105 protein-coding genes, 3 tRNA genes and 1 pseudogene (2 of these 109 only partly in view) are annotated in these 112,846 nt (G+C 59.1%); 24 read left to right on the top strand and 85 right to left on the bottom strand.

Going from position 1 to position 112,846, the window contains the following annotated elements; genetic code table 11:
• The 12 genes and pseudogenes from P0G09_RS02885 to rpmE form a co-directional block, all read right to left on the bottom strand.
• Nucleotides 1–321 carry the 5' portion of a nicotinate phosphoribosyltransferase gene (locus P0G09_RS02885; RefSeq protein ID WP_098922425.1) on the bottom strand. The gene continues 1,197 nt to the left of window position 1, outside the view, so the window shows 321 of its 1,518 coding nt (coding positions 1–321); its start codon is at nt 319–321; its stop codon lies off the left edge, out of view.
• A 268-nt stretch (nt 322–589) separates the two neighbouring features.
• Nucleotides 590–2,104, bottom strand: coding sequence for an IMP dehydrogenase (locus P0G09_RS02880; protein ID WP_275251869.1), 1,515 nt, complete (start codon nt 2,102–2,104; stop codon nt 590–592).
• Nucleotides 2,105–2,607: 503 nt separating this feature from the next.
• Nucleotides 2,608–3,327 carry an acyl-ACP thioesterase domain-containing protein gene (locus tag P0G09_RS02875; protein WP_275251868.1) on the bottom strand — a complete coding sequence of 240 codons (720 nt, stop codon included), beginning with the start codon at nt 3,325–3,327 and terminating at the stop codon, nt 2,608–2,610.
• 79 nt (nt 3,328–3,406) lie between these two features.
• Nucleotides 3,407–4,639, bottom strand: coding sequence for a spermidine/putrescine ABC transporter substrate-binding protein (locus P0G09_RS02870; protein ID WP_005932819.1), 1,233 nt, complete (start codon nt 4,637–4,639; stop codon nt 3,407–3,409).
• Nucleotides 4,636–5,484: an ABC transporter permease gene (locus tag P0G09_RS02865; RefSeq protein ID WP_097771081.1), complete on the bottom strand. Its 849-nt coding sequence runs from the start codon at nt 5,482–5,484 to the stop codon at nt 4,636–4,638. The genes P0G09_RS02870 and P0G09_RS02865 overlap by 4 nt, the downstream gene beginning before the upstream one ends.
• Nucleotides 5,484–6,299, bottom strand: a complete 816-nt coding sequence (locus P0G09_RS02860; protein WP_097771254.1) for an ABC transporter permease — start codon at nt 6,297–6,299, stop codon at nt 5,484–5,486. Before P0G09_RS02860 ends, P0G09_RS02865 begins: the two co-directional genes overlap by 1 nt.
• 10 nt (nt 6,300–6,309) lie before the next feature.
• Nucleotides 6,310–7,356, bottom strand: coding sequence for a spermidine/putrescine ABC transporter ATP-binding protein (potA, locus tag P0G09_RS02855; RefSeq protein ID WP_097771994.1), 1,047 nt, complete (start codon nt 7,354–7,356; stop codon nt 6,310–6,312).
• Nucleotides 7,357–7,614: 258 nt separating this feature from the next.
• Nucleotides 7,615–8,577, bottom strand: a complete 963-nt coding sequence (locus P0G09_RS02850) for a DUF4340 domain-containing protein (protein WP_275251867.1) — start codon at nt 8,575–8,577, stop codon at nt 7,615–7,617.
• A 10-nt stretch (nt 8,578–8,587) separates the two neighbouring features.
• Nucleotides 8,588–10,033 (bottom strand): GldG family protein, encoded by a 1,446-nt coding sequence (locus P0G09_RS02845; protein ID WP_275251866.1) that lies wholly within the window; start codon nt 10,031–10,033, stop codon nt 8,588–8,590.
• A gap of 15 nt (nt 10,034–10,048) precedes the next feature.
• Nucleotides 10,049–10,921: an ABC transporter permease gene (locus tag P0G09_RS02840; protein ID WP_275251865.1), complete on the bottom strand. Its 873-nt coding sequence runs from the start codon at nt 10,919–10,921 to the stop codon at nt 10,049–10,051.
• Nucleotides 10,922–11,007: 86 nt separating this feature from the next.
• Nucleotides 11,008–11,661 (bottom strand): annotated as a pseudogene (locus tag P0G09_RS02835) (ABC transporter ATP-binding protein); the annotation flags it as partial.
• 180 nt (nt 11,662–11,841) lie between these two features.
• Nucleotides 11,842–12,042, bottom strand: a complete 201-nt coding sequence (gene rpmE, locus P0G09_RS02830; protein WP_005926533.1) for a 50S ribosomal protein L31 — start codon at nt 12,040–12,042, stop codon at nt 11,842–11,844.
• A 522-nt stretch (nt 12,043–12,564) separates the two neighbouring features.
• Here rpmE and P0G09_RS02825 point away from each other — a divergent pair.
• Complete coding sequence (locus tag P0G09_RS02825; protein WP_275251864.1) at nt 12,565–13,644, top strand: AI-2E family transporter; 1,080 nt, start codon at nt 12,565–12,567, stop codon at nt 13,642–13,644.
• A 157-nt stretch (nt 13,645–13,801) separates the two neighbouring features.
• Here P0G09_RS02825 and P0G09_RS02820 read toward each other — a convergent pair whose 3' ends face one another.
• The 7 genes from P0G09_RS02820 to spoIVB all read right to left on the bottom strand — a co-directional run bounded on the left by P0G09_RS02820 (nt 13,802) and on the right by spoIVB (nt 19,283).
• Nucleotides 13,802–14,974, bottom strand: coding sequence for an MFS transporter (locus tag P0G09_RS02820; protein ID WP_275251863.1), 1,173 nt, complete (start codon nt 14,972–14,974; stop codon nt 13,802–13,804).
• Nucleotides 14,975–15,086: 112 nt separating this feature from the next.
• On the bottom strand, nt 15,087–15,548 hold the full coding sequence (locus P0G09_RS02815; RefSeq protein WP_275251862.1) for an NUDIX domain-containing protein: 462 nt from the start codon (nt 15,546–15,548) through the stop codon (nt 15,087–15,089).
• A gap of 164 nt (nt 15,549–15,712) precedes the next feature.
• Nucleotides 15,713–15,865 (bottom strand): hypothetical protein, encoded by a 153-nt coding sequence (locus P0G09_RS02810; RefSeq protein ID WP_156061224.1) that lies wholly within the window; start codon nt 15,863–15,865, stop codon nt 15,713–15,715.
• 17 nt (nt 15,866–15,882) lie between these two features.
• Nucleotides 15,883–16,728 (bottom strand): PD-(D/E)XK nuclease family transposase, encoded by an 846-nt coding sequence (locus tag P0G09_RS02805; protein WP_275251861.1) that lies wholly within the window; start codon nt 16,726–16,728, stop codon nt 15,883–15,885.
• A gap of 73 nt (nt 16,729–16,801) precedes the next feature.
• Nucleotides 16,802–16,984 carry a site-specific integrase gene (locus tag P0G09_RS02800; protein WP_275251860.1) on the bottom strand — a complete coding sequence of 61 codons (183 nt, stop codon included), beginning with the start codon at nt 16,982–16,984 and terminating at the stop codon, nt 16,802–16,804.
• 181 nt (nt 16,985–17,165) lie between these two features.
• Nucleotides 17,166–17,924, bottom strand: a complete 759-nt coding sequence (gene spo0A, locus P0G09_RS02795) for a sporulation transcription factor Spo0A (RefSeq protein ID WP_005932794.1) — start codon at nt 17,922–17,924, stop codon at nt 17,166–17,168.
• Between the two features lie 135 nt (nt 17,925–18,059).
• Nucleotides 18,060–19,283: a SpoIVB peptidase gene (gene spoIVB, locus P0G09_RS02790; RefSeq protein ID WP_275251859.1), complete on the bottom strand. Its 1,224-nt coding sequence runs from the start codon at nt 19,281–19,283 to the stop codon at nt 18,060–18,062.
• A 181-nt stretch (nt 19,284–19,464) separates the two neighbouring features.
• On the opposite strand from spoIVB, the gene P0G09_RS02785 reads away from it, so the two are divergent.
• A tRNA-Leu gene (locus P0G09_RS02785) sits at nt 19,465–19,545 on the top strand.
• Nucleotides 19,546–19,658: 113 nt separating this feature from the next.
• Here P0G09_RS02785 and P0G09_RS02780 read toward each other — a convergent pair.
• Nucleotides 19,659–19,738 (bottom strand) — tRNA-Leu (locus tag P0G09_RS02780).
• 141 nt (nt 19,739–19,879) lie between these two features.
• Here P0G09_RS02780 and P0G09_RS02775 point away from each other — a divergent pair.
• Nucleotides 19,880–20,728, top strand: a complete 849-nt coding sequence (locus P0G09_RS02775) for a polysaccharide deacetylase family protein (protein WP_275251858.1) — start codon at nt 19,880–19,882, stop codon at nt 20,726–20,728.
• On the opposite strand, the gene P0G09_RS02770 is transcribed toward P0G09_RS02775, so the two are convergent.
• The 7 genes from P0G09_RS02770 to P0G09_RS02740 form a co-directional block, all read right to left on the bottom strand.
• Entirely contained in the window at nt 20,688–21,458 is a 771-nt protein-coding gene (locus P0G09_RS02770) for a MerR family transcriptional regulator (protein ID WP_227622011.1), read from the bottom strand. The two genes, P0G09_RS02775 and P0G09_RS02770, sit on opposite strands and share 41 nt — an antisense overlap.
• 125 nt (nt 21,459–21,583) lie before the next feature.
• Nucleotides 21,584–22,984, bottom strand: a complete 1,401-nt coding sequence (locus P0G09_RS02765) for an aminopeptidase (RefSeq protein ID WP_275251857.1) — start codon at nt 22,982–22,984, stop codon at nt 21,584–21,586.
• Between the two features lie 82 nt (nt 22,985–23,066).
• On the bottom strand, nt 23,067–23,630 hold the full coding sequence (locus tag P0G09_RS02760) for a lytic transglycosylase domain-containing protein (RefSeq protein WP_275251856.1): 564 nt from the start codon (nt 23,628–23,630) through the stop codon (nt 23,067–23,069).
• On the bottom strand, nt 23,627–24,256 hold the full coding sequence (coaE, locus tag P0G09_RS02755) for a dephospho-CoA kinase (protein ID WP_005932782.1): 630 nt from the start codon (nt 24,254–24,256) through the stop codon (nt 23,627–23,629). The genes P0G09_RS02760 and coaE overlap by 4 nt, the downstream gene beginning before the upstream one ends.
• The gene (locus P0G09_RS02750; protein WP_275251855.1) at nt 24,253–25,278 is read right to left on the bottom strand and encodes an L-threonylcarbamoyladenylate synthase; all 1,026 of its coding nucleotides are present in this window, start codon (nt 25,276–25,278) and stop codon (nt 24,253–24,255) included. Before P0G09_RS02750 ends, coaE begins: the two co-directional genes overlap by 4 nt.
• Nucleotides 25,279–25,365: 87 nt before the next feature.
• Entirely contained in the window at nt 25,366–26,457 is a 1,092-nt protein-coding gene (prfA, locus tag P0G09_RS02745) for a peptide chain release factor 1 (protein WP_275251854.1), read from the bottom strand.
• 31 nt (nt 26,458–26,488) lie between these two features.
• A complete protein-coding gene (locus P0G09_RS02740; RefSeq protein WP_005932779.1) occupies nt 26,489–26,680 on the bottom strand; it encodes a DUF951 domain-containing protein in 192 nt (63 codons plus the stop codon).
• Between the two features lie 196 nt (nt 26,681–26,876).
• Between P0G09_RS02740 and P0G09_RS02735 the strand changes: the two genes are divergently transcribed.
• Both P0G09_RS02735 and P0G09_RS02730 read left to right on the top strand, forming a co-directional pair.
• On the top strand, nt 26,877–27,812 hold the full coding sequence (locus P0G09_RS02735) for a S1 RNA-binding domain-containing protein (protein WP_005932778.1): 936 nt from the start codon (nt 26,877–26,879) through the stop codon (nt 27,810–27,812).
• Between the two features lie 92 nt (nt 27,813–27,904).
• The gene (locus P0G09_RS02730; protein ID WP_097771065.1) at nt 27,905–28,447 is read left to right on the top strand and encodes a DUF4364 family protein; all 543 of its coding nucleotides are present in this window, start codon (nt 27,905–27,907) and stop codon (nt 28,445–28,447) included.
• A 39-nt stretch (nt 28,448–28,486) separates the two neighbouring features.
• On the opposite strand, the gene yqeB is transcribed toward P0G09_RS02730, so the two are convergent.
• The 10 genes from yqeB to P0G09_RS02680 are packed head-to-tail and all read right to left on the bottom strand — an operon-like array spanning nt 28,487 to nt 37,660.
• Complete coding sequence (yqeB, locus tag P0G09_RS02725) at nt 28,487–29,302, bottom strand: selenium-dependent molybdenum cofactor biosynthesis protein YqeB (protein ID WP_275251851.1); 816 nt, start codon at nt 29,300–29,302, stop codon at nt 28,487–28,489.
• Nucleotides 29,303–29,305: 3 nt separating this feature from the next.
• Nucleotides 29,306–30,337 carry an XdhC/CoxI family protein gene (locus P0G09_RS02720; protein ID WP_275251850.1) on the bottom strand — a complete coding sequence of 344 codons (1,032 nt, stop codon included), beginning with the start codon at nt 30,335–30,337 and terminating at the stop codon, nt 29,306–29,308.
• An 18-nt stretch (nt 30,338–30,355) separates the two neighbouring features.
• Nucleotides 30,356–30,586: a DUF3343 domain-containing protein gene (locus P0G09_RS02715; protein WP_097771062.1), complete on the bottom strand. Its 231-nt coding sequence runs from the start codon at nt 30,584–30,586 to the stop codon at nt 30,356–30,358.
• A 3-nt stretch (nt 30,587–30,589) separates the two neighbouring features.
• Nucleotides 30,590–31,723 (bottom strand): aminotransferase class V-fold PLP-dependent enzyme, encoded by a 1,134-nt coding sequence (locus P0G09_RS02710; protein ID WP_275251849.1) that lies wholly within the window; start codon nt 31,721–31,723, stop codon nt 30,590–30,592.
• A complete protein-coding gene (gene yedF, locus P0G09_RS02705; RefSeq protein ID WP_275251848.1) occupies nt 31,720–32,352 on the bottom strand; it encodes a sulfurtransferase-like selenium metabolism protein YedF in 633 nt (210 codons plus the stop codon). The genes P0G09_RS02710 and yedF overlap by 4 nt, the downstream gene beginning before the upstream one ends.
• Before the next feature lie 14 nt (nt 32,353–32,366).
• The gene (selD, locus tag P0G09_RS02700) at nt 32,367–33,404 is read right to left on the bottom strand and encodes a selenide, water dikinase SelD (protein ID WP_275251847.1); all 1,038 of its coding nucleotides are present in this window, start codon (nt 33,402–33,404) and stop codon (nt 32,367–32,369) included.
• A 1-nt stretch (nt 33,405) separates the two neighbouring features.
• Nucleotides 33,406–34,110: a selenium cofactor biosynthesis protein YqeC gene (gene yqeC, locus P0G09_RS02695; RefSeq protein ID WP_275251846.1), complete on the bottom strand. Its 705-nt coding sequence runs from the start codon at nt 34,108–34,110 to the stop codon at nt 33,406–33,408.
• Nucleotides 34,110–36,398, bottom strand: coding sequence for a molybdopterin cofactor-binding domain-containing protein (locus P0G09_RS02690; RefSeq protein WP_005932761.1), 2,289 nt, complete (start codon nt 36,396–36,398; stop codon nt 34,110–34,112). The genes yqeC and P0G09_RS02690 overlap by 1 nt, the downstream gene beginning before the upstream one ends.
• Complete coding sequence (locus tag P0G09_RS02685; RefSeq protein WP_005932760.1) at nt 36,395–36,868, bottom strand: 2Fe-2S iron-sulfur cluster-binding protein; 474 nt, start codon at nt 36,866–36,868, stop codon at nt 36,395–36,397. Before P0G09_RS02685 ends, P0G09_RS02690 begins: the two co-directional genes overlap by 4 nt.
• A 6-nt stretch (nt 36,869–36,874) precedes the next feature.
• Nucleotides 36,875–37,660 carry an FAD binding domain-containing protein gene (locus tag P0G09_RS02680; protein WP_097771055.1) on the bottom strand — a complete coding sequence of 262 codons (786 nt, stop codon included), beginning with the start codon at nt 37,658–37,660 and terminating at the stop codon, nt 36,875–36,877.
• Nucleotides 37,661–37,769: 109 nt separating this feature from the next.
• On the opposite strand from P0G09_RS02680, the gene P0G09_RS02675 reads away from it, so the two are divergent.
• Nucleotides 37,770–38,432, top strand: coding sequence for a nucleotidyltransferase family protein (locus tag P0G09_RS02675; protein WP_275251845.1), 663 nt, complete (start codon nt 37,770–37,772; stop codon nt 38,430–38,432).
• Between the two features lie 67 nt (nt 38,433–38,499).
• Here the strand turns inward: P0G09_RS02675 and P0G09_RS02670 are convergent, their stop codons facing one another.
• From P0G09_RS02670 to coaD, 9 genes are all read right to left on the bottom strand, one after another.
• Entirely contained in the window at nt 38,500–39,900 is a 1,401-nt protein-coding gene (locus P0G09_RS02670; protein ID WP_097772211.1) for a nucleobase:cation symporter-2 family protein, read from the bottom strand.
• 161 nt (nt 39,901–40,061) lie between these two features.
• A complete protein-coding gene (locus P0G09_RS02665) occupies nt 40,062–41,588 on the bottom strand; it encodes an SPOCS domain-containing protein (protein WP_275251844.1) in 1,527 nt (508 codons plus the stop codon).
• Nucleotides 41,589–41,745: 157 nt separating this feature from the next.
• Complete coding sequence (gene acrA, locus P0G09_RS02660) at nt 41,746–42,840, bottom strand: acryloyl-CoA reductase electron transfer subunit beta (RefSeq protein ID WP_005932752.1); 1,095 nt, start codon at nt 42,838–42,840, stop codon at nt 41,746–41,748.
• A gap of 21 nt (nt 42,841–42,861) precedes the next feature.
• Complete coding sequence (acrB, locus tag P0G09_RS02655; RefSeq protein ID WP_005932750.1) at nt 42,862–43,656, bottom strand: acryloyl-CoA reductase electron transfer subunit gamma; 795 nt, start codon at nt 43,654–43,656, stop codon at nt 42,862–42,864.
• Nucleotides 43,657–43,673: 17 nt separating this feature from the next.
• Nucleotides 43,674–44,843 (bottom strand): acyl-CoA dehydrogenase, encoded by a 1,170-nt coding sequence (locus P0G09_RS02650; protein ID WP_154276263.1) that lies wholly within the window; start codon nt 44,841–44,843, stop codon nt 43,674–43,676.
• Between the two features lie 119 nt (nt 44,844–44,962).
• Nucleotides 44,963–45,835: a 3-hydroxyacyl-CoA dehydrogenase NAD-binding domain-containing protein gene (locus P0G09_RS02645; RefSeq protein ID WP_005932746.1), complete on the bottom strand. Its 873-nt coding sequence runs from the start codon at nt 45,833–45,835 to the stop codon at nt 44,963–44,965.
• A gap of 39 nt (nt 45,836–45,874) precedes the next feature.
• On the bottom strand, nt 45,875–46,660 hold the full coding sequence (locus P0G09_RS02640; RefSeq protein ID WP_156065687.1) for an enoyl-CoA hydratase-related protein: 786 nt from the start codon (nt 46,658–46,660) through the stop codon (nt 45,875–45,877).
• Between the two features lie 116 nt (nt 46,661–46,776).
• Complete coding sequence (locus P0G09_RS02635) at nt 46,777–47,991, bottom strand: acetyl-CoA C-acetyltransferase (protein ID WP_005932742.1); 1,215 nt, start codon at nt 47,989–47,991, stop codon at nt 46,777–46,779.
• A gap of 88 nt (nt 47,992–48,079) precedes the next feature.
• Nucleotides 48,080–48,583, bottom strand: a complete 504-nt coding sequence (gene coaD / locus P0G09_RS02630) for a pantetheine-phosphate adenylyltransferase (protein ID WP_005932740.1) — start codon at nt 48,581–48,583, stop codon at nt 48,080–48,082.
• 374 nt (nt 48,584–48,957) lie between these two features.
• Here coaD and P0G09_RS02625 point away from each other — a divergent pair, with 374 nt between their 5' ends.
• Both P0G09_RS02625 and P0G09_RS02620 read left to right on the top strand, forming a co-directional pair.
• Complete coding sequence (locus P0G09_RS02625; protein ID WP_005932736.1) at nt 48,958–50,304, top strand: butyryl-CoA:acetate CoA-transferase; 1,347 nt, start codon at nt 48,958–48,960, stop codon at nt 50,302–50,304.
• A gap of 51 nt (nt 50,305–50,355) precedes the next feature.
• A complete protein-coding gene (locus P0G09_RS02620; RefSeq protein ID WP_275251843.1) occupies nt 50,356–51,567 on the top strand; it encodes an AI-2E family transporter in 1,212 nt (403 codons plus the stop codon).
• Between the two features lie 207 nt (nt 51,568–51,774).
• On the opposite strand, the gene P0G09_RS02615 is transcribed toward P0G09_RS02620, so the two are convergent.
• From P0G09_RS02615 to P0G09_RS02605, 3 genes are all read right to left on the bottom strand, one after another.
• Entirely contained in the window at nt 51,775–53,199 is a 1,425-nt protein-coding gene (locus tag P0G09_RS02615) for a radical SAM protein (RefSeq protein ID WP_275251842.1), read from the bottom strand.
• A gap of 72 nt (nt 53,200–53,271) precedes the next feature.
• Nucleotides 53,272–55,047 (bottom strand): oleate hydratase, encoded by a 1,776-nt coding sequence (locus P0G09_RS02610; protein ID WP_275251841.1) that lies wholly within the window; start codon nt 55,045–55,047, stop codon nt 53,272–53,274.
• Nucleotides 55,048–55,195: 148 nt separating this feature from the next.
• Entirely contained in the window at nt 55,196–55,786 is a 591-nt protein-coding gene (locus tag P0G09_RS02605; RefSeq protein WP_342760512.1) for a TetR-like C-terminal domain-containing protein, read from the bottom strand.
• 299 nt (nt 55,787–56,085) lie between these two features.
• Here P0G09_RS02605 and proC point away from each other — a divergent pair, with 299 nt between their 5' ends.
• From proC to P0G09_RS02585, 4 genes are all read left to right on the top strand, one after another.
• Nucleotides 56,086–56,892 carry a pyrroline-5-carboxylate reductase gene (gene proC, locus P0G09_RS02600; RefSeq protein WP_215665806.1) on the top strand — a complete coding sequence of 269 codons (807 nt, stop codon included), beginning with the start codon at nt 56,086–56,088 and terminating at the stop codon, nt 56,890–56,892.
• A gap of 4 nt (nt 56,893–56,896) precedes the next feature.
• Nucleotides 56,897–57,673 carry a glutamate 5-kinase gene (gene proB / locus P0G09_RS02595; RefSeq protein WP_275251839.1) on the top strand — a complete coding sequence of 259 codons (777 nt, stop codon included), beginning with the start codon at nt 56,897–56,899 and terminating at the stop codon, nt 57,671–57,673.
• A 3-nt stretch (nt 57,674–57,676) separates the two neighbouring features.
• Nucleotides 57,677–58,939 carry a glutamate-5-semialdehyde dehydrogenase gene (locus P0G09_RS02590; RefSeq protein WP_275251838.1) on the top strand — a complete coding sequence of 421 codons (1,263 nt, stop codon included), beginning with the start codon at nt 57,677–57,679 and terminating at the stop codon, nt 58,937–58,939.
• 398 nt (nt 58,940–59,337) lie between these two features.
• Complete coding sequence (locus P0G09_RS02585) at nt 59,338–59,778, top strand: methylglyoxal synthase (protein WP_005932722.1); 441 nt, start codon at nt 59,338–59,340, stop codon at nt 59,776–59,778.
• Nucleotides 59,779–59,898: 120 nt separating this feature from the next.
• Here P0G09_RS02585 and P0G09_RS02580 read toward each other — a convergent pair whose 3' ends face one another.
• Together P0G09_RS02580 and P0G09_RS02575 are read right to left on the bottom strand one after the other, a co-directional pair.
• The gene (locus P0G09_RS02580; protein WP_275251837.1) at nt 59,899–61,917 is read right to left on the bottom strand and encodes an FAD-binding protein; all 2,019 of its coding nucleotides are present in this window, start codon (nt 61,915–61,917) and stop codon (nt 59,899–59,901) included.
• A gap of 298 nt (nt 61,918–62,215) precedes the next feature.
• On the bottom strand, nt 62,216–62,917 hold the full coding sequence (locus P0G09_RS02575; RefSeq protein ID WP_253492483.1) for a response regulator transcription factor: 702 nt from the start codon (nt 62,915–62,917) through the stop codon (nt 62,216–62,218).
• A 112-nt stretch (nt 62,918–63,029) separates the two neighbouring features.
• On the opposite strand from P0G09_RS02575, the gene P0G09_RS02570 reads away from it, so the two are divergent.
• On the top strand, nt 63,030–64,568 hold the full coding sequence (locus P0G09_RS02570) for a HAMP domain-containing sensor histidine kinase (RefSeq protein WP_275251836.1): 1,539 nt from the start codon (nt 63,030–63,032) through the stop codon (nt 64,566–64,568).
• A gap of 58 nt (nt 64,569–64,626) precedes the next feature.
• Here P0G09_RS02570 and P0G09_RS02565 read toward each other — a convergent pair whose 3' ends face one another.
• The 4 genes from P0G09_RS02565 to murD form a co-directional block, all read right to left on the bottom strand.
• Nucleotides 64,627–65,943: a C1 family peptidase gene (locus P0G09_RS02565; RefSeq protein ID WP_005932710.1), complete on the bottom strand. Its 1,317-nt coding sequence runs from the start codon at nt 65,941–65,943 to the stop codon at nt 64,627–64,629.
• A 27-nt stretch (nt 65,944–65,970) separates the two neighbouring features.
• Nucleotides 65,971–67,233, bottom strand: a complete 1,263-nt coding sequence (locus P0G09_RS02560) for a methionine gamma-lyase family protein (RefSeq protein ID WP_275251835.1) — start codon at nt 67,231–67,233, stop codon at nt 65,971–65,973.
• 265 nt (nt 67,234–67,498) lie between these two features.
• The gene (locus P0G09_RS02555) at nt 67,499–68,260 is read right to left on the bottom strand and encodes a GNAT family N-acetyltransferase (protein WP_275251834.1); all 762 of its coding nucleotides are present in this window, start codon (nt 68,258–68,260) and stop codon (nt 67,499–67,501) included.
• Nucleotides 68,257–69,660 carry a UDP-N-acetylmuramoyl-L-alanine--D-glutamate ligase gene (gene murD / locus P0G09_RS02550; RefSeq protein ID WP_005932707.1) on the bottom strand — a complete coding sequence of 468 codons (1,404 nt, stop codon included), beginning with the start codon at nt 69,658–69,660 and terminating at the stop codon, nt 68,257–68,259. Before murD ends, P0G09_RS02555 begins: the two co-directional genes overlap by 4 nt.
• A 204-nt stretch (nt 69,661–69,864) precedes the next feature.
• Between murD and P0G09_RS02545 the strand changes: the two genes are divergently transcribed.
• Entirely contained in the window at nt 69,865–71,427 is a 1,563-nt protein-coding gene (locus P0G09_RS02545; RefSeq protein WP_275251833.1) for an ABC transporter substrate-binding protein, read from the top strand.
• A gap of 187 nt (nt 71,428–71,614) precedes the next feature.
• Here P0G09_RS02545 and P0G09_RS02540 read toward each other — a convergent pair whose 3' ends face one another.
• The 12 genes from P0G09_RS02540 to P0G09_RS02485 are packed head-to-tail and all read right to left on the bottom strand — an operon-like array spanning nt 71,615 to nt 83,712.
• On the bottom strand, nt 71,615–72,274 hold the full coding sequence (locus P0G09_RS02540) for a thiamine diphosphokinase (protein WP_238077556.1): 660 nt from the start codon (nt 72,272–72,274) through the stop codon (nt 71,615–71,617).
• The gene (gene rsgA / locus P0G09_RS02535; RefSeq protein ID WP_098922511.1) at nt 72,274–73,152 is read right to left on the bottom strand and encodes a ribosome small subunit-dependent GTPase A; all 879 of its coding nucleotides are present in this window, start codon (nt 73,150–73,152) and stop codon (nt 72,274–72,276) included. The genes P0G09_RS02540 and rsgA overlap by 1 nt, the downstream gene beginning before the upstream one ends.
• Before the next feature lie 11 nt (nt 73,153–73,163).
• Entirely contained in the window at nt 73,164–75,020 is a 1,857-nt protein-coding gene (pknB, locus tag P0G09_RS02530; RefSeq protein ID WP_156069724.1) for a Stk1 family PASTA domain-containing Ser/Thr kinase, read from the bottom strand.
• Nucleotides 75,013–75,762: a Stp1/IreP family PP2C-type Ser/Thr phosphatase gene (locus P0G09_RS02525; RefSeq protein WP_275251832.1), complete on the bottom strand. Its 750-nt coding sequence runs from the start codon at nt 75,760–75,762 to the stop codon at nt 75,013–75,015. The genes pknB and P0G09_RS02525 overlap by 8 nt, the downstream gene beginning before the upstream one ends.
• A gap of 19 nt (nt 75,763–75,781) precedes the next feature.
• A complete protein-coding gene (gene rlmN, locus P0G09_RS02520) occupies nt 75,782–76,822 on the bottom strand; it encodes a 23S rRNA (adenine(2503)-C(2))-methyltransferase RlmN (protein ID WP_005932700.1) in 1,041 nt (346 codons plus the stop codon).
• A 39-nt stretch (nt 76,823–76,861) separates the two neighbouring features.
• Nucleotides 76,862–78,184 carry a 16S rRNA (cytosine(967)-C(5))-methyltransferase RsmB gene (rsmB, locus tag P0G09_RS02515; protein WP_005932698.1) on the bottom strand — a complete coding sequence of 441 codons (1,323 nt, stop codon included), beginning with the start codon at nt 78,182–78,184 and terminating at the stop codon, nt 76,862–76,864.
• Nucleotides 78,184–79,104, bottom strand: coding sequence for a methionyl-tRNA formyltransferase (gene fmt, locus P0G09_RS02510; protein WP_275251831.1), 921 nt, complete (start codon nt 79,102–79,104; stop codon nt 78,184–78,186). Before fmt ends, rsmB begins: the two co-directional genes overlap by 1 nt.
• Nucleotides 79,104–79,640 (bottom strand): peptide deformylase, encoded by a 537-nt coding sequence (def, locus tag P0G09_RS02505; RefSeq protein ID WP_275251830.1) that lies wholly within the window; start codon nt 79,638–79,640, stop codon nt 79,104–79,106. Before def ends, fmt begins: the two co-directional genes overlap by 1 nt.
• A gap of 30 nt (nt 79,641–79,670) precedes the next feature.
• Nucleotides 79,671–81,932 carry a primosomal protein N' gene (gene priA, locus P0G09_RS02500; protein ID WP_275251829.1) on the bottom strand — a complete coding sequence of 754 codons (2,262 nt, stop codon included), beginning with the start codon at nt 81,930–81,932 and terminating at the stop codon, nt 79,671–79,673.
• 23 nt (nt 81,933–81,955) lie between these two features.
• On the bottom strand, nt 81,956–82,528 hold the full coding sequence (gmk, locus tag P0G09_RS02495; RefSeq protein ID WP_156069716.1) for a guanylate kinase: 573 nt from the start codon (nt 82,526–82,528) through the stop codon (nt 81,956–81,958).
• Nucleotides 82,529–82,532: 4 nt separating this feature from the next.
• A complete protein-coding gene (locus P0G09_RS02490; RefSeq protein WP_005932684.1) occupies nt 82,533–82,802 on the bottom strand; it encodes a DUF370 domain-containing protein in 270 nt (89 codons plus the stop codon).
• A 31-nt stretch (nt 82,803–82,833) separates the two neighbouring features.
• On the bottom strand, nt 82,834–83,712 hold the full coding sequence (locus tag P0G09_RS02485; RefSeq protein ID WP_098925172.1) for a YicC/YloC family endoribonuclease: 879 nt from the start codon (nt 83,710–83,712) through the stop codon (nt 82,834–82,836).
• 237 nt (nt 83,713–83,949) lie between these two features.
• Between P0G09_RS02485 and P0G09_RS02480 the strand changes: the two genes are divergently transcribed.
• Together P0G09_RS02480 and P0G09_RS02475 are read left to right on the top strand one after the other, a co-directional pair.
• Entirely contained in the window at nt 83,950–84,504 is a 555-nt protein-coding gene (locus P0G09_RS02480) for a TetR/AcrR family transcriptional regulator (protein WP_275251828.1), read from the top strand.
• 210 nt (nt 84,505–84,714) lie between these two features.
• On the top strand, nt 84,715–85,389 hold the full coding sequence (locus tag P0G09_RS02475; protein ID WP_275251827.1) for a hypothetical protein: 675 nt from the start codon (nt 84,715–84,717) through the stop codon (nt 85,387–85,389).
• Between the two features lie 80 nt (nt 85,390–85,469).
• Here the strand turns inward: P0G09_RS02475 and P0G09_RS02470 are convergent, their stop codons facing one another.
• The 9 genes from P0G09_RS02470 to P0G09_RS02430 form a co-directional block, all read right to left on the bottom strand.
• Nucleotides 85,470–86,873: an oxaloacetate decarboxylase subunit alpha gene (locus P0G09_RS02470; protein WP_097770778.1), complete on the bottom strand. Its 1,404-nt coding sequence runs from the start codon at nt 86,871–86,873 to the stop codon at nt 85,470–85,472.
• 23 nt (nt 86,874–86,896) lie between these two features.
• Nucleotides 86,897–87,277, bottom strand: a complete 381-nt coding sequence (locus P0G09_RS02465; RefSeq protein ID WP_005932671.1) for a biotin/lipoyl-containing protein — start codon at nt 87,275–87,277, stop codon at nt 86,897–86,899.
• A 64-nt stretch (nt 87,278–87,341) separates the two neighbouring features.
• Complete coding sequence (locus tag P0G09_RS02460) at nt 87,342–88,661, bottom strand: carboxyl transferase domain-containing protein (RefSeq protein WP_098922528.1); 1,320 nt, start codon at nt 88,659–88,661, stop codon at nt 87,342–87,344.
• Nucleotides 88,662–88,835: 174 nt separating this feature from the next.
• Nucleotides 88,836–89,669, bottom strand: coding sequence for a pseudouridine synthase (locus tag P0G09_RS02455; protein WP_097770775.1), 834 nt, complete (start codon nt 89,667–89,669; stop codon nt 88,836–88,838).
• 226 nt (nt 89,670–89,895) lie between these two features.
• Nucleotides 89,896–90,300: a GerW family sporulation protein gene (gene ytfJ, locus P0G09_RS02450; protein WP_156069760.1), complete on the bottom strand. Its 405-nt coding sequence runs from the start codon at nt 90,298–90,300 to the stop codon at nt 89,896–89,898.
• A 115-nt stretch (nt 90,301–90,415) separates the two neighbouring features.
• Nucleotides 90,416–91,087 (bottom strand): DUF2953 domain-containing protein, encoded by a 672-nt coding sequence (locus tag P0G09_RS02445; protein ID WP_275251826.1) that lies wholly within the window; start codon nt 91,085–91,087, stop codon nt 90,416–90,418.
• Nucleotides 91,084–91,614, bottom strand: a complete 531-nt coding sequence (scpB, locus tag P0G09_RS02440) for an SMC-Scp complex subunit ScpB (RefSeq protein ID WP_275251825.1) — start codon at nt 91,612–91,614, stop codon at nt 91,084–91,086. The genes P0G09_RS02445 and scpB overlap by 4 nt, the downstream gene beginning before the upstream one ends.
• Nucleotides 91,611–92,336 carry a ScpA family protein gene (locus P0G09_RS02435; RefSeq protein ID WP_223454035.1) on the bottom strand — a complete coding sequence of 242 codons (726 nt, stop codon included), beginning with the start codon at nt 92,334–92,336 and terminating at the stop codon, nt 91,611–91,613. Before P0G09_RS02435 ends, scpB begins: the two co-directional genes overlap by 4 nt.
• Nucleotides 92,337–93,011 (bottom strand): site-2 protease family protein, encoded by a 675-nt coding sequence (locus P0G09_RS02430; RefSeq protein WP_097770771.1) that lies wholly within the window; start codon nt 93,009–93,011, stop codon nt 92,337–92,339. It abuts the gene before it with no gap.
• Nucleotides 93,012–93,198: 187 nt separating this feature from the next.
• Between P0G09_RS02430 and rpmB the strand changes: the two genes are divergently transcribed.
• The 6 genes from rpmB to P0G09_RS02400 all read left to right on the top strand — a co-directional run bounded on the left by rpmB (nt 93,199) and on the right by P0G09_RS02400 (nt 98,422).
• Complete coding sequence (rpmB, locus tag P0G09_RS02425) at nt 93,199–93,387, top strand: 50S ribosomal protein L28 (RefSeq protein ID WP_005932647.1); 189 nt, start codon at nt 93,199–93,201, stop codon at nt 93,385–93,387.
• 67 nt (nt 93,388–93,454) lie between these two features.
• The gene (locus P0G09_RS02420) at nt 93,455–93,631 is read left to right on the top strand and encodes a DUF4250 domain-containing protein (protein WP_207696926.1); all 177 of its coding nucleotides are present in this window, start codon (nt 93,455–93,457) and stop codon (nt 93,629–93,631) included.
• Between the two features lie 18 nt (nt 93,632–93,649).
• Nucleotides 93,650–94,402, top strand: a complete 753-nt coding sequence (locus P0G09_RS02415; protein ID WP_275251824.1) for an alpha/beta hydrolase-fold protein — start codon at nt 93,650–93,652, stop codon at nt 94,400–94,402.
• Nucleotides 94,403–94,414: 12 nt separating this feature from the next.
• Nucleotides 94,415–95,251: a TIM barrel protein gene (locus P0G09_RS02410; protein WP_275251823.1), complete on the top strand. Its 837-nt coding sequence runs from the start codon at nt 94,415–94,417 to the stop codon at nt 95,249–95,251.
• A gap of 183 nt (nt 95,252–95,434) precedes the next feature.
• On the top strand, nt 95,435–95,815 hold the full coding sequence (locus P0G09_RS02405; protein ID WP_243135677.1) for a metal-sensing transcriptional repressor: 381 nt from the start codon (nt 95,435–95,437) through the stop codon (nt 95,813–95,815).
• 36 nt (nt 95,816–95,851) lie between these two features.
• Entirely contained in the window at nt 95,852–98,422 is a 2,571-nt protein-coding gene (locus P0G09_RS02400) for a heavy metal translocating P-type ATPase (RefSeq protein WP_275251822.1), read from the top strand.
• Nucleotides 98,423–98,504: 82 nt separating this feature from the next.
• On the opposite strand, the gene P0G09_RS02395 is transcribed toward P0G09_RS02400, so the two are convergent.
• The 5 genes from P0G09_RS02395 to P0G09_RS02375 form a co-directional block, all read right to left on the bottom strand.
• Entirely contained in the window at nt 98,505–99,707 is a 1,203-nt protein-coding gene (locus P0G09_RS02395; protein WP_275251821.1) for a glycosyltransferase family 4 protein, read from the bottom strand.
• A 101-nt stretch (nt 99,708–99,808) separates the two neighbouring features.
• Entirely contained in the window at nt 99,809–101,236 is a 1,428-nt protein-coding gene (locus tag P0G09_RS02390; RefSeq protein ID WP_275251820.1) for an amino acid decarboxylase, read from the bottom strand.
• Nucleotides 101,237–102,688 (bottom strand): thioether cross-link-forming SCIFF peptide maturase, encoded by a 1,452-nt coding sequence (scfB, locus tag P0G09_RS02385; RefSeq protein ID WP_275251819.1) that lies wholly within the window; start codon nt 102,686–102,688, stop codon nt 101,237–101,239. It lies immediately after the preceding gene.
• Nucleotides 102,689–102,756: 68 nt separating this feature from the next.
• Nucleotides 102,757–102,903 carry a six-cysteine ranthipeptide SCIFF gene (gene scfA, locus P0G09_RS02380; RefSeq protein WP_015563834.1) on the bottom strand — a complete coding sequence of 49 codons (147 nt, stop codon included), beginning with the start codon at nt 102,901–102,903 and terminating at the stop codon, nt 102,757–102,759.
• Nucleotides 102,904–103,055: 152 nt separating this feature from the next.
• Nucleotides 103,056–103,337 (bottom strand): DUF2508 family protein, encoded by a 282-nt coding sequence (locus tag P0G09_RS02375; RefSeq protein WP_275251818.1) that lies wholly within the window; start codon nt 103,335–103,337, stop codon nt 103,056–103,058.
• A gap of 223 nt (nt 103,338–103,560) precedes the next feature.
• On the opposite strand from P0G09_RS02375, the gene P0G09_RS02370 reads away from it, so the two are divergent.
• Nucleotides 103,561–103,634, top strand: a tRNA-Gln gene (locus tag P0G09_RS02370).
• A gap of 90 nt (nt 103,635–103,724) precedes the next feature.
• Complete coding sequence (locus P0G09_RS02365) at nt 103,725–104,834, top strand: aldo/keto reductase (protein WP_275251817.1); 1,110 nt, start codon at nt 103,725–103,727, stop codon at nt 104,832–104,834.
• A gap of 53 nt (nt 104,835–104,887) precedes the next feature.
• On the opposite strand, the gene P0G09_RS02360 is transcribed toward P0G09_RS02365, so the two are convergent.
• From P0G09_RS02360 to rnr, 4 genes are all read right to left on the bottom strand, one after another.
• Nucleotides 104,888–107,242: a glycoside hydrolase family 3 N-terminal domain-containing protein gene (locus P0G09_RS02360; RefSeq protein WP_275251816.1), complete on the bottom strand. Its 2,355-nt coding sequence runs from the start codon at nt 107,240–107,242 to the stop codon at nt 104,888–104,890.
• 268 nt (nt 107,243–107,510) lie between these two features.
• On the bottom strand, nt 107,511–109,286 hold the full coding sequence (locus P0G09_RS02355) for a bifunctional UDP-sugar hydrolase/5'-nucleotidase (RefSeq protein WP_275251815.1): 1,776 nt from the start codon (nt 109,284–109,286) through the stop codon (nt 107,511–107,513).
• 327 nt (nt 109,287–109,613) lie between these two features.
• Nucleotides 109,614–111,386, bottom strand: coding sequence for an oleate hydratase (locus P0G09_RS02350; protein WP_097772249.1), 1,773 nt, complete (start codon nt 111,384–111,386; stop codon nt 109,614–109,616).
• 390 nt (nt 111,387–111,776) lie between these two features.
• Nucleotides 111,777–112,846, bottom strand: partial view of a ribonuclease R gene (gene rnr, locus P0G09_RS02345; RefSeq protein WP_005932603.1) — the 3' portion only. 1,048 nt of this gene lie beyond the right edge of the window; only the last 1,070 of its 2,118 coding nucleotides appear in the window; its start codon lies beyond the right edge, outside the window; its stop codon occupies nt 111,777–111,779.

Raw genomic sequence — 112,846 nt, 5'->3', positions numbered from 1 at the left:
GTACATATCACCCTTCCACTTATAGGTGCGCAGATACTCGCAGAATTCCTCGCTCATACCCTTGGTGCGCAGCCAGCGGATATCCTGCTCGTTGAAGTGATAATTCAGCAGGAAGCGGGTCAGCTTGCGCTGGCCTGCGCTGATGGAGTAACCCATGTTGTCCGGGTTCTTGCGGAAGAACATATCGAACACAAGGGTGGTGTTCTTAAAGCCGTGCAGGAACAGGCAGTTTGCCATCGTGAATTCGTAGAAATCCACCACCATGGCAGGGTTATCATAATCTTCGTCCGGAATGTACGGAACAACTTTGATCTCGTCCATGAAAAGTTTCCTCTCCTTGTACTTCGCAGCAGCGAAAAAGCCTTGCCGCTGCTGAAAAAACAGCCCCTTCTCCCCCTGCCTTTGTTCCAGCAGTGCGTGGGCCAGCACCCTGTCTTGACAGGACGTTTGTACCATGATAGCATCTTTGCCGCCCGGGTGCAAGTGCTTTTGTAAATTTCCTGCGTGCAGAAAGAAAAATCTTTTTTGGGTACTGCCAAAAGGGCCGCCCCCGAAAGCTCCGGGAGCGGCCCTGCAAGCCTGTTCAGGCTCAGCCGTTTATAATATTGGGGGTCGCATTTTTCAGCACAACGTCATGGCTGCCGCCCTCCACGATGGAGGTGGAGGAAACCACAGTCAGCTTGGCCTTCTGCTGCAGCTCGGGGATGGAGAGTGCGCCGCAGTTGCACATGGTGCTCTTGACCTTGTACAGGGTGGTCTGGACACCATCGGCCAGAGGACCTGCGTAAGGAACATAGCTGTCCACGCCTTCCTCAAAGCTCAGCTTGGTGGAACCGCCCAGGTCGTAACGCTGCCAGTTGCGGGCACGGTTGGAGCCCTCGCCCCAGTACTCCTTCATATACTGGCCATTGATGCGCACCTTGTTCGTGGGGCTCTCGTCAAAGCGTGCGAAGTAGCGGCCCAACATGACAAAATCAGCGCCCATGGCCAGAGCCAGAGTGATGTGATAATCGTGGACGATGCCGCCATCGGAGCAGATGGGCACATAGATGCCGGTCTCCTTGAAGTACTCGTCACGGGCCTTTGCGACCTCAATGACTGCGGTGGCCTGGCCACGGCCGATGCCCTTGGTCTCACGGGTGATGCAGATGGAACCGCCGCCAATGCCGATCTTGACGAAGTCTGCACCGGCCTTTGCCAAGAAACGGAAGCCCTCGGCATCCACAACGTTGCCTGCGCCCACCTTCACGGTGTCGCCGTAGTGCTCACGGATCCAGGCGATGGTACGGCTCTGCCACTCGGAGTAGCCCTCGGAGGAGTCGATGCAGAGCACATCCACGCCAGCCTCGACCAGTGCGGGCACACGCTGGGCATAATCGCGGGTGTTGATACCGGCACCGACCACATAGCTCTTGTTGGCATCCAGCAGCTCGTTGACGTTCTTCTTGTGGGAATCGTAGTCCTTGCGGAACACGAAGTATTTCAGGTTGCCCTCAGCATCCACCAGCGGCAGCGTGTTGATCTTGTTGTCCCAGATGATGTTGTTGCAGTCGTGCAGGGAGGTATTCTCCGGTGCGGTGACCAGCTTCTCGATGGGAGTCATAAAGGTGGTAACGGAAGCATCATCGGGGGTGTGGTTGACACGGTAATCACGGGAGGCCACAATGCCCATCAGCTTGCCGTGAGGAGTGCCATCGGCAGTGACAGCAATGGTAGAGTGGCCGGTGCGGGCCTTGAGCTCCAGCACATCGTGCAGGGTGGCGGTAGGAGCCAGGTTGGAATCGGAGACCACATAACCGGCCTTATAGCTCTTGACGCGGCGCACCATGGCAGCCTCGTTCTCAATGCTCTGGGAGCCGTAGATGAAGGACACACCGCCCTCACGTGCCAGTGCAATGGCCAGCTTATCGCCGGAGACCGACTGCATGATGGCACTGATCATGGGGATGTTCATTTCCAGCGGGCAGGCCTCTTCCCCCTTGCGGTACTTGACCAGCGGGGTCTTCAGGCTGACTGCCGTGGGGACATTCTCTGCAGAGGAATAACCCGGAACCAGCAGGTACTCGCCAAAGGTGCGGGAAGGTTCTTCATAGAAATAAGCCATACTCTAAACTCCTTTTTTCTTAACGCATCAACAACGGGCCAGCATCAAAATAATTCATGTTTGCTGCTTATAAATTGATTGACTATACTTTACCACAAACCCCGTCAGAATACAAACCCCAGTGGCAACAAACTTTAGAACTGTCCTTTGCGGAAAAACAGTAAAATTGACCACCAAAAACGTGCAAGGTCATACTTTTCGGCCTGACAGGCAGGTTTTCTGGCACAAAGTAGAATGCAAAAAAGTCCGTACCGGAAAACCGGACGGACTTTTTTGCACACGAAGCGAGATACCGCCTGTGCGGTACAGTGCCGACAGCTGTGAAGGAGAACAGCCGGAGGAGGAGAAGGCCCTGCACCCGATATCTCTTATTCAACAAGAAGAAAAAGATTTCAGTCTCAAAAAGCGCTCATCGCTTTCTGTAACTATATTGTAACTCTTTTGTTTCCGTTTTGCAAGACCTTTTTCGCAGATTTTGTAACATAATTGTAATTTTTCCGGATTTATTTTGTAAATTCCAGGTAGCATTCAAACGCGGCGTGCTCTTCGCGGCGGCCCACCACATACCAGCCATCGGCCGAGGGCGCATAAAACACCTCGACCTGACTGCCCAGCGGGATCTCCCGGTGGTACTTGACGGAGACGAATTTCAACGGCCCGCCCTTGACCACCTCCAGCGGCAGGGCATCGCAGGCAATGTCCAGATAGCAGGCGTTGTTCACATGGCCGTTCAGGTCGCACAGGGAGTAGCTGGCTGTCCGGCCGCCCGCACAGGTCAGTTCCTTTGCTTTGTGCACCAGCTGGGGCAGCTCCCCTTCCAGATCCTCGTTCCAGTAACCGGGCGTATGCCAGGAGGGCTGGCGCAGGATGCACTCACGGTCGGTATCCACCATGATCCACCGGCTGTCGATCAGAGCACACTCCTTCCCTGCTTCGTCCAGAATGCGGGTCAGCCGCTTCATCGAACCCTTCTTGCACGGCTCACAGGCGGTAACAAATGTCAGCTTTTCGGCACGCAGGGGCATCCGGGTGATCTGCGCCGCCTGCTTGCCCACCAGAAACGCCGTGTGGTGCGCCTTGAAAAAAGCATCGTCCATGCCGTAGGCGCGGGCGTGGTCTGCCGCCGCCTGCTCCACATAGCGGAACAGGGCGCTGGGCTTGATCATCCGGCGGAAGTCGCCGTCTGCGTTCAGGACAGTTGTATGATAGGTATATTGATTCATACGTTTCCTTTCCAAAAGAGGACCCTCTCCGTCATTGCTTCGCATTGCCAGAGGCTTTGACGGAGAGGGCCCTTTCTTCTCAATACTGATTCCGGGTCTTTTTGCGCAGCTTGCGCCAGATGTTGAAGCAGGCCAGCGCCACCATGGCAAGCAGCAGCATCAGGAACACAACGCCGCTGCCGCCCTCATTGTAGCTCTTCATCTCGCTCCACTTTACGTCGAGCTCGTTGTTGACCTCATCGCTCAGGGCGGTGAACACCTTTTCCTTGGCTTCCACTTCCTCAGAGGGGTATGCGATCTCGCTGTACTTCAGGTCCTCGTCCAGGATATCCCACACCTTCTGCATGGGGGTGGTATAGCCGATATACTCCGCATTGGCCTTTCCGATGTCCGGCTCGCACATGAAGTTGATGAACATCTCCGCAGCTTCCTTGTGCTCACTGGTGGCAGGCACCGCCATGCAGTCCACCGACAGCACACTGCCCTCCTCCGGGAACACCCAGGCCAGATCCGGGTTATCATCGATCATGGTGATGGCATCGCCGGAGTAATACACGCCGATGGCTGCCTCGCCGCCGATCATCTTATCAAAGATCTCATCCATAACGTAGGCCTGCACCAGCGGTTTTTGCGCTTTCAGGGTCTCCACCACCTCGTCCACCTCTTCCGGGGTCTCGGGGTTGATGCTGGTACCGTTCTTGAACGCCGCAATGGCGTAGGCATCACGGCTGTTGTTGAACATCAGGATGTTGCCCGCGTACTGCTCGTCCCACAGGTCAGCCCATTTGGTGGGGGCATTCTCCACCATGGTGGTGTTGTAGATGATGCCGGTGGTACAGAGCATATAGGGCACGGTATAGGCGTTGGTGGGGTCATAATCCGGATCACGGTAGACCGCATCGATGTTCTGGGAGTTGGGGATGTTGCTGTAATCCAGCGGTGCAAGCATCCCCTCGGCGATCATCTTTGCCACCATGTAATCCGAAGGGATGACCACATCGTAGTTGGCCGCACCGGATTTCAGTTTGGCGTACATGGATTCGTTGGAATCAAAGGTGGTGTAGTTGACCTTGATGCCGGTAAGCTTCTCGAAGGCGGCCACCACATCCACGCTGTCATCGGAGCCGTTGGAGATGTATTCGCCCCAGTTGTAAACGTTCAGGGTGAGATTCTGGCCCTGAAAGCGGGTCCAATCGTAATCGTCCGAGACCGAAACGTCCTCGGTCACCTCAATGGTTCCGGCGGCAAAAGCGGGCGCAGCACAGCAGAACGCCATAGCCAGCGTCAGCAGCAAAACAGCAAAACGTTTCATTTTACGTCCTCCCCTCTCAGTGCCTTCTGATCCCGGCGGTACTCCCGGCTCTCCATGGCATTGGAGATGAGGATGATGGTCAGGATCACCACAAACATGATGGTGGACAGAGCGTAGATCTCCGGGCTGACCTTTTTTCGGGTCATGGAATAGATGGCAATGGGCAGGGTCTCCACCGTGCCGCAGTTGAAATAGGAGATCATAAAATCATCGATGGAGTAGGTCAGGCAGATGAGGAAGGCCGACAGGATGGCCGGGCTGATCTCAGGCAGGATGACTTTGAAGAACGCCTGCCTGGGGTCGCAGCCCAGATCCAGAGCTGCCTCATACAGCTTGATGTCCAGCTGCTTGAGCTTGGGGGTCACGTTGAAGATGACATAGGGCACATTGAAGGCGATATGCGCGATCAGCAGCGTGGGCATTCCCATGATGGTGTCGGGCAGCCAGGAGACTCCCTCGGCAAAGCGCTGGTAAGCCACAAACAGCAGCATCAGGGAAATACCGGTGATGATTTCCGGGTTGACCACCGGGATATAGGTGATGTTGGTGATCACCAGGCGGCTCTTGCGGCTCATGGACGCAATGCCCAGCGAGGCCGCCGTGCCCAGAACCGTTGCAATGACCGCAGAGATGAGGGCCACCTCCAGTGAGACGCGCAAAGCGCTCAGGATGGCAGAGTTATGGAGCAGGCTGGTGTACCACTTGAGGGTAAAGCCTGTGAACAGTGCGTAGCCCTTGCTTTGGTTGAAGCTGAACACGATCATATAGGCAATGGGCAGGTACATGAAGCAGAAAAAGAGGATGACGTAGGCCCGCTGCATCAGGCGCAGATGTTTCGTTTTCATCAGGACACGCCCTCCATTTCATCTTCATCAAAGCTGGATGTGAAGCTCATGCAGAGCAGGACGATGATCATCAGCACAAGGCTCATGGCCGAGCCGACGTTCAGGTTGTAGCTGTTGCCCAGGAACTGCATCTCGATCAGGTCGCCGATCATCAGGTTGGAGCCGCCGCCCAGCATACGGCTGATGACAAAGGTAGACACCGCCGGAACGAACACCATGGTGATGCCGGTGCTGATGCCGGGCACGCTCATGGGGATGAGCACCCGGAAAAGGGTCTGGGTGGTGGAGGCTCCCAGATCCTGTGCCGCTTCCACCAGGCTCTGATCGATCTTGGTCATACTGGTGTAGAGGGGCAGGATCATGTAGGGCACATAGTTATACACCATGCCCAGCACTACCGCGCCGGAGGTGTTCAGCATGGTATAGGGGCCCAGGCCAAAAAAGCCCAGCACCGCGTTCACAGGGCCGTTGATGCTCAGCAGGCCCATCCAGGCATAGGTACGGAGCAGGAAGTTCATCCACATGGGCAGCATGACCAGCATCAGCATGATATGCTGCTTGTTCACCCGCAGGCGGGACAGGAAATAGCCCACCGGAAATGCAATGATCAAGCAGATCACGGTAGCCACAAGGGCCAGCAGCAGGCTGCGGGCAAACACGGAGCCGTAGCCGCTGACGCTGGTCAGATTGGCAATGGTGAAATTGCCGCTGCCATCGGTCAGGGCATAATAAACCACGATGATCAGCGGAACCACCGTGAACAGCACCATCCAGATAAAATAAGGATAGGCCAGCTTCTTATCGTAAATTTTCATCATTTCCCATTCAGCCCTCCGAACGTGCCATGATATGGATCTCGTTGGGGCCGATGCGCATACCAATGGTTTCACCGGGGGTGCAGGCGCGGGTGGAGTGGATCAGCCACTCACGGCCCTCGCACTCAACGTGCATCTCAAAGTGAACGCCCTTGAAGATGACATCATTGACCACGCCCACCAGCTGACCCTCCACGGGACTGACCACTTCAATGTCCTCGGGGCGGACCACCACCTGAACGCTCTGTTCCCGGGCAAAGCCGCGGTCCACGCAGGGGAACTGCACACCCGAGAAGGAGACCAGGAAGTCGCGGTGCATCACGCCGTCCACAATGTTGGAATCGCCGATAAAATCCGCCACAAAGGCATTTTTAGGCTCGTTGTAGATATCCTCGGGGGTACCGATCTGCTGCACCTTGCCGCCGTTCATCACAACGACGGTATCGGACATGGTCAGGGCCTCTTCCTGATCGTGGGTAACATAAATAAAGGTGATGTTCATCTCACGCTGCAGGCGCTTGAGCTCCAGCTGCATCTCCTTGCGGAGCTTGAGGTCCAGTGCACCCAGAGGCTCGTCCAGCAGCAGGATCTCAGGCTCGTTGACCAGACTGCGGGCAATGGCAACACGCTGCTGCTGGCCGCCGGACATCTGGCCGATGCTGCGGCGCTCAAAGCCTTTCAGGCCGACCACCTCCAGCATATCGCGCACCTTGCGGCGGATGGTCTCTTCGTCCATCTTCTTCAGGCGCAGGCCAAAGGCCACATTCTCAAACACGTTCAGGTGCGGGAACAGCGCGTACTTCTGGAACACGGTATTCACCGGACGCTTATAGGGGGGCACACCGGTAATATCCTGGCCCTTCAGCAGCACCTGACCCGCGTTGGGTTCCAGGAAGCCTGCGATCAGGCGCAGGGTGGTGGTCTTGCCGCAGCCGGAAGAACCCAGCAGCGTTACGAACTCTTTGTCATGGATGTCCAGGTTCAGCCCATCCAGAATGCGCTGACCGTCAAATTCCACCACGATATCGCGCAGTGAAACGATCACCGAGTTGTCCATTTTTTACTTTTCCTCCTTAAACTCAGATACGAAAAAAGACAGGGCATCCACCCCATCCTTCGTACCAGGGCGACCCAGCCCCGCACAACATCCATGACATCCGTAATATTGTGCAGTTATTCTGCCCTGTCATCGCCTATCATAAACAATCCGAACTGAAATGTCAATCACTCTGTCGAGGTTTGCCGAAACTTTACATCCGGCGCAAAAAAATCCCGCGCTGTACCAAGAATTCGCACAGCGCGGGAGTGAAACGTTTTATTCTGCTTTCAGCTGATCCGCGGGGTACAAAAGCGCACTCACCACACTGGCATCCACCGTATAAACGGAGCTGTCGCCTTCCACCATCAGGTAACAGCCGTCTGTCCCCATGGCATAGGCCAGATTTATTGCGCCATCGGCTGTGGTGACCTCTGCTGTGACCAGCGGGGCCTCAAAACCATACGCCGCCGGGTCGGCATCTGTTGCCTGTGCCGAGACATAGGCACAGAGCGCCGAGAGGATAGCATCCACCATTGTCTCGTCGAGTTCTGCGGCGGTATCCCCCGCCAGCCGCCAGACAGTCTGGTAGGCGTTGCTGTCACTCTCTGCTGCAGGCTCCGAGTTTGCTTTCAGGGTCACGGTCTCGCCATCGGCCAGCGTATAGGAGACGGCTTCGATCTCCGAGGCCGTCAGCCCCGCCGGGTTGAAGGCACCGAATAGCTCCGCCCTGGTCAACTCAAAGCAGGCGGCTTTGGTCCCCGATACCGTATAAATAACATCGCTGTTATTCTTGCAGACATAGAGATCCCCTGTCATGGTATTGCTGGCCCCGAAGGTATAGGTGTTCGTTTCGCCCGCTGCCGTCACCTCTATGGTCAGCGCAGGCTCCGCAAAGCCGTAGTCCTCCCCTGCCTGCGGGCTCAGCTCCCGCTTTGCATTCAAAGAGGAAAGCGCGGTGAGCATCGTGTTGCAGGCAGAGGTGTCCAGATGGTAAGCGGGATCTTCGGCCAGCGTCCAGCCGTCGGCGGTATAGAGCAGGGTGTTCGTCTCGCCCTGATAGTGGAGCACGATCTGCGTCAGGTCATTGCCCGAAACTGCCGCCAGCGAAATGGTTCCATCTGCGGCCGCACTGGCAGCCTGTTCTTCCCGGGCATTCCGCAGCGTCAGCAGGACAAACACGCCGCCTGCCAGCAGGATGAGGAAAAGCAGCACCCCGAGGGTGCGCCGTTTTGCTTTCATGGACAGGTCCTCACTTTCTGCGCCGCAGCACGACCACCACGGCACCCACAGCCAGCAGGGCCGCAGGCAGAACGATGACAAAGAGCAGGCCCAGCGTAGAGGCGGCAATGCTGGGCACTTCCAACGGAGCTGCTTCCAGTGCCTTGCTGTCGATGAGGACAGCGCTCTCCTGCCCGGCCAGCGAAGCCGCACACCCCTGCAGGAAGGTCACATTGCCCGGGATGACCTGATAGATGCCCTCATTGTCCATATTGCCGCAGTTGACCCAGATGACCTGGGCACCCGTGTCCTCATTGCGGGCGTATGCTGCCAGCGTGAAGGGACCGGCAATGTCGCCGTCCGCCTTCTCGGTGGTGGTCATCTCGTAGCCTTCCGGTTTGCTGTAAGCACTGTCCGAGCTGACCAGAAGGGCATCCGAGACCACATGCTCTGTCTCGGTCAGGGTGATGCCCTGTGCCATCTGCAGCAGAACTCTGCGGCTGGTGTTCACACCGTCCAGCGCGGTGGATTCCTCTGTACTGGCATAATCCGGCAGCAGGTAAAGGGCCGGGTAGCCATTGAGGTAGTGGTTGGTGTCGCCCTCCACCACAAGGCCCTCGGTGCGGGTCAGGCCGAACTCGGCCATCACAGCATCCAGATTGGGGGTACTATAATAGGAATCCGTCAGCAGCAGCACGCGGCCTCCGTTGCTCAGGTAGCTGCGCAGCTGGCCCAGCTCATCCACCAGACTGCCTGCGCCGGAAAAGTCCTGCGCCGGATCGTTGATGACAAGCAGGTCACAGTCCTCGGGGATGGTCTGGGAGAGCAGGTCAAGTGCCGAGACGGTCAGGTTCTGGCTTTCCAGCGCATCGGTCAGGGTGGAAGTCAGCGCCTGCTCGCCGTGGTTGGTGGTGTAGTACACACGGCGGCTCTCTCCGCTGGTCAGCTGGTAGATGGCAGAGGTGATCTTGCTTTCACCGTCAAAGGTCACGTTGGCCGCGCCGGTGGTGGCATAATCGCTGTAATCGTAGTCGTAAAGCTCTGCGGCATCCAGCACCTTGCTCTGTTCCCCGCAGACCAGGATCAGCCCACCGGAGGTCAGATCCTGTGCGCCGTACTGGGCCGCAAAGGTCGGGTAGACTGCCGGATCTTTCAGCTCCCAGGTGATATGGCTGCTCTGGGCGGCGTATTTGTCCAGCAGCTTGGAGATGATCTGGTCCTCATTGCCGGTCTGGGCCAGATAGTAAATGGTCACATCCTGCGTCAGATCGTCGGCCACCTGTCTGGAGCTCTCGCTCAGGGTGTAGAGCCCAGCCTCGGAGAGATCGAACTCGGTATATCTGGAAGGAATGGCCCGGACAATGAGATTGACCAGCACAGCCAGCACGATCACAGCCGCGGCAATGGCTGTCGACCACACCCCGCTGCGGAACACCCGCCCGTCACCCGAGGAGCTATGCTTTGCAAAAAGCTTCATCTGTGTTCCCTCCTCTCAGTTCCAGCGGCGCTTCTCCATGTCCTGCGCCGTAAGGAACAGGAACACTGCCGTCACAGTCAGATAATAGACCACGGCAGGGATGGAGAAGCTGTTGTTGACAAAATCCTCAAAGGGTGTAAACAGGCACAGGGCACTCAGCACAGCGCTGAAAGCCTCGGTAAGCCATGCACTGCGGAGCAGAAACAGCCCCGTCAGGCCCAGGCAGAGCGCCGCAAAGGTCAGGCACCCCAGCACAAAACTGCGGGTGCGCAGACCGGCCGCCAGAGAAGCCGCGCCTGCGATCCCGGTGAACACTGCCAGCGCCACGGCGCTGCCCGCATTGAACATGCTGCGCAGGCTGGGCATCAGGTAGGCCAGCAGCAAGGCTGAAAAGCCCGCCACGGCGGCAATGATCTGGTTCTCGGTCAGGCCAGAGAGAAACTCACACAATGCAATGGCCGCACAGCCCAGCAAAAAGTAGCAGAGCAGCCCCGCAAGGTTTGCGATCAGAGCAGACACGGTGCTGCCCAGCGCCCAGAGGATGAAGATCATCACCGCATCCACGGCGCAGGGCAGAGCGAACACAGCCGCCATGGCAAAGAACTTGCCCAGCACGATGCCCCACACTGAAACCGGGCTGGTGAGCAGCAGCTGGTCGGTGCGGCTGTGGCGCTCCTCAGCCAGTGAGCGCATCGCCAGCACCGGGATATAGAGCAGCAGCATGAAAATGGTCTGGTAGAGGGTGTAATAACTGAAATCGGTCAGGCCGTAGATCAGGCACCGGGCCAGAAAATACAGGCCGGAACTCGCCACCAGAAACGCCGTGAGAACGTACCCCAGCATCCCGTGAAAGAAGCTGCGGAATTCCCGCTTGAAAATAGCTGTCATTCTGCTTCCTCCTCTCCGGTTGCTTCTTCCGGTTCACCGTCGGTCAGTTCCAGAAACACCTCTTCCAGGCTCTTGCCATCGGCGGTCAGCTCCTCCAGACTGCCTGCTGCCGCCAGATGCCCTTTGGAAAGGATCAGGATCTGTTGGCAGACTGCCTGCACCTCACTGAGGATATGGCTGGACAGGATGACCGTATGTGCCCGACCCAGCTCCCGGATGAGCTTGCGGATCTCGATGACCTGTGCCGGGTCCAGGCCGACCGTCGGCTCGTCCAGAATGATGAGCCTGGGACTGCCCAGCAATGCCTGTGCAATGCCCACCCGCTGCTTGTAGCCCTTGGAAAGGCTGCGGATGAGCCGGGGCAGAACGGCTTCCAGCCCGGTACGGCGGGCAGCCCTGCACACCTGCTCCTTCCGTTCCGCCTTTTTCACACCCTTCAGCTCGGCGGCAAAGGTCAGGTACTCCTGCACCGTCATTTCCGGGTAAAGGGGCGGCTGTTCGGGCAGATAGCCCACACAGGCCTTGGCGGCATCGGCCTCCTCGGGCAGAGGGTGCCCTGCCACCGTCACCTGCCCACTGGTGGCAGAGAGGTAGCCGGTGAGGATGTTCATAATGGTGGATTTGCCCGCGCCGTTGGGCCCCAGCAGACCACAGATCTGGCCATCTGCCACGGTAAACGAGACATCGTCCACGGCAAGATGATTGCCATACTGTTTGGTGAGATGAGAAACTTCGATCACGTTCACAACGCTCCTTTCTAAGGCAGCGCAAAGCGCTTTTTGAAGATACTGGTTTATTTTAGTCCGGAAATGTGTTCAAAATAAGGGAACGGCGTGTAAATTACAGAAAGAGAGCTTTTGTGCGGCATAACAACAAAAAACGCCGTCTCCCAAAGGAGACGGCGCTGAAAAGACCAGTAATTACTTACGGCCGAAACGCTTGTTGAAGCGCTCAACACGTCCGCCGGTGTCAACCAGCTTCTGCTTACCAGTGTAGAAGGGATGGCACTTGGAGCAAACTTCGACGTGGATCTCGGGCTTGGTAGAACGAGTCTTAATGACGTTGCCGCAAGCACAAGTGATGGTGCAGTCAACGTAGTTCGGATGGATACCCTGTTTCATTCTTTTTCACCTCATTTCTGGTTCTGACTTATTGGGGCCATATTATAAATGTATGTGCCCATCACAACCTTCAATATCGGCTACCCCCGCGAGCGGCCTTGGAAACGATTGCCTTAATATTATAGCACAGATCTCAGAAAAAGCAAGAGGAAATTTCAGCTTTTTTCGTGTCGTTTTTATACGGACTGTACTATGGAATTTTGTATTAAGTTGATTTTCATTCAACCTTATGCAAGCAGCGAAGATACTCTCTGTTATATCCCTTTGCTTTTCCACGCATTCCCGTTTATTTTTAGTTTTTTCACGGAATTGCGACCTACATATTATACCACGCCCAGCCCAAAAAGAAAACCCCGCAGTTCCCGACTTCTTGACAAGCCAGCTGCTTCTGATTACAATACGAAAAAAGAGTTCGCAGACGTTCTCTTTGCATATTTCAGCCATCAGCTCCGGGAAAGGATTTTTATGGAACCAAAAACAAAACAATATCTGCTCATAACTGTTGTAGGAGTTACGCTTTTTGTGGCGCTGCTGCGGCTTTCTTCCGTTCTGACCTTTGCAGCACAGCTGGTAGACCTGGTACTGCCCATTCTGGCAGGCGGCATCCTGGCACTATTTATCAATGTGCCTATGACCGGGCTGGAAAAACGGCTGAAACGCCTGTTCTGCAAGGCCAAAAGACAGCCCTCGGATAAAGTACTCCATCTCCTGAGCTTCTTCATCACCCTGCTGGGTGTTGTGCTGGTGTTGGTGCTGGCGCTGACATTGCTGATCCCGGAGCTGGTGCAGTCTTTTCACAGTCTCTATGTACAGATCGAAGCAAACATCCCCCGCTGGACCGCCTATCTCAGCGCACAGGATGCCGACATGGGGTGGCTGATGAGCTGGCTGGAGGGCATCGACTGGGAGCAGCTGCTTCACAGGGTTACAGACAGCATCGATACCGTGCTGGTCAATGCGGTAGGTGCCGTATCTGCCACGGTAAATATCGTGGTGACCGCATCCTTTGCCCTGATCATCTCTGTTTATATGTCCGTTGGCTCGGAGAGTCTCTGCCACCACGCCCGCACATTGGTCTGTGCCTACCTGAAGCCCAGCCACTCCGCCTGGCTGCTGAAGTTCTGCCGACTGTTCCGGCAATCCTTTGCAAACTTTCTGACAGGGCAATGCAGTGAGGCCGTGATCCTTGGCGTTCTCATGGCTCTTGCGTTTTCCGTTTTCAAGATTCCCTACGGCAGCCTGGTGGGAATGCTGACCGCCATCTGCGCCATCATCCCCTACGTCGGAGCGCTGATCTCCTGCGTGGTCAGCGTGTTCCTCGTGCTGTTGGTGGATCCCGTTCTGGCCGTACGCTGTCTCATTGTTTACCTTGCCGTACAGTTTATTGAAAACCAGTTCATCTACCCCCGGGTGGTGGGAAAATCCGTGGGACTTTCTCCGCTGTACACCCTTGTGGCTGCTATGGTCGGCGGAGAGCTCTTTGGCATCATCGGCATCATCTTCTTTATCCCCCTGACGGCAGTGATCATTGAGCTTGTGAAGGAGGATGCCTGCCGACGCATACAGGCAAGAGAACCCCAGCGATCCGGGCCGTCTGAGTAAAGGTTTTCCCCCAGTGCCGCATCCAGAACCATCATCGTGGTGCGCCGCATCCGACTGCGAGACCTGCCGACTGTTCCGGTGCAGGTGCGGGATTGACATGCATACAAAAAATACCGCTGCTCTTGTGCATTTCCCCAAATGCAAGAGCAGCGGTATTTTATTGCGCCGCTTTTGTTTTCTTTTGCAGCGCTTCGTGCATATATCCCATCAAAATCAGGATCACCAGCAGATAATACGGAAAAATCGCGATCGTGGTGTGGTTTGCGATCACACCGAACAACGGCGGCATCAGGCAGTTGCCAATATAGGCGCTGGCCATCTGAACCCCAATGATCGCCTGTGACCTGTCCGCACCGAAGCGACCCGGCGTTGCATGAATGATGCTGGGATAGATTGGAGCACAGCCAAGACCAACCAGCAGCAGCCCTGTCAGTGTTACCGCTTCCCCAAGCGGCAGAAGAAACGCCGCTATCCCAATCGCGATGATCCCCTGCCCCATACGAACCATCTGGGTGTCATCGAATTTCATGGTCAGGAAACCGCACAACGCCCGTCCCACGGTGATGCCGACAAAGAAAAGACTGGCAAAGCCGGCGGCGGTCTCCGGCGCGATTCCCCTGTTCAGCACCAGATAACTGCTGGCCCACAGGCTGGTGGTCTGCTCCAGAGAACAGTAGCAGAAAAATGTGACCAGAACCTCTTTTACGCCGGAGATTCGGAAAATCTGTTTCAGGGTCAGCGCTTCTGCCGGGACTGCTTCCAGCTCCTCGGCATTCGCACCCGATTTCGTTTTCCAGAGCGGGAGGCTCAGCAGAATAATGATCGTCAGCACCATCTGCATCACACTGATGACCCGATACCCCGTCTGCCACCCGGCGCGGGAAGAAAGCGCCGCGCCCATGATGTAGGGCCCGACCGAGGCTCCGATCCCCCACATACAATGGAGCCAGCTCATGTGGCGGCTGGCAAAATGGAGCGCCACATAGTTGTTGAGTGCCGCATCCACGCTTCCAGCTCCAAGTCCATAAGGGATCGCCCACAGGCACATAGCCCAGAATGAGCTGCTGACAGAGAACCCGAACAGCGCTGCGGCGGTCATGGCAACGCTGATGGCCGTAACGCCGCCCGCTCCAAACCGACGAGTCATCCGGTCACTTTGCAGGCTGGAGAGCACCGTTCCCACTGATATGATGCAGAATATCACACCGGAATAGGAGACCGGAACCCCAAATCCCTGATAGATCGAAGGCCACGCTGCCCCCAACAGAGAATCCGGCAGGCCCAGACTGATAAAAGAAACATAGATCACCGCTAACAGCAGATGGATCATCTTGCATTCCTCCTTTTGGTCGATACAATTATATCACAACAGAAGAAATGCCATTAGGATAAATTCCTCAATTTTGTACAACAAAAACGTCAACATTGAAAGCACAGATTCATCATCGCACTTCCGTTCGGATCGTGAACCCATCCGGAAGGTTGGAAATTTCTTTTTTCAGGAACAATGGATAAAAAGTTTCATCCTTTAATTGAGCAATCTCTAACCATTTAAATATATGCGTATCGGTTCCCTCTGTTCGAGTGAACGTGTTTTGCCTTTCCAGCAGGTCAGCATCTGCGGTATCCATCAAAAAATAAATACATATCTCGTGATATCGGAGACCATCTGTATCTTTTGTGAAAAAAGATTGATTCAACCATAATGGCCGGGATATCTTCAGTGAAACACCAAGCTCTTCCCGAACTTCCCGTATCATCGCTTGTTCAGCCGTTTCCTCCATCATCACTCTACCCCCGGGCAGAGAGTAGTACTCTGACGGTTTGTCATGGGACATTGCCAAAATTCTTCCGTTAGAAATTATGATTGCACTCACTCTGTAATTGAACTTTTCATCGCCCATCTTAAAAGAGATATCCACTTTCCATCACGCTCCCACATTCATTCTTATTCGTACATCCGCCCCTATTTTACCAGCAATAAGAGAACATAGCAATTTCTTCAAACAAAAACGCCAGCGTACCATGTTTTCGTAACACGATACGCTGGTGTCTTATTGTTCTGCTGTTACCCAGCCTTCGGTGTGAGCCATCCTTTTACAGTGTCCACATCGACCTTGCTTGCTTTTGCAATCTGCTCAATCGATACACCCTGTTCATAAAGGCTCTGTGCCATCTCAACTGCCATTTCTTTTCGGCTTTCTACTCTCAGCTCTTCCATAGCCTTGCACATTTCGCTCAACATGCTTTCGGGGCGATCCAACTGCTTACAGTATCAACATCATAGCCAAGAAGGTCTGCGATTTCTTCTACGGAATTTCCCTTCCGACTGAGTTTCAAGGCAGTCTTTTTTGCCTGTTCCATTTTACCGATTTCTACGCCTTCAGCTTTTCCCTCGGCATAGCTTTCAACTCTCAATTCTTCCATAGCCTTGCACATGCTGCCCACTCCTTTCGGGTTTTCTTTCAAGTAGCGCGTTCGTTCTGCCATCAGGTCAAAGTTCATATCCTCTGCACTGGTACAATTGAAATCGTGCATCAGTCTTCCGATGTCCGAATCGCCACGGTACTCGCCATTCACATACAGAATATGAGTTCCGTCTTCAAATGGCTCTCCTAATGTCAGGTTCATGTTCTGAACGACATATACAGGTTTTCCGGCCTTATAGTAATCTTTTTCCGTGATAAAAATGACATAGGTATCCGGCAGTTCTCGGTAATCCTGATCCTTGTCCAGATTTTCTACATCCATCACACTGGAATGATATCTTGCCCGGTGTGGGTCAGCTCCATTGTCAGAGCGCTGAATCTCGATATCATATTTCTTGCCCGTGCTGTCGGTGGCATATGCATCCAGACAAATTGACCGTGCTCCAGTCACGCGCTTCAGGTCGGCCTGCGTTTCACATTTGGTCAGCGTCAGATCAGGTTTACCCACAATGATGCGGAGCACCAGTTCTGCCAATGGAATATTATCCTTGAACATCCCGCGCATAAACGTATCGTCGATAGGCCGGAACCCTCTCAATCGCTGAAGGTCTTCCTGATGATGCCGTTCACGCTTCTGTGCTTCGGTTTCCCGCAACTTCCCTCACCTCCTGTTTCTATTGTTTATTTTATCATAGAGCAGTCATTTTATCAACCTTCGTTCAACCACATTAGTTGACGCTAATATAGTTCTGTACCATCATGTGCGTCACATCCTCCGTGCGCTCAATTCCATTTTTGTACAAATGTTGCATGAACAACCTCAACGTCTGCTCGTAGCTTCCAATCGTCTTCATGCTCAGTCCCTTTAACTCGCACGCCTCCAGAAACATTTCTACATCTTTTTCCACCATAAAAAACCTCCGGAATCCATTCGGCTCCACACCCAATAAATTCCGGAGATTTATTGTCCTATCAACAATCAGTTTATCGCTACAGAATCCATAATTCTATAATTCCATAGCGATAAACATTTTTCACCATCCCAAAATCACCAGCTTTGCGCACAAAATATCACGTCGGCATGCACATCCATCACACTGCTCTCTGCCGCTTATCCAGCCGCATCTTGTCAGCGATCATCGCGATGAATTCGCTGTTGGTGGGCTTGCCCCGCAGGTTGTGGATGGTATAGCCGAAGTAGCTGTTGAGGGTATCCACATCGCCCCGGTCCCACGCCACCTCAATGGCATGGCGGATGGCGCGCTCCACGCGGCTGGCAGTGGTGCCGTTTTTCTTGGCAATTTCCGGGTAGAGGCGTTTTGTCACAGCGTTGATGTACTCCGGCTCGTTCATGGTGAGCAGGATGGCATCCCGCAGGAACTGGTAGCCTTTGATGTGGGCGGGAACACCGATCTGGTGCAGGATCTCAGTGACTGTCAGTTCATCGCTGTCCACGCTGGTGTGCAGGATGCGCTTTTCCTGCCCGGCAGCCACCTTCAGCACGCGGTTTGCCAGAACCGTCTCGTCAAAGGGCTTGACGAAGTAGTAAGCAAAGCCCTCGTCCAGCAGCTCCTGCACCATTTCCTCACTCTGGAACGCCCCCGTCACAAAGAAAGAGGTGTGACGCTCACCGGCTGCATTGTACTTCTGTTTCACGGCCAGCGCATCCAGCCCGGGCATAAAGGCATCCAGCAACACCACCTGGGGCCGCACTGCAAGCATTTTCTGCAGGACCTTCAGGCCGTCTTTTTCCACCACGGTCACCTCTACGCCCTTCTGCTCCAAAGCTTCACGACAGGCTGCCGTGATCTCTGCGCCAGTATCCGACATCAAAAATTTGATCTTGTCCATCGTTCATTCCTCCAATGTGTGCGGTTTTCCTTACGTTTCTTATTTTACCATAAATTCCCATGGATTTCAACTGTTATTTTTGCCATATTATGGAATCTTAAGTCGAATCAGCCTGTTTCGTTTTACCAAATCTGCTCATTTTTCCGCCGTTGCAACCTGTTCAGCCTGCTCCAGCATGGTCTGCGCGAAAATTCCATAGCCCCGTGTCGGATCGTTGACGAGAACATGGGTCACTGCACCGACCAGCCGCCCATTCTGCAAAATGGGACTGCCGCTCATCCCCTGCACAATGCCGCCGGTTCGGGTAAGCAGGGCTTTGTCCACCACCCGGACGACCATATTGCGGCGCAGGTCGGCATCGCCGATCTTTTCGATGCGGACATGGTAGGTACGGGGTGTTTCCCCGGCGACGGTAGCCAGGATCTGTGCATCCCCCGTCTCGACCTCCTGCGCAAATGCCACCGGCATGGTTTGCCCGGAAAAGCCTGTCCGTGTTGTGCCATAAACACCGTTTTCTCCATTGATTCGGATGCTGCCAATGGCGTGGGCGCTCAGGAATTTCCCCTTCAGCTCCCCTGGGCTGCCCACAGTGCCCATGCTGCACCCGGTGATCTCACACGGCACAATCTCCCCGCTGCGCAGAGCGATGCTTTCGCCGGTGTCGCCGTCGCTGATGGGATGCCCCAGCCCTGCAAAGACACCCTTTTCTGGATCCACAAAGGTCAGAGTGCCCACACCGGCGGAGGAATCCCGCACCCACATGCCTGCCCGCCACTGAGCGGCAGCAGCATCCCAGACAGGGGTCAGGGTGGTGCTGCGCTGTTCCCCGCTGCGGACATAGATGACCTCTGCGGCGCTTCCCCGGGCGGCTTCCAGCGCTTCCTTCACAGCGTCATTGTTTTCCGTGCTGATCTGTCCAATGCGGATTACGCGGTCTCCCAGGCGCAGTCCCGCTGCCTTTGCCGGGTTCACTGTGCTCCCGCCGGGGCTGTCGATATCGGAAAAGCCAACGATCAGTGCCCCCTCAGAGAACATTTTGACCCCGAACGGCGTACCGCAGACCGTGACCTGCGTGCGCTCCGTGACCACCGTGCGGATGTTCTTGATGGGAAGCCAGCCGCCCAGTGACAGAGTGGTCTGGTAACTGCCCACGACCTGGGTACTGGCCGCATTCTGGCTGCCGTGAAGTCCCATAGGTTCCACCCAGCCAAAGCGGGGCAAAAGCAAGGCCTGCCCGGGTTCCAGATAAACACGATCCGGCAGGCGGCTGTACAGCCAACCCAGCAGCAGAAACGGCAGCAGGAGCAGATATACTGCTGTCAGTCTCAGCAATCGGTATGCTCTGTTGCGTCGTTTCACGGCCCTGCCTCCCCGGTGATAATTTGTTCTAGTATGCACCGGGAAACCATTGAATATGAAACGAGGAAATTTCTATCAAAATCGCTTGACTTTCCAGGGGTAATGTGGTAGTATATTCAAGCAGTCCGCAACAACGGTTTCAAGCCTCAGAAATCCGGGATTGCAACAATTTTATAGTTGTGCGAGGGTGGCGGAACTGGCAGACGCGCACGTTTGAGGTGCGTGTGGTTTATCCTTGGGGGTTCGAGTCCCCTCCCTCGCATAAAAGAAAGCCCACGGTCTAGCGATAGATCGTGGGCTTTTCTTATGCTTTCCAATCAAAGCCGCAAACAAAAAGGCAGGCCCGGATTCTATCCAAGGGCCTGCCTTTTTGTATGCAGGAGAAGGGACTTGAACCCTCACTCACTGGGAACTGGTGCCTAAAACCAGCGCGTCTGCCATTCCGCCACTCCTGCACGGAGAACTTATTTAGTTTATCAATTTTTACGGGAAATGTCAATTCCTCTGCCTGCTTTTGTATTCTACAAATTTTCAGCGGGTCATATCCTATAAGAGATACTGCAGATCCAATGTGATCTGTCAAGGAGGTTTGGGAGATGGTTTCATGGCTGAGAGCAAACGGGACGATTTTATTTCGCGGGGCAGCTCTGCTTCTGGCGGGCGCAGCGGCAGGCTTTGGGCTGGGGCTGTTCTTTGCTGTGCCGGCGGGGCCCGGCTGCCAGGAAAGCGATCTGACCCCGGTACCGGATACCGGCTTTGCCTCCCCTGCTCCGGAGGCGGCCCCTGCAAGCTCATTGCCGCAGGAAGAGCCGATGCCGGAGAAATGGGTCTGCCTGACCTTTGATGACGGCCCCAGCAAAACGACCCCGGCGGTTCTGGATGCGCTGAACGCCGCCGGGGTCAAGGCCACCTTTTTTGTGGTGGCCACGGGCTACAATGAAAAATACCTGCCGCTCATTGCGGATGTAGCGGCAGCAGGCCACCAGATCGCGCTGCATTCTGCTTCCCATGAATACAGTGACATCTACCAGAGTGCAGATGCTTACTGGCAGGATATCACCCTGTTGAAAAAGCGCATCTCGCCCTATGTCAACACAGCTTCTCTGCATTACCTGCGCTTTCCGGGCGGCAGCACCAACACGGTCAGCCGCCGCTACGGCGGGCGTGGTGTGATGGCCGAGCTGAAACAGCAGTGTGCCGAGAAGGGATATGCCTATGTAGACTGGAATGTCTGTGCTGAGGATGCCGTGGGCGGCAAGCCCAGTGCCGGAACCATCTACCGGAATGTAGTGCGTGAGACCGGCGAGCAGACCCAGTGCATCGTTCTGATGCATGATTCTGCCACCACCCGCACCACCGCCGAGGCGCTGCCGGACATCATCCAGTGGTATCGGGATCAGGGGTTCACATTCTGCCGCGTAGAGCAAGTGCTCCCAGCACCATAGCGGCCACTGCCACAGGGAGCAGCCGCCGTAGCCAGCGCAGCAGGCGTTCCCGCCTGAGCGGCAGTCCCGTTTTGAGAGATTCCGGGAAGAGTGCTTCGCAGCAGATAGAATCGCAATAGCGGCCCTGCCCGCGCCATGCCTTATACCGGATACCGTGCCACTCAAACTCCGGGTACATTCCCCCTTTTGTGATGCAGACGGGGCTCCCTTGAGCTTCCCCATAGCGCAGCAGCACGGCTGCAAAATCCTCCGGGGTATTGATGGACTGTTCCGATACGATGAAAAAGCGTTTTTTCTGTTCGTTTTCTGCCACGGTACGGTAATCCCTGAGCCAGCCGGAGAAAAATCTGCCCGGCTCCTGCGGGTCCTGCATCCGTTTCAGGCAGTCGTCCACATCCAGCTGATCCACCTGAGGAGTCTGTTGGGTCAGCTCTGCGCAAAAGCGGATCGCACCCGCCAGCTGTGCCGCCTGCTGCTCCAGTACCGCCTGCTGTGCCTGAAGTGCTTCGCTCAGCGGCTGTTCCCCGTTGAGGACCCTCTGTATTACGGGCAGCGGCATATCCAGCATCCGAAGCATCCGGATCAGTTTCAGGGTCCGGATATCCCCGGCGGTGTAATCCCGGTAGGCATTGCCCCGGTTACGGGCAGGGGTCATCAGCCCTTCTTTTTCGTAGAAGCGGATGTTGGGGCTGGAAACTCCACTCTGTTCCGCAGCCTGTTTGATGTTCATTTGCTTCACCTCCGCCCTTACACTACACCATAAAGTCGGTTGAAGGTCAAGCATTTTTCAAAAAATAGCGCAAAAATGCCCCGGCGGGCGCAAAACCTGCCGGGGCCATTCATTCTGGATTGCACTTACTGTGCGTTGTTGAACAGGGAGAAGGCACGGTAAGCCATGTACAGGTCGTTCTTATGGATGACCTCGAAGGGAGCGTGCATGGACAGCACAGGCACACCGATATCCAGCACGGGGATGCCGCGGTTTGCGACATACTTGGCGATGGTGCCGCCGCCGCCCAGATCCAGACGGCCCAGCTCACCGATCTGCCATGCAACATTGCCGTTGTCCAGCATCCGGGTGATATCACTGACCAGCTCAGCGCAGGCATCGCTTGCGGAGCCCTTGCTGCCGCCGCCGGTGTACTTGAAGATGGCAACGCCGCGGCCTGCATAAGTGCCGTTCATAGGCTCGAATGCACTTGCCCAGGTGGGATCGTAGGCAGCGGTCACGTCAGCGGACAGGCAGACGCTGTGACGGAAGGCCAGGATATCATCCTGACCGGCGGTACGGCAAAGCTCCTGCATGAAGTGGAAGGCGTACATGCTCTGCATACCGGTCACGCCATCGGAGCCGATCTCTTCCTTATCGGTCAGGACGCAGACGGTGGTGTAGGCGGGGTTTTTGGTCTCGATCTCGGCCATCAGTGCGGGATAAGCGTCCACACGGTCATCGTGGCCATAGCCGCCCACCATGGAGCGGTCGAAACCAACGTCGCGGCTCTTGTAAGCCGGGGTGATCTCGATCTCAGCGCGCATGAACTCCTTCTCAGTGATGCCGTACTTCTCGTTGAGCAGGATCATGGTGTTCAGCTTGACAGCTTCCTTGACGTTCTCGTCATCAACAGCGTCGGAGCCGATGAGGATGTTCAGCTCCTCAGCCTTGATGCCGTCCTTCAGGGGACGGGCGTTCTGCTCGGCACCCAGATGGGGCAGCAGGTCGGTGATGCAGAAGACGGGATCGTTCTCATCCTCGCCCACACGGACGGTGACGGTGGAGCCATCCTCACGGGTGAACACGCCGTGGATGGACAGAGGGATAGTGCCCCACTGATACTTGCGGATACCACCGTAGTAATGGGTCTTGAAGTAGCTCAGGTGGTCAGACTCATACAGCGGGGTGGGACGCAGGTCCAGACGGGGGCTGTCGGTGTGGGCAATGACCAGATGGAAACCATCCTCAAAGCTCTTGGTACCGATGGTGGAAGCCACCACAGCCTTGTTGTACTGGACAAAGTAAATCTTGTCGCCGGGCTTGTAGGTCTTTTTCGGGTCGAACTGCTGGTAGCCTGCATCCTTGAGCATCTGCTCGCTCTCGGCGGCGACCTCGCGCTCAGTCTTGCCTGCATCCAGGAACTTCTTGTAGCCTTCGGCAAAGTCGTGGGCCTTCTGCTTCACGTCAGCGTCCTTATCGGCGACGTAAGCAGGCTTATAGAGCAGCTTTTCAGCCAGCTGCTGGTTCGGAGTTTTTTCTGCCATAGAATTTCTCCTGCCTTTCTCTTTCGGTATTCCTAAATATTTCAAACCGGCGCAAGCCGGTTCAAGCGGGTTTGCAGCCTGCTCAGGCTCCGTACAGCTCGGTGTACTTGGCGTAGCAGGCGGTGATCTTTTCCACATAGTGGTGCATCTGGTTATAGGGGAAACCCGACAGGGTCAACCCGTCCTCTGAATGTTCCTCCTTCTGAAGCAGGGCATCCACGGTGCCCCACCCGCTGTGGTAGGCTGCGGCGGCCGTGGAGATATCACCGTTGTAACGCACCAGACAGAGGTGGAGGTAATAGCATCCAAAGCGGATGCTCTCATCGGGGTCGTACAGGTCGCCAAAGGAAACCTCCTCCCCCAGGCCCAGCTTACTGCGGAGCCAGAGGAAGGTCTCCTCCGTCATCTGCATCAGGCCGCGCGCATCGACACTGGAAGTTGCGCCCGGGTCAAAGCCGCTCTCGGTGCGGATGAAGGAATAGATCAGCAGCGGGTCAAGGTCATACTCGGCAGCGTACTGCTCCACAAGGTCGTTGTATTTCCGCGGGTAGAGCCGCTGTTCCACCTGACGGCGCACCGGCGGCAGCGCCAGCAGGACCACACAGAGCAGAAAGAGCAGCACCAGCGTTTTCAAAAACTTTTTCAAAGCGAAGTGTCCGCGCCCCCTTTCCGTGCACCCTCAGCCTGCAGCTGCTCACAGAGCGCCGCTGCCGCCGCTTCCAGAGAAGCAAGGTCAGCATCGTTGCGCAGGACAAGATCGGCCCTGGCAAGCAGGACTTCTTCCGGGGTCTGGGCGTTGAGCCGCCGTGCCGCCATCTCCGGGGCAATGCCGTCCCGGGCCGCAATGCGGGCCACACTGGTGGCAAAGGGCGCAGTGACCACACAGAGGTGGTCGCACTCTTTTTCCGCATCGGTGCCCACGATCACGGCTCCGTCTATCACAAAAAGCGGTGCTCCGGCTTCCCGGGCGGCCTGCTTCAGTCTGCAGACCCGCCGGATGATCTCCGGAAGCACGAGGGAATCCAGAGCAGCCTTTCCTTCCGGCGCAGCAAAGGCGCGGTCTGCCAGCAGGCGGCGGTTCAGGCTACCGTCGGCATACAGGATATCTGCCCCGAACCGTTGGGCCAGCACAGGCAGCAGCGGAGAACCGGGCAGAAGGATCTCGCGGGAGATCTGGTCGGCATCCACCAGCGGGACACCATGGGCGGCAAACACCGCCGTCACGGTCGATTTGCCGCAGCCGCTGCGGCCGGTGATCCCAAGCGTGATCATAGCTGGATCACCCGGAACGCTGCCGCTCGGATCAGGCGGTTGTACACTGCCATGGACAGGCCGTCCTTTTTCGGGCAGCGGGCATAAACCACGCCGTCCCCCTGCTCATCCAGGGCACGCAGGCTGCGGAAGATATGCTTTGCCTGATCGGCACCATCGCCCTCTCTGCCATACTCCACGCAGGGCCAGCCGAGCTTTTCGGCCTCGCCGGTAAAGCAGAGGCAGCTGGGGTTCTGGTCGGCATGGGCATCCACATAGGCCTTGAACTGCTCAAAGGTACCTTCCAGCAGGGTGACATCTGCCTTAGGGGCGTAATGCTTATACTTCATGCCGGGGCTGCGGACAACAGCACCCTCGGGCAGCTTTTCGAGGATGGCTTTGGAGACCTCGACCTCCTCACCCAGAGCGCGCTCCAGATCTTCCAGCGTGATATGGCCGGGGCGGAACAGGGTGGGCTTTTCGCCTACCACAGAGATCACGGTACTCTCCACACCCACATCGCACTCGCCGCCATCCAGGATCAGGGGCAGACGGCCATCCATATCGGTGAACACATCCTGTGCGTTGGTGGGGCTGGGCTTGCCGGAAAGGTTCGCGCTGGGGGCCGCAAAGGCACAGCCGCTCTGCGCAATGACAGCCCGTGCCACCGGGTGGCTGGGCATCCGGATGCCCACCGTGTCCAGACCGGCACAGCACTCCGCGGCCACCTCCGGGCCGCGGGGCATGATGATGGTCAGAGGGCCGGGGCAGAACGCGGCCATCAGCAGCTGGGCACGCTCGGGCACCTCGCTGACAAGGCCGGGCAGCATCTCCGGGCCGGTGACATGGACGATCAGGGGGTTGTCCTGCGGGCGGCCCTTGGCCACAAAGATCTTTGCGACTGCCGCGCCGTTGCGCGCATCGGCGGCAATGCCGTAGACCGTCTCGGTGGGCAGGGCCACCAGCTCCCCTCTGCGCAGCAGGTCAGCCGCTTTGGCGATTGCTTCGCCCTCAGCAGGTAAAATTTCAGTTTTCATTTTCATGCGGTTCATCATTCTTTCTATCTGTAAAGTATAAATACTTTTCAATCATTAAATCAACACAAACACGTTATTCTTTTCATCATAGCTTCATTCGGTCTGTGCGTTGAGCTGACGCAGTTTTTCGGCCTGTTCATGGGTTGCCAATGCATCAATGATCTCGTCCAGATTTCCGTCCATGATCTTATCCAGATTGTGGACCGTCAGGCCAATGCGGTGGTCGGTGCAGCGATCCTGCGGGAAGTTGTAAGTCCGGATCTTCTCGCTGCGATCACCGGTTCCCACCTGCCCCGCGCGGTTGGCATTGATGGCATCCTGCTGTTCCTTCTGCTTCTGGGCCAGCAGGCGGCTGCGCAGGATCTCCAGCGCCTTATCCTTATTCTGGAACTGGCTGCGCTCGTTCTGGCACTCCACCACCATTCCGGTGGGGATGTGCGTCACCCGGATGGCGCTGGACGTTTTGTTGATGTGCTGGCCGCCCGCACCCGAGGAGCGGAAGGTATCGATGCGCAGATCCTTGGGGTCGATGACAAGATCCACCTCTTCGGCCTGCGGCATCACCGCCACGGTTGCCGTGGAGGTGTGGATGCGGCCCTGCGTTTCGGTCTCGGGCACACGCTGGACACGGTGCACTCCGCTCTCATACTTGAGCCGGTTATAGGCCCCTGCGCCGTTCACGGCAAGGATGGCTTCCTTGACACCGCCCAGCTCCGTCTCGTTGAGGTTCAGCACCTCCAGCTCCCAGCCCCTGCTCTGGACGTACATGGTGTACATCCGCATCAGGCTGTGGGCAAACAGCGCGGCTTCTTCGCCGCCCGCACCGCCGCGCAGCTCCATGATGACACTTTTATCATCGTTGACATCCTTGGGCAGCAGCAAAATTTTGAGATTATTTTCCAGCTGCGCCACTTCCTGACTTTTTTCGCCGATCTCCTGCTGTACCATTTCCTTAAAGTCCGGATCAAGGGTCTCGCCCTCGAGCAGGGCTTTGGCCTGAGCAAGATGATCCTGCGCCGTGGTCAGGGCCTGATAAGCCTGCACCACGGGTTCCGCCTCGTGATACTCCTGCATCAGGCGGCGGAACAGTGCAGGATCTGCCGCTGTTTCCGGCTGGTTCAGGCGGATGGAAAGTTCTTCAAACCGGTGGCTGACAGCCTCCATTTGGGAAAGCAGTCTTGACATACTGTGCAGTTCTCCTTACATGACCCAATGGTTACTCGGCAGCGCCGGGCTTGAGCACTTTCTTGATGTTTTTTTCAATTTTCGCGCGGGGCAGCATGACCTCACGGCCGCAGCCCGTGCAGCGGATCTTGAAATCCATACCGACCCGGAGCACCTCGAAGCTGGAAGCTCCGCACGGGTGTTTTTTGCGGGTCTGGATGGTATCTCCCACTGCGATATCCATGTTTCTTTCCCTCCTGCCGCCCCTTTGCGGGGCAGTACCCTGTGCAGCAGGTTTCCATGCCGCACATACAGATATAGTATAAACCAAACTCGTATAAAATGCAATTGTCCGCGCATAGAGTTTTAATGCCGACACCTGCTTTGTGTGCCGACGTGCAGCGGAAAACGCTAAAATAACACAGAAAGAGGAACAAACCATGATGCAGACATTTCGTACTGAAGGCAATTACCGCTCCGCAGACCGGCTCAGCCCCGCAGAACTGCGCGCCGCCATCGCCAGCCGCGAAATTTTACAGAGCACTGCCCTTGCCTTTGACACCCAGCGCCAGCTCCGGTTCGACCTGGGCGGGGTAAAGGCCGTGATGCCCTTTGGCCAGTGTGCCGATGGAGCCGAGAGCGGCACCGTGCGGGACATTGCGGTGCTGACGCGGGTGGGCCGCCCCACCTGCTTTGTGATCGAAGGGATGGAGACCGGGGAAAACGGCCAGCCCTGCTACCTGCTTTCCCGGGCTGAGGCACAGCGGATGTGCAAGGCAGAGTATCTGGACACCTTACAGCCCGGGGACATCCTGCCCTGCACTGTGACCCACATCGAGCCGTTTGGTGCCTTTTGTGACGTTGGGTGCGGCATCAGCGCCCTGCTGCCCATCGACTGCATGTCGGTCAGCCGCATCTCCTCCCCTGCCGACCGGGTGAGTGTGGGCCAGCAGATCCTGTGCGCCATCAAAAGCCGGGATGTGCAGGGGCGATTCGTGCTGACCATCCGTGAGCTGCTGGGCACCTGGGAGGAGAACGCCGCCGGGTTCACCGTGGGCGAGACCGTGGTGGGCATTGTGCGGAGCGTGGAGGAATACGGCACCTTTGTGGAGATCGCCCCCAATCTGGCCGGCCTTGCCGAGACCTGCCCCGACCTGCACCCCGGGCAGGCGGTAAGCGTCTACATCAAAAACATCCTGCCCGATAAAATGAAGATCAAGCTGGTCATCGTCAACCACAGCCTGGGCCAGAGCCACCGGTTCGACCTGCGCTATTTCATCACCGAGGGGCATATCGACCACTGGCTGTATTCCACCCCCGAAAGCCGCAAGCGCATTGAGACAGATTTTGCGGTTGCGGCTTGCAATCCGGTCTGAAACCCTTTATACTATAAGAAAGTGATTCTTTACGGCCTGCCCCGAGGCAGTGCCGGGCAGCAATTTGAAATAACAAGGGGATGTGCAGAACGATGGCCGCCAACGATGCTTTTACCGCCGGTGTTCGTCCCGGCGGGCTGACCGACAGCACGGAGATCCGGTTGCTGTTGTGTTATCTGGTAAAGAATGCCGGGCCGATCACCCGGACGGAGATTGAGAATGCGCTGATGGAAGAGCAGCTGGTCAACTATTTTGAGATCGGCTCCTGTCTGGATGATATCACCCGCCAGCAGCTGGTCACGCTGAAGGAAGATCGCTATTCCATCACCGAAAAAGGACGCAAGGTCGCGCAGGAGCTTGCCTATGACCTGCCCCGCAGTGTGCGGGAGCGCGCGGTGGCGGCGGTTCTGCGCAGCCAGACCTGGGCCCGCAAAGAGGCCGAGTACAGCGCCCGTATCACCGAAAAGCCGGACGGCCACTGCTCCATCCGCTGCACCATCAAGGCACTGGATCAGGAGCTGTTTTGTCTGGACATCGGCACGCCTGACCGGCTGAGTGCCGATCTGGTCAAGAAGCAATTCATCCTCAAGGGCAACGAGATCTATCAGATGCTCATCACCAAACTGACAGAGTAACAAAGAAACGGGGCTGTTGCAAAAACAGTCCCGTTTCTTTTAGTTCCAGCACGCTGCTGTGATCAGTTCCAGCACACTGCCCGCAATGCAGCGGGCCTTATCCGAGATGAGGAAGCAGTTTTCCAGCTCCGCACGGCGGGGATCCACATCAGCCACCTTGAACCCTTTGGTCACCGGGTAGCCATCCCGCAGCAGCCCCCGCAGGATGCCGGAGATCTGTGTGACCACCGGCAGACGCTGACCGTCCGGCGTTTCGATCTCGGCCACAGCCTCGCCCGCCTCCACAAAATCAGCGATAGAATGCAGGTTGCGGAAGATACCCGCGGCCTGTGCATGAAGTACACGCTCGGCACCATAGCCGCCGATGATGCCCGGCACGCCGGAGTTGGGTGCGGCAGATCCTTCCCGGATGATGCGGCCCAGCTTGTGGCCGCGCTTGGTCTCCACCACCACGTCCACATCCTGCCCCGCCGCAAAGCCGGGGCCAAGGGCAATGGTCAGCGGAGCCATCTCCCGGGTGGTGCCCAGATTTTTCTTTGCGATGATGGCATCCACCAGAACAGCTGGCCTTGCCTGCGGCAGGCAAGCACCCGTTGGGTCTATCAGGACCGGCACGGCGTTCTGTGCCCAGACGGCATCGGCATCTGCCAGCGTCTCCACCCGGATGCCCCGCATTCCTTCCACAGCGGTCTCGCCTTCGTAAACAGCCTCACAGAGAGACACCTGCCGACGGATGGCGGCGGGATGGGCCGTTTCCAGCACCAGCACCCGCAGGCCAGCCGACCAGAGCCGATGCACAACACCGGTGGCAAGGTCTCCCCCGCCCCGGACAACGATCAGGTCATTACGCTTCATGGCTCATTCCTCCGGTTCCAGACGCTGCAAAAAGACTTCCATGGAGCCGCCGCAGGCCGCAATGGCCGCGGCATCGCTGGCCCCCTCTGTGGTAAAGGCGGCCAGCCTGCACGGGGCAGCCCCCGGCTCCAGCAATTCCCGCGCCAGCTGCTGGGTGCGGTACTCCATGATGCCGCCGCCCACGCTGCCCACGGCAGAGCCATCGGGCAGGACCAACATCTTGGAGCCTTCCTCCCGTGGCGTAGAGCCATGGCGGCCTACGATGGTCGCCAGCACCGCCGGAACGGTCTGTTGTTCCAGCGCGGCCAGCAGCGCCGGGGAAAAGCCCTCGGTCTGCTGGCGGCTGTTTTTAACGGAGACGATCTCCGCAAGAATAGAAAGTGCGATCTCCTGTGCGGTTTTTGCCCCAATGGAAAGCCCAATGGGCGCGTGCAGGTCATCAATGCGCTCTTGCGGCAGCCCCAGCTCGGCCAGTTGTGTGTGCACCAGAGCCGCGCGCTTCCGGCTGCCCATCATGCCCACATAGGCGGCGGGCTTTTGCAGAATGGAACGCAGGCAGGCAATATCACAGCTGTGGGCACGGGTCACGACCACAAAGTATGTCTCCTGCCCGCCGGGGATCTGCGCAAGCCCCTCTGCAAAGGGCAGGCAGAGCACAGCATCGGCCCCGGCCTGACGCAGCTCCTCCGCAAACTCGGGGCGGTCCTCCAGCGCTGTGACCGGCAGGCCCAGCAGCTTTGCCAGCCGCACCACCGACGCGCCCACATGGCCGCCGCCGCAGACCACAAGCTGCGGGGCTGCGCCAAAGCGCTCCACAAAGATGCGCTGTCCGGCTGATTCCAGAATTCCACTGGAGGTCACAGCGGCCAAGGCAGGCAGATGCTCCCCCCAGAACGCAGGCAGTTCCTCCGGCCAGACCGGTGCTGTGTTCCGCAGCAGGACACGTTCCCCCTGCGCCGGGCCTTCCAGCACCGTGGCCAGCAGAAAATCCCCCTCCCGGTTATGGAGTGCATTGAAAAAAGAACGGTTTCCCATCCAATTCTCCTTTATTTGTTATTGTTCTACCACCGCTGCGGCATCATAGGCGGCGGGGTCGATGCGGCTCTGCCACAGCGGCCAGTCCTCGGGCGGCATCCGCCACGCAAGGCCGCACCCGGCAGAGAGCTCCCGGGGCAGCGGAATGAGCCGCCCGGGGATGTGTTCCGCTTCGCAGTGTTTTTCCCATGCCATCGCTTCCACTGTGGTGCGGAAGGATAACACGATATAGGGTCTCTTTGCACGCATCGTTTATTCCTCCGCCAGGCTGCGCACCGCACGGGCAGCAGCAAGCGCCTCCTCCCGGGTGTTGGTGTGGGAGAAGCTGAACCTCACCACACCCTGCTCCACGGTGCCCAGCGCCTTGTGCATCAGCGGGGCACAGTGCGCACCGGCCCGCACACAGATGCCGTACTCTTCCCAGAGCACATCCGCCACCCGGGCGGAATCCTCGCCCGTCAGATTCAGCGAGACGATGGGCGCACGCGGCGCAGTGAAGTCACCATAAAGCCGCACACCGGGAATTTCCCGGACAGTTTCGTAAAACAGGCGTGCAAGCGCATTTTCTTTTGTTTCCAGCGCTTCCACGCCCTGCGTCAGGAGCCAGCGCACCCCGGCCCCCAGCCCGGCGATCCCAGGCACATTCAGCGTCCCGGCTTCCAGAGCAGTGGGCATTTCGACGGGGTGGTGTTCATCAAAGCTGTGGACTCCGCTGCCGCCCACCACAAGGGGGGCAACCTGCAGCCCGGGCCGGACATACAGCCCGCCGGTGCCCTGCGGGCCCAGCAGCGCCTTGTGCCCGGTAAAGCAGAGCACATCGATCCCCAGCGCCTGCACATCCACCAACATGGCACCCGCTGTCTGGGCGGCATCCACGAGAAACAACAGGCCGTGCTTTTTTGCAAAAGCGGATACGAACGCCAGGTCCGTGCAGTTTCCGGTGACATTGGAAGCACCGGTCACAACCACTCCCCTGGTGTTGGGACGGAGCAGCTGCTCAAACTGTGCATAGCAGAGCACACCGTTTGCGTCCACATCCACAAAGCTCACCTCAACCCCCTGCCTTTGGAGGCGGTAGAGGGGCCGCAGGACGGAATTGTGCTCGCAGACCGTGGTGATGACATGATCCCCCGGGCCAAAGAGCCCGTTGATGGCCGTGTTCAGCGCCTGGGTCGCATTGGATGCAAAGGCGATGCAGGCCGGGCCTTCGGCGTGGAAGAGCCGAGCCAGTGCTTCCCGGATCTCGTAGACGACACGGGAGGCGTGCAGGGTGGGCGCATGGGCTCCACGGCCCGGGTTGCCCGCTGTCTGCAGAGCATCCAGCATCGCCTGCCCCACTTCCGGGGGCTTGTGCAGGGTGGTTGCGGCGTTATCAAGGTAGATCACGGCTTGACCACGTTCCCGGCGTTCAGCATTTTTTCGGCGATGACATACATATTGGTCACACCGCCCACGGCCAGCTTCTCGGTCAGGCCATAGAAGTTCAGGCAGGTACCGCAGGTCAGGATCTCCACGCCCTCAGCCTCCAGTGCCTTCAGGTCTTCCAGCATGGGCGAGCCCTCACAGGTCAGGGATGCACCGCCGTTATAGAAGAGGATCGTCTTGGGCAGCTTGTCCTGCTGGGTCAGGGAGAACACGAAGGCCTTGAGCAGGGTCTTGCCCAGCTCCTCGGCCCCTTCCCCCATCTTGTCGGACGCGATGACCGCCACCGTATCGGTGCGGGCATCCGGGATGCAGGTTTCCGCCTCTGCCTGTTGTTTCATCGCGCCCGGCACAGCGGTTTCCGCAGCGGGCGTGTCCTTGATGGTAAAGCGGACACGGTATTCCTGCTCGGCCAGTTTTTCGGAGCTGGACAGATAGCCCTTCTGCTGGGCCATCTTGGTCAGGTTCTGGACAGCGATCTCATTGTCCACCAGCACTTCCACCTCGCCGGGGCCGTGCAGCTCTGCTATGGCCTTTTTGGCCTTGACCACGGGCAGCGGGCAGGCATCTCCACGGGCATCGATCTTGATCATCGGTTGTTCCTCCATCATTCGTATGTTACTGTGATCTCCGGTGTCTGCTTTTCCCCAATGGTGCCCACGATCTTTGCGGGCAGACCCGCTGCCTGCAGCTCTGCTTCCAGAGCAGCGGCATCCTGCGGGGCCACGGCAAACAGCAGGCCGCCGGAGGTCTGGGGATCAAACAGGATCTCCTCCATCGGGAAGGGCACTTCCTCAAACCGGACAAAGGGCCCGGTGTGGTTGCGGTTGCGCTGACCGGCGGCGGTGTACAGGCAGGCATCCGCAGCCTCCCACGCCCCGGGCAGCACCGGCACCGCATGGGCATCGATGACGCAGGAGAGCTTCTCCCCCATCATCTCGTGCAGATGGCCCAGGAAGCTGAACCCGGTCACATCCGTGGCGGCGTGCACCTCGTACCTGCGTGCGATCTCTGCCGCTGTTTTATTCAGGGTTGTCATGGAGCGGACTGCGGCTTCCATCTGTTCCGGAGCGGCTTCGCCCACCCGGTTGGCGGTGCAGATCAGCCCCACGCCAAGCGCCTTGGTCAGAAGGAGCTTGTCGCCCGAGCGGCCGGTATCGTTGGCCGTCAGGCGGTGCGGGTCTACCAGACCGGTCACCGACAGGCCGTACTTCACGCCGGTATCGGCAATGGAGTGCCCGCCCGCCAGCGTGCCCCCGGCTTCGGCCACCTTTTCGGCACCGCCGCGCAGGATCTCCCCCAGCACGTTCAGATCCATGCTCTCGGGGAAGCAGACAAGATTCAGTGCCGTTTTGACCTCACCGCCCATGGCGTAGACATCGCTCAGGGCATTGGCCGCGGCGATCTGCCCGAAGGTATAGGGGTCATCGACCATCGGCGGGAAGAAATCCACCGTCTGCACCAGGGCAATATCCTCGGTGATGCGGTAGACGGCAGCATCATCCCGGCTGTCGTAGCCAACCAGAAGATCGGGGTCTTTTTCGCCCCGGGGCAGCTTTTCCAGAATGCGGCTCAGTACCCCGGCACCCAGCTTGGCGGTGCATCCGCCGCCGGTGCAGAAGACAATGGGGCCTTGTTCTGCCATTTCATGCACGCTCCTTTTCATCAAAATAAGTCAACACACCCTGTACCTCATATTTTTCGCGCAGGAGCGCAAGGGTCTGTTCTCCTGCCGCAATGCGGGCAGGGTCATCCGCCTGATTGAGCACCACAGAAAAACGGCAGTTCCCCACCTGTTTTCGCCCCCCCTGCTCACTGGCCAGCAGCCTTGCCAGCAGCTCCGGGGTCAGAAGCGTTTCGGGGGCAGTGCCCAGCAGGGCGCAGGCCTGCTCCAGCCGGAAGCAGACCTCCCGCAAAGGTCTGCCCAGCGCGGACAACCCGGCCACGGCCAGCACGATATCGCTTTCCGGCAGCAGCACCGGTTCATGGGCCGCCGGAACTTTGCAGGGCAGCCGTTTTGCACCGTCCGCTTCCAGAAGAACCATATCCGCCTGTGCCATCCAGCAGGTCAGCTGCTCCGGCGGCAGGGCGGTCATCTTGTCTTGCTCTGCCGGAACACCGGCCACGGCATATTGCCCTGCCGCCCAGAGGGACGCAAGAGCAGCTTCATCTGCGGCATAATTCTCCCCCGGCTGCCGGATGTGGGTGGTGGTGCTCACCAGCACCCGCCAGCCTTTGGCGGCACAATGCCGGGCAAAGGCATAGAGCAGGGTGGTTTTTCCGCCGCCGCCCACCAGCGAGACCACATGGCCCTTTTCTGCCAGAAACGGAAACTGTTTTTCCGAAAGCATCAGCGGTTTTCTTCCACCGCCATGGCGACCTGCTCCGGGGTGATGGGCAGCTCATAGAAGCGGGTGCCGATGGCATTGTAGATGGCATCCGCGATGGCGGGCAGCGGGGTGTTGATGACCACCTCACCGATGGATTTTGCACCAAACGGGCCGTTGGGCTCGTAGCTGCTCTCAAACTCCACCCGGATGTGGCCGATGTCCACACGGGCGGGGATCTTATACTGCATAAAGGAGTTCTCCATCGGCCAACCCTTGGCATCGTAGGTGATATTCTCGGTCAGAGCCATGCCGATGCCCTGCAGGATGCCGCCCTCAGCCTGCACACGGGTCAGGTTGGGGTTGATGGGGGTTCCGCAGTCCACGCAGGCGGCATAATCCACCACCTTGACCTCGCCGGTCTCCTTGTCCAGCTCAATTTCAGCCGCACCGACCATGTAGGGCGGGGGCGAAAGGGGCGAGGTGTGGGTCTCGGTGATCTCCAGCGGCACCATGTGGCCGAACTGGGAGGCGAAGGCCACCTCAGAGAGAGAGACCCTCTTCTCCGGGTCTGCGTTCAGGGAGACGAACTTGCCGTCAAAATCCACGGCATCTTCGGTCGTCTGGAGCAGCTCCGCGCCCAGCTTGCAGATCTGGCCGCGCAGCCGCAGGGCGCACTTCTCCACTGCCTTGCCGGTGACATAGGTGGTAGAGGAAGCGTAGGAGCCGGAGTCATAGGGCGAGGTGTCGGTATCCGCGCCAAAGACGGTGATATTGTCCAGGTCACAGTCCAGCACCTCGGCGGCGATCTGAGCCAGCGTGGTGTCACAGCCGGTGCCCATATCGGCCGCGCCGATGATGAGGGAGTAGAATCCGTCATCGTTTACCTTGAGGGTGGCACTGCCCACGTCCATGCCGGAAATGCCGGAGCCCTGCATGGCCATGCCCATACCCACGGCGCGCACCTTGCCATTGCCAAGGTCGCGCACAGGGTACTTGTTGTCCCAGTCGATCATCTCGTGGACTTTTTTCAGGCAGCGGTCCAGCGCGCAGCTGGTGTTCACAGCACCGTAATAGGCGGGCATCACATCGCCCTCTTTGACGATGTTCATTTCACGGATCTTGAAGGGGTCCATGTGAAGTCTGGCAGCCAGCTCGTTGACGGCAGATTCCACCGCAAACAGGCCCTGGGTCGCACCATAGCCGCGGTACGCACCGGCAGACATATGGTTGGTGTAGACCACGTCGCTGACAAAACGGAAGGCTTCGGCCTTGCCGTACAGCGGGATGGACTTGTGGCCGGAAAGGCCCACCGTTGTGGGGCCGTGCTCGCCGTAGGCACCGGTGTTGGACAGGGTGTAGAGGTCGATGCCCTTCACGATGCCGTCCTTGGTGGCACCCAGACGGACGTGCATCTCCATCTCGTGGCGGGGCGAAGATGCGGTCTGGCTCTCTTCGCGGGTGAAGATCAGCTTGCAGGGCTTCTTGGTCTTCCAGGTAACAAAGGCCGGATAGATGGCCGAGACCGCCGTCTGCTTAGCACCAAAGCCGCCGCCGATGCGGGGTTTGATGACGCGGATCATGGATTTGGGGATGTGCAGGGCGTTTGCCACATTGCGGCGGGTATGGAACACGATCTGGGTCGAGCTGAGGATGTTCAGCCGTCCGTACAGGTCCATCCAGCAGCAGGTGCGGAAGGTCTCCATCATGGCCTGCTGGCAGGCCTTGGTGTGGTAGACACGGTCGATGACAACATCGCACTTTGCCAGCACGGCATCGATGTCGCCGTCGCCGCACGCATCGTGGGCACAGAGATTGCGCTTGTTATCGGCACCCACAGGACTCAGGCTCTCCCAGTTGTCCTCCGGGTGGACAAGGATGGGGTTGTCCTTCGCAGTGTGGAAATCCAGCACCGGCTCCAGCACCTGATACTCCACCTTGATGAGCTTCATGGCCTTCTCGACACACTTCTCATCCTTGCCCACCACAATGGCCACCACGTCCCCCACAAAGCGGACATGGCGGTCAATGACCAGGCGGTCGTAGGGGCTGGCTTCGGGGTAGGTCTGGCCGGCCTGCGTGTAGCGGCGGGCGTTCTGATCCACATCCTCCCAGGTGAAGATGGCCTCGATGCCGGGCACCTTTTTGGCCACGGACGTGTCGATGCGCTCCACCATGGCGTTGGCATGGGGCGAACGGTACAGCTTGACGATCAGGCAGTCTGCCGGGGCCAGATCATCCATGTAAACGGGCTTGCCGGTCACAAGCTGCATGGCATCCTTTTTGCGGAATGCTTTGTTGACGTTTTTCATTCGGCACCCTCCTGTTTTGCTTTCTTCCAGGCGAGGAAATTCTGGATGCCCCGCAGCTGACCCTCGTAGCCGGAGCAGCGGCAGAGGTTGCCCGCAAGATATTCCTTGATCTCCTCCTCAGTGGGGTATTCCTTTTCCCGGAAGAGGGCGAGGGCGTTCATAATAAAGCCCGGGTTGCAGAAGCCGCACTGCTCCGCACCCTGATCGGCGATAAAAGCGCCGAACTCAGCAGCCTCCTCCTGCAGGCCCTCCAGCGTGGTCACCCTGTGGCCGTCGGCACGGGCTGCCAGCACAGAGCAGGACAGCACCGGCACATCGTCCAGAAAGACGGTGCACAGGCCGCAGTTAGAGGTCTCGCAGCCGCGCTTGACACTGTAACAGCCGTGTGCGCGGACAAAATCGATGAGCAGGGTGTCCGGTGCGGCCTCTGCCGTGACTTTGGTTCCGTTCAGAATAATATTCACCTGCATCTTGTCTCACCTGTTCCCTTCCAATTTCAGCACAGCGCGCTTGACCAGCACCCCGGCCAGATGATTGCGGTATTCCGCACTGCCGCGCATGTTGCTCTCCGTCCGGATGTTTGCCCGCACCTCAGCGGCAAAGCGGGCGGCGGTCAGCTCCGGCGTTTCGGCGGCATTGGGCTGCAGGGTATACAGCACTGCCTTGCCGGGCCGGGCACCAATGGCGACCCGGAAGCCCCCGGCCGTTTTCGCGGCGGCACAGGTCAGCACCGGGAAATCCGTCTGGCTGTTGCGCACCGACTGATAGCAGAATGCTGCCTGCTCTTTCGGCACGATGACCCGCACCAGGATATCCCTGTCGTACGGGCGCTGGGCATACTCCGAAAGCGGCACGATGCCGCCCTTGTAGAGCTCCACCGAAGCGTTCAGGGCCAGGAACATGGTCAGAACATCGGAAAAGCCAAAACGGCTGTAAATGCTGCCGCCCACGGTGGCGAGGTTGCGCAGCTGCACGCCCACAATGTGGCGCACAGATTCCCGCACAGCGCCGTCCGTGTAGGCATTGAGCCCCTCGTGGAGCTCGATCTGCCGCAGGGGCACCATGGCCCCGATGGAAAAGCCCTCGGCCGTTTCCTCAATTTTGTCCAGCCCAAGGCCCGACAGGTCGATGGCGGTGCCGACATTGATGTTCTCCATCTTGAGCCAGATCATGCCGCCGATGACCCGATTGTTTCGCTTCTGGTTGAGCTGCCAGGCTTCCTCGAGGCTTTCGGCCCGTTTGTATTCCCGGATCGTCATCATACGCAGTACCTCTCTTTTTTCGATTGCTACTTTTATTTTATCACAAAATCCCTTATAATGCCACTGGAAAGACTGCCGCAGATCCGGCAGGTTCAGGAGGAATGATTTTATGGCAGAGTTGTGCAGAAAAAACGCCCGCCCTCCGGTGGGGTGCGTCATCATGGCATCGGGGCTGGCCCGGCGGTTCGGCTCCAACAAGCTGCTGGCCGATTTCGGGGGCCGCCCCCTGCTCTGCCGGGCGCTGGAGGTCACCGCCACCCCCGCCCTTGCCGCCCGGGTGGTCGTGACCCGCTCTGCCGAGGTAAAGGCCCTGTGTGACGCACAGGCCGTTCCCTGCCTGCTCCACAGCCTGCCGGGCCGGAACGACACTGTCCGGCTGGGGCTGGAGGCGTTGCTGGAGCAATGCCCCAACCTTGCAGGCTGCATCTTCCTGCCTGGAGATCAGCCCCTGCTGCAGCGGGAGACGCTGGAAGCGCTGATCACTGCTTTTGCCCAGACACAAAAAGAAACAGAGCGGGCGATCTTCCGGCTGGGAGCCCGGGCCGCACATGGCCCGGACACCGTTGTCGGAAGTCCCGTTCTGTTTGGATGCGGATATTTTCCCGCTCTGCGCACCCTGCCCGAGGGCAAGGGCGGCAGTGTTGTGCTCAAGGCTCATCCTGAGCAGGTACAGATCGTTTACGCCCAGCGGCGGGAAGAACTGCTGGATGCAGATACGCCGGAAGCTCTGGAGGAGCTCTCCGCCATTGCAGCGCAATGGTGCTTCCCCTGACAGGAGAGGCAAGGGCACTTCCTGGCTCCCCTGTCAGGGGAGCTGTCACCAAAGGTGACTGAGAGGTTTATTCGGCCTTATCGTCCTTGGGCAGCAGCACGTTCAGCACAATGGCCACAAAGGCTGCGGGCACGATGCCGCTCTCGCCGCAGATCAACTGGAAGAACTGGGGGGTGTGTGCCAGGATGCTGGCATTTGCACCCATGCCGTAACCCACGCCCAGTGCAACGGAAACGATGGTCAGGGTGCGCGGGGTCATCTTTTCCTTGGTAATGAGCTGGATGCCGGACACCACGATGGAAGAGAACATCATCACGGCAGCACCGCCCAAAACAGCCTGCGGCATGATGGAGACCAGTGCGCCCAGCTTGGGGATCAGGCCGCAGAGGATCAGGAAGATGGCACCGGTAGCCAGTGCACCGCGGTTGACGACTTTGGTCATGGAAACCAGACCCACGTTCTGGCTGAAGGAGGTGTTGGGCAGAACGCCGAAGCAGGCAGCAAAGGAAGAGCCCAGGCCGTCGCAGATAACACCGCCGGACAGCTCCTTATCGGTGGCCTCACGGCTCATGCCGCCCTCCATCACGCCGGAGATATCGCCCACGGTCTCCACAGCGGTGACGATGAACATGATCAGCACGGGCAGGATGGCGCGCATATCAAAAACGATCTTGACGGGAACCAGCTTGGGGATGGCAAACCAGTCGGCCTGTGCCACCTTGCTCCAGTTCAGCACCCATGCCTTGGTGAACTCCACACCCTCGGCAGTGACACCGGTGGTGGGCAGGACAAAGCCCATGATAAAGGCTGCCAGATAGCCCGCCACAATGCCGATGAGGATGGAGGAGGAGCTCAGAAAGCCCGTGGTCCAATGCTTGAAGAACAGGATCACCACCAGCACGAACACGGCCAGCAACAGGTTTTCCGCGGAACCAAAGTCCTTGGCTGCGTTGCCGCCGCCAAAGGAGTTGACACCCACGGAGATCAGGGACAAACCGATGGACAGCACCACCGTGCCGGTGACCACCGTGGGGAAGAACTTGCGCAGGGGCTTGAGGAAGAAGCCCAGCACAGTCTCAAACAGGCCGCCCAGAATGGAAGCGCCCATGATGGCACCGTAGGCCAGCACGCCACCGCCCATGGAAGCAGCCACACTGTTGAACACGCCCAGGAAGCCGGAGCTGGTGCCCATGATGATGGGAACCTGACCGCCCACAGGGCCGATGGAGAACAGCTGCACCAGCGTGACCACACCGGCCACGAACATGGCGTTCTGCAGCAGGCTGACCTGCAGGTCAGCAAACTCACCGCCTGCAAGGCCGCAGGCACTGGTGATGATAAGAAGCGGGGTCAGGTTGCCCACGAACATGGCAAATACATGCTGCAGGCCCAGCGGGATGGCCTGGCGAAGGGGCATCTTGGCATCAAACTGGTATGCACCCTTCTCCAACTCGATATTTTTGATCATAACTTCTCCTTTATCTAAAAGGCTTTTTTACACGACAAAAATTATTATAGCAGAGCCTTTCTCAAATTGGGAGAGGTCCGGGATGTTTTTTGTTCATTTTCAGTTCATAAGTCATACTTTAACATTAAATTGTTCTTCTGTGAAGCACAAAATCAGATGGATCAGCCCCCTGCTCCCGGCACCAGAAGCCTCCGAGGCGCATCGATGGCCGTGGTGCCCTCTGCAAGGTCGTTGGCGGCAAGCATCTGGGCCGGGGAGACATGGAACCGCCTGGCGATGGCAAACAGCTCCTCCCCCGCCTGTGCATAATAGATGCGCAGGCTGATCTCCGGGTCTGCCGGGGTCAACGGCTCTCCCAGCGCGATGGAGCCCACACAGGTGTTTCCGCTCCGCTGTAGGATGGCTCCTTCTGCCTTGACGGAAAGGGTGACCTCCAGTGTGCCGTTTGCGCAGACACAGCGCAGGTCCTCGGCACGGAGCCAGCACTCCGGGATCAGCTCCACGTCCGAGGGCAGCTCCCGCCCCAGCGGCAGGGCAAGCTCCAACACCTTTTCATAGCTTTCCAGCTCTGAAAGGCTGTTCTCCCCAAAGGCAGTCACAGTCACCCGGCTAGTCAGATCCCAGTTGTTTTCCCTGTATGCCAGCAGGGCCGGGCCAAAGGAGGCAAAGCAGGCCAGAATTTTAGCCCCAGCGTCCGGCAGGGGGCCGGAGCCGGTCAGGGTCACGGTCTCGTCCAGGGTGCAGGCCAGCGATTCCGTCTGTACCGTCTGCGGGGTCTGTTCTGTCTCAAATTTCGTGGAGAAGGCATCCGCCACGCACTGCAGCTGGTAGGGCCTCCATGCCCGCAGGCGCAGCATCAGGTTGGCGGTCAGGCGGCTGGGTTCCTCCCCTTCTCCCTCCGTGAGCGTAAAGCCCACCGGCTCGGCCACACAGAGGCAGCGGCAGTCCTCGCTCAGGCCGTCCACATCCAGCACCTGATTGAAGTTCAGGTTCACGCTCTGGCTTTGCAGTGTCGGGTCACCCTCGGCACGCCAGGCACAGGAAACGACCAGTCCACCCTTGGCTACGGCTTTCCCGTTCAGGAGCTTGAGGTCTCCGACAGAGGCATTGCCGCTGAGGTCCAAAACGGCGGTGGGTGGCGTGGGAAAGCGGATCTCGCCCTCGACCGTGACCAGCTTTTCCAGCACAGCGGCGCGCCGCACCCCGGAAAGGGTGACCAGTTTCTGCTCCACACCACCATCCGACAGAGCCGTGATGACATCTGTTTTGACCTGCGTGTGCACCGATACCACCAGCCCATACGCCCCCCGCACCTCGATGCGGCGCGGGTTGACGGTGCGGCAGTTCAGATATTCGGTCTGGCCTTCCACCTGCACGGCCCATGCCGTAAAGACGAACTCCGGCAGGTCCAGCAGCTTGGTAAAGGGGAGCTTCTGCTCGGTCTGGCACAGACCCGCCCCCTCTTCCCCCTGATAATAGACCACACAGCGCAGGTAGCCCTCCAATTGCAGCTTGCCGGGCTGCAGCCGCTTTTGCAGCACCACCGGCCTGACAAAGCACTTGACCAGCTTGAACACCGGTGGCAGATAATCAGAGATCAGGATCTCTGTTTCCAGCGGCAGCTCTGCCTTGAGGGTACAGTTTGTCCCCGCCGCCGGCAGGGCATCCCGAAAGATCTTCAACTCCATGGTACGCGCTCCTTTCCTGTCCGCTCTTGGTGTCATTTTATTCCGGGAACAGGCAGGATAGAACGGAGCGATTTTCCGGGGATGCAAAAAGCCGCCGCACAGCGTTTCCACTGCGCGGCGGCCTTATCACAATCAGGGTTCAGGGAAAATCAGGTGCTTATTCAGCAGCCTTGGCAGCCTCGATCTGCTTGATCAGCTCGGGAACGACCTTGAACAGATCGCCCACGATGCCGTAGTCAGCAACACCGAAGATGGGTGCGCTCTCGTTCTTGTTGACGGCGATGATGCACTCGGAATCCTGCATACCAGCGGTGTGCTGGATGGCACCGGAAATGCCCAGAGCAACATAGATCTTGGGGTGGACCGTCTTACCGGTCTGACCGACCTGATGGTCAGCGGTCATCCAGCCTGCATCGGTAACGGCACGGGAAGCACCCACAACGCCGCCGCCCAGTGCAGCAGCCAGCTGCTCAGCCAGCTCGATGCCCTTGTTGACATCCTTGCTGATGCCGCGGCCAACGGAGACGATGACATCAGCACCGATCAGATCGACCAGCTTCTCAGCAGCCTTCTCGACGCTCAGGACCTCGGTCTTGATGTCGGCAGCGGACAGCTCGAAAGCGGGCTTCACGATCTGGCAGGCATCAGCCTTGGCCTGATCGAAGGGAGCCTTCTTCATAACGCCGGGGCGCACGGTGGACATCTGAGGACGGAAGCGGGGGCAGATGATGGTAGCCATCAGATGGCCGCCGAATGCGGGACGGGTCATCTTCAGGTTGCGGTCTTCCATATCGAACTTCTGCTTGGACAGGTCGATGGTGGAGCTCTCCTTCAGGAAGTCGATGTACTTTGCAGTGTCGATATCCAGGTGGGTAGCATCAGCGGTCAGGCCGGTGTGCAGGCGGGCTGCGCAGCGGGGGCCCAGATCGCGGCCAATGTTGGTGGCACCGATCAGCAGGACCTCGGGCTTGTACTCGTTGACCATGTCGCAGACGACCTTGGCGTATGCGTCCGTGGTGTAATCCTTCAGCAGGGGGCTGTCGCAGACCATAACCTTATCAGCGCCATAGCCGCCCAGCTCCTTGGCAATGCCGTCCACGTTATCGCCCAGCAGCAGGCCGGTGACTTCGCAGTTCAGCTCATCAGCCAGCTTGCGGGCCTCGCTGACCAGCTCGAAATCGGTGGGCATCAGTTTGCCCTGGCGCTGCTCACAAAAGACCCAAACGCCCTTGTACTCGTTAAAATCAGCCATTGTAATCCTATGCTCCTTTCATCAGATCAGGTGCTTCTTGGCCAGGATACCTGCCAGCTGTGCGGCGGTGTCGTCGCCAGTCAGCATGGTGCCTGCGCCCTTCTGCGGAGGAGTGAAGGACTTAAAGACGTTCGTCGGAGAACCCTTCAGACCGATGGTATCGACCTCGATCAGCGGATCATCCTTCAGAGCGTTGTAATCGAACACTTCCATGGGCTTGTCGTAGCAGGTGAAGATGCCATTGACGCTCATGTAACGGGGCTGGTTCAGCTCCTTGATGCAGGTCAGCAGGCAGGGAGTCTGCACCTTGACCATCATGTAGCCGTCTTCCAGCATACGCTTCACGGTCAGGGTGTTGCCATCCTTCTGGATGTCAGCCACATAGGTGACCTGAGGCAGATGCAGCTTTTCAGCGATCTGGGGGCCGACCTGTGCGGTATCGCCATCGATTGCCTGACGGCCGCAGAACACAACGTCCTCGGGGCCAACGCCGATCTTATTGACAGCAGCAGCCAGGATCTGGCTGGTTGCAAAGGTATCGGAACCGCCGAACTCACGGCCGGAGACCAGAACAGCCTTGTCCGCGCCGCGGGCCAGCAGCTCACGCAGCATTCCCTCGGCCGGAGGAGGACCCATGGTGATGACAACGACTTCGCAGCCGGTAGCGTCCTTGAGCTTCAGAGCAGCCTCCAGAGCGTTCAGGTCATCGGGGTTGGTGATGGTGGCCATAGAGGCACGATCCAGAGTACCGTCTGCCTTGACGGCGACTTTGCCGGAGGTATCAGGAACCTGCTTTACACAAACAATTGCTTTCATTGTAAATCTTACCTCCCTTACTTCAGCAGAGCGCCGGAAATGACCATCATCTGCACTTCGCTGGTGCCCTCGTAGATCTCAGTGATCTTGGCATCACGCATCATGCGCTCGATGGGGTAGTCACGGGTGTAGCCGTAACCGCCGAACAGCTGCAGGCAGCGGCGGGTCACATCGCTTGCGGTGCGGGCTGCGATCAGCTTAGCCTGAGCAGCCTCGACACTGTAACGGACCTTTGCGCCGTCCATGGCCTGCTGCTTCTTCAGAGCGGCAGCGTAGACCAGATACTTGGCAGCCTCAACGCGGGCCTTCATCTCAGCCAGCTCGAACTGGGTGTTCTGGAATGCAGAGATGCTGCGGCCAAACTGCTTGCGCTCCTTGACGTAGGCAACGGTCTCCTCCAAAGCGCCCTCGGCAATGCCCAGAGCCTGAGAAGCGATGCCGATACGGCCGCCGTCCAGGGTAGCCATGGCCAGCTGGAAGCCCTTGCCGCGCACGCCCAGCATACGGTCCTTCGGGATACGGCAGTCCTCGAAGATCAGCTCGCAGGTGGAAGAACCACGGATGCCCATCTTATCCTCAGCCTTACCGACGGAGAAGCCCGGATCGGTGCGCTCAACGATGAAGGCAGAGCACAGCTTGGTGGGACGGCCCTTCTTATCCAGAACGTGGTCGGTGACAGCGATGACGATAAAGACATCAGCGAAACCGGCGTTGGTGATGAAGATCTTGGAGCCATTCAGGACCCAGCAGTCATCCTCTTCCTTGGCAATGGTCTGCTGACCCTGTGCATCGGTACCAGCGCCCGGCTCGGTCAGGCCGAAAGCGCCCAGCCACTCGCCGCTGCAGAGCTTGGGCAGATACTTTGCCTTCTGCTCGGGGGTGCCGTTCTCATAAATAGGAGCAGCGCACAGGCTGGTGTGAGCGGAGACGATGACACCGGTGGTGCCACAGACCTTGCTCAGCTCCTCCACTGCCATGACGTAGGACAGCACATCGCCGCCTGCACCGCCGACAGAGGTGGGGAAGTAAATGCCCATCATGCCCAGCTTGCCCATCTTCTCGACGGTCTCTTTGGGGAAGTACTCTTCTGCATCAACCTTCTTAGCCAGGGGCTTGACTTCGTTTTCAGCAAACTCGCGGTACATCTTCTGCACCATCTGCTGCTGCTTGGACAGAGTAAAATCCATCGCTATATCCTCCTAACGGGTGTTTTTTATCTCCCGGGGCCGGGGTTCTCCCCTACCCGGTTACAAACAAATTCCTCCTGACCGCTTTCCCCACGGCCAGGAGAAATGTTTATCAGAAATTACAGCTGGTCAACAGGAGTCTTGGTGCGGTCTGCGTTGTAAACGTAGAAGCCCTTGCCGGTCTTGCAGCCCAGGTTGCCGCCGCGGACCATCTTGCGGATCAGCGGGCAGGCACGATACTTGCTGTCGCCGGTCTCATGGTACAGGACATCCATGATGGCCAGGCAGATATCCAGGCCGATGAAGTCGCCCAGCTCCAGGGGTCCCATGGGGTGGTTGGCACCCAGCTTCATAGCAGTGTCGATGCCTGCGATATCGGAAACGCCCTCCATCTTGATGAAGGCAGCCTCATTGATCATGGGGATCAGGATGCGGTTGACCACAAAGCCTGCAGCCTCGTTGACCTGAACAGGGTTCTTGCCGATGGCAACGGAGATCTCCTTGATCTTCTCAACGGTCTCTGCGGGGGTGTTGCAGCCGGCGATGACCTCGATCAGCTTCATGCGGTCAGCGGGGTTGAAGAAGTGCATACCGACCAGAGGACGGCTCAGGCCCTTGCCGATCTCGGTGATGGACAGAGAGGAAGTGTTGGAGGCGAAGATGCACTCGGGCTTGCAGATCTTATCCAGCTCGCCGAAAGTGGTCTGCTTGACCTTCATATCCTCAAAAGCAGCCTCAACGATCAGGTCGCAGTCTGCGCACAGATTTTCCTTCAGGCCCGGGGTGATGGCTGCAACGATCGCGTCAGCCTTTTCCTGGGGGATCTTGCCCTTAGCAACCAGCTTCTCGTAGCCCTTCTTGATCTTTGCCAGGCCGTTCTCAGCCCACTCCTGCTTGATGTCGCACAGGGCAACGGTGTTGCCCTCAACCTGTGCAAATGCCTTTGCGATGCCCTGGCCCATAGTGCCAGCGCCGATAACACCGATCTTCATAGGAAATCTCTCCTTTAATATCAAAAATTATGTAATGGATTAGTTGTTGGTAAACACTGCCTTGGGCTTCGGTTTCTCACGGCTCAGGAAGCAGGCCATGCCCTCCTGCTGATCGTGGGTCTCGAAGCAATCGCCGAACAGCTTCTCCTCAACTTCCACAGCCTTCTCAATGGGCAGGCTGATGCCACCGTTGATGGCCTTCTTGCAGTTGCGCACTGCAATGGGAGCGTTCTTGGCGATCTTGCCAGCCAGCTTCAGCACGTTCTCCATCAGTTCAGCCTGCGGATACACGGCGTTGACCAGACCAATGCGGTAAGCCTCGTCTGCCTTGATGTTCAGGGCAGAGTAGACCAGCTGCTTTGCCATGCCCATGCCGACCAGACGTGCCAGACGCTGGGTGCCGCCGAAGCCCGGGGTGATGCCCAGACCAACTTCGGGCTGACCGAACACGGCGTTGTCAGAGCAGATGCGGATGTCGCAGCTCATGGCCAGCTCATTGCCGCCGCCCAGTGCAAAGCCATTGACGGCTGCAATGACGGGGATGGGGAAGCTCTCGATCATCAGGAACACGTCATTGCCCAGCTTGCCGAAGGCCTCGCCCTCTGCCTTGGTCATGGTGCTCATGGAGCCGATATCAGCGCCTGCAACGAAGCTCTTGTCGCCTTCGCCGGTCAGGACGATGCAGCGGATGGTCTCCTGATCAACAGCCTCAAAGGCTGCCTTCAGGTCTGCCAGAACCTCGGGGTTCAAGGCATTCAGTGCCTTGGGACGGTCGATGGTGATGATCTCGACAGCGCCCTGCACCTCGGTTTTTACAAAAGCCATTGTGAAAACCTCCAATTCAGATTCTCAGTGTTTCAAAACAGCTCCCGCGCCCCGGCAGAGTCTCCGGTCTGAGCCGGGGCGCGGGCTGTCATTCAATTCAATTTCAAAGGGAGAGCTTACATCTCAACGATGGTAGCGCAGCCCATGCCGCCGCCGATGCACAGGGTAGCCAGACCCTTGTGAGCACCACGGTGCTTCATAGCGTACAGCAGGGTGACCAGGATACGAGCGCCGGAAGCGCCGACCGGGTGACCCAGAGCGATTGCGCCGCCGTTGACGTTCACCTTGCTCATATCGAAGTTCAGAGCCTGGCTGACAGCCACAGACTGAGCAGCGAATGCCTCGTTGGCCTCGATCAGGTCCATATCAGCAACAGTCAGGCCAGTCTTTGCCATGACCTTCTTGGTTGCTGCGATGGGGCCCAGACCCATGACCTCAGGCTCAACACCGGCCAGAGCGCCAGCGACCCAGGTTGCCAGAGGCTCAACGCCCAGCTCCTTGGCCTTTTCCTCGCTCATAATGACCAGAGCAGCAGCGCCGTCGTTGATGGCGGAAGAGTTGCCTGCGGTCACGATGCCGTCCTTGGTGAAAGCGGGCTTCAGGGTTGCCAGCTTCTCGACCGGGGTCAGACGGGGGCCTTCATCGGTATCGAACACGGTGTCGCCCTTCTTGCCCTTGATGACAACAGGAACGATCTCGTCCTTGAAAGCGCCGTCCTTGATGGCCTTGTCAGCCTTGACCTGGCTGTTGTAGGAGAACTCATCCAGCATCTCGCGGGTGATGGGGCTGTAGCCGTACTTCTTCTGGAAGGTCTCGTTGGTGCAGACATTCTCAGCGGTCATACCCATGTGCTTGTTGAAGCCGGTGGCATCCCACAGAGCATCGTTGACCATGGTATCGACCAGCTCGCTCTTGCCCATGGGAGCGCCCATGCGGTAGCCGTAACGGCCCTTCATCATTGCAAAGGGAGCCATGTCCATGTTCTCCATGCCGCCTGCGACCACGATATCAGCATCGCCTGCCTCGATCATCTGAGCAGCCATGTTCACGCAGTTCAGACCGGAACCGCAGACCACGTTGACGGTGACAGCGGGGGTCTCGATGGGCAGGCCAGCCTTCAGGGAAGCCTGACGGGCAACGTTCTGGCCCAGACCAGCCTGGATCACGCAGCCCATGTAAACATGATCGACCTGCTCAGGCTTGACGTTTGCGCGGTTCAGAGCCTCCTTGATGACGATGGAGCCCAGCTCAGCAGCGGGGACGTTGGCAAGGGTGCCACCGAACTTACCAATGGCGGTACGGCATGCAGATGCGATAACGATCTTTTTCATGTGAATAGCCTCCTGATTGTGTATGTTGTGATTTAAGAAAGACTGTTTTATCAAAACGCCGAAGCGTTTCTTGCATAAGGAATGGGGGTCAGACGTTCTCTCCCCTGCTGCGCAGCTCGGCCATCTTCTGCTCCACGGCGGCTTCCACATTCGGAGTAACGAACTTGGAGATGCTGCTGCCGTAGCGGGCGGCTTCCTTTACAATGGTAGAGGAAAGATAGCTCCACTTGATGCTGGTTGCAAGGAACATGGTCTCGATGCCGGGCATCAGCGCGTGATTGGTCTGCGCCAGCTGGATCTCGTTTTCAAAATCCGTTACTGCCCGCAGGCCCCGCACCATGACCGAAGCGTGGCGCTTCTTGGCGAACTCCACGGTCAGGCCGTCGAAGCTCTCCACCGTGACATTGGGGATGCCCTTGCAGCATTCCTGCAGCAGGGCCACCCGCTCCTCCACGGTGAACAATGGGTGCTTTGCACTGTTGATGAGCACGGCCACGATCAGATGATCGTTGATTTTTGCCGCGCGCTTGATGATATCGAGATGACCTCGTGTAACCGGATCGAACGACCCGGGGTAAACTGCAGTTGCCATCGGTTTTGTCCTCCTTGCGCGCCTTTGAAAAGCGCATTGGTTCTGACATGATAGCACTTTCCAGTTTGCTGTGCAAGATGTTCTTTTCTTCTGCTACGGTGTATCGTTAATTTTTAAACAATCCCACCCGCAGTGCCACGCTGCATCCTGCTACGCTATAAGTAAAGCACATCGTCAAAATTTTATCAAGTATTTTTTGTGTACAATTTATTTTTTGTGCACCAAAGAATCTCTACAAAAAGCTAAGATTTTTAGTTATATTGCATCCAGCCCTGTTTTTTGCCAGGAAAGTATTGATTCTCCCGTTTGTTAATGATATAACTAAGTTGGAATTTACAATTCCTTTATGTTATTGTAAGAGAGGATGGTTTATAATGGATTTTACGGAATTGTATGCGCAGAAGAAAATGACAGCTGACCAGGCTGCCGCGTTGGTCAAAAGCGGCGACTGGGTGGATTACGGCTGGGCCGTGAACACCCCCGTAGCGGTGGACGCTGCCATTGCAAAGCGTCTGCCTGAGCTGGAGGATGTCAACTTCCGCGGCGGCATCCTGATGTGGGTGCCCGCCATCTTCCAGATCGAGGATCCTGCTGCCCACATGACCTGGAACAGCTGGCACATGGGCGGCATTGAGCGCAAGGCCATTGCCCAGGGCTTCTCCTTCTACTCCCCCATCCGCTACTCTGAACTGCCCCGCTACTATCGCGACAGCTCTGACCCCGTGGATGTGGCGGTGTTCCAGGTGACCCCCATGGACGAGCACGGCTATTTCAACTTTGGCCCCTGTGCTTCCCACCTGGGTGCCGTCTGCGATAAAGCCAAGAAGATCATCGTTGAGGTCAACCGGAACATGCCCAAATGCCTGGGCGGCACCGAGAACTGGGTGCACATCTCCCAGGTTGCCGGTGTTGTGGAGGGCAGCAACCCGCCCATCGGCCAGATGGCCGCTGCCGGTGCCGCCACCGAGGTCGATCTGAAGGTGGCAAACCTCATCGTCCCGCAGATCCCCGACGGAGCCTGCCTGCAGCTGGGCATCGGCGGTATGCCCAACGCCATCGGCAACCTGATCGCGCAGAGCGACCTGAAGGATTTGGGTGTGCACACCGAGATGTATGTGGATGCCTTTGTGGATATTGCAAAGGCAGGCAAGATCACCGGCCGCCACAAGAATCTGGACAAGGGCCGTCAGGTCTATGCCTTTGGTGCAGGTACCCAGAAGATGTACGATTACCTGAACGACAACCCGGAGTGCATGGCCGCTCCCGTGGAGTACACCAACGACATCCGCAGCATCTCCGCCATCGACAACTTCATCTCCATCAACAATGCGGTGGATATTGACCTGTTCGGTCAGGTGAACGCGGAGAGTGCAGGCATCAAGCACATTTCCGGTGCAGGCGGTCAGCTGGACTTTGTTCTGGGCGCATACCTTTCCAACGGCGGCAAGAGCTTCATCTGCCTGTCCTCTACCTTTATGAATAAAAAGACCGGCAAGCTGGAGAGCCGCATCCGTCCCACCCTGGAAAACGGCAGCATCGTCACCGACACCCGCGCAAACGTGCACTACCTGTGCACCGAGTACGGCTGTGTGAACCTGAAGGGCCTGACCAGCTGGGAAAAAGCAGAAGCACTGATCAGTGTGGCACACCCCGATTTCCGGGACGAGCTGATCGCCGAAGCCGAAAAACTGCACATCTGGCGCAGGAGCAACAAGCGCTGACATTGCCGCAGGGAATCCTGCTGTCTGCGGCAGGAATGGAGTTTCTATGACATGATGGACAAAAAACCGCATATCAAACCCTATCTCTACGGAATGTTCGCAGGCTTTGGCGCGATCAGCCTGAGCATCCTCTTCTTTTTCCTGATCTACCGCTTTCAGGGCTTCGGCAATGCCGTTTCAACCCTGACAGGCATCCTGATGCCCTTTATCTACGGCAGTGTCATTGCCTATCTGCTCAAGCCGGTGTGCAACTGGCTTGAAGCATTTCTCCACAAGCTGTTCCCGGAAAAGATGCACCGCTTTGCCAACATGCTGGCCGTTGCTCTGACCATCCTGTTCGGCCTGCTGCTGATCTACGCTCTGATCATGATGATCGTGCCGCAGCTCATCAACAGCGTGACCGCCCTGTACTACACGGCACGGGACAACATCGGCGACTTTGTGGAGTGGATCTCCAAGCAGGAGCTCATTGCCAACAACAAAAAGCTGCTGGACTTCATCGAGAACTCTTACGACAGCTTGGATGCCAACCTGGATGCCTGGATCAAAAACACCCTGCTCCCCTCCATGCAGAACATCCTCAGCGGTGCCGCCGTGGGCGTGGTGAACGTGGTGACCTGGATCAAGAATTTCGTTATCGGCCTCATCGTTTCGGTGTATCTGCTGGCCAGCCGGAAGAAGTTCGGGCAGCAGGGCAAGCTCATCCTTTATAGTTTGGTCAAGCCCCGCTGGGCCGACCTCATCATGGAGGAAGTCCGTTACGCTGACCGGATGTTCGGCGGCTTCATCAACGGCAAGATTCTGGATTCCGCCATCATCGGCGTGCTGTGCTATATTGCCTGCCTGATCTTCAAGTTCCCCAGCGCCCTGCTGGTGTCGGTCATCATCGGCGTGACCAATGTTATCCCCTTCTTCGGCCCCTTCATCGGTGCCATTCCCGCCACCCTGCTCATCCTGATCCAGAACCCCATCAAGGCGCTCTGGTTCGTGCTGTTCGTGCTGGTGCTGCAGCAGGTGGACGGCAACATCATCGGACCCAAGATCCTGGGCAACACCACCGGCCTTTCCAGCTTCTGGGTGCTGTTCGCCATCCTGCTGTTCGGCGGCCTGTGGGGCTTTGTGGGCATGATCATCGGTGTGCCGCTCTTCGCGGTCATCTATGATGTCATCAAAAAGCTGGTGTTCCACGGCCTGAATCGCAACGACGAATCCGGCATGGTAAACCTCTATCACGATGCCTTCGGTGACCCCGACGACGAGTGATCCCAAACACAATAGAATCGCAAAACCGGCTCTGTCTCCTGCATGGGAGGCGGGGCTGGTTTTTGTATTCCTGCATGATTTTCTCAGAGCAGCCGAGAAACGCAAAGCTCCCCCTTCCCGGCGCTGTCTCGGCGCTTGGGGAAGGGGGAGCTTTGGCTTTCAGGGCAGATAAACCAAAAAGGGAGATTTCAGGGGGAGTACCTGCAATTACTGCTGATTGGGCTTCCAATCCTTATAGTTCTCGTAACGGCTCTCGCGGATCTTGGTATGGGACCAGATCTCGTCGGCGGTCGGTTGCCAGTTGGCGGCATAGGACTTGCACTTGTCGCACAGATGATCGACGCTTTCCGGGCTCTGGAGGTCGGTGCTGTGGGCACCGGTCTCGTGAACCATCTTGCGCAGCAGCTCGGGGTTTTCCAGCATGGGGCAGGGACGCAGGTGGTTTTTATTGAAGGGCTGGCCGTTGTGGTAGGCCATGAACAGCGGACTCTGCAGGATCTCCAGGATGCTGCTGTCATGGATGTTGGCATTGGAGTAGTGGATAAACACGCAGGGCTCTGCGTCACCGGCCGAGTTGATGTGGAAGTAGTTGCGGCCGCCGGCAATGCAGCCGCCCACAAACTCGCCGTCGTTCTGGAAGTCCATGGGGTAGAACGGGATATCACATGCTTCACTGCGCAAATAGCGGATGCGCTGGATCATGTACTTACGCTGCTCGGGAGAGGGCATCAGCTCAGGAGCTGCCTCGTTGCCCACGGGCATGTAGTGGAAGTAGAAGCCGAAGTGTGCACCCTTATCGCAGAGGAAACGCATGAACTCATCGCTGGTAACGGCTTCGATGTTGTCGCGGGTGTAGCAGATGGAGGTGCCGAACAGGATGCCGTACTCCTTGAGCAGATCCATCGCGCGCATAACGGCAGCATAGTGGCCCTCGCCGCGGCGGGCATCGTTGGTCTCCGGGGTGCCCTCAATGGACAGCATAAACGCAATATTGCCCAGGCGGACGACCTCTTTGCAGAACGGCTCATCGATCAGGGTGGAGTTGGTGTAGATGGCAAACTGCACATCGTTGTGCTTCTCGGCCAGCTTGAGGATATCAGCCTTGCGCACCAGCGGCTCACCTCCGGTGAGCATGTACAGATAAACGCCCAGCTCCTTGCCCTCGGTGACGATCTTATCCATATCGTCAAAGCTCAGGTTGTTCTTGTGGCCGTACTCACCGGCCCAGCAGCCCACGCAGTGCATATTGCAGGCAGAGGTGGGGTCAAACAGGATCAGCCAGGGAATGTTGCACTGATATTTGACACGATTCTCGCGGATGGTCTTGGTACCGCGGAAGAAGGCCTCATAGCCCAGGTTCAGGGCCGTGGTGCGGGCCACGTTGGGGTCCAGCTGGTTCAGCATACAGTTGATGAGCTTCGACCACTTGCTGTTGGGGTCAGTCAGGGTCTGCTTGGCGTGTGTGTAGGTCTCCTCGCTGAAGGAATCGCCGTAGAACTGCTTTGAAAGATCTACGATCTGTCCAACCGTCTTGGCGGGGTCCTTCTCGGCATGAGAAAGCACGAGATCCACAGTCTTGCCCAGTGCAGCACGCTGCATTTTGTGCGTCAGAGAATCAAATGCGGTATTCATTTTTATTTCCTCCAGATTCAATAGAATTTTACAGGGCTCTCTTCCCTGCCTGCCGGGCTGAATTCCCGGCGCTCAGATGATCTTATACTCCAGCAGCAGACGGCCCAGGTCGGTGTCCTGTACCTTTTCTACCGCTTTTCCCAGTGCGAATTTTTTGATCCAGTTCATTTTCAGATCGCTCAGGGGTTTGCCATCCCGCAGCTGAACAGCGGCGTTCAGCAGGTCGCGGACATCGTAGGTGCTGCCCCAGACCTCCGGCACACCCCGGTCGATATCCAGCAGGGTGTACACGGCTTCCATGCCGGTGCGCATGGAATACTCGGTGGTGAAGATGGTATCTCGCTTCGTCTCGGCAAATTGGCCGATGAAGGCAAAGTTCACTGCGCCCTCCGGCACCACCGCCGGGCGGTCGCCTGCGGTGCGGGGCATGAAGAAAGCTGTGATATAGGGCATCATCACAGGCACGGTGTTGGCACTATGCTCCGCCAGGTCCTCGATCTGGTTTTCGGGGACCCCCAGATGATACAGCCACTCCATGCAGATCTCTTTGCCGGTGCAATCCCGCATGGGCTTTTTGATGTAGTCGCCGGGCGTGTTGCTGAACAGGCCGTAGATCCAGCCCACGAGCTGACCCTTGGGCTGATCCCGGAACTGGGGCTGACGGTTGAACGTCCAGCTGAGCAGCCAGCCGGAATCCCGGGCCGTGACGATGCCGCCCGTGACAGTCCTGCCGCTGAACGGGTCACGCTGGCAGATATTCTGGATGTAGGGCACGATGCGTTCGTCCAGCGTGGTGACCGTGGCGCTCATCCAGTTGGTCTGCTCCGGATCGGAGCAGAACTTCTCCGGGCGGCCAAAGGCCTCATCCTGCGCGGCGATCTTCTTCCACAGATCCCAGCCGTTGCCGGGCCGGAGGGTGGGGTTGAACACTGCAGGCTGATCCTGGGAGCCGATGGAAGTGCTTTCCACGCAGCCGCCGTTGGTGATGAACACCAGATCATTCTCGGTCAGGTCCACCCGTTCCGCTTCATCGTCCACCAGCAGGCAGATGGTCCTGGCCTGCTTTTTGCCCTCGGTCAGCTCAAACTCAATGTTGGTCACCTTGGTGTTGTAATGGAAACGCACACCGTGCCCTTCCAGATAGCGGATCATGGGCAGGATCATGCTCTCGTACTGGTTGTACCGGGTAAAGCGCAGTGCCCGCAGATCAGGCAGACCACCCACATGGTGGATGTAGCGCTTCAGATAGAGCTTCATTTCCAGTGCGCTGTGCCAGTTCTCAAAGGCGAACATGGTGCGCCAATAGAGCCAGAAGTTGGAAGAGAACACCTCCGCGTCAAAGACATCGGTGATGCGCTTATCATAGAGCTGCTCATCCGGGGTAAAAAAGAGCTTGATGAGTTCCATGCAGCCCTGATCCGAAAGGCCGAACTTCCCATCGGTGTGGGCGTTCTGCCCCCGGTTTTCCGTGGCGCGGCAGAGCGAGTAGTTGGGGTCTGCCTTGTTCAGCCAGTAGTACTCATCCAGCACGCTTGCGCCCTCGGTCTCAATCGACGGGATGGAACGGAACAGATCCCACATGACTTCAAAATGGTCATCCATCTCCCGGCCGCCCCGCATCACATAACCGATGCCGGGGTACTGGCAGCCATCACAGGCACCGCCGGGGATGGATCCCTTTTCAAAAAGATGGATATGTTCCCCTTTCATCTGACCGTCACGGACCAGGTAGCAGGCAGCTGTCAGCGCCGCCAGACCGGTGCCCACGAGATAGGCCGATTTCCGATCCACTCCCGCAGGCTTTTTCGGGCGCGCAAAGGCCTCATAGTTCCCGCTGGAATAATACATTTTATTCCCTCCGTTTGCTGTGGTTTCCAGGTTTTCACCTTTCATTTTGCGCTGATCATACTGTAACATTTTGTCAAACGGAAAGCCATAAACAGAAAAAGCACCGTGATGGAAAACCCATCACGGTGCCCGGATTGATAAAATATTGTCAGTCGTCAAAATCTGCGGGGCTGCGGTCGGTGCGGAAGCGGCGGAGCGCCCGCTCAAGCTCGCCATGAAGCAGAACATTCAGCCGCTCGGTCATCCGGACGGGGTCCTCCTTCATATCCTTGCGGATCCATTCCAGTGCCATGCCCACCAGCGCGTATTTGTAAAAGTCGATGATGAACTGCTTGTCGGAATCCTGCACGGTAAAGCCCTGCGCACTGCGGTCCACAAAGTCCCGCAGCATGGAGTCCAGCAGTTTATATAAGTACTGCTCCACCTGCTCACGGCTCACGGAGCGGTAAACATTCATCACCAGAACTTTGTTGTCCTGCACCTGATGCAGGATGTCCAGAAAGGCATCTGTCCAGTTCTCAAAGCTCTGTCTGCCCTCCAATGCCTTGGCGGCATCTTCGACCATGATCCAATCCACGAGGTCGTAGATGTCCTTGAAGTGGTAGTAGAAGGTCATACGGTTCACGCCGCAGTCCTCGGTGATATCATTGATGGTGATCTTATTCAGCGGCTTTTGAAGCAGCAGCTTTTTCAGCGATGCCTCCAACGCCCTTTTTGTAGTTTGCGACACGAGATCCATCCTTTCCCAGCGGCACACACTGTGCCGCTGACCGTGGTAGCCGCCCTATGGGGCCAGAGAAGTAAGAATACTTCCTTTATACTATAACGCAAATGCCCCCCATTTTGCAAGTTCAAAATCTCTCATTTTGATATTTTTTTCACGTTCTTCTCCATTTTGCAGCCGTCCCTCCGCCTTTTTACCGGGTTTCCGGGAGGTTCCTCTTGATTTTCTGGCTCCGGGCGCTTACAATGGATGGAGTGGAACGAATGTGCGTTCCATTTATTTCTTTCTGAGTGAGAAAGGAAGGGAAAGTCAGTATGATCAAGACCATCGGATTTTTAGGCTGTGGGAACATGGGCGGTGCCATTGCGCGGGCCGTCTGCAAGGCTGCCGACCCACAGAATGTTTATCTTGCCAACCGCACTGCCGCCAAGGCAGAGGCGCTGGCCGCAGAGCTGGGCTGCAACACCACCACGAATGCCGAGGTAGCGGGCCGCTCCGACCTGATCTTTCTGGCGGTCAAGCCCCAGATGATGGAGGCCCTGCTGGCTCCGCTCCGGTTTACCCTGAACGAGCGGCCGAGCCGCTTCATCCTGTGCAGTATGGCAGCTGGGCTTTCCATCGCGCGCATCCAGGAGATGGCGGGTGAAGATTACCCCGTGATCCGCATCATGCCCAACACCCCGGCTTCGGTGGGGGCAGGTATGATCCAATATTGCTCCGCCAATGTGACAGCGGAGGAGGAGCAGGAGTTTCTGAAGCTGATGGCACCCGCCGGTCGGCTGGACGCTGTGCCCGAGGCCCTGATCGACGCGGCAAGCAGCGTTTCCGGCTGCGGCCCGGCCTGGGTGTATCAGTTCATTGAAGCGCTGGCCGATGGCGGCGTGGCCTGCGGCCTGCCCCGGGCCAAGGCACAGGAATACGCAGCCCAGATGGTATTGGGCAGCGCCAAGCTGGTGCTGGAAAGCGGAAAACACCCCGGTGAGCTCAAGGATGCGGTGTGCAGCCCCGGCGGCAGCACCATTCAGGGCGTGCGCGTGCTGGAAGAGCACGGCTTCCGCGGCGCGGTGACCGATGCGGTGATCGCCGCCTATGACAAGACAAAGGAAATGGGAAAGGGTTAAGTTTATGCGCATCGTCGTCAAAGTGGGCACCTCCACGCTGGCACACTCCACCGGGCGGCTGAACATCCGCCACACAGAGGATCTGGTCAAGGTACTGAGCGACCTGAAGAACGCAGGGCACGAGATCATTCTCGTCTCGTCCGGTGCCATCGGCATGGGAGTGGGCAAGCTGTCCCTGCCCTCCCGCCCCGGTGATATGGCCACCAAGCAGGCCTGCGCCGCTGTGGGCCAATGTGAGCTGATGTACACCTACGACCGCCTGTTCACCGCCTACAACCACAACGTGGCGCAGATCCTGCTCACCGGTGTGGATGTGGAACACGAGGAACGGCGGCTGAATTTCCAGAACACCCTGACCCGGCTGCTGGAGCTGGGTGCGCTGCCCATCATCAACGAGAACGACACCGTTGCCACTGATGAGATCACCTCTATCGGCGACAATGACACGCTGGCCGCCATCGTCACCTGCTGCATCCATGCGGATCTGCTGGTGCTGCTGAGCGACATCGACGGCCTGTACACCGCCAATCCCCACACCCACCCGGACGCAAAGCTCATCCCGCTGGTAGAGCGCATCACTCCGGAGGTGCTGGCGCTGGCAGATGGGGCAGGCTCCGCATTGGGCACCGGCGGCATGTCCACCAAGCTCCGTGCCGCCCAGATGGTAACGGCAGAGGGCGCGGACATGGTAATCGCCAACGGCTCCCACCCGGAGCTGCTCTACGACATTGCAGACGGCAGACCCGCAGGCACCCGCTTTGCGGGCAGAAAGGAGGGCTGACCCATGACGACACAGGAGATCCTGGAAGCCGCCCGCGCGGCAAGAAGCGCGCTGGGCCTTTCCTCGGGCGAGGTACGCCGCGCCGCCCTGCTGGGCATGGCAGAGGCGCTCTGCTCCCCTGCCCGCCAGCAGGCCATTCTGGATGCCAATGCCGCCGATCTGGAAGCAGCCAGGGGGCACATCTCGGAGGTCATGCTGGACCGGCTGGCCCTGACACCGGAGCGCATCAGCGCCATGGCAAAGGGCATCCGGGAAGTGGCTGACCTGCCCGACCCGGTGGGCAAAGTCCTGCGCCGGGTGGAGCGCCCCAACGGGCTGGTCATCGAAAAGACCGCCGTGCCCATGGGCGTGATCGCCATCATCTACGAGAGCCGCCCCAACGTGACCAGCGATGCCGCCGCCCTTGCCATCAAGAGCGGCAATGCCTGCATCCTGCGGTGCGGCAGGGAGGCATGGCGCAGTGCCAACGCCATTGTAGCGGCTCTGCGGGAGGGGCTGCGGGCAAACGGCCTGCCCGAAACAGCGGTCTGCCTGATCGAGGACACCACCCACGCCTCGGCCAACGCCCTGATGACGGCGGTGGGCTATGTGGATCTGCTCATCCCGCGCGGCGGGGCCGGGCTCATCTGCGCCTGTGTGGAAAACGCAAAAGTTCCCTGCATCCAGACCGGTACCGGCATCTGCCACATCTTCGTGGATGCTTCTGCCGAACAGGACAAGGCACTGGACATCATCGAAAACGCCAAGGCCAGCCGCCCCAGCGTCTGCAACGCGGAGGAGGTGTGCCTGGTGCACCGTGACATTGCGGCAGAGTTCCTGCCCAAGCTGGCCCGGCGGCTGGGCCCTGACCGCGCTGCAAAGGGGCTGCACCCGGTGGAGCTGCGGCTGGACCCGCGTGCCGCCGCCATCATCCCCGGCACCCCTGCAGGCCCTGCCGATTTTGACACCGAGTTTCTGGACTACATTCTGGCTGTCAAGGTCGTGGACAGCGTGGAGGAGGCCGTCGGCCACATCGCCGCGCACTCCACCGGCCATAGCGAAGCTATCCTGACCCGGGACGAGGCCCATGCCGCCCTTTTTACGGCGGCGGTGGACAGTGCGGCGGTCTACGTCAACTGCTCCACCCGCTTTACCGATGGCGGGGAGTTCGGGCTGGGGTGCGAGATGGGCATTTCCACCCAGAAGCTCCACGCCCGTGGCCCCATGGGGCTGGAAGAGCTGTGCAGCTACAAGTACATCATTCACGGCAGCGGCCAGATCCGCTGAACCGTTCAATTGCGAAAACATTTTTCCGTTTTTTTCTTACAGGCCGCTGTGGAAGGACAGCGGCCTGTATTTTTGTTTTGCAGGGATGGACTGTTTTTGCAGCAGAAACACTTTCACCCCAAAATTCCGAAAAATATTTTTCCGTTCGTATCACGATGTATTTTTCATTTCTCCATTCTGTACAAAAACAAAGTCGTACTTTTAGCTGAAATTAGGGCAAAAATTCTCATTTTCCCCTTGACAACCCATATTTCGACGCGGTAAAACTATATTGGAAAGTGTGGAAATCAGTTCTGCGGGGCGTTTTGAAATGTGCCCGGAACTGTTCTTCTCACAACTGCAATCCATTTCAAACAGATGTCCGCATGACGACACTAGTACAAAGGAGAGGGCGAATTATGACAATTGCCATTCTTGCACATGATTCCCGCAAAGAACTTGCACTTCAGTTCTGCACCGCCTACAGTGGTATCCTGTCTCGGAACACTGTCATCGCCACCGGCACCACCGGCCGGATGTTGAACCAGGCTACCGGCTTGCCAGTTCACTGTTACCTCTCCGGAAAGCTGGGCGGCATTCAGCAGATCACCGCCCGTGTTGCCTGTGATGAAGTGGATCTGGTGCTGTTCTTCCGCGACCCGCTCCGGGCCGACAGCGGCAGCTCCAACGAGCAGAACCTGCTCCGCCTGTGCGATATGCACAGCGTGCCCATTGCCACCAACATTGCCACCGCCGAGGTACTGCTCCGCGGCATGGATCAGGGGGATCTGGACTACCGGGAAGGGATGCACCCGCCGGTGATCGAGCCTCTGGCCGCTCCCCGCCGCGCCGTGTGCTGAGGACTGCCTGACATTTTTTGTGTATAGAGGGAAACGTAAAACAGCGCCGCCGAAGCTTTTCATGGCTTCAGCGGCGCTGCATTTTTATGCGGTTTTCAGTTTATTTTCCGGGGAGTGACATCATTCCAGACCGGCCATCTGCTTGACGGCCTTCATGGCGAAGGTCAGGGTGCGGCCCATAGCCACACCGGCCATCAGGCAGGGATAGTTGTTGGCAAAGAAGCTGCCGGACATATCGCCGGTGATATACAGACCGGGCATGGGCTTGTTATCGTTGTCCAGAGCCTGACCCTTTTCGTTGATGGCAATGCCCTGCTCAGTGGTCAGCAGAGAGGCACCCAGCCAGCAGCCGTAGAAGGGTGCGGTGCGGATGGCGCTGAGGCGGTAAGCGGGCTTGCCGAAGTCCTCGTCGTTCTGCTTGTCGTAGAGCTCGTTGTAGCGCTCCACGGTGGCAAGGAAGGTGTCCTTGGCAGCGCCAGTAAAGCCCATCTTGTCAGCCAGCTCGTCCAGCGTATCGCACTTGAACAATGCACCGGCCTCGATCGCCTCGTCCATCTTGCCCTGAATGTACTTCTCACCGCCGTTACGGGTCTGGGCAGAGCAGCCGATGGTGTGGAAACGCTTTGCGTCCTCCAGAATGTTGGCATCGCAGATCTGAGCGTAGACACGGCCCGGCTGGTGAGCAGCGGCGTAGACGATGTCATTGTAGGGGCTGCTCTCGTTGGCAAAGCGCTCGCCGTTGCGGTTCACCTTCAGGAAGGGCTGGGTGCCGGGGTTGTACTGACGGATGGTACCAGGGAAAGCCTTGCCGCCAAAGGCAGTGTCGCTGTCCACATAGCCGCCATCCACGCCGGGGGCCACGATGCCGCGGTCAAACAGCATGGGAGCGGCCTCCTTGTCCAGATTGGCACCGGCCCACATTGAAGCCCGGATGCCGTAGCCCTTATCGGAGGGAGAGTAGGAGCATGCGGTGGTGACGGAGGTGCCCAGCGGGTCCAGCTGCTCCATCATGTAGGGGTTGCCGGGGAAGCCGCCGCAGGCCAGCAGCACGCCCTTGTTGGCGTTGTAGCGGATGAAGTGGTCATCCTCGGTGCTCTGGGCGATGATGCCGGTAATGCGGCCATCGCTGTTCTTTTCCAGCTTGGCCAGACTGGTCTTGAAGTCCACATCGTAGCCCAGCTCCTGAATGTACTGAAGCAGCAGCTCGTTCCGGGCGGCACCACTGGAGCGGTCATAGGTATACTCGATCTCGGGGTACATATAATCGGTGTTGTGCTCGGCGTTTTCTGCAGGCCATTTGGCCTCGTCGCCGTAGGTGTAGATCATCTTCACGCCGTACTTGTCCTCCATGATGGAGCGGACAAATTCGATCATCTCGGCAGACTCGTTGATCCAAGTCTTGACCACGCGCTGATCACACTTGCCGGAGGCGTAACGGGAGACCTCGCTCAGCAGCTTGGCACGATCCATCTTGATGCCCTGTTCCTGAGCGCCAAAGCCGTCCACGGCACCCACCCAGTGACGTGTATCCTGCACATTGCCGTTCTGCTCGATGACACGGAAGTTCAGGCCCTTGGCAGCGGCATAAGCAGCAGCGAACATACCGCCGTTGCCGGCACCCACGATGAGGATGTCGGTGTCCACGGTCTCGGTGATGGCAGCCTCGTCGATGTCAGGCTCCTTGCCCAGCCAATCAGTCTCGTCACCGGTGGGCAGCTGAACGGAAGTTACAGTTGCCTCTCCCTTTGCCTGTGCAAAGCAGCTCTTGGCGGCCTTCTTCACGGCATCGGAGGTGATGGTAGAGCCGGACACGCCGTCGATCTCGTCAGAGCCGGCGTTCAGCAGCTGGTTCTTCAGTTCCTCGGCAGCAGCAGCGCCGTAGGATGCGGTCTCGCCGGAGGTATCGACCACAACGTCGGTCACAGCACTGTCAGAGAAGGTCATGGTGACCTTGACGGTAGAGGAAATGCCCTCAGCAGTGCCGGTGTAGGTACCGGGGGTGTAGCTGCCTGCTGCACCGGAGGAAGCGGCGGTGGAGGAGCTTGCAGCGTTGCAGGCAGCCAGTGCACCGGCGGTGACACCGGACATGGCAGCGGCAGCGGCGATCTTCAGAAAGCCTTTACGCGAGATCTTGTTCATGCTTGGATGATCCTTTCTTCTCTTTTTCTGTTCTTATTCTTTGATTTTCCTTCTTATCCGAAACGCACCGCCACAATACGGCGCAGACTTCGTTCGATAATAAATTAACACAAAGTCCACCTGTTGTCTTTTAAGAATTCTTAAACATCTTTGCCGTTTCTTCGCTGGGAAATTCCTGTTTTTCACTTTGTTTGATAAATAACGGTCAAATCAGAGCAGAAAAAGGCACCCACAGCTTAAGTTTCCTTAAGAAGTGGGTGCTTTGAGGATTAACGATATTTAAGACAGAAAAACCATTTCAGGCTTCCGTCTCCCCTTCCGGGCGGAAAATATAGCCTTTGCCCCAGACATTTTTGAGGTAGATGGGCTTTGCGGGGTCGGGCTCGATCTTACTGCGGAGGTTATGGATATGCACCTGCACAGTGCGGACATCCCCCAGGCTTTCCTTCCCCCAGATCTTCCGGTAAAGCTCGTTTGCAGTAAAGAAAGTGTTGGGATGCCGGATGAAGAGGGTCAGGATGCGGTACTCCATGTCGGCCAGATGGATGCTCCGGCCGTCCATTTCCACACAATGGCTGTTGGAATCCAGCGTAAAGGCCGCACAGTGGTAGCCGCTGACGCTGGGCTCTGCGGCATCCATCTGGACACGGCGGATGTTTGCCATGATGCGGGCCAGCAGAACTTTGTGGTTGTAGGGCTTGGTCAGGAAATCATCGCCGCCCAATTCCAGTGCCCGTACCACTGTGTCTGTATCGTCCAGACAGGAAGTAAAAATGATGGGGCAGTGGTGCCAGCTGCGCAGTCGCTGGCACAGATCCATGCCGTTGGTGTCCGGCAGAAGGATATCCATCAGGATCACATCGAACTTTTCCCGGGCGTGGCTCAGCGCTTCGCCGCCGGTGTCAGCGCAGACCACCTCAAAATTCTGCTGACATTTCAAGAAATAGCTGGTAGTGTCCCGGATCACCGGATCATCTTCCACCAGAAGAATGCGGATCATGCGGTTTGCCCTCCCCTTTTCGGCGTGAATTTGCTATAATATCTTTATTTAGTATACCGTATTTCCGGGCTGTTCTCAACCGGTTCTCCAAAGTTTTGCAGGGGGTCTTTTTATGATAAAAAAGCGATTTCTGCTTCCGGCTGCCGCCGGGGCACTGGCACTGACCATTGGGTTGGCAGGGATCTGGTTCAACCAGCGACTGCCGGCGCTGGCGGATTTTGGGGTCCCCGGCATGGACTCCGAAGCCCAATTGATGGCATGGGCTGCCCTGTTCCCGGAAAAAGGAGTGGCTGCCCTGACCTTCCGCACGGTGCTGCAGTGGATGGCCATAGCGGTATTCTGCACTCTGGGGGCGGTAGTGCTGGCCCTGTACCGATACAAGCCTCAGAAGGAACTGGGGTATTTTCTGCTGTATCTGACGGTGCTGACCCTCTGGGCTCTGGTGATCATTCTGGCTCCGGTGGGAAGTTCCGGCTGGAGCGTCTTTTTCCGCCGGGGATTCTTTACCGTCACGGTTCTGGCGGGTATTCTGCTGTGCGCCGCCCTGACAGGGGCTGTGCCGGTGTCTCACGGGCAGCGGCTCGGTTCCCTGCTTCTGACGCTGGGGTATCTTGTTCTGACGCTGATTCCCCCCAGCCGTGTACGAGCGGTGGGGCTGCTTTTGGGCATGGGCTACTGTCTGGGCATACTGATGGCAATGTATGCCCGGGGCTCCGACGCTGCCCTGCTGATGCTGTTTCCCTGTGCCATCACCATTGGCTTCCGGGTATGGGTGGTCCTGCCGGGCATGCATGTGCCGTTTTTTCAGGAGAGCGTGTTTTTCTACCTGTTCCGGTGTGCTCGGATCTACGACGCGCCTTTTACTCTGGGCTGCATGGCCTACGTCTGCCGCCGGTATGCCCTGCAATTTGATCGGGCGGAGCAGCTGGCCCGGGAGCTGGATGCCCGGGTCATTCAGCGGACAAAGGCCCTGACGGAGGAGACCGAGGCCAGGAAAAGCATGATGCTGAACATTTTCCACGACCTGCGCAGCCCCCTGTTTGCGGTCAGCAGTGGACTGGACACACTGGAGGCTGCACCGGAGGCCCTGCCGGCCCTGCTGCCCGCCTTACAACAGCGGACGGCCTTTCTCCGCCGCCTGACGGAGGATCTGTTTCTGGCTGCAAAGCTGGAGCAGAAACAGGTGATGCTCAACGAGGACCGGGTATCTCTGGGGGAGGTCATCGCTGCGGTCTGTGACAGCTGCCGGGAGGAGGCTGAGAAGAAGGGCGTGGTGCTTCAGGCTCCCCCGGCTTCGGAGCTGCCGGTGTGGGGCGACCAGATCCGGCTGCAGCAGATCCTGCAGAACCTGTTGACAAATGCCATTCACTACACCCCTGCAGGAGGGAGCATCACCGTCAACAGCCGGGTGGAGGCCGGTGCTGCTCTGGTGAGCGTCCGGGACACGGGCTGCGGCATTGCGCCGGAGGATCAGGCCGCTGTATTTGACCGGTATTTCCACACCACCACCTCTTCCAAGCACGACTCCACCGGTCTGGGACTGACCATTGCGCAGGAGCTTGCCCACCTGCACCACGGAGAAATCCTATTGGAAAGTGAAGTAGGCAAAGGCAGCTGCTTCACGTTGAAGCTTCCCCTATTACCCGCTTAACAGAGAAATCCCCTCCGCCATAGGCGGGGGGGATTTCTTTATAGCATCTTATTTAAATTCAAGCCAGCGGGTCCCACAGCTTCATGGGCAGGGGCTCCTGATCCAGCAGGGCGCGCTGGGCATCGCTCAGCAGGCTCTTGCGGACGGTGATCTGGTAGACATTGGCCTTGAACCACTTCTCGCTGCCGATGTAGTAGCCCTTCTGGCCGGAGGCATCGCCCCAGCTGTTCTCGATCTTCCATCGGTCAGCCTTCCCATTCTCGTCCAGATTGACACCGCAGAACATCATGCAATGGTTCATGGTGCTTTCACGGGTGAGCAGCCGCTCGGCCTTGGTCATGCCAAAGGTCAGGCCGCCCAGCACCTCGCCGTACTGGAAGCAGTCGGGGTCCCAATAGCCGTTGGCGCGGTCACCGTCGGGGTGGCAGTCGCAGCTGAACATGACCCCCTCCCCTGCCTGCAGCTGACGGATGGTCAGATCCTCCAGCTCCTCCTGCGAGAGGTTGAGCCAGAACATATTCTCCTCCACCACGTCACCCATAAAGGGCTGGCAGTAGGTGCGGTTCAGCGCATGGATGGGCGAGGAGATGATGACGACGTAATCATCCAGATCATTGCCCACATATTTCTCCAGGAAGGTGTGCGGGGTCAGGTTCCGGTCGCAGTGGTAGTGCTCATCCTTGTCGGTATACTCAAAGTCAAAGCTCCTGGGAGGCTGGCCGTAGAGGATGCACAGGGCGTTGTAGATCTCCGCCAGCATCTCCTCGCGGCGGGCGGCCGTGTCCTTTCCCTCTTTTGCCATGGCCCGCAGTTCCAGCGCATCCTCCCGCAGCTTGCGGTTCAGGATGGGCAGATACTTGGCTGTACCGGTGGAGTGGACTGTCTCCGGCATGACCCAGGAGGGCACCACGCCGTACTTTTTGATCAGGCTGATGGCCATATCCCACTGGCCGCCGTCGGGCAGCGGGTTGCCCAGCAGGGTGTAGGTCTCACGGTCGGTCAGGTCCTGATCCGCAAAGTGGAGGATGTTCTCAAGGAAGAGATTTGCCTTTTCCAGCTTATCGTAGAACGCCAGATAGGTGGGAGAGAAGGAGAAATCCTCCAGATCGCACTTGGCGATCACCCGCTGGCGCAGGACGTTCAAGGTGGAGAACATCCAGCAGCGGCCGCTCTGCTTCTGGTTGGTGATGTTATTGGTCTTGACCAGCACAGAGAAGTCCATCCGCAGCTTGGCAGCGGCGGCGGGCACAAAGGCCGCGTCCGGCAGAGCCGTGCGGGAAACTGCATTGGACATCACATTCAGCTCCGGGCGGGCAGCATAGCCCTGCTCAAAGCGTTCCAGCATCCGGGCATCAATGGGAGTAACACGATTCATTTGATTCACGCTTTCTTTCTGAAAAGATCAATCCTTGAAATATGCATTCTGCACGGCCAGCAGGACACCGGCACGGCTTGCGGCAAAGTTCAGGCCGCCCTGCAGGTAACAGGTGTAAGGCTCACGCAGGGGGCCGTCGCAGGAGAGCTCGATGGTGCTGCCCTGGGTAAAGCTGCCGCTTGCCATGATGACCTCATCGGTATAGCCCGGTTCCGGAGAGGGTTCCGGTGCGGCATAGCTGTCCACGGGGCTGGCGGCCTGAATGCCGCGGCAGAAGCCGATGAGGGCATCGGCGGTATCGGCATCGAAGCAGGTCACGATATCGTTGTGGTCCTCACAGTAGCGCGGGATGGGCTTTTTGCCCACCAGCTCCAGCAGGCACTGGGCATAGATGGCGGTCTTGATGGCCTCACACACCACGCCGGGGGCATAGTAGAAGCCAAGATACATATCACGGGGCGTTTCCAGCGTACAGCCCAGATCCTTGCCCAGACCGGGGGCGTTCAGGCGGTAGGCACACAGCTCCACCAGATCCTTCCGGCCAGCGATATAGCCGCCGGTGGGGGCAATGCCGCCGCCCGGGTTCTTGATGAGACTGCCCACCACAAGGTCCGCACCTGCCTGGCAGGGCTCCTTCATCTGGGTGAACTCACCATAGCAGTTGTCCACAAAGATGATGATCTCAGGGTTGGCGGCACGGGCCGTGTCGGCGATCTTCTGAATGGTATCCAGATCAAAGGCATTGCGCTGCAGGTAGCCGCGGCTGCGCTGGATATGGCAGACCTTTGCTCCCGGGGCCTTTTGAGCGATCAGCGCGTAATCCGGGGTGAAGTCGGCCTTGAGGGGGGCTTCGTCGTACCGGATGCCGTAGTCCATCAGGGTACCGGTGCCCTTGCCCTTGCCGTCCAGACCGATCACGCCCTCCAGCGTATCGTAGGGGCGGCCGGTAGCGGCCAGCAGGGTATCCCCTGCCCGCAGCAGGCCGAACAGGGCCACCGCCAGCGTATGGGTGCCGCTCTGGAACTGACTGCGAACAAGGGCATCCTCCGCGCCCATCACCTCGGCAAAGATCTGCTCGAGCTTGGCGCGGCCGGTATCCCACAGGCCGTAGCCGGTGGTGCCCAGCATATCGGTGGAGGACATCTGGGTATCGGCAAAGGCCTTGAGCATTTTCAGCTGGTTGTAGTCCCGGATCTCCTCCATGTGACGGAAATAGGGCTGGCAGAGTTCCATGGCTTTTTCGTCCAGCGCCAGGACTTCGGGTTTGTAATCAAAAAAGTGGTTCAGCATTGACATTTTGGTTCCTTAATCTTTTTGTAAGTTTATGCTATGATGACCTGTCGGCAGCTTTCTCCTCGGACACGAGTTCGGATTGCGGCTCCCAGCATCCGCTGCGCATTGCTTGCGTCTTGCTGGCCGCGGCCCCAACAACAGCTTCCTGCATCCGCCACTGGCGGCGGTCGCTGTCGTTGCAGGCCATTCCATCGCCCGCCCTATTGCCTGCGGCAACAGGGTCCCACCCCAGCGGACGGTCCTCAGAGAAACTCCCGACGTGTCAGACTGTGGCTTCGTACCGGGCATACTCTCCCAGCTTTTCAAAGCCGAGGCGGGTATAAAAGTGCACCCGTTCCGGGGAGCAGAGGCAAAGGGGCTGCAGGCCCTGCGCCGAGAGGGTGTTGGCCAGCCGGACGATAAGCCGCCCGCCGATGCCGCGCCCCCGCAGTGGCTCCACAGTCTCGCCGCAGGCCATGTAAGCCTGCTCCGTTCCAATGGCGTAAGCGCCCACGGTGCAGGCAAGCTCCCCGCCCTGTTCCAGAGCCCAGACCACAGCCCTGCCGCGGGCGCGCTTTGAGCAGAGCTCAGAGTAAAAGTCATCCCGCCGCGTGGGGCGGTCCGGAAACAGCATCTGTGCAACGGGGCCCGCCGGGGGCTCCGGGTCAAAATGCAGGGAGGCCCAGAGCGTTTCTTCCACAGCGGGTTCCGGCAGCTGCTTTCCGGGTGCCAGGCCAAAGACAAAAAGGGACTTTACCCGGGCCCAGCCGGTGGGCGGCGGGCACTCGGCTTCGTCCAGGATGACCGCCTTACAGCCGCAGAAATGCAGGAAGCTGGCCAGTTCGTCCGGGTTGGCGTGGCCCGCCAGCCAGGCGGTACTGCCGCCCACATCCAGCGCCAGCGTTGGCCCGACGAAGAACCGGCCCGGCTGGCTTTTGCCGAAGAGCGCCAGCGCCTGCGGCATCGTGACCCCAAGGCAGAGCTTTCCGCGGCAGGCACTGCGGAACCGCTGCCTCTGGCGGGGCGTTCTGACCTGCGTGATCATTTCAGTGCGTTGACGATGTTCTTGAACTCGCGGCCGCGCACCTCAAAGTTGGGGTAGAGGTCGAAGGAGGCGCTGGCGGGAGACAGGATGATGATATCGCCGGGCTTTGCGGCGGCACGGGCCAGCTCCACAGCGTGCTGCATATTGTCCGCGTGTTGGATGGGCAGTGCGGCCTCGTTGAAGCCGGGGTCTTCCCGCAGGGCCTTTTCAATGCGGGGGCCGGTGGCACCCATCAGCACCAGATCCTTGACGTGGGCCACGATCTCGGGGGCCAGCGGCTCATAGGGGATGTGCTTATCGTAGCCGCCCGCAATGAGGATGACCTTCTGGTCAAAGCTGCGCAGGCCCGCAATGGTACGGGTTGGGCTGGTGCCGATGGAATCGTTGTAGTAGAGCACACCGTCCAGCGTGCGCACCGGCTCAATGCGGTGTTCCACGCCGGTAAAGGTGCTGCCCACCTTCTGGATGGCCTCTACGGGCACCTCTCCCCAGACTGCGGCGGCAGCGGCCAGCAGATTCTCGATGTTGTGCAGGCCCCGCAGCTTGATGTCCTTCTGGGCCAGGAAGGGCGTTACCACGCCGTCCTCGGCCATGCAGAGCATGTTGTCCTCTTTGCGCAGGAATGCACCGTTGTCGGTATCGTGCAGGCGGGTGAACCAGACCTGCCTGCCCTTGCAGTCCTTCTGCATGGAGCGGCTGATCTCGTTCTCGTAGCCCAGCACGGCACGGCAGGGCGGGTTCTGGTAGAGCAGGATGTTGCGTTTTGCGTCGATGTACTCCTGCATATCCTTATGGTGATCGAGGTGGTTGGGGGTGACGTTGGTCACCACCGCGATCTTCGGGCTCTGGTGCATGCTGATGAGCTGGAAGCTGGACAGCTCCACCACAGCCACATCCTCCGGCCGGACCTCAGGCAGCATGGGCAGCAGGGCCGCACCGATGTTGCCGCCCAGATGTACTTTGCGGCCTGCGGCCTCGTAGAACTTGGAGATGAGGGTGGTGGTGGTAGTCTTGCCGTCAGAGCCGGTCACGGCCACGATCTCGCAGGGGCAGAAATCGAAGAAAAGCTCGACCTCGCTGGTAACCATGGTGCCCGCCGCCATGGCATCCTGCAGGGGCTTTTCAAAGTAGCCCACAAAGCCGGGGGTGCGCATGATGATATCCTGGCCCTTGAAGCCGTCCAGATAGTGTTCGCCCAGGCTCAGGTCAATGCCCAGTTCCCGGATGGTAGCGGCATAATCGCCAAACTCCTCCACGCTCTTTTTCTGGTCGCACAGGGTCACATGGGCCCCCAGTTCCACAAACTCCTTGATAAGGGTCTTGTGGCTGACACCGGCACCGATGAACGCCACCTTTTTGCCCCGGATGAGTTCTGCAAGCTTCTGCTGATCTTTCTGCATAAAGAAAGAACCTCCTCTATGAAAATTCAGGCTGAAATTGATTCACTGCTCCATTTTACACCTTTTCCAGCCAATTGGCAACGCCAAACCTTGTTCTGGCCCCGGATGCACCGAAATCCTATCTGAATTCACAAAATGTCGATTGTCTTTTCCGACCGTTTCCGCTATACTTTAATTGCATCATTTTACAAGGAGCGCATTTTCTTGAAACATTCCCTGATCCGCTTTTCCGCAGTGGTGCTGACCATTGCGTTTGTTTTTGCCCTGACCGGCTGTGGTTCGGGCTCTAACAGCTTCACCTGGTTCGTGGACAGCATCCCGGCCAACCTTGACCCGCAGGTGGCCTCGGCTTCTGCGGATGTCATCGCCTGTGAGAACCTGTACAGCGGCCTTGTCCGCAAAGATCCCAGCGGCAAATATGAGCCTGCCCTCTGCGAACGGTGGGAGAAGTCCTCCGATGGCCTCACCTACACCTTCTACCTCAAGGACGGCCTGACTTACACCGCCGCCAAGGGCAACGCCACCGACTACGCCATCACCGCCGAGGATTTTGTGTTCGCTTTCCGGCGCTTGTTCCGGGCGGAGACCAACTCCCCCTACGCGGTGGAGTTTGCGGCCCTTGAAAACAGCGCCGCCGTGCTGGCCGGGCAGATGCCCGAGAGCGCGCTGGGAGTCACGGCCTCCGGGCCGCTGACGCTGGTGTTCCACCTGAGCAGTGCCGATGACAACTTCCTCGAGAAGCTCACCCTGCCCGGTGCCATGCCCTGCGATGAGGAATTTTTCAATTCCACCCGGGGCACCTACGGTCTGAATGCCTCGTCCACCCTTTCCAGCGGCAGCTTCTACATCTACAACTGGACAGCCAGCGGCCTGTTCCTGCGGCGTGCCCCCTCGGGCAGCCTCATCGACAGCCTGCGGCTGGTGCAGAACACCAACAGCGCCGGGCAGTCCGCCGCAGAGCTGATTGCCAACGAGAAGTGCTCTGCCGCCCCGGACGACACCGCCGCGCCCACCACCCTGACTTCCCTCTCCTACTCCGATACCACATGGAGCCTGCTGTTCAACTGCAGCAGCGTGTTTGCTTCCACCGAGCTGCGGCAGGCACTGGCCTCCGCCGCGCGGGGTGCAGCCGAGGTGCCGGACGGCGGGCTCTATGCCGCCGCCAACGGTCTGGTACCGGACGGCCTGACTGTGGACGGCATGAACTACCGGGATACCGCCGGGGATGTGACTCCCGCCGCGGTGGATGCCCGGGCGCTCTACCTCACGGCACGGCAGACGCTGACCACCTCCGACTTCAACAAGGTCAGCCTGATGGTGCCTGCCGGTTCCGGCGTGACCAGCGCCGCTGAGGAGATCAATGGCGTGTGGCAAAAGGAGTTTTCTCTCTTCTTCTCCGTAGAGGAAGTGGACGAGGAGACCTTTGCGAAACGGCTGGCCGAGGGGGACTACACCATCGCCTTGGCCCCCATCAGCGCCGAGGGCGGCAGTGTGTACAACATGCTGAACCAGTTCACCGCAGCGGGCGGCGGCCTGACCGGCTATGCAGATTCTCTGTATGCCACCCAGCTGCAGGCCAGCACCCAGGCCACCGGAAGCTCCCGCTGCAGCCTGCTGGGCGATTGTGAGCGCCAGCTGCTCAGCGATGCCGTGGCGGTCCCTCTGTTTGCCCAGCAGAAGCGCCTGCTGATCGCACCCGGTATCCAGAACCTCATCTTTGACCCCTTTGGCCCGGTGCTGGATCTGACCTATACCACAAAAGAATGATGTGCCACAAAAAATACCGGAGCAGCCGCCTGCCCCGGTATTTTTCTTATCCCTTTTTGATGCCGAACAGCCTGCGCAGAACGCCGCGCAGACACTTCGGGCTTTTGATAACGACCACCTGCATCGCTCTCCCGCCTTTCGTGGTGTGATACCACAATATAAGCGGCAGGACGGCAAAGTGTGCGGCTCAGGCCTTGTTCCCGGTCAGGATCGGTGTATCCGGCACCGTTTCCACGACCACCAGCGCCCCCTTGCGGGTGGAGATGGTGATGCAGTCTGAGCCTTCGGCATACTCATTGCTGACTCCCAGCGGATAACCGGCCACCAGCACATCATCGGTGAGCTCATAGTAGGAACCGTGCTCACACACGCCCTCCGCCCTGCCCTCCATGGGGAAAGCGGAGAAGTAGAAGAACTCCTCCTTCGGATAGGCGCGGGTTTCGCCGGAGCGGACAAAGGTGATGCGGCTGCGCTCATCCTGAAGCGTTGCCCGCACCCCCCGTTCTTCCAGCCCAAGGCCGGTGGCAAGATTCGAGAGGGTATGCTCGATCCGCCTGCCGCCCAGCGCCCCCAGAAGAAGCACCTCAGTAAAGCCCTTCTCACTGGCAAGCTTGGCGGCATATTCGGTGTCGGTGTCGTCCTTGACGTGAGGCAGGACGATGATATCGTCGTTCTGCTGCACCGGACAGGGAGCGGTATCGAAGTCTCCCAGGATGATATTGGGCTTGCAGCCCAGCGGCGCGCAGTTGCGATAGCCTGCATCACAGGCGATGATGAAGTCATCGGGGCGGAGCAGACGCTTCAGCTCCGGCGAGACCGGGCAGGCCGAGAGGATCACGCAGCGCATCACATTCCCCTCCTCTGCCAGTCCTTGACATCCTTGACTTCCTCATACATGGCACAGTAGCTGTCGTACCGGGTCCGGGAGAGCTTTCCCTCGGCCAGAGCGGCACGGATAGCACAGCCCTTTTCTGTGCGGTGGGAGCAGCCCGTGAACTGACACTGCCCAAGGTAGGGTCCGAACTCCGGGAAGGCATGCTCCAGATTCTCCTTGGGGATGAACCCGGCGCGGTTGGCTTCCAGGCTGGCAAAACCGGGGGTATCCGCAATGCGGCCCCCAAAGGCCTCAAAGATGGTCACCTCGCGGGTGGTATGGCGGCCGCGCCCCAGCTTCTGGCTGATGGCGCTGGTCTCCCGCTCGGCCTGAGGCAGCAGGGTGTTCAGCAGGGTCGATTTGCCTACACCGGAGTTGCCGCAGAAGGCGCAGAGCCGCCCGCTGATCCACTGCCTGACCTCGTCCAGCCCTTCCCCGCTGTCGTAGCGGATGGCAATGAAGGGCAGAGTGGATCTTTCATAGGCGCTGCGCAGGAACTCCACCTCGCCGAGATCAGCCTTGGTGCAGACGATGACGGGCTGCACCCCCTTGTCCACGGCGATGGCCGAGAGCTTGTCCAGCACCAGTGTGCTGGGGGTGGGCTGGGTGGTGCTGGCCACAAGGAACAGCACATCCAGATTGGCCACAGGCGGCCGGACAAACACGTTTTTGCGGGGTGCGATCTCGGCAATGACTGCCGCGCCGTTCTCTGTCTCCAGCGTCACCTCATCGCCCGCCACGGGGGTGATCTTCTGTTTGCGGAAGATGCCCCGGGGCTTGCACTCGATCACACCCTCTTCGGTCTTGACGTAGTAAAATCCGCCAATTCCTTTTACGATATATCCCTTCATCCGTTCCTCCCTCAGGACAGCAGCGCGCTCCACCAGTCGCCCAGGCCAGTACCCTCGCTGCTGGAAGAATCGCCGCTGCTGGAAGAGCTGCCCCCGATCAGGCCGCTCCACCAATCGCTGGAGGAGCTGCCCGGCTGTTCAGCCGGGGTCTCAGGCACCGGCTCGGGGCCTGCGCTCACGGTAATGCTGACACGGCTGTTCACCTTGACGGTAGATCCTGCCGCCGGGCTCTGGCCGATGATGGTACCTGCGGGCTGGTCGCTGTACTGCTCGGTGGTGCTGCCAAGGCCCAGCTTGTTCTGCACCAGCACGGAGCGGGCATCGTTCACGCTCTTGAGACCGGTCAGGGCAGGCACCTTGGCCGTGGTGTTGACCTGCGGGCGGCTGACATAGACCACCACCGTAGAGCCTGCAGCCACCTGACTGCCCGCAGCAGGTTCGGTGCGGATGATGGAGCCTGCGGCCACGCTGGGTTCCACCGCCTGGGTGATCAGAACAGAGACCCCCAGATCCTTGAGCTGCTGCTCACCATCTGCCTGCACATAGTTGGAGACATCCGGCACGGTGACATACTGGATGCCCAGGCTGACGGTCAGGGTCACGCTCTGGCCCTCGCGGACGGTACGGCCCGCCACCGGGGACTGCCGGTAGACGTAACCGGCGGCGTAATCGTTGCTGTAAGCCTGCTCCCAGTTGATGACGATCTGGCCGGATGCCACCTGCTGGGAAGCGTTGACCTCATCCTGGGTCATGCCGCTGTAATCTGCCAGCACCACATCGGCCTTTTCCCCCATCAGGGAGCTGGAATCATTCAGGATCATCCAGCACAGGGCCGCGCAGGCCAGTGCAAAGGCCACGGTGATGCCAAACAGCACCGGCAGGAACACGGTGCGCTTTTTCTTTTTTCTGCCTTTTGCCGGGGCACTGCCGCGCTCCGGACGGGATTCTTTTCTGGGCATAGGGGGTTCCACCACCTTTTCAGGAATTTCATCGGGGAGATAGGTGTAGTTGAACACGATGGCCGGGTTCTCTACATAGGCGTTGAGGGCTTCCAGCATCTCAGCGGCGCTTTTATAGCGGTTTTCGGGCCGCTTTGCCATGGCGCGCTCGGTGATCTCCACCAGCCCCACCGGCACCCAGGGAGCCAGTTCCCGCAGGCTCCTGGGCTGATCCGAGATCTGCTTGATGGCCACCTCCACCACGTCATCGGCATCGAAGGGCAGATGACCCGAGAGCATCTCGTACATCATCACGCCCACCGAATAGAGGTCGCTGGTGAAGTCGGTCTCATCGCCCTTGGCCTGCTCCGGGCTGATATAGTGGACGCTGCCCATGGCCTTGCCGCCCGAGAGCTGGTTCTCGGCCCGGGAGATGCGGGCAATGCCGAAATCCATCATCCGCAGCTGGCCGTTGTCCAGCAGCATGATGTTCTGGGGCTTGATGTCCCGGTGCACCACGCCGTTGTGGTGGGCATGGTCCAGCGCTTTCAGGATCTGGGAGATAAAGTGGACGGTCTCCCGGCTGGTCAGCTTGCCGCCCCGCTCGTTCAGATACTCGCGCAGGGTCATACCGTCCACATATTCCATGACGATATACTGCAGATGGTCGCTCACCGAGACATCATACACCTTGACGATGTTGGGGTGGTTGAGCAGCGAGATGGCCTTGGACTCGTTCTTGAAACGGCGCACAAGGTCAGGGTCGTGCATGAGCTCCTGCCGCAGCACCTTAACGGCCACGACCGTGCCCTCCGGCACCGGGCCGCCCGGCCCCACAACGGCCTTGTAGACATTGGCCATGCCGCCGGTGCCGATGAGCTCCCGCACCGTGTACAGACCATCCAGCGTTTTGCCGATCAGGTTATCCATGGTGCACCTCCGTAGGTTCCACAGCCAGCAGCAGGGCGGTGATGTTGTCGGAGCCGCCGTTCTTGTTGGCGGCATCCACCAGCCTGTCGGGCAGGTCGTAGAACGGGCCCTGCGCCAGCAGCTGCTCCATCTGCTCCACCGGCACCATGTTGGTCAGGCCGTCCGAGCAGAGCAGCAGCAGATCCTTTGCCTGCAGCTGCACCGAAGTAACCTCCGGCTCCAGCCGGTAATCCACGCCCAGCGCCCTGGTGATGATGTTCTTCTGGGGATGATGCTCGGCCTCCTCCTCCGTGATGGTGCCGCAGTCCACCAGCTCCTGCACATAGGAGTGGTCGTGGGTGAGCTGGGTCAGTTTACCGCCCCGGCAGAGGTAGGCGCGGGAATCGCCCGCGTGGCAGAGGGTGGCTTCCCCGCCCCGCACCAGTGCGCAGACCGCCGTGGTGCCCATGCCGGCCAGCGATTCCTCGTGGGCAGCTTTGTTGAACACATAGCGGTTGGCACTGATGAGGGCCTTTTTCAAAAAAGTGCCCTCCTGCCCTGCTCCGCACTGGGCGTACTGCTCCTGAAACACCTGTTCGATGACATTGCAGGCCCCCTGTGAGGCCTCGCGGCCGCCTTTGGCACCGCCCATACCATCACACACCAGTGCCCAGACAGCACCGCCAGGCAGCTCCCCGGCACGGTAATCATCCTGATTTTCCTGCCGGACGCGGCCCACATCCGTTTTTCCTGCTAGTTTCATAGGCTTCTCCTCTTGCGATTTACGCCTTACCATTCATTTCGTCCCGGCGCAGCTGGCCGCAGGCGGCGCTGATCTCGCTGCCAAGACGGCGGCGTACCGTGGCGTTGACCCCCAGGCTCTCCAGCTTTTTCTGGAAGCGCTGGACATTGGCGGCATCGGTAGCCGAGTAGGGGCTTCCGTCCACCGGGTTGATGGGAATGAGGTTCACATGAGCACCCATGCCCCGGATGAGGTCGGCCAGCTGTCTGGCACAGGCATCGGAATCATTGACACCGCGCACCATCGAATACTCAAAGCTGACCCGGCGGCCCGTGGTCTCCTGATAGCGACGGACGGCGGGCATCAGCACCTCCACGGGGTAGGCATCATTGACCGGCATCATGCCGCTGCGGATCTCGTTGTTGGGGGCGTGCAGGGAGACCGAAAGGGTCAGCTGCAGCTTTTTCTCGGCCAGCTGGTCGATTTTGGGCACCAGACCGCAGGTGGAAAGGCTGATGTTGCGCATTCCGATGTTCACGCCCTCCGGGGAGGAGATGTTCTCAAGGAAGCGCATGACCTCGTCAAAATTATCCAGCGGTTCCCCGATGCCCATGAGGACGATGTGGGAGATGCGCTCCCCGATGTCCTTCTGGGCGGTATAGATCTCAGAGCAGATCTCACCGGCTTCCAGGTTGCGCACCCGGCCTGCCTGGGTGGAGGCACAGAAGCGGCAGCCCATCCGGCAGCCCACCTGAGTGGAGACGCAGACTGTGTTGCCGTAGTGGTAGCGCATGACAACGGTCTCGATGCAGTTGCCGTCGGCCATCCGCAGCAGATATTTCACGGTGCCGTCCTTGGCTTCCTGCCGGCGCTCGATCTTGGGGGCGGCAATGTAAAACTGCTCTTCCAGCTTTGCCAGCAGGGTCTTGGGCTGGTCGGTCATGGCAGAAAACTCGGTGACCAGCTTCTGGTGCACCCAGTGGAAGATCTGCTTTGCCCGGAAGCCCGGCTGACCCATGGCTTTCAGCGCAGCGGTCAGCTCGGCCAGCGTCAGGGAAGAGATACAGCGTTTTTGTTCCATGGTATTCTCCTATGAATCAATACGAACCGGACGGCGGGTTCATTGCGTTTTCTGCATGGCGCAGAGGAAAAAGCCGTCCATCCCGGTGCGGGTGGGCACCGAGAGCGCCCCGTGCTCCCCCACTGTCATTCCGTCAGGGAACGCCACAGCGGGCCGGACCACCCGGAACTCCGGGTGACGGGCAAGGAATGCCGCCACCTGCTCCTCGTTCTCGGCGGGGTCGATGGTACAGGTGGAGTAGACCAGCCGCCCGCCCGCTTTCAGCAGAGCGGCTGCTGTGTCCAGAATGGACGACTGGGTGGCCAATAATTCATCGTGGCGTGCTTTTTCCAGCGTCTTATAGCGGATATCCGGCTTTTTTGCCAGAATGCCCAGGCCGCTGCAGGGGGCATCCACCAGAATGCGGTCTGCGGCGGGCAGCTTTGGGTTGGGGCGGGTGGCATCATTGCAGAGGGCGGTGACATGGGCAAAGCCCATCCGTTCCACAGCGCTCCGGATGAGCCCGACCCGGTGCTCTGCCACATCGCAGCTGTACAGTGCGCCCTGCCCCTGCATCTCCTCGGCCAGCAGCAGCGTTTTACCGCCGGGTGCCGCACAGAGGTCGATCACGGTATCGCCGGGCTTTGCCTCCACACAGAGGGCTGCCAGCTGGCTGGCCTGCCCCTCCACATGGAAACAGCCCTCCTTGAAGAGCGGGTGCTCCGCCGGGCTGCCCTCAAACTTTGCCAGCACGCTGCCGGGCACAAGGCCGGGCTGCGCGCTCTTCACGCCGCTTTCCAGCAGTTTTTCACAGAGGGCCGCGGCATCCATTTTCAGGCAGTTGGCCCGCAGGCTGGTGCAGCCGCCGTCGGCGGTGTGGGTCAGGATGCCCAGCGCTTCTTCGGGGTAATGGGTGCGCAGAAACTCTGCCACATCCTGCCCCGCAGAGCCCAGCACCATGAGGCGCTGGGTCTCGTTCCGGAAGCGGGCAGTTTCCAGATCATAATTGCAGGCCTTGCGCAGGACGGCATTGACCAGCCCGGACGCACTCGCCTTTTTGAAGGTGCGGGTCAGCTTGACGGCCTCGTTCACCGCCGCCGACACCGGCACCTGCATATAGCGGGCCTGCGCCAGTGCGGCCCGCAGGATCTCGCGCACCTGCGGGTCCAGCCTGGCAAGGCCCTTGGGCAGGAACTGTTCCAGAATGAAATCCAGCGTGCCCTGATGTTCCAGCACGGTGTAGAAGATGGCACCGGCAAAGGCCTTATCCCGGCCCTCCAGTTTCTGACGGCGGAGTTCGGCATCCAGCACAAGGTTCGAGAAGCCGTCCTGCTCCTGCCGGACCAGTGCAGCCACTGCCGCTGCCCGTGGATTGGCCGCCATCAGAGGGTATCCCCCGCTTTGAGGCGCAGACCAGCCGCAAAAGAGGTGCCATCCATCGGCTTTTTGCCCTCAGGCACCACATGAAGCAGCTGGACCGCGCCATCGGCACAGGCCACCGTCAGGGGCTTTGTGGAAAGCACCGTGCCGGGAGCCTCACCGTTGGAGGCAGCCACGCGGCACTCGGTCACCTTGACCTTTTTGCCGCCTGCGGTCACGAACCAGGCCATGGGCCAGGGGTTCATGCCGCGCACCCAGTTGTGGATGTGCGCAGCAGTATCGGTCAGCCTGAACTCTGCCAGCTCCTTGTCCAGCATGGGGGCCAGGGTGGCGTTCTCATGCTGCTGGGGCTGGGGCTTGAGGGTGCCAGCTTCCATGGCGGGCACCGCCTCACAGAGGACGCGGGCACCCACGGCGGTGACCCGGTCGAACAGCTCGCCGCTGGTCTCCTCCGGGCCGATGGCGATCTTCTCGCAGACCAGCACATCGCCGGTGTCCAGCCCCTCGTCCATCTGCATGATGGAAACGCCGGTCTCGGTGTCGCCGTTCAGAACAGCCCACTGCACGGGGGCGCTGCCGCGGTACTTGGGCAGCAGGGACACATGCAGGTTGATGCAGCCATACTTCGGAGCTTCCAGCACGGATTTAGGCAGGATGCAGCCGTAGGCCACCACCACGATGAGGTCAGGGGCCAGCGCCTGGATGTTGGCATCCTCGCTGCCGTCCCGCAGGGTGCGGGGCTGGAACACGGGAGTCCCATGCTCCAGAGCAACTTCCTTGACCGGGGGCGCGGTGAGTACCTGCTTGCGGCCCACCGGCTTATCCCGCCGGGTGTACACGCCGCAGATCTCGTGACCGGCGGCATACAGGGCCTTCAGGCACTCCGCGGCGATATCCGGGGTTCCCATGAACAGAATGCGCATCAGTTGTTTCCTTTCGCTTCACGGGCAGCCTTTTTGCCCTCCTCGGTGTCCTCGTAGAAATACTCGCCGGACTCCATGATGGTAATGCCGTCCAGATGGTCATTCTCGTGCTGGATGCAGCGGGCCAGCAAGTTCTCGGCCTCCAGCTCGAACCAGTTGCCGTTGCGGTCCTGTGCACGCACCTTGACGGCAACGGGACGGGTCACGGCACCGTTGTGACCGGGGAAGGACAGGCAGCCCTCGTAGGCGGTCTCCTCATCCTCAGAAACAGCCAGGATCTCGGGGTTGACGAAGTCGATGAACTTGTACTCATAATCCTCGGGGATCTCCTCGGGGGCATCGGTGGTGTCCCACACCACGAACACGCGGCGCAGCATACCCACCTGAGGGCCTGCCAGACCCACGCCGTCGGCGGCGATCATCGTCTCCCGCATGTCATCCAGCAGGGTGGCAAGGCGGTCGTCAAAGTTGGTCACGGGGCGGCAGACCTTGTTCAGGATGGGGTCGCCCTCTTTTACGATATTGCGGATAGCCATAATGGTACCTCCAAAATTTGTTGTGTTGTATCAGATATCCCCGTCCGAGTGCAGATCGACCACAACGGTGGCCTTGCCGGGCAGTTTTTCCTGCTCGTAGAGGGTCAGCGTTTCCCGGATGAGGTTCCGGAAACGGCGGTCGTTGCGGCACTTGACGGTGAGTTTATAGCGGTAGGAATCGTTGATCTTTTCAATGCTGCCGGGGGTGGGGCCCAGCACCCGCAGGGGCAGGTCGGGCTGTTTGGCCGCCTGCCGGCCCAGCAGGGCCGCAAAGCGGGCGGAAGCCCGGGCCACCTCGCTCTCCTTTGGCCCGGCAAAGCCCACAACACAGAGCCCGCAGAAGGGCGGATAAAGCCCCAGCTTCCGGTAGGCGATCTCCTGCTCGAAGAACGCGTCGTAGTCCTGCGCGGCGGCAAGGTTGAGCACCGGGTTGTCCGGGTCGGTGGTCTGGATAATGGCAAAGCCGGGGTCTTTTGCCCGGCCGCTCCGGCCCACCACCTGCGTGACGAGGCTGAACACGGTCTCATAGGCCCGGAAGCCCTGGGCGAACAGGAGCGAATCGATGCCCAGCACGCCCACCAGCGTCACATCCTCGAAATCCAGCCCCTTGGCCACCATCTGGGTGCCCACCATGATGTCATATTCATGCCGGGCAAACTTTGCCAGCAGCTTTTCATGGGCATCCTTGGCGGCGGTGGTATCCTGATCCATCCGCAGGATGCGGGCCTCCGGAAAGAGCTTCGCCAGCTCCTCCTCGGCCTTCTGGGTGCCAAAGCCCCGGTACTGCAGTTTTCCGCCGCAGGCGGGGCATCTGGCAGGGGGCGGGTCCAGCTGGCTGCCGCAGTAATGGCAGAGCAGCTTGTGGGCCGATTTGTGGTAGACCATGGGCACGCTGCACTTCTGGCACTTGAGCACCTCGCGGCAGTCCTCGCACTGGGCCACGGTCTGGTAACCCCGGCGGTTGAGCAGCAGGATGGTCTGCTTGCCTGCCTCAAGGTTGTGCCGGATGGCATCCTCCATGGCAAGGCTGATCTCCCGGGGGTTTCCGGAGGCAAGCTCAGCCCGCATATCCACGATCTGGACTTTGGGCAGCGGGTTGCCGCCATAGCGTTTGGTCAGGCGCACCAGCTGGGTGCGGCCATGCTGGGCGGCATAATAGCTCTCGGTGCTGGGGGTGGCGCTGGCCAGCAGGAGCAGGGCCCCGTTCTCCGCCGCGCGCTGCCGGGCCACCTCGTGGGCCGAGTAGCGGGGCGCGGATTCGGAACGGTAGGTGTGCTCCTGCTCCTCATCAATGATGACAAGGCCGATGTTTTCCAGCGGGGAGAAGATCGCGCTGCGGGTGCCCACCACGATATCCGCGCCGCCGTCCTGGATCATCTGCCATTGGAGCAGGCGCTCGGTATGGTTGAGGGCGGAATGCTGCACGGCCACCCGCTTGCCAAACTGGCTTTTCAGCCGCAGGATCATCTGAGGGGTCAGGCTGATCTCAGGCACCAGCACCAGCGCCCGGCGGCCCATCTGCAGGCAGTGCTCGATGAGCTTCAGGAACACCAGCGTTTTGCCGCTGCCGGTCACGCCGTAGAGCAAGGCCGAGTGCGGGGCTGCATCCTCCAGCCCGGGCAGCAGCGCGTCATAGGCGGCCTGCTGCTCCTCCGTGAGAAGGATGGGCTCGTTCTTCAGTGGGATGGAAGAATACAGGTCGATGGATTTGTTCACCTTGCTGCATTCCAGCACGCCCTTGGCGCAGAGGTTGTCCAGCACTGCCCGGCTGATGCCCTTTTCCTCCAATGCAGACAGGGTGCGCTCTCCCCCGGCCAGCAGGGCCACTGCAGCCAGCTGCTTGGCGGTCGGTCTGGGCTTTGGGGGCAGCGTGCCCACCAGCTTATAGGCATTTTCCGTGTGGCGGACGAGCTGCTTTTGAAGCACCGGGGTCACGCCGTCCTCCGCCACGGTGGGCTTGTACTGCGCGCCGTAGGGGATGACTGCCTTGACGGCCTCGTAGTAGGTGCAGAAGGTGCGCTCCTTCAAAAAGTGCACCAGCCGCAGCAGCTCCGGGGTGAGGCAGGCAGAGGCCGGGGCCACATCGAACAGGAACTTGAGCTTTGCGCTCTCCGGTTCGGCATCGCAGGCCAGCACCACACCCATCCGGGCACGGCTCCCCCGCCCGAAGGGCACCAGCACCATGCTGCCCAGCCGGACGGTATCCTGCTGGTCGGGCATGACGGCATAGGTATAGAGTTTGTCAAAATGAAAGGTCGCGTTGCTCACTGCAACGCCTACCGTTTTTGGCATTCAGGCAGCTCCTTCAAAGCGATTTAGCGGGTCAGGCCCGCACGCTGGCAGATGACATCATAGAGTCTGGCGGCGCAGGCATCCACCTCGTCGTTGACCAGCTTGAGGGTGAATTTATCCTGCTGGGCCAGCTCATTGCGGGCGATCTCCAGGCGCTCCTGGATGCTCTCCTCGGTCTCGGTGCCGCGGCCGCGCAGGCGGCGCTCCAGCTCCTGGGTGGAGGGAGGCAGCAGGAAGATGGTGGTGGCACCGGGATACATGCGGCGGATATTGGCCGCACCATGCACATCGATGACCATGACCACCAGCTTGCCCGCGTTCAGCCGCTTGTTGACCTCTTCCTTCAGGGTGCCGTAGTAGTTGCCGTTGAAGAAGTTGTGCTCCACGACCTCATCCTGATCGATGAGCTGCTGGAACTGCTCCTTGGTGCGGTAGTAGTAGTCTACCCCTTCCTGCTCCCCGGGGCGGGGGGAACGGGTGGTGGCAGAAACCGTTTTTTCGATCTCGGGGTGGGCCTTGCGCAAAGCGCTCACCACACTGTCCTTTCCGGTACCGGCGGCACCGGAAACGACAAACAGATATTTTTCATTTTCCATGGTCTTACTGCTCCTCTTCTGTCACTGTTTTGCCCTCGGCCTGACCGGCGGCACGGCTGGCCACCGTTTCGGGCTGAAGGGCTGAAAGGACAACGTGGTCGGAGTCCATGATGAGGACGGCGCGGGTGCTGCGGCCATAGGACGCATCAATGAGCATCCCCCGCTCCCGCGCTTCCTTGACCAGACGCTTGACCGGGGCAGAATCGGGGCTGACCACAGCCACCACCCGGCCCGCGCTGACCAGATTGCCAAAGCCGATGTTGATCAGTTTCATCTTTTCCTCCGAACCATCTGAATCTCAGGGTTTACTCCAGATTCTGGATCTGCTCACGGATCTTTTCGATCTCCGCCTTCATATCCACCACGATGCGGGTGATATCCAGATCCTGACACTTGGAACCAATGGTATTGGTCTCACGGTTCAGCTCCTGGGTCAGGAAATCCAGCTTGCGGCCCACGGGCTCGTCCAGCTCCAGAATGGAGCGGTACTGGGCGATGTGGCTACGCAGGCGGACGGTCTCCTCATCCACGGCGGTCTTGTCGCCAAAGATGGCGGCCTCGGTCAGGACACGGGCATCATCGATGTTCCGGTCCTCCAGAATGACCTTGAGCTTTTCGTACAGGCGGTTGGTGTAGTTCTCCACCCGACCGGCGCTCAGGGTCTCCACCCGGCCCACGCATTCTTCCAGAAAACGCAGGCGGTTCTCCACGTCAGCCTTCATCTTGGCACCCTCAGCGGCGCGCATCTCCACAAAGCGGTCCAGCGCCTGGGCAGTGACAGCGGAAACATCCTCCCACAGCTGCTCCTCATCCACATCGGCGTGGCGGGTGGTCAGCACATCGGGAAAGCGGGCGATCATCCCGGCGGTCACATCGTTCTTGACCTCCAGCGTCTCAGACAGGTCCCGCAGGGCCTGCTGGTAGCTCTTGGCCAGCTCCTGATTCACAGCCACCACGGTATCGGCGGCATCCACGGTCTGCACCGTCAGGCTCAGTTCTACCTTGCCGCGGGTCACCCGCTCGTTCAGCTGCTTTTTCAGGCGGCTGTCCAGATAGCTGCAGGTGCGGGGCATCCGGGAAGAATACTCAAAGTACCGGGAATTGACGCTGCGCAGCTCCACCGTGATCTCACGACCATTGCGCACAGCAGTTCCCCGGCCAAAACCGGTCATGCTCAAAATCATGCTTTTTTCCTCGTATTCCAAAGGGTTTTCTGCGGACATTCTTCGTATATGTATCCGCTTTGGAGCACACAGACCCATGTTACGATACATATACTATATATTTTACTCTGCCGCCCCTTTTTTTGCAAGCAATGCGGCGAAAAAAATCTATTTTACCCCCTTGACAAGGGGCAGGAGCAGCGCTATACTATGCATAGTGAACAGCGTTCATGTTGAGGGGGTGGTCACACGAATCCGATGGCAACGTCCAAGGAGGAGATCCTGAAAACGAGCCGGGTCCTCATCCAGCAGAATGGATGGGAAGCGGTCAACATCCGTGCAGTGGCAGCAGCCTGCGGGGTATCCGTGGGGTGCATCTACAACTACTTTGGTTCCAAGACCGAACTGGTGAGCGCGGCGGCGGAAAGCATCTGGAGCGATATCTTCCGCCACCCGGACGACCCGGCGGTGTTTGAGGATACCCTGTCCTGCATCCGCTGGATGTACCGGCAGATGGAGTACGGCTCTGAGCAATACCCCGGCTTCTTCACCCACCACGCGCTTGGCTTTGTGCGGCAGGATGCCGCCGATGGCAAGCAGCAGATGCGGCAGACCTGGCAGCACATTCTGGATGCGCTGACCATGGTGCTGACCAGGGACAAAAAGATCCGGCCAGACGCATTTACTGAGGAGTTCACCCGCCAGAAATTTGCGGGCATCCTGTTCTCCCTCATGCTTTCTGCCGTGGTGCAGCAGGATTTTAACCCCACAGCGGTATTGGAGATCATCCGCAGGACCATTTATGAAGTGTAAAAAACATCCCACAGTCTTGTGGGAGTTTTTTACGGCCAAAAATGAACAGCGTTCATATTGATTACTGCGGGACATCTCCCCCAGCATTCCACCCACGGCAGGCTGCATTTTTCAGGCGCAGCCTGCACATCACAACGATGCAGTCCGGCCGGCAATCGCTGACCGGATCGCGATAGAGCAGCAAACCAACCGTAAAGGAGCAACCTTTTTATGAGAGCAATCATTGAGACCGTTTTCGACATCTTCTATCTGGTCACCGTGCTGACCTTGGGTATCCGCATGATCCGCGGCAGCAAGGCTGGCACCCAGTTCCGCCTGTTCGGCCTGATGGCCGTGGTGCTGGGCGCAGGTGACTCCTTCCATCTGGTGCCCCGTGCACTGGCACTGTGCACCACCGGCCTGGAGCGCTACGCTGTGCCTCTGGGCCTGGGCAAGTGGATCACCTCCGTAACCATGACTGTGTTCTATGTACTGCTGTACTACGTCTGGCGCAAGCGCTACCAGATCAAGGGCCAGAAGGATCTGACCATTGCCGTGTACGCCCTTTCCGCTGTGCGCATCGTTCTGTGCATGATGCCGCAGAACCAGTGGCTGACCAACCACACCCCGCTGACCTGGGGCATCCTGCGCAACATCCCCTTTGCACTGCTGGGCCTGCTGATCATCGTGCTGTTCTACCGCAGTGCCAGGGAACACAAGGATCAGGCTTTCCGCTGGATGTGGCTGACCATCGTGCTGAGCTTCGGCTTCTATCTCCCGGTGGTGCTGTGGGCAGATGTCAACCCCATGATCGGTATGCTGATGATCCCCAAGACCTGCGCCTATGTCTGGACCGTGCTGATCGGCTACAACGCCATGAAGGCTGAGAACGGCAAGAACAACTGAGACCTGCGGGAGCACAAATAAAAACAAAAAGAAGGGGCTGCTGCATCAAACGGTGCAGCAGCCCCTTCTGGTATTATGATTTAGACAGGGTGAGACTGATTGGTGTAATCAGCGTGGTCAGCGTCCACGCCCTGCTTCTTGGCATTGCGCTTCTCGAAGAACTTGGGTGCGACCTGCGGGAACATTGCGTAGGTCAGAACATCCTCTTCCTGCGTTGCCCACTTGGCGGCCTCAGCCTTCAGCTTGTCCATCTCGGGAGCCAGGGTGTCGGCAAAGCGGCAGGTGATGGGCTGCTCGTCGCCCAGGATCTTCTTGGTGAACTCGGGGCTGATGGGAGCGGGAGTCTTGCCGTAATCGCCGTGGACCAGGCCCTTGAACTCCTTGGTGACCATCTTGTAGCGCTCGCCCAGGATGACGTTGAACACAGCCTGCGTGCCAACGATCTGGCTGGTGGGGGTGACCAGCGGAGGATAGCCTGCGTCCTCACGAACGCGGGGGATCTCAGCCAGCACTTCGTCCAGCTTATCTTCCTTGCCTGCATCCTTCAGCTGCTTGAGCATGTTGGAGAACATGCCGCCGGGCACCTGATACAGCAGGGTGTTGGCATCCACGCCCAGGCTCTTGGGGCTGATCTGGCCGTTGGCGATGTACTTCTCGCGCAGCTTTGCAAAGTAAGCGCGGACAACGTTCAGCTGCTTCAGATCCAGACCGGTGTCGTAATCGGTGCCCTGCAGGGCAGCGACCAGACTTTCGGTGGGCATGTGGCTGGTGCCAAGGCTCAGGGGGCTCATGGCAGTATCGATGATATCAGCACCTGCCTCGATGCCCTTGAGGATGGACATGGAAGCCAGACCTGCGGTGTAGTGGCTGTGGATATCCACGGGGATGCTGACGGTCTCCTTCAGCTTCTTGACCAGATCATAGCAGGTATAGGGGGTGAGCAGACCAGCCATGTCCTTGATGCAGATGGAGTTTGCACCCATCTCCTCCAGGGTCTTGGCGTAGGCTGCAAAGTACTCGTTGTTGTGCACGGGGCTCAGGGTGTAGCTGATGCAGCCCTGAACATGTGCGCCTTCCTTGTTGGCGGACTTGATGGCGGTCTGCAGGTTGCGGGGATCGTTCAGTGCGTCGAAGATGCGGATGACATCGATGCCGTTTGCAACAGACTTCTGCACAAAGTACTCGACAGCATCATCGGCGTAGGGGCGGTAGCCCAGCATGTTCTGGCCGCGGAACAGCATCTGCAGCTTCTGGTGGGGCAGCTCCTTGCGCAGGATGCGCAGACGCTCCCAGGGGTCCTCATCGAGGAAGCGGATGCAGCTATCAAAGGTAGCGCCGCCCCAGCACTCGACAGAGAAGTAAGGGATCTTATCCATTTCGGGCAGGATGGGACGCATCTCATCCATCGTCATACGGGTGGCCAGCAGAGACTGGTGAGCATCACGCAGGACGACTTCCGTAATCTTGATCGGCTTTTTGGCCATGGTTGTCACCTCTTCCTCAGTTCTCAGTTCATGGAAACCAGAACGTCACCGGAGTTGACGGTGTCGCCCTTGTTGACGTTGACGGAGGCCACAGTGCCATCCTGAGGAGCAACGATCTCGTTCTCCATCTTCATGGCCTCGAGGATGACCAGCACGTCACCGGCCTTGACGGAAGCACCGGCTGCGACCTTGACATCCAGGATGTTGCCGGGCATGGGAGCCTTGACGGTGACGGCACCGGCAGCACCGGCGGGAGCAGCAGCCTTGGGAGCGGCAGCAGGAGCAGCCGGAGCCTTGGGTGCGGCGGGAGCAGCGGGAGCTGCAACAGGAGCAGCGCCTGCGGCGGTCTCCTCAACGGAAACGCTGTAAGCAACGCCATTGACGGTAATATTGTAGTACTTCATGGAAGGATCCTCCTGAACAAAATCAATGTATGGATTCGATGTACGGTTTACGTTCCGGAACCGCTTACAGAGCCATGTTGCCGTGCTTCTTGGGCAGGCGGGCGGCACGCTTGGTGCTCAGCAGCTCAAAGGCGGCAACCACGCTTGCACGGGCGTTGGCAGCGTCGCAGGTCATATCAGCGGCACCGGCGGCAACGGCGTTGGCAGCGCTGCACACCTCAGCGGTGTACTGGGCAGCCTTGGCGTTGGTGGCGGCAATGATGTTGTCGGAAGCGTCGATCTCGGCCTTGTACAGGACGGAGACGGCAGCGTTGGGCTCCAGAGCGCTGACGGTGCAGCCGTTGACGGCGATCTTCAGGTCAGCGTTGGCCAGAGCGGTGTAGACAGGGCCCACAGCCTTGCCGGACAGCAGAGCCACCTTGGCGGTGGTAGCATCGGCATAGGTAGCAGCCAGACGGGCAGCCTCACGGATGCCGCCTGCGATGTCATCGGTGGCGCTGGGTGCAAAGCCGTTGGTGTTGACGATGGTCAGCACGGGCACGCTGAAAGCATCGCACAGGCGGACAAAGCGGGAAGCCTTGGCCACGCAGTTGTGGCACAGGGTCTCGCCGGTGGCCACAATACCCACAGCGTTGCCGCCGATGGTTGCGAATGCGGTGTAGACGTGCTTGCCGAAGCCTGCGTACAGCTCCACAGCGCTGTCCTTGTCGATCAGGGCAGCGGCAGCCTTCTCGGGAGCAGCACCGGCGCTCAGAACGCTGGTGGGCTGCTCGAACTCGAAGATAGCGGGGCCGGTCAGGTTGTTGGCGGGCAGCAGACCCACGATGTGGGCAGCCTTCTCGGCAGCTTCCTCAGCGTTGGCAGCCACGATGGCAGCCACACCAGCCTTGGCAGCAGCCTCGGCAGTGCCTGCGCCGGGGACCTTGTCGCCCTTGGCGGCGGAGGTGAACGGAGCGGTGAAGAACAGCTCTGCATCCTCAGCCATGACGCACACGTCAGCATTGGCAGCGCTCAGCGCGCTGGTGCCGCCGCACACGCCGGTGACGACTGCGATCTGGGGGATGACACCGGACACCTTGGCGATGGTGGCGTTCAGCTTGGCGCTGGCGGTCAGAACGTCCAGACCCTCAGCCAGCTTAGCGCCGACAGAGTTGTAGAACGTGACCACCGGGCAGCCGGTCTGAGCAGCCATCTCCAGGACCTTGATGTTCTTCTCAACGTCCTTGACAGAGACAGCCTCGCCGTTCTGGTAAACAGCATAAGCCTGCTGACCAGCCGCATAGCCGCAGGCAGCACTCACTGCGCCGTCCGCAAACAGTGCGGTATACTCCCCGTCATCGAAAAACTTGGCGAGGATTTCTCCTTTGTTACTCTTTGAAGCCATGGTAAGACCTCCTGCTTTTCTATTTTGAGCTTTTTATTTTGAGCTTTCAAAATTAGTATCATTATACCTTATTTTGAGAGCGTTCACAAGGGCTGAAAGGCCCATTTTGCGGAAAAATTTCACAATCTTTTCCAAAATCAGCCGATTTTTGCGCCGTGAAAGCTGAAAAAACGATCACTTTCTCCGTTTTGCGGGGGCATTGCCGCTGCCCACAGGGCCCTTGGGGCGGCGGGCGGCAGCCTTGGACTGCAGCGATGCGCTGCGGGTCTGGGCGCGGCCCTTGGCGGCGGCGGCACGCAGACCGTTGACCTCTGCCTTGGTCAGTTCACGGTAGGTGCCGGGCTTGAGCATTCCCAGCTTGACCACGCCCTCGGCGTTGCGCTTCAGGCGGACGACCTCCAGACCAACGGCCTCGCACATGCGGCGGATCTCGCGGTTCTTGCCCTCTTTCAGGGTCATCTCCATCACGGTGCGGCCAGGCTCATCGGTGACGACGTTGATGGCGCAGGGCATGGTCTTGGTGCCATCGTCCAGAACAACGCCGGAGCTCATCTTCAGGATCTGGCTCTCATCGGCCCGGGGCTGCACGGTGACGCGGTACAGCTTGGAGATGCCGCCCGACGGATGGGTGACAGCCTGCGCAAAGGCACCGTCATTGGTCATCAGCAGCAGGCCCTCGCTGTCCTTGTCCAGGCGGCCCACCGGGTACAGGCGGGCGGGGATATCACTGACCAGCTCCATAACGGTCTTGCGGCCCAGCTCATCGCTGGCGGTGGTCACATAGCCGCGGGGCTTGTACAGGGCCAGATAGTAGAGCTGCTGGTTCTTCTGGATGTAGATGCGCTCGTCATCCACATGCAGCACATCCCGGTTGGGGTCCATCTTGTCGCCCACCTTGACGGGGTGGCCGTTGACCTTGACACGGCCCTCGGCAATGATCTGCTCGGCCGCGCGGCGGGAACACAAGCCCTGCTCGGCCATGATTTTCTGAATACGTTCTTCTGCCATAATAAAACTCCTTGTGCGCCTCCCGGCGCTCAAAAACGCACGCCGGAGCATGCGCTGAAAAAACTGCAAGTTGGAAGCTTGCAGTTACGGCTTGGTTTCCGGGCCAACGGGGAGCTTTCCCTCGCAAGTGAAACGGGCCATTCCATCGCCCGCCCTATTGCCTGCGGCAACAGGGTCCCACCCCAGCGGACACTTGCTCACGAAACTCCCCGCCGTCCCTTACGCCTTACTCTGCTTTCGATTCCAGCGGAGCAGCAGGCTCGTCCTTTTTAATGAGTGCGCTGACCTTTTCCACCAGTTCAGGGATCATGGTCAGGGCGCGGTCCACGGTGTTGTTGCCGTCAGAGAGCTGGATGGTGCGGACACAGCCATCCTTGACCACCAGGAATGCCACGGGCTGGATATTGACACCCGCGCCGGAGCCGCCGCCGAACAGATCCTTGTTGGCGGCGTTCTTGCCGTCGAAATCGGTGCCGGCAGAGGCAAAGCCGAAGCTCACCTTGGACACCGGCAGGATGGTGGTGCCGTCATCGGTGGTGATGGGCTTGCCGACGATGGTGTTGGAATCCACCATCTGACGGATCTTGTCCATCGTAACGTTCATCAGGTTTTGAATGGGATGCTCAGCCATAAATTCGGCCTCCTTACTTCTATATCGGGGAGTGGAACGCCGCTCCCACGGAACCACTTCCCTGCCCTGTACGGGCCGGGACGCGGACACACCATACAAAAATATTATACCCGAGCTAGATAAAAACGTCCAGTACCTTTTCGCGCCAGAACGCATACAGAACGCGCAGAAGCGTGAAAACGATGGCGTAGGCCCGGGCCGTGACCCGGAAGGAGACGTGATCCTTTACGGTGGGCTCGGCGCTGCCGAAATCCGGCAGGAGCCGGAGCTGCTCAAAGTCCAGATAGAGGAACCGGTCCAGGAAGCCCAGCGTCGGGTAGAGCCAGGCGTTCAGCCTGCCATAGCTGCGGGCAGCCTCGGCAGGGTCTTCGCCTCGGACACCGAGGACAACGTCGATCCGGGTGAAGCGCAGGGAGCCGATGATGGCCCGGGTGAGCTTTCCCGCCCCTTTTAAGATGGTGCAGACGATCTGCAGGGTCAGCTTCGCCTTCTGGCGGGGCGGGGCTTCCTTTTTGGGCTTCTGTGCGCCGGACGCTTTCTTCTTTTTTTCTTTTTTCTTTTTCTCCGGCTTTTCCGGCGCGGGATATCGGAACACCGGGAAGGTGATGCCCAGTGCACCGGCCTTTACCTGAAAGATGCCCTCCGCCCACTGCACATCGGCGCAGAAGGGGCAGAACATGAGCAGCAGACCCAACACCAGCACCACCAGCAGCAGGATGCCTACTCCTTTTAAGAGGAACAGCAGCACCGTACCGATACCAGCGAGAACACTCCACAGGACGCTCATTTGGCCGCCTCACTTTCCGTGCCCCGCACCGGGGGCAGATCTTCCAGACTGGACAGGCCGAAGCACCGCAGGAACACATCCGTGGTGCGGAAAGCCACCGGTCTGCCGGGCAGATCGAGACGGCCTGCCTCTTCAATGAGCCCCTTTTCCAGCAGGCTCGACACACTGGAGGAGGAATCCACGCCGCGCACCTGCTCGATGAAGGCGCGGGAGACGGGCTGGTTGTAGGCGATGACGGTCAGGGTCTCCATGGCCGCCGGGCCCAGCGGGATGGAACGGCGGGTGTCCAGCACACGGCGGATGCACTCCGCAAATTCCGTTTTGGTGGCCAGCTGCCAGTGGGTGTTCAGGTGGAGCAGGCACAGGCCGCTGTCCTCTCTCTGGCAGCGCTCGTGCAGTGTTTCCAGCGCAGATTCCACGCTGGCGGTGGGCAGCTGCAGTGCCTGAGCCAGCTTATCGGCCCCGATGGGCTCCGCGTAGGCAAAGAGCATTGCTTCCACTGCGGCACGAATTTGTTTCTGATTCATTGCTCCTCCTTTGTGCGGTCAATGCGGCCCCGGCGCATCTTCAGCTCGCCCTCCGGGCCGAGCGTCACACGGCCGCCGCGCACCAGCTCCAGCAGCGCCAGAAAGGTGGCCACGTTGGCCCCCCGGGTCTGGCGGCGGGAAAACAGCTGGTCCATCTTTTTTGCACCGCCTGCAATGAGCTGGCGCAGGATGTAGACCACCCGGCTGCTCACCGAGACCTGCGGAGCCGACACCAGCGGCTCGAACTGCTGCTGGGTGGGCACTTTGCGGACGGTGGTGCGCCCCATCAGGGCCTGCCAGCAGTCTGCCAGCACCTGCGGCGAATGGAAGAGATCATAGGTGTTGTCCCATTCCAGCCGGGCCGGGGTGCGCACGAACACAGTGTGCTCCTCTCCCCGCTCCCGCAGACGGGCGGCCATCCGGCGGCACTGGTCATATTCAATGAGCTGGCCGGTGAGCTCCTGCTTCATCCGCTCGCCCTCTTCACTGCGGGGCAGCAGCAGATAGCTCTTCATCTCCACCAGGTGGGCGGCCATCTCGATAAAGGCACTGGAAATTTCAGGGTCGGTGCTCTCGGCCGATTCCACCGCGCGGGTGTACTGGTCGATGAGCTCCAGAATGGGGATGTTGTGCAGGTCCATCTTGTGCTTCTGCACCAGCGTGAGCAGCAGCTCCAGCGGGCCCTCAAAATCCTCCAGACGGAAGGTCAGTTCTTCTGCCACTCAGATCACCGTCCCGATGGCTGCATAGTACGCAGAATAGGCGATCTGGTCGATGTAGCCGGTGCCGAGATCCAGCAGATCCCAGACCACATCATTGAAGGTGCCCAGCACGCCATCCAGCACACCGGCCCAGACAGCCGCCAGCAGGATGACGAAGATGACGCGCTCGTACCGCATGATCTGAAAGTAGATGCGCTGGGGCAGCACCACCAGCAGGATGCGGCTGCCGTCCAGCGGCGGGATGGGGATGAGGTTGAACACCGCAAGGCCCACATCCATCATCACTAAGTATTGGAGGAAGCGGGCTGCGAAAATCGTGATCATGGTGGTGGGGGCCCAATAATACAGGATCTTCCACGCCACCATGCCGAGGTAGGCCAGCAGCAGGTTGGCCGCCGGGCCTGCCAGCGCGGTGAGGGCCATGCCCCACTTGGGGTTTTTGAAATTGCGGGGGTCGGTGGAAACAGGCTTTGCCCAGCCCACCCCCGCAAAGATCATGCAGAGGGTGCCCACGAGGTCAAAGTGGCGGAACGGGTTCAGGCTGATGCGGCCCTCCCGCTTTGCGGTGGGGTCGCCCAGCAGCCAGGCGGCCAGCGCGTGGCCCGCCTCATGGAACGGGATGGCGATCAGGGTCACCAGTGCCCGGATGAGATAATACATTCCTTGTGCGGTCATTTGTTTCTCCCTCAGTTGGATTTTATCCTATTGTACTATTTTTTCGCTTTTGGGGCAAGGGTTTGGCCCTGCAAGAAAAAAGTTGCGGAAAAATCAAATTTACTCTTGCTTTTTCTCCGCATCTCTGGTAAAATAGTTAAGCTGATTATTTTGAATTCCATATTTCACTGTAGGAGGTGCAAGTACCATGGCTAAGTGTGAATGCTGCGGCAAGGGTGTTACCTTTGGTATCAAGGTTTCCCACTCTCATCGCCGTTCCAACCGTACCTGGAAGCCGAATGTCCGTCGTGTCAAGGCGGTCGTGGAAGGCTCTCCCAAGTATATCTACGCATGCTCTCGCTGCCTGCGCGCTGGCAAGGTTACCCGCGCTGTCTAAGTAGCTGCATCTGCCGGTCACTTTGTCGAGTGGCCGGCTTTTTTGTTATCTTCTGGAGGGATCGACGATGGCTCTGCCAAATGACCCGATCATGCTGCTGAGCATGATCAACCTGAAGCTGCGGGACTTCTACCCCACTCTGGACGCGCTGTGCGAGGATCTGGACGAGGACAAGGCCGCGCTGTGTGCCAGGCTTTCCGCTGTGGGGTACACCTATGACCCCCAGCGCAATCAATTTGTGTGACAACAGGAGGATGCTGCCATGATCCAAGGGACGTATTATAAGGAATGGAGCCGGATGCTGGGCCGCGACATGGAGTTCAAGGTCTACGGCCATGCCGGTACGCCGGTGCTGGCTCTGCCCGCGCGGGGCGGTCGCTTTTACGACTGGGAAAACAACGGGATGCCCGATGCCATTGCCCCGCTGCTGAATGAGGGCAAGGTGCAGCTGTTCTGCGTCGACAGCATCGATGCCGAGAGCCTGCTGGCCGGGGACACGGCTCCCCGCCGCCGGGCCGAGATGCAGGAAAAGTATTTCAATTACCTGACAAGCGAGCTGGCTCCCCGCATCCTGACCCTGAACGGTGCCAAAAAGGACACCCTGCTCTGGGCGGTGGGTGTGGACACCGGCGCGTATCAGGCAGTGAACTGCCGCCTGCGCCGCCCCAAGGTGTTCGCGGGTGCCATCGGCCTTTCCGGTCTGTACGATGTGCGCCGTTTCCTGGGCAATGCAGCAGATGACCTGGTCCTGCGCAATGCTCCCCTGGCCTATCTGGCAGAGGACGTCCTTGTGGACAAGAAGCTGCTGGCAAAGGCTGAGGAGAATGCCCTTCTCCTCTGTGCCGGTCAGGGCAGCTACGAGGGCGACGCGCTGGTGGACACCCAGGCCATGGCCGATGCACTGACCGACTGCGGCCTGCCCGTGCATCTGGAAGTGTGGGGCAGCGATGTCTCCCACGACTGGTACTGGTGGGGCAAGGAGCTGAATCTCTTTGCCGCCCGTGTGTTCGGCTGATGGAGGTGCAGGATGCCTGAATTCATTCTTGGTGCACGCGGCCACGATTTTGGCCGCCATGACCCCGAGACCCTCTTTTCCTCCATCGGGCAGGCAGGCTTTGCCTGCACCCAGCTGGCCTTTACCAAGGCGGTGGAGGGCGTAAAGAGCTATGCCGATGTGACTCCTGCGCTGGTGGAGCGGGCAAGAGCGGCTGCGGCAGCATCCGGCGTGGGCATTGCTGTAGACGGCACCTATGTGGAGCTGAGCTATGCCGACGAGGACAAGCGCCGTGCCGAGGTGGCAAAGGTGCTGAGCCAGATCCCTGTTGCCAAGGCGCTGGGTGCAGGCTGCATGGGCAGCGAGACCACCAACATGGCCAAACAGCCCGGTGTGACCCGGAAGGAGGCGCAGGAAGCGCTCCTGCGCAGTCTGGGCGAGATCCTGCCCGCCTGCGAGGAGCAGGGAGTGCTCTTTGCCGTGGAGTGCGTCTACTACCACGCCATGAATACCCCCGAGGCGGTGCGGATGGTGCTGGACACTATGGCAAGCCCCAACCTGCGCGTCATCTGCGATTTTGCCAACTATGTGGGCCCGGAGGCCGCGTCTGTGGATGCACAGCGCCGCATCTGGGATAAGGTGGGCAGCTGGTACGGCGACAAGATCACGGCGGTCCATTTCAAGGGCCAGAACTTCCAGCCGGATGGAACGCTCTATTCCACCAGTCTGGAGGATTCCTGCGTGGACTACGCCGGCGGCTTTGAGATGCTGCGGCAGATGCCACAGGCTTCCCTGCCCGTGCTGCGGGAGGAAGCTGTGCCCGCCCGCGCCGCAAGCGACCTTGTCTTTATGCGCAGATTCGCCTACTGATCGTTTTGGATGCTTCAAAGGCTCTGTTCCCCGTTTGGGGCGCAGAGCCTTTTGTTTTATCTTCTGTGTTCATAAAAAGTTCACAATAATACCCCCCAGCCCTACTTGTAGAAACAGGACCGCCGTGCTATAATGCAGCTATGGAGCAAAATACCCCCAAGGGGTAACAAAAGGAGAATAGACATGAGCGATGTGAACAAGATCCCGGAGGGCAGCTGCCCCCACTGCTCCCCCACCCCGGCAGAAGAGCCCTGCTGTGCCCCGGCTGAGGGAAGCACCGGCTGCGGCTGCCGCCACAAGCAGCGCACCGAGGAGGAGTACAAGCACCTCATCACCCGGCTGAACCGCATCGAGGGCCAGATCCGGGGCATCCGGAGCATGGTGGAAAAAGATGTGTACTGCACGGATATCCTGGTGCAGGCCGCCGCCGCCAGAAGCGCCCTGAACGGTTTTACCCGGGAGCTGATCGACCAGCACCTGAGCACCTGCGTGGCTGAGGACCTAAAAAACGGCGGCGAGGAGAAGCTGCAGGAGTTTTTGTGGATCCTGAACAAGCTCGTTTGATCCCATTCACGCAGCGTTTTTTATCGGAGGGAAACAATGGAACAGTATACTGTTACGGGCATGAGCTGCGCGGCCTGCTCTGCCCGGGTGGAAAAGGCCGTAAAAGCTGTGCCCGGCGTGACCAGCTGCTCGGTGAGCCTGCTGACCAACTCCATGGGAGTGGAGGGCACTGCCAGCGCCTCGGCCATCGTCAAGGCAGTGCAGGAGGCGGGCTACGGCGCAAGCCCCAAGGCTGCTGCCGCCGAGACCCCCAGCGCCGAGCTGGATGCACTGGCTGACCACGAAACACCCAGACTGAAGAAACGGCTCATCGCATCACTGGTCTTTCTGGCAGTGCTGATGTATTTCTCGATGGGCCACATGATGTGGGGCTGGCCGCTCCCCCACTGGTTCGACGGCAACCACGTTGCCATGGGTCTGGTCCAGCTGCTGCTGGCGGGCATCGTAATGGTCATCAACCAGAAGTTCTTCATCAGCGGCTTCAAGGGCCTGCTCCACCGTGCCCCCAACATGGATACACTGGTGGCGCTGGGTTCCTCGGCCAGCTTTCTCTGGAGCACCTACGCCCTGTTCGCCATGACCCGCGCTCAGGTGGACGGCAACGACGCGCTCGTCATGCACTACATGATGGAGCTCTACTTTGAATCTGCCGCCATGATCCTGACCCTGATCACCGTGGGCAAGATGCTGGAGGCCCGCTCCAAGGGCAAGACCACCGACGCGCTCAAGAGCCTGATGAAGCTGGCACCCCAGACCGCCACCCTGCTGCGGGAGGGGGCCGAAGTGACCGTGCCCATTGCACAGGTGAAAAAAGGCGACCTCTTTGTGGTGCGCCCCGGTGAGAACATCCCGGTGGACGGCCTTGTGCTGGAAGGTTCCAGCGCCGTGAATGAGAGCGCCCTGACCGGCGAGAGCATCCCGGTGGACAAGGCTGCGGGAGACAAGGTCAGCGCCGCCACCACCAACCAGTCCGGTTTCCTGAAGTGCGAAGCCACCCGTGTGGGCGAGGATACCACGCTGGCCCAGATCATCCGGATGGTCAGTGATGCCGCTGCCACCAAGGCCCCCATTGCCAAGATCGCCGATACCGTTTCCGGCTTTTTTGTGCCTGCAGTCATCTCCATTTCGGTGCTGACCACCCTTGTCTGGCTGCTGCTGGGCCGGGAATTCGGCTATGCGCTGGCCCGGGGCATCTCGGTGCTGGTCATCAGCTGCCCCTGCGCGCTGGGTCTGGCAACGCCTGTGGCCATCATGGTGGGCAACGGTCTGGGGGCCAGGAACGGCATCCTGTTCAAAACTGCCGCCTCGCTGGAAGCTGCAGGCCGCACCCAGATCGTGGCGCTGGACAAGACCGGCACCATCACCAGCGGCGAGCCCCGGGTCACTGACATCCTCCCCGCGGAGGGCGTTTCCGAGAGTGAGCTGCTGACGCTGGCGGCCTCGCTGGAGCAGAAGAGTGAGCACCCGCTGGCCAAGGCGGTGCTGGCCTATGCCGAGACAGAGACCATCGCCTGCCCCGATGTGACCGATTTTGCCGCCCTGCCCGGCAATGGCCTTTCCGCACGGCTGGACGGCATGGAGATCTACGGCGGCAATGCGGAGTTCATCGCCACCAAGGCATCCGTACCCGCCGAACTCCAGGCCGAAGCCGCCCGGCTGGCCGCTGAGGGCAAAACGCCCCTCTTCTTTGGCGGTGCAGGCCGCCTGATGGGCGTGATCGCTGTGGCGGACACCCTCAAGGAGGACAGCCCCCGCGCCATCCGGGAGCTGCAGAACATGGGCATCCGGGTGGTTATGCTGACCGGCGACAACCAGCGCACCGCCGATGCCATTGGCCGGCAGGCGGGCGTGGACGAGGTCATTGCGGGCGTTCTGCCCGACGGCAAGGAGGCCGTGATCCGCAGGCTGCAGGAGAGCGGCAAGGTGGCCATGGTGGGCGACGGCATCAACGATGCCCCCGCCCTGACCCGCGCGGACACCGGCATCGCCATCGGTGCCGGTACCGATGTTGCCATTGACGCAGCCGATGTGGTCCTGATGAACTCCCGGCTCTCCGATGTGCCCGCTGCCATCCGGCTGAGCCGCGCCACCCTGCGCAACATCCACGAAAACCTGTTCTGGGCGTTCATCTACAACATCATCGGCATCCCGCTGGCCGCCGGTGTGTTCATCCCCTTTGGCCTGACCCTGAACCCCATGTTCGGAGCTGCGGCCATGAGTCTTTCCAGCTTCTGTGTCGTGAGCAATGCCCTGCGGCTGAACCTGTTCGACCTGCACAGCACCAAACACGACCGTAAACCCAAGTCTGCCGCCCTGCCCGCTGCCCCCGTGCAGCCTGCAGCGGCTGAAAATACTGCCGAACCCGTTTCGGCTCCTGTTGTCAAGGAGGACAATGCCATGAAAAAGACCCTGCATGTTGAAGGTATGATGTGCGGCCACTGCGAGGCCCGCGTGAAAAAGGCGCTGGAAGCCCTGCCCGCCGTGGACGCGGCCGTGGTCAGCCACGAGGCCGGTACCGCCATCGTCACCCTGAACGCCGAGGTTTCCGACGCAGACCTGAAGAAGGCTGTTGAGGATCAGGATTACAAGGTGACCGGCATCGAATAACGGATGCACAAAAGCAGCGCCCTGTTTCCCATTGCGGGAGACAGGGCGCTGCTGCTTCTTCTGGATTCTTTGGGGATTGGGATCACACCCAGCTGAGGATGCTTTTGTGTTCAGACTCGTACTGCTTCAGCGCAATGGCCTGCTGGTAAGCATCCAGCACCTGCTGGGCGAAATGCTCTGCCGAGTAGCGGGCGGCGGTGGCCAGAGCGTTCTGGTGCAGCTGCCCGCGCAGGGCGGGGTCCGAGATGATGGTGTTCAGTGCCGATGCAAACTCGGCTTCGTCCTTCCACTGCCAGCCGTTGAAGCCGTTTTCCACCACGCCATCCAGGCAGGGGTCCGCACGGCAGAGCACCGGCAGACCGCAGGCCATGCCCTCGAAGTAGGTCAGGCCCTGGGTCTCGCTCTGGGAGGCACTGACGAAGATATCGCCCACGCGGTACCACCGGGGCACCTCATCGGGCTTGACCATGCCCACAAAGCGGACGCGGTCGGTCAGCTTCAGCTCCCTTGTCAGTGCTTCCAGGTCAGGCCGGGCGGGGCCGTCGCCCACAAACACCAGCCACGGGCGGTTCTCCTCCGGCTGGGCGGCCAGCAGACGCACCAGCTGGGCGTGGTTCTTCTCGGCAGCCAGACGGCCCAGCGAGAGCAGGACGGTATCCCCTTCCGGGATGCCCAGCTCTGCCCGCATCCGGGCCTTTTCCTCGCCGTTGTCTTGCGCCGGGCCAAAGGCGGTCAGGTCGATGCCGGTGGGCACTGTGACCACCGGGCAGCTGACCCCGTAGCGGTTGAGCATGGCGCGCACCTTTTCGGTGGGGGCCAGCATGAGGGAGCAATAGCCCGAGAGGATGCGGGTGGCCTTTTCGGCGGTCATCCGGCCCAGACGCTCACTGAAGAAAAGGTACTGGGTATAATCCTCGTAGACAGTATGGTAGGTATGTACCACCGGGCAGTGGCACCGGCGGGCCACCCGCTGTGCCAGCATAAAGGTAGAAAACTCGCTTTGCGTATGGATGACCTCCGGGCCCCAGGCTTCCAGCTCGTCCAGCCAGTGGGAGATGGGCAGAGCGCCCGCCGCACTGATCCGCACGCCCGGGTAGACCCGCTCCGCGCTGATGCTGCCCACATACAGGATGCCGTTTTCCTCATGGGAATGGCCATTCTGGGCAAGGGTCACCACCCGCACGTCATGGCCCAGTGCCAGCAGCTGGTGGTACAGCAGCTCCACCGAGCGCACCACACCGTTGACCATTGGGGACCATGTATCTGATGCAAGAAGAATTTTCATTGGAACACCTCAGATTACCGCATAGAATAGGGGTTATGTTCTCTGTTCTATCCTTAATACGTTTCAGAGCCGCAGAATCTTGCAGATCCGCCCTGATTTTTTCAAAATTTTTCCGGTTTCACCACCGAGACCGTCTCCACGCCATAGGCTGCAAAGAGCTCCAGCGCCGCCGGGCCGATCACCTCGCCGCTGACGACGATGGGGATGGCGGGCGGACAGGAAACGGTGGGCAGAGCGCAGACCCTGCCCAGCGCAGACCCTGCCGGGATGGTCTCCTGCGGGGCAAACACGGCCTGCCGCACGGTCAGGCGGGGCTCCGCCTGCCGGGCCAGCGCACAAAATGCCTCCCGGTGCTCGGCAGGGGGTTCTGCCGGGGGGATGCCCCGCGCACAGAGTTCTGCCAGAGCCGCCTCCAGCCGGGCAATGTCCTCCGCCGGGTTCTCCGGGGTGAACATCAGCACAAGGTAGCGGGGGTCGGCATATTCGCACTCCATTCCGTTTTGCCGCAGATGGTCGGCCAGTGCCTGCCCGGTCAGGCCCAGCGCCGCTGCGTCCAGCGTCAGCTTCATGGGTTCCCGGGCGGGACCGTCCAGTGCCAGCGGCAGGGCCGTGCCCTGCCCGGCAGCCAGCGCGTTCAGACGGGCACGCAGAGCAGCCAGCCGGTCACAGCACTCCTGCAGGCGTGCCGGGTAATCGGTGGAAAGCAGCCGGTTGCAGGCATCGAGAGACTGCAGGATCAGATAAGACGGGCTGGTGGAGCCGAACAGCGCCAGCGCGTTGCGCACGGTGCTTTCCTCCTGCACGGGGGCCTTGGGGCCCAGATGCAGGTAGGCTCCCCCGGTAAGCACCGGCAGGGTCTTGTGGCCGGAGTCACAGCAGGCCGCCGCGCCCAGGTCGATGGGGTGGCGGCTCCCGCCGGGCAGAAAGCGCAGGTAGGCCCCGTGGGCGTTATCCACCAGCAGGGGCACGCCGTGAGCATCGCAGACGGCAGAGAGGGCCGCAATATCCTGCATCCCGCCCAGATAATCCGGGCTGGTCAGGTAAACGCCGAAGGGTGCTCTCCCCTGCCCGGCCAGCTCCTCAAGGGCGGCGGAAAGGGCCTGCACCGTTACCGGGCAGCTGCACAGCGCGCCGGTATCCTCCGGCGCGGGCCAGAGCCACCGGATGTCGAAGTCCAGCAGAGCCGCTGCATAGAGCAGGGCTTTGTGGGCATTGCGGGCCGCCAGCAGCACCGGGCGCTTGCCGGTGCAGGGCGCACCCTGCATAGCAAGGCAGAGCATGGCCCGGATGCACTGGGAAGAACCCTCGGTGCTGTAATAGGTGTGGGCCGTGCCGAACAGCCGGGTGGCGTTGGCCTCGCTCTGCGCGATGATGCCCTCGGCCTCATAGAGCTCATCGGCCCCCCGGATCTCGGTGATATCCCACGGCTCACAGCCCAGCAGGCTCTGCCCCTTATGCCCCGGCATGTGGAGCCGGGCAGTGCCGGACTGGGCGTACCGCCGCACAAAATCGACGATGGGGGTGGTCATTTATTCGCAGGCCTCGCCGTCGGCGCAGGCATTGCAGGTGGAGCCCAGCTGGATGGGCACTTCGATGCCCTGTGCAGCCAGCTCCTGATTCTGTGCCACCTGGATCATAATAGCGCACTCCATCCGCTTGCGGAACAGCTCACAGCCGTACTCGTACACGCCGGTAATGCTGCCGGTTGCGTGGTAGGAGTTGGCTGCACAGCCGCCGGAGCAGTAGAGCTTTGCCCAGCAGTCCTGGCACTCCTTGCGGGCGTAGGCGTTGCAGTGCTTGAACTCGTCCCGGACTGCCGTGTTGGTGACACCCTTCCAGATATCGCCCATCAGGTACTTGGGATCGCCCACGAACTGATGGCAGGGATACAGATCTCCCCAGGGGGTCACAGCCATGTACTCGGTGCCGGAGCCGCAGCCCGAAATGCGCTTGTAGATGCAGGGGCCGCCGGTCAGGTCGATCATGTAGTGGTAGAAGGTGAAGCCGCGGCCCTCGCGGTTCCGCTTGATCATCTCCTTGGCCAGGATCTCATACTGCTCCTTCAGGATGGGCAGATCTGCCTCGGTCAGAGCGCTGGGGTCACTGGGGTCGCAGACCACGGGCTCCATGCTCAGCTCGGTAAAGCCCAGATCTGCCATATGGAAGATATCGTTGGTGAAGTCGGTGTTGTAGTGGGTAAAGGTGCCGCGCATGTAATAGCCCTTATCGCCGCGCTTCTTTACAAACTCCTGGAACTTGGGCACAATGGCATCGTAGCTGCCACGGCCGGCGTAGTCCTTGCGGAAGCGGTCGTGGACTTCCTTGCGGCCATCCAGGCTCAGGACCACGTTGTGGCACTCCTTGTTGCAGAAGTCGATGACATCATCGTCAATGAGCATGCCGTTGGTGGTCATGGTGAAGCGGAAGTTCTTATTGTGGATCTTCTCCTGCTCACGGCAGTAGGCCACCAGCTTCTTGACCATATCAAAGTTCATCAGAGGCTCGCCGCCGAAGAAGTCCACCTCGAGGTTGCGGCGGCTGCCGGAATTCTCAATGAGGAAATCCATTGCCCGCTTGCCCACCTCAAAGCTCATCAGGGCACGCTCGCCCTGATAGCGGCCCTGCGAGGCGAAGCAGTAGGAGCAGTTCAGGTTGCAGGTGTGGGCCACATGCAGGCAGAGGGCCTTGACCACGGTGTTGCGGTTCTTGAAATCGAACGCGAGGTTCTCATAGGTATCGGGGCTCCACAGCTTGCCGGATTCCTTCAGGCTTGCCACGTCATCAATGCACTGGCGCAGGTCGGCCTCGGTCACGTCCTCACGGTCGCCGTACTTTGCCATCATGGCGGCAACGATCTCGTCGGCGGTGTGGTCGGGGTACATGGCAATGACATCATACGCCACTTCATCCACCACATGCACCGAGCCGCTGCAGGTATCCAGCACGATGTTATAGCCGTTCAATTGATACTGATGTACCATTTTATTCTCCATTCCATTGTTACATAAAAAAATGCCGCCCGGCAAAGGCGGCATCCGATTTGCAGAAATTACTTGTTGCTGTTCTCGCACTTCTGGTTAGCCACGCCGCAGGAAGTCTTGCAGGCAGACTGGCAGGAAGTCTGGCACTCGCCGCAGCCACCGGTCACAACGCTCTTGGTCAGGTCACGAGTAGCGATCGTCTTAATACGTTCCATAATTAAAAACCTCTCTAGCTCCAAATAGTTGATACGCAGAACCACCTGCGCATTGTTATCTTGATATAGGATAGCACGGTTCAGGGATTCTGTCAAGATTTTTGTCGCATCTTCTGTGGGCAGTATTTTGTAGGCTGTACAAAGACGAAGCCCTACCCCACCGGCTGATACTTTTCTAATACTGTATGCAGCCCCAGCTCCCGGGCTTTTCCCAGCAAGTACCGGTAGCGGGCCAGAAGGGCCTGCCGCTCATAGATGTGCTGTTCGATGAGGTCGGTATCCACCTCAAGGTCGAACATCATCTCGTTCCGGTGCAGGCAGAACAGGCATTCTTTCAGCTCCTCCTCCAGCTCCGGGTGGTAGCGCTCGTGTTCGGTGTCCCGCGGGATGCGGGGCGAAAGCAGGGTCTTTTCCTTTTGCGTGGTCTGGGTCATAGCAGTTCCTCCTCTTTGTGCGTCTTTGCTTCTTCTGATTTCCAGTATATGCAAAGAGCATGAGAAGGATGACGGAATCAAGCAGCCCGCAAGAACTCCTGCGAAAGTGCGTCTTTTTTCCGGTTTCTGCAAAAAATTTCAAAAAAGTGCTTGACAAAGCGGCACTTTTTCCGTATAATAGCACACGTTGAGCGGCTCACCCCGCAAGACAGACCCAAACTGATGGGGATTTGCATAGTGGTAGTGCGGTAGACTCTGACTCTACTTGTGGGAGTTCGATTCTCTCATCCCCAACCAAAAAGACATCCGAACACTCCGGATGTCTTTTTTTGTCGTATCCGGGTTATGGAGTGCACTCCGCCCTTGCACACGAGAGGAGTATTGGACATGGAAAACATCAAGAAAAACTTCGGTTTTGGCTGTATGCGCCTGCCCTTGAAGGATGGTGAGATCGATCTGGCCGAAACCAGCCGGATGGTCGATTATTTTCTGGAGCAGGGCTTCAACTACTTCGACACGGCCCACGGCTACCTTCAGGGCCGGAGCGAGACGGCGCTGAAAGCCTGCCTGACCAGCCGCCACCCCCGCGACAGCTACATCCTGACCGACAAGCTGACCGGCAGTTTCTTCAAAACTGAGGCTGACATCCGTCCCTTTTTCCAGAGCCAGCTGGAAGCCTGCGGTGTGGACTATTTTGATTTCTACCTGATGCACGCCCAAAGTGCAACGTTTTACCAGCATTTCAAAAAATGCCGAGCCTATGAGACCGCTTTTGCGCTGAAGGCCGAGGGCAAAATCAAGCATGTGGGCATCTCCTTCCACGATCATGCCGAGGTACTGGAGCAGATTCTGACCGACTACCCGGAGATCGAGGTGGTGCAGATCCAGTTCAACTATGTGGACTACGACGACCCCGCCGTGCAGAGCCGCGAGTGCTATGAAGTCTGCCGCAGGCACGGCAAGCCCGTGCTGGTCATGGAGCCTGTGAAGGGCGGCAACCTGGTCAACCTGCCCGAAGAGGCCCGGAAGGTGCTGGACGAGCTGCACGGCGGCAGCCCAGCCAGCTACGCCATCCGCTTTGCGGCGGGCTTCCCCGGCATGATGATGGTGCTCTCCGGCATGAGCAGCATGGAGCAGATGAAGGATAACCTCAGCTACATGAAGGACTTCCAGCCCCTGAACGAGACCGAGCTGGAAGCCGTGAAGAAGGTGCAGTCGATCTTCCGCGCCATGAACCTGATCCCCTGCATCGCCTGCCGCTACTGCACCGATGGCTGCCCCAGGCAGATCGCCATCCCCGACCTGTTCGCCGTAATGAACACCAAGCAGATCTATCACGACTGGAACGCCGACTTTTACTATAATAATGTCTATACCGGCGCAGACCGCCGGGCATCTGACTGCATCCAGTGCGGCAGGTGCGAAAAGGCCTGCCCTCAGCACCTGCCCATCCGCAGACTGCTGACTGAGATCGCCGCAGAATTTGAAAAGCAGTAAACAAAAAGAGCGATACAGCAAACGCTGTATCGCTCTTTTTTCGTTAACAGGAATTAGTAATTCAGACCGAAGCCGCTGCGGTAGTAATTGCCGTCGGCATCGCAGTAGGCGTAGCTGCCGCCCTTGACGTTGGCGAGGATAGAGGGATCGATGTACTGATCCTTATCGTAGCCGGGCACGTCGTTGGGAGAGGCGCAGATCTCGCGCACCACACCGTCGATCTCCTGCTCGGTGATGGCAATGACGGCGGGGTCAGAGACCATGGTCAGGCTCAGCTTGCCGGTGGGGGCAAAGTCGCCGCTGATGACATCGACCTGAGCGTTCAGGGCGTTGTTCAGGGCAACGGCGCTGACGGTGTACTGGATGGTCAGTGCGTCGCAGTAGGGCTCCAGCTTGTCCAGCAGCCAGGGGTTGCAGACCACGCAGGTGCCAACCACCTTGCCGCCGCGGGCATGGATGGCATCGGCCAGTTCCTTGATCTTTTCCACGTCCTTCAGGGTGACAACGGTGACCTTGTTGCCGGTCTTTTTCTGGCTCTTGTTGCGCTCGCGCTCGTCAGTGACGATCTCGCCCATCTCGATGACGGGCATTGCGTACTGGTTGAACACCAGACCGTTGCTGATGGGCCAGACGTGCAGGTAGAGCACATCGGCCTCCTCCGGGGTGGCCACCACGGTGTAGCCTTTCTTCTCAAAGGCTTCCGTCAGGGTCTTGCGCAGAGCGGCATCCTCGTCCGTGTTGCCCAGACCGGCACCCATAGCCTGTGCCATCTGTGCAAAGCCGGAGTCCACACCCTTGAAGGTGACGATGCAGACCTTCTGGCTCTTGGCCAGAGGCAGGAGCTTCTCGTGGTTCTTGACCAGAACAACAGCCTTCTGGTTGGCCTCGTAAGCCTTCTTCTTGGCACCATCGAAGTTATCCACGCGGGCCTGATCGGCCTTGTCGGGGTCGAGGTAGGGGTTATCCACCCGCTTGGTGCGGAACAGGCTCAGCAGACGGTTGTAGCTGGCGCGGTCCAGATCCGCCTTGGGCAGCAGACCGTCCTCCACAGCCTTGACGATGTTCTCGGGGTCGGTGTTGCCGCCGATGACATCGGTACCGGCAGAGATGGCCTTGGCGTAGCGCTCGGGCTCGGTGAGGTTCTCCACACCGTAGATCTGAACGGTGGTGATGCCGGAGTCAGAGTTGACATAGCCGTCAAAGCCCATCTTGTTCCGGGCCAGATCGGTGATCAGTTCCTTGCTGTAAGCGCTGGGCACTTCCTCGGTGCTGGTGATCTCGCCCCGGTAGGTCTGGGGCACGGCACGGCCATCGGTGGCAATACGGGAGTAGTCCGGCATGATGGAAGAGACCTTGTGGTCAAAGGCGCGCTGGAACGGGGGCAGATGATACTTTTCCATAGAGCCGGGGGTGCGGTAGATGCGCCACTGGCCGATGGGCACATGGGGCTCAAAGCCATTCTCAGAGGGGGCATCGCCGGGGAAGTGCTTGATGGTCAGAACAACAGAACCCTCGTTCAGGCCGTTGTCGCCATCCTGATAGCCCTTGACCAGAGCCTCGGCAATGTCACTGGTGACATCGGGACGCTCGCCGTAAGTACCGGAGGTACGGGGCCAGCGGGGGTCAGAGGTCACATCGACCTGAGGGCCGTACATGATGTTCAGGCCCTCGGCTTTCATCATCTTGCGGTCGGTCTGGGCCATCTCATAGACCATGTCGGTGTTGCCGTCGCCAATGACAGCCGCGCCGATGCCCAGAGAGTCCGGGTAACCGATGTTGATGGGGTTGGTGTGGAGAGAGTACGGAATGGCCACGCCGCCCTTGCAGGCCTCGTATTCCAGCATCTGGGTGCCGGCGTTGTGGTACAGGGCCACCATGCCGGCCTCGCAGCGCATGTCACCGCGGTAAACACCGGCGGCAATGTGCTTTTCCAGAACGTGGCTGTCATCAATGCTGACGGTCATGCCGGGCAGAGGGCCGGGCATGGGCTTTTCACCGGGGTTGTGGTGCTTGTAGATCTTGCCCAGCTCCAGCTTGCCTTCGGCGTTGGTGGCCTCGGCACGGGTGGGCACCACAGGGCTGTTGAACAGGGTGTTCAGCACAAGGCCTGCCTGCTGATCCAGCCGCAGATGCTTGACCATATCCTCAGCGCGCTGCTCAGGGCTCAACCGCCAATCCTTGTAGGGGGCCAGCTCGCCGCTGTTGTCCAGATCCTTAAAGTACAGGCCGTCCTTGACGATCACGCCGCAGGTGGTCACACCGATGTCGGGGCCGTTGACGTTGTGGAAGATGACCGGCTCAAGATACTGGTCAATGATCTGCTCGCCCTCTTCCAGAGCGTAGGGTGCAGGGATCACGCCGTCCTTGGCCTCTGCCCACTGGTCGGCGCTGGTATACCGTGTCTGCATAATGTTTCTCCTTTGTCTCTGTGCCTGCCACAGCACAGCTGATATATTACTTGCCTGTTTATTATACTTCCAGCGCAGATCGTTCGCAAGCAAACAAATAAAAAAGTCACAAACTTTGGCGTAGTATACAAGGATGCTCTGCCGGATTTATGCAACTTTCCCCTATCCTGATCCACAAGCCGGGGGCGTTTCCTGCCGACAATGCTGCTTAAAAATAACCCTCTCCGTCAAAGCCTGCGGCGTTGACGGAGAGGGTCGTATCCTTAATTTACCAGATCATCTGGATGCGGCCTGCGCCGTACGGATCCTCGTAGTTGATCAGGTAGCCGGGGTAATCGGCCAGCGGGCTGTTGGCGCTTGCCAGATGCGGCAGACCGTTGGCATCCACGCCGCCGAACATGGCTGCGTAGCTGGACATAACAAGGTAGTCCTCAGAGACGTAGTCTTTGATGAGAGTCGCGCCATCGAACATGGCAAAGCCATCACCCAGATTGCGCAGGGTGTAGTTCATGCCGGCCAGAGCGTAGGTGGCGTTCGGGTCAAGGGGCTTATAGGTGCCGGTGGTCTTGTCGTAGATCTCCACGTTGCAGACACGCGGGGTGGCGGCGCTGCCAGTCCAGACGTTCTTGTCGTTGGTCTGAACGGTGTTGGGGATCATGGGGTGGATCTCGTACTTGGCACCTGCCACCTGCAGGAAGCCGCCGTTCTCCTTGCCCTCAGCACCGGCAAAGCGGGCACCAAACTCCAGAGCGTCCTGGATCTGCTGGCCAGTCACGGACATCAGGCAGGCCACGTTGCCAAAGGGGCTGACGGTCTTGCAGGTCTTGAAGCTCCAGGGGCCAGCCTCCACATCGGTGCGGATGCCGCCGCCGTTCATAATGGCGACATCACAATGGAGCTCCTCGATCTCGTTGAAATAGGTGTAGATGCCGTCGGCCACGAAGTCGCCGAGGTTGGTCTCGCCGGAGCGGATGCGGCGCTTGCCGGTGGCGGGATCGTTGATGTAGAATTTGGTATCGCCCACTGCGATCTCCTCGCCCAGCATATCGTCCACTGCGCTGATCCAGTTGGAGGCGGTGGCAGCCACGGCAGCATCCAGACCCTCGTAGGTGTCGATGAGCTCAGTGGTGATGGTGCCGTCCGCGCCCACAGTCATCTTGCCGATGTTCTTGAAGTAAGAACCAGTCTGGGTCAGGGTGACTGCCTTGCCGGAAGCATCGGCGACCTGCTTGTTGGCCATCACGGTGTGGGAGTGGCCGTCGATGAAGGCGGTGAAGCCGTGGGTGTGTGCAATGACTTCCTCACTGGTCCAGGGAGAGGAGGAGGGGTCAACGCCCAGATGGCCCAGACCGATGATGGTGTCAGCGCCCCAGAACTCAGCCTTGTCGATGGCTTTCTGAACGGCATCGTAGAGCTTCTGGCCGTCCTCGCCGCCCAAAATGTCGTAGATGTACTTGGTCTGGGCATCGTTCATAAAGTAGGCCGGGGTGGACTTGGTGAAGGTCTCGGGGGTGGTCACGCCCACAAAGGCGATCTTGCGGCCGCCCACAAAGAAGAACTTGACGCTGGGCAGGACGTTGAAGCCAGTGCGCAGATCGACCCAGTTGCAGGAGACATAGGGGAAGTCGGCTTCCCGGAGCACAGCCTTGGCGCGGGCCATGCCGTAGTCGAACTCGTGGTTGCCGGGGGTGGCCAGATCGTAACCGGCCTCGTTCATCAGCTCGATGATGGTAGCGCCGTCATCCATGGAACCGTAAGCGGTGCCCTGGATATGGTCACCTGCATCCACCAGCAGCACATCCCGACCGGTGTCCTCGATGCTCTTTTTCAGGGCAGCAATGGCGGCATAGGTGGGCTTGGGGGACTTATTGTCGATATAGGTGTGGACATCGTTGGTGTAGAGGATGGTCACATCCGCTTTGTCACCAAAGAAGCAATTGGTCTCCTCCGCAAAGGCGGCGGGTGCACCGACAGAAACTGCGGTCAGTGCCGTGGCAGCACCGGCAGCCTTGATAAAGCTGCGGCGGGTAATGAACTGTTTCACAGGGAAAGACCTCCTTTGATTCAATACGCTCTTTCAGCCCTCTCCTTCCATGCTGTGCAGCGTTGTTTTCCCTTTTGGGGAACTGGCGGGCTTCAGCAAGGCCGAGAGGGCTGTTTGTTACCTAAATCTTAACATAGAACCCCAGTTTCCGCAAGGGATTTTTGTAAAATTCGTGTCAAGGAATCTCACAATAGTCATACTGTTTTGGTAAAACCATTGAAAATTCCGAGAAAAAGGGCAAAGCCCCGCATCCCATGGAAAGGGTGCAGGGCTTTGCCGCATTCAGAAAAGAGGGTCAGAGGATCGGGGGACGATTCTCAGACAGCATCAGATGGCATGGTATTCCTTGAGGAACTTCTCAAGGTCGGTGCCCTCGATCTTCTTGAGCACTTCCTTGAGGGCAACCCGCTGGATGAAGGGCAGATCCATATCAGTGATCTTCTTGCCGTCACGCAGTTTGACCGTTGCATCGATCAGGCTGCGGACATCATAGGTGCTGCCCCAGACCTCGGGCACGCCGCGGTCGATGTTGAGCAGGGTGTAAACCGCTTCCATACCGGTGCGCATGGAGTACTCGGTGGTGAAGATGGTGTCACGGCCGGTCTCGGCAAACTGGCCCAGGAAGGCGAAGTTGACAGCGCCCTGGGGCACGATGTCGGGGCGGTCGCCGAAGGCACGGGGCATGAAGAAGGCATCGATATAGGGCATCATCACAGGCACAGTGTTGGCGCTGTGTTCAGCCAGCTCGGCAATGTCCTCCTCGGGCACGCCGATGTGGTACAGCCACTCCATGCAGATCTCGCGGCCGGTGCAGTCGCGCATGGGCTTCTTGACGTAATCGCCGGGCTTGTCGCTGAACAGGCCGTAGACCCAGACACAGAGCTGGTTCTTGGGCTGATCACGGAACTGCTGCTGGCGGTTCAGGGTCCAGCTGAGCAGCCAGCTGGAGTCCTTGACCGTGACGATGCCGCCGGTGACGGTGTGGCCGCTGAAGGGGTCACGCTTGCAGATCTTCTTGATATACTGGGGGATCTTGTCGTCCAGGGTGGTGATGGTGGCGCTTTCCCAGTTGGACAGCTCCGGCTGAGAGCAGAACTTTTCGGGATGGCCGAAGGAGGGATCCTGTGCAGCGATCTTCTTCCACAGATCCCAGCCGTTGCCCGGCTTGATGGTGGGATCAAAGCCTGCGGCCTTGTCCTGAGCGCCGATGGTGCAGCTCTCCACGCAGCCGCCGTTGGTGATGAAGAGCAGGTCGTTCTCGGTGAGGTCGATGGTCCTGCTCTCACCCTTGTGGTCCACGGTCACGCTGCTGGCCTGCTTTTTGCCGCCCTCGATCCGGAACTGGACATCGGTGACCTTGGTCTCGTACTGGAAGTCCACGCCGTGATCCTTCAGGTAGGTGACCATGGGCAGGATGATGGATTCATACTGGTTGTAGCGGGTAAAGCGCAGGGCGGTGAAATCGGGCAGACCGCCGATGTGGTGGATATAGCGCTTGAGGTAGAGCTTCATCTCCAGCGCGCTGTGCCAGTTCTCAAAGGCGAACATGGTGCGCCAGTACATCCAGAAGTTGGAGGAGAACACCTCATCGTCAAAGATATCGGTGATCTTTTTGTCCTGCAGCTGCTCGTCCGGGGTGAAGAAGAGCTTCATGATCTCCATGGCACCCTGATCGGAGATGGCGAATTTGCCATCGGTGTGGGCATCCTGGCCGCGGTTGACGGTGGCACGGCAGAGGGACTTGTTGGGGTCCTCCTTGTTCAGCCAGTAATACTCGTCCAGCACGCTGGCTCCCTCGGTCTCCAGTGAGGGGATGGAGCGGAGCAGGTCCCACATGACCTCGAAATGGTTGTCCATCTCACGGCCGCCGCGCATGACATAGCCGATATCGTACTTGTAGCCGTCGCAGGCACCGCCGGGCAGCGGGTCCTTCTCAAACACATGGATGTGGTCGCCCTGCATCTGGCCGTCACGGACCAGGTAGCAGGCGGCAGTCAGGGCCGCCAGACCGGAGCCGATGAGGTAAGCAGATTTATTGTCAACGCCCTCAGGCTTTTTGGGGTGTGCAAATGCTTCGTAGTTGCCACTGGAATAATACATACTGGGAACCTCCTGTAAATCGTATTGGGAAGACTGCGTTCATGGTTCTGTGTCGTCTTCCCTTTCGTTGTGCCTAGTATACCCCAGTGGTTTTTTCAGAACAACAAACAAATCCTGAACAGTGTATAAAATTTATACAAAACACAACCATTGTCGGAAATATGACGAAACTGTGTATGACCCCCCAGTCACCTGCGGTGACAGCCCCCGCTAATAGGGGGGCCTTTGGCATTGCATGAGGCTCTGCAAGTCCCCCTTTCCGCACAGACTGCACCATTATGCCAAGGGCTCCCCTACTAGGGGAGCTGGCGCAAAGCGCCTGAGGGGTTTAGTCCAACAAAAAAAGCGCTCACCCTCCAGGGAAGGTGAACGCTTGCGTTTCTTTATCAGTTATTTTGTTTCGGGTGCCACCTCAAAATCGACCTTGCCAAGGTTGATATCGGCGCGGACGATGGTGATCATCATGCTGTCGCCCAGGCTCCAGGTCTTGCCGGAGGCGGGGTCAGAAAGGCGGATTCCCTCGGTGAGAGTGGTGCCGGTGGCGGTCAGGCTGGAAGCGGGCACAAAGCCCTCCACGCCGTTCTCCAGCTCCACGAAGATGCCGCGCTGGGTCACGCCGGAGATGATGCCCTCGTAGCACTCACCCAGATGGCGGCGGGCGTACTCGGCCTTGTAGTAATCCTCGGCCTTGCGCTCGATCTGAACGGCCAGCACTTCCCGCTCGCTGGACTGTTTGGAGGCCTTCTCCGCGAAATCGGTGTAGCGGACGATCATGGTCTCCTTGTCGGTGCCGCTGAGCAGGTCGGTCATCATGCGGTGGATGGCCAGATCCGGGTAGCGGCGGATGGGGCTGGTGAAGTGGGCGTAATCCTTGAGCACCAGACCATAGTGGCCCTTGGGCTTTTCCTCATAGCAGGCCTTGGACATGCAGCGGAGCATTCCGGTGTTGACGATCTGCTCAAACGGGGTGCCGCGCACACCCTCCAGAATGGCGCTCAGCTCCTTGGGGGTGGGCACTTCCTTGGCAAAGTGGTCGTTGATGCCGCAGGCCTGCAGCAGGCTGTGCAGGCGCTCCAGCTTCTCGCCGTTGGGCTCCTCGTGGACACGGTAGACAAAGGGGATCTGCTTGACCCGGGCGAAGTGGGCGGCGCACTGGTTGGCCAGCAGCATGAACTCCTCGATCATGGCCTCGCTCTCGCCGGAGGTACGCTTTTTCACATCGATGCAGTGGCCGTTCTCATCCAGGATGAGCTTGACTTCCCCGCTCTCGAAATCGATGCAGCCGCGCTCCTTGCGCAGGCGGGCGCGGTGGGCGTACAGCTCCTTCATGGCGGGCAGCTGATCCAGCACCTCGGCGTACTTGGCCTGCGTCTCGGCATCGGCAGTGCCGGCCAGCAGGGCGTTGATCTCAGAATACACGCCCTTGACCCGGCTGCAGATGATGGATTTGACGAACTTGT

The sequence above is a fragment of the Faecalibacterium sp. DFI.5.82 genome (assembly GCF_029076575.1).
Lineage (GTDB): Bacteria > Bacillota > Clostridia > Oscillospirales > Ruminococcaceae > Faecalibacterium > Faecalibacterium duncaniae.
This window is presented reverse-complemented; position numbering and strand designations above follow the sequence as displayed.

What these genes read in the sequence shown, in the direction of transcription:
- P0G09_RS02445 (WP_275251826.1), bottom strand. Translation starts at nt 91,087, where the DNA reads ATGAGCGTCCTGTGGAGTGTTCTCGCTGGTATCGGTACGGTGCTGCTG.
- P0G09_RS02590 (WP_275251838.1), top strand. Translation starts at nt 57,677, where the DNA reads ATGACGACACAGGAGATCCTGGAAGCCGCCCGCGCGGCAAGAAGCGCG.
- potA (WP_097771994.1), bottom strand. Translation starts at nt 7,356, where the DNA reads ATGGACAACTCGGTGATCGTTTCACTGCGCGATATCGTGGTGGAATTT.
- rsgA (WP_098922511.1), bottom strand. Translation starts at nt 73,152, where the DNA reads ATGAAGGGATATATCGTAAAAGGAATTGGCGGATTTTACTACGTCAAG.
- gmk (WP_156069716.1), bottom strand. Translation starts at nt 82,528, where the DNA reads ATGGAAAATGAAAAATATCTGTTTGTCGTTTCCGGTGCCGCCGGTACC.
- P0G09_RS02640 (WP_156065687.1), bottom strand. Translation starts at nt 46,660, where the DNA reads ATGGCTTTTGTAAAAACCGAGGTGCAGGGCGCTGTCGAGATCATCACC.
- P0G09_RS02430 (WP_097770771.1), bottom strand. Translation starts at nt 93,011, where the DNA reads ATGACCGCACAAGGAATGTATTATCTCATCCGGGCACTGGTGACCCTG.
- P0G09_RS02720 (WP_275251850.1), bottom strand. Translation starts at nt 30,337, where the DNA reads ATGGGAAACCGTTCTTTTTTCAATGCACTCCATAACCGGGAGGGGGAT.
- P0G09_RS02580 (WP_275251837.1), bottom strand. Translation starts at nt 61,917, where the DNA reads ATGAACAAGATCTCGCGTAAAGGCTTTCTGAAGATCGCCGCTGCCGCT.
- P0G09_RS02605 (WP_342760512.1), bottom strand. Translation starts at nt 55,786, where the DNA reads ATGGATCTCGTGTCGCAAACTACAAAAAGGGCGTTGGAGGCATCGCTG.
- P0G09_RS02715 (WP_097771062.1), bottom strand. Translation starts at nt 30,586, where the DNA reads ATGCGTGCAAAGAGACCCTATATCGTGTTATCCTTCCGCACCACAGTG.
- P0G09_RS02740 (WP_005932779.1), bottom strand. Translation starts at nt 26,680, where the DNA reads ATGGATATCGCAGTGGGAGATACCATCCAGACCCGCAAAAAACACCCG.
- P0G09_RS02675 (WP_275251845.1), top strand. Translation starts at nt 37,770, where the DNA reads ATGGCAGAGTTGTGCAGAAAAAACGCCCGCCCTCCGGTGGGGTGCGTC.
- P0G09_RS02690 (WP_005932761.1), bottom strand. Translation starts at nt 36,398, where the DNA reads ATGAAAAACGTCAACAAAGCATTCCGCAAAAAGGATGCCATGCAGCTT.
- murD (WP_005932707.1), bottom strand. Translation starts at nt 69,660, where the DNA reads ATGCAGAAAGATCAGCAGAAGCTTGCAGAACTCATCCGGGGCAAAAAG.
- P0G09_RS02470 (WP_097770778.1), bottom strand. Translation starts at nt 86,873, where the DNA reads ATGGCCAAAAAGCCGATCAAGATTACGGAAGTCGTCCTGCGTGATGCT.
- P0G09_RS02390 (WP_275251820.1), bottom strand. Translation starts at nt 101,236, where the DNA reads ATGACCACCCCCATCGTCGATTTTGTGCGGCGGTACGCCCAGTCCGGC.
- scpB (WP_275251825.1), bottom strand. Translation starts at nt 91,614, where the DNA reads ATGAATCAGAAACAAATTCGTGCCGCAGTGGAAGCAATGCTCTTTGCC.
- rsmB (WP_005932698.1), bottom strand. Translation starts at nt 78,184, where the DNA reads ATGGCGGCCAATCCACGGGCAGCGGCAGTGGCTGCACTGGTCCGGCAG.
- P0G09_RS02685 (WP_005932760.1), bottom strand. Translation starts at nt 36,868, where the DNA reads ATGCAGGTGAATATTATTCTGAACGGAACCAAAGTCACGGCAGAGGCC.
- coaE (WP_005932782.1), bottom strand. Translation starts at nt 24,256, where the DNA reads ATGATCACGCTTGGGATCACCGGCCGCAGCGGCTGCGGCAAATCGACC.
- P0G09_RS02405 (WP_243135677.1), top strand. Translation starts at nt 95,435, where the DNA reads ATGAGCGATGTGAACAAGATCCCGGAGGGCAGCTGCCCCCACTGCTCC.
- pknB (WP_156069724.1), bottom strand. Translation starts at nt 75,020, where the DNA reads ATGGATAACCTGATCGGCAAAACGCTGGATGGTCTGTACACGGTGCGG.
- P0G09_RS02565 (WP_005932710.1), bottom strand. Translation starts at nt 65,943, where the DNA reads ATGAATCGTGTTACTCCCATTGATGCCCGGATGCTGGAACGCTTTGAG.
- P0G09_RS02415 (WP_275251824.1), top strand. Translation starts at nt 93,650, where the DNA reads ATGATCCAAGGGACGTATTATAAGGAATGGAGCCGGATGCTGGGCCGC.
- P0G09_RS02575 (WP_253492483.1), bottom strand. Translation starts at nt 62,917, where the DNA reads ATGATCCGCATTCTTCTGGTGGAAGATGATCCGGTGATCCGGGACACT.
- spo0A (WP_005932794.1), bottom strand. Translation starts at nt 17,924, where the DNA reads ATGGACAAGATCAAATTTTTGATGTCGGATACTGGCGCAGAGATCACG.
- scfA (WP_015563834.1), bottom strand. Translation starts at nt 102,903, where the DNA reads ATGGAACGTATTAAGACGATCGCTACTCGTGACCTGACCAAGAGCGTT.
- P0G09_RS02555 (WP_275251834.1), bottom strand. Translation starts at nt 68,260, where the DNA reads ATGATCACGCAGGTCAGAACGCCCCGCCAGAGGCAGCGGTTCCGCAGT.
- rpmE (WP_005926533.1), bottom strand. Translation starts at nt 12,042, where the DNA reads ATGAAACAGGGTATCCATCCGAACTACGTTGACTGCACCATCACTTGT.
- P0G09_RS02650 (WP_154276263.1), bottom strand. Translation starts at nt 44,843, where the DNA reads ATGGATTTTACTCTGTCCAAGCAGCAGCAGATGGTGCAGAAGATGTAC.
- P0G09_RS02480 (WP_275251828.1), top strand. Translation starts at nt 83,950, where the DNA reads ATGGCAACGTCCAAGGAGGAGATCCTGAAAACGAGCCGGGTCCTCATC.
- P0G09_RS02840 (WP_275251865.1), bottom strand. Translation starts at nt 10,921, where the DNA reads ATGACAGCTATTTTCAAGCGGGAATTCCGCAGCTTCTTTCACGGGATG.
- yqeB (WP_275251851.1), bottom strand. Translation starts at nt 29,302, where the DNA reads ATGAAGCGTAATGACCTGATCGTTGTCCGGGGCGGGGGAGACCTTGCC.
- P0G09_RS02490 (WP_005932684.1), bottom strand. Translation starts at nt 82,802, where the DNA reads ATGAAACTGATCAACATCGGCTTTGGCAATCTGGTCAGCGCGGGCCGG.
- P0G09_RS02870 (WP_005932819.1), bottom strand. Translation starts at nt 4,639, where the DNA reads ATGAAACGTTTTGCTGTTTTGCTGCTGACGCTGGCTATGGCGTTCTGC.
- P0G09_RS02570 (WP_275251836.1), top strand. Translation starts at nt 63,030, where the DNA reads ATGATAAAAAAGCGATTTCTGCTTCCGGCTGCCGCCGGGGCACTGGCA.
- P0G09_RS02765 (WP_275251857.1), bottom strand. Translation starts at nt 22,984, where the DNA reads ATGGCAGAAAAAACTCCGAACCAGCAGCTGGCTGAAAAGCTGCTCTAT.
- P0G09_RS02395 (WP_275251821.1), bottom strand. Translation starts at nt 99,707, where the DNA reads ATGAAAATTCTTCTTGCATCAGATACATGGTCCCCAATGGTCAACGGT.
- P0G09_RS02880 (WP_275251869.1), bottom strand. Translation starts at nt 2,104, where the DNA reads ATGGCTTATTTCTATGAAGAACCTTCCCGCACCTTTGGCGAGTACCTG.
- scfB (WP_275251819.1), bottom strand. Translation starts at nt 102,688, where the DNA reads ATGGTACATCAGTATCAATTGAACGGCTATAACATCGTGCTGGATACC.
- rlmN (WP_005932700.1), bottom strand. Translation starts at nt 76,822, where the DNA reads ATGGAACAAAAACGCTGTATCTCTTCCCTGACGCTGGCCGAGCTGACC.
- acrA (WP_005932752.1), bottom strand. Translation starts at nt 42,840, where the DNA reads ATGGCTGATTTTAACGAGTACAAGGGCGTTTGGGTCTTTTGTGAGCAG.
- P0G09_RS02775 (WP_275251858.1), top strand. Translation starts at nt 19,880, where the DNA reads ATGGTTTCATGGCTGAGAGCAAACGGGACGATTTTATTTCGCGGGGCA.
- rpmB (WP_005932647.1), top strand. Translation starts at nt 93,199, where the DNA reads ATGGCTAAGTGTGAATGCTGCGGCAAGGGTGTTACCTTTGGTATCAAG.
- P0G09_RS02360 (WP_275251816.1), bottom strand. Translation starts at nt 107,242, where the DNA reads ATGCAGACACGGTATACCAGCGCCGACCAGTGGGCAGAGGCCAAGGAC.
- proC (WP_215665806.1), top strand. Translation starts at nt 56,086, where the DNA reads ATGATCAAGACCATCGGATTTTTAGGCTGTGGGAACATGGGCGGTGCC.
- P0G09_RS02465 (WP_005932671.1), bottom strand. Translation starts at nt 87,277, where the DNA reads ATGAAGTACTACAATATTACCGTCAATGGCGTTGCTTACAGCGTTTCC.
- P0G09_RS02460 (WP_098922528.1), bottom strand. Translation starts at nt 88,661, where the DNA reads ATGGCTTCAAAGAGTAACAAAGGAGAAATCCTCGCCAAGTTTTTCGAT.
- P0G09_RS02625 (WP_005932736.1), top strand. Translation starts at nt 48,958, where the DNA reads ATGGATTTTACGGAATTGTATGCGCAGAAGAAAATGACAGCTGACCAG.
- P0G09_RS02770 (WP_227622011.1), bottom strand. Translation starts at nt 21,458, where the DNA reads ATGAACATCAAACAGGCTGCGGAACAGAGTGGAGTTTCCAGCCCCAAC.
- P0G09_RS02750 (WP_275251855.1), bottom strand. Translation starts at nt 25,278, where the DNA reads ATGAAAATGAAAACTGAAATTTTACCTGCTGAGGGCGAAGCAATCGCC.
- P0G09_RS02850 (WP_275251867.1), bottom strand. Translation starts at nt 8,577, where the DNA reads ATGAAAGCAAAACGGCGCACCCTCGGGGTGCTGCTTTTCCTCATCCTG.
- P0G09_RS02400 (WP_275251822.1), top strand. Translation starts at nt 95,852, where the DNA reads ATGGAACAGTATACTGTTACGGGCATGAGCTGCGCGGCCTGCTCTGCC.
- P0G09_RS02420 (WP_207696926.1), top strand. Translation starts at nt 93,455, where the DNA reads ATGGCTCTGCCAAATGACCCGATCATGCTGCTGAGCATGATCAACCTG.
- P0G09_RS02525 (WP_275251832.1), bottom strand. Translation starts at nt 75,762, where the DNA reads ATGAAACTAGCAGGAAAAACGGATGTGGGCCGCGTCCGGCAGGAAAAT.
- P0G09_RS02540 (WP_238077556.1), bottom strand. Translation starts at nt 72,274, where the DNA reads ATGCGCTGCGTGATCCTCTCGGCCTGCCCGGTCTCGCCGGAGCTGAAG.
- yqeC (WP_275251846.1), bottom strand. Translation starts at nt 34,110, where the DNA reads ATGCTTTCGGAAAAACAGTTTCCGTTTCTGGCAGAAAAGGGCCATGTG.
- P0G09_RS02665 (WP_275251844.1), bottom strand. Translation starts at nt 41,588, where the DNA reads ATGGAGTTGAAGATCTTTCGGGATGCCCTGCCGGCGGCGGGGACAAAC.
- P0G09_RS02875 (WP_275251868.1), bottom strand. Translation starts at nt 3,327, where the DNA reads ATGAATCAATATACCTATCATACAACTGTCCTGAACGCAGACGGCGAC.
- P0G09_RS02865 (WP_097771081.1), bottom strand. Translation starts at nt 5,484, where the DNA reads ATGAAAACGAAACATCTGCGCCTGATGCAGCGGGCCTACGTCATCCTC.
- P0G09_RS02375 (WP_275251818.1), bottom strand. Translation starts at nt 103,337, where the DNA reads ATGACCCAGACCACGCAAAAGGAAAAGACCCTGCTTTCGCCCCGCATC.
- yedF (WP_275251848.1), bottom strand. Translation starts at nt 32,352, where the DNA reads ATGATCAAGATCGATGCCCGTGGAGATGCCTGCCCGCTGCCCGTGGTC.
- P0G09_RS02410 (WP_275251823.1), top strand. Translation starts at nt 94,415, where the DNA reads ATGCCTGAATTCATTCTTGGTGCACGCGGCCACGATTTTGGCCGCCAT.
- P0G09_RS02620 (WP_275251843.1), top strand. Translation starts at nt 50,356, where the DNA reads ATGATGGACAAAAAACCGCATATCAAACCCTATCTCTACGGAATGTTC.
- priA (WP_275251829.1), bottom strand. Translation starts at nt 81,932, where the DNA reads ATGCCAAAAACGGTAGGCGTTGCAGTGAGCAACGCGACCTTTCATTTT.
- P0G09_RS02670 (WP_097772211.1), bottom strand. Translation starts at nt 39,900, where the DNA reads ATGATCAAAAATATCGAGTTGGAGAAGGGTGCATACCAGTTTGATGCC.
- P0G09_RS02560 (WP_275251835.1), bottom strand. Translation starts at nt 67,233, where the DNA reads ATGCTGAACCACTTTTTTGATTACAAACCCGAAGTCCTGGCGCTGGAC.
- P0G09_RS02585 (WP_005932722.1), top strand. Translation starts at nt 59,338, where the DNA reads ATGACAATTGCCATTCTTGCACATGATTCCCGCAAAGAACTTGCACTT.
- P0G09_RS02645 (WP_005932746.1), bottom strand. Translation starts at nt 45,835, where the DNA reads ATGAAGATCGGTGTTATCGGCGCTGGCACTATGGGCCAGGGCATCGCA.
- P0G09_RS02610 (WP_275251841.1), bottom strand. Translation starts at nt 55,047, where the DNA reads ATGTATTATTCCAGCGGGAACTATGAGGCCTTTGCGCGCCCGAAAAAG.
- ytfJ (WP_156069760.1), bottom strand. Translation starts at nt 90,300, where the DNA reads ATGGCTGAGCATCCCATTCAAAACCTGATGAACGTTACGATGGACAAG.
- proB (WP_275251839.1), top strand. Translation starts at nt 56,897, where the DNA reads ATGCGCATCGTCGTCAAAGTGGGCACCTCCACGCTGGCACACTCCACC.
- P0G09_RS02615 (WP_275251842.1), bottom strand. Translation starts at nt 53,199, where the DNA reads ATGAATACCGCATTTGATTCTCTGACGCACAAAATGCAGCGTGCTGCA.
- P0G09_RS02350 (WP_097772249.1), bottom strand. Translation starts at nt 111,386, where the DNA reads ATGTATTATTCCAGTGGCAACTACGAAGCATTTGCACACCCCAAAAAG.
- P0G09_RS02820 (WP_275251863.1), bottom strand. Translation starts at nt 14,974, where the DNA reads ATGATCCATCTGCTGTTAGCGGTGATCTATGTTTCTTTTATCAGTCTG.
- coaD (WP_005932740.1), bottom strand. Translation starts at nt 48,583, where the DNA reads ATGGCAACTGCAGTTTACCCCGGGTCGTTCGATCCGGTTACACGAGGT.
- P0G09_RS02455 (WP_097770775.1), bottom strand. Translation starts at nt 89,669, where the DNA reads ATGGCAGAAGAACGTATTCAGAAAATCATGGCCGAGCAGGGCTTGTGT.
- P0G09_RS02635 (WP_005932742.1), bottom strand. Translation starts at nt 47,991, where the DNA reads ATGAAAAAGATCGTTATCGCATCTGCATGCCGTACCGCCATTGGTAAG.
- P0G09_RS02815 (WP_275251862.1), bottom strand. Translation starts at nt 15,548, where the DNA reads ATGGGCGATGAAAAGTTCAATTACAGAGTGAGTGCAATCATAATTTCT.
- P0G09_RS02365 (WP_275251817.1), top strand. Translation starts at nt 103,725, where the DNA reads ATGGAAAACATCAAGAAAAACTTCGGTTTTGGCTGTATGCGCCTGCCC.
- fmt (WP_275251831.1), bottom strand. Translation starts at nt 79,104, where the DNA reads ATGCGCATTCTGTTCATGGGAACCCCGGATATCGCCGCGGAGTGCCTG.
- P0G09_RS02735 (WP_005932778.1), top strand. Translation starts at nt 26,877, where the DNA reads ATGATGCAGACATTTCGTACTGAAGGCAATTACCGCTCCGCAGACCGG.
- P0G09_RS02475 (WP_275251827.1), top strand. Translation starts at nt 84,715, where the DNA reads ATGAGAGCAATCATTGAGACCGTTTTCGACATCTTCTATCTGGTCACC.
- prfA (WP_275251854.1), bottom strand. Translation starts at nt 26,457, where the DNA reads ATGTCAAGACTGCTTTCCCAAATGGAGGCTGTCAGCCACCGGTTTGAA.
- P0G09_RS02485 (WP_098925172.1), bottom strand. Translation starts at nt 83,712, where the DNA reads ATGATTTTGAGCATGACCGGTTTTGGCCGGGGAACTGCTGTGCGCAAT.
- def (WP_275251830.1), bottom strand. Translation starts at nt 79,640, where the DNA reads ATGGCTATCCGCAATATCGTAAAAGAGGGCGACCCCATCCTGAACAAG.
- P0G09_RS02845 (WP_275251866.1), bottom strand. Translation starts at nt 10,033, where the DNA reads ATGAAGCTTTTTGCAAAGCATAGCTCCTCGGGTGACGGGCGGGTGTTC.
- acrB (WP_005932750.1), bottom strand. Translation starts at nt 43,656, where the DNA reads ATGAAAGCAATTGTTTGTGTAAAGCAGGTTCCTGATACCTCCGGCAAA.
- selD (WP_275251847.1), bottom strand. Translation starts at nt 33,404, where the DNA reads ATGGCAGAACAAGGCCCCATTGTCTTCTGCACCGGCGGCGGATGCACC.
- P0G09_RS02810 (WP_156061224.1), bottom strand. Translation starts at nt 15,865, where the DNA reads ATGGAAGAGCTGAGAGTAGAAAGCCGAAAAGAAATGGCAGTTGAGATG.
- P0G09_RS02730 (WP_097771065.1), top strand. Translation starts at nt 27,905, where the DNA reads ATGGCCGCCAACGATGCTTTTACCGCCGGTGTTCGTCCCGGCGGGCTG.
- P0G09_RS02800 (WP_275251860.1), bottom strand. Translation starts at nt 16,984, where the DNA reads ATGGTGGAAAAAGATGTAGAAATGTTTCTGGAGGCGTGCGAGTTAAAG.
- P0G09_RS02680 (WP_097771055.1), bottom strand. Translation starts at nt 37,660, where the DNA reads ATGATGACGATCCGGGAATACAAACGGGCCGAAAGCCTCGAGGAAGCC.
- P0G09_RS02860 (WP_097771254.1), bottom strand. Translation starts at nt 6,299, where the DNA reads ATGAAAATTTACGATAAGAAGCTGGCCTATCCTTATTTTATCTGGATG.